Origin of the sequence: Arthrobacter sp. fls2-241-R2A-200, from assembly GCF_030209745.1 — a bacterium.
Lineage (GTDB): Bacteria > Actinomycetota > Actinomycetes > Actinomycetales > Micrococcaceae > Arthrobacter.
Map to the genome: position 1 here is coordinate 1 of NZ_JARVRJ010000003.1, position 113144 is coordinate 113144.

A 113144-nucleotide genomic window follows, 5' to 3' on the forward strand; every position below is an offset into this window, starting at 1 on the left:
CCGCACGCCGCTACTTCAAAAACGACACCCACTCCATCGTCACCAAAACACTCCAGATGTTGGCGGCGAGGGGCGAGGTCGAGGAGGGCGCGCCGTCGTACGCCATTGACCGCTACAAGTTGTTGGACGTCACCGCCGGCACCACCGGCGGATCAGGCGGAGACGCCTAAGAAACACGCGCAACGCAAGGCCGGCAAAGGTTGGGAAACCAGCCCTTGCCGGCCTTTGTCGCGTCGTTACGGCGTCGCGTCGTTACGGCGTCGCGTCGTTACGGCACCGTATAGGAGTTGAGCGGCCTGCCCGTGGTCCCATACGTGAGGTCCAGGACAAGAAGGCCCTTCCGTTCAAGGGAGCTGAGATAGCGCTGGGCTGTTGGACGGCTGACACCGAGCTGGTCAGCGATCTCCGCTGCGCTGATGGGGCCGCCTGCTGTCCGAACGGCGTCGAACACTTTTTGCATGGTGGGTTGCAAGCGCGGTACCGGCGCCGCGGGCTTAACCCCGGCCGAGCGGGCGTTGTAGAGGCTGTCGATGGTGGCCTGGTTGCCTGTGGACGCAGATTCGAGCTCCTGGCGCCACTTCCGGTAGGACTCCAACTGGGTCTTGAGCCGTTCGAAGCCGAAAGGCTTGACCAAGTAGTAGACGGCGCCGCTGGTCATGGCCGACTTCACGGTCGCCAAGTCCTGTGCAGCGGTGATGATGATGCAGTCCACCGGGTTCCCGGAGGCCTGCAGCGAGCGCAGGAGCGACAGGCCGTCCTCGTCCGGGAGATGGATGTCCAGCAACAACAGGTCCGGGGCCAGCCGCGAGATCGCCTCGCGCGCCGATGCCGCTGTGTACGCCTGACCAACGCATTCGAAGCCATCCACCCTGTCCACACGGGACGCGTGGATTCCGGCGACCCGGAAATCGTCGTCAACAACCAACGTCTTAATCAACGCCTGTGCTCCTGTCCTTCTCCGCTACGTTGGGGTTGGCCGGCAGCCACACCTCAAAATGTCCACCGGGTCCGGGGAAAACGTCCAAGGTTCCCCCCGCCCGGTGCACGATCCTGCTCACCAAAGCCAAGCCAATGCCGCGCCGCATGCCTGGCCGCGGCTCCTTGGTGGAGTAACCATCCACGAGCACCTGCTCGACCCTATCCGCTGGGACTCCCGGGCCGTTGTCCCGCACGGCAATGAACACGCCGTCGGCGTCGTCAAAGTGTACCGATACCGTGCGTGGCCGGGGCGTGTTGGCGAGCGCGTCCACTGCGTTGTCGAGGAGGTTTCCCACGATGGTCAGCAGCTCGGCCTGGTCAACCTCGGGATGTTCAAGCCGGGAGCCGGGCGTCACCGTCATTTGGACGTCCTGTTCGGCGGCGACTGCGACCTTGGCCAGCAGCAAAGCCGCCAATTCGGGCGGCGCGATCCGGGAGCGAAGGCCCTCGCCAAGCGAACGGGACATGCTGGACACCTGGGAAACGAACGCCTTGGCCTGGTCCACGTCGCCCATCTCCAGCAGCCCGTCAACGATGTGCAGCCTGTTGGCGTACTCGTGCTCGAGGGCGCGCATTGCTTCCATGAGTCCTTGGATCGAGTGGAGGTCCCGGACCAGGCCCTCAATCTCCGTTCGGTCGCGCAGGGTCACCACCGAACCGATGCTCCGTCCCGCCGTCGCCACAGGCATTCGATTGACCACCAGCAGGGAATCTTCCGTGAGCGCCACTTGATCGGCGCCGGAGAGCTTGCCGGTCAACAGATCGCGAAGCCGGCCGTCCGGGATCAGCTCCGCAACAGGCTTGCCCAGCGCTTCGCCCTCCACGTGCAGCAAACGCCTTGCCTCCCCGTTGATGACCGTCACCTTGCCGTCGTCGTCAAGCCCGACGACGGCCTCCCGGATTCCATGCAGCAGCGCCTCGCGCTCTTGCAACAGTGAGGCGATCTCGGCCGGCTCAAGGTCGAACGTGACGCGTTTGATCCGGCGGGACAGAAGCAGGGAAGCAATGAAACCCAGGGCAAGGACCAGCGCCGAGAATCCGGTGATCAGCCAGATGTTCCGGACCTGGTTGTCCAGGACATGTGTCTCTTCGATCCCGACGGAGACTTGGCCTATTACCGATCCGTCGCTGCCGAATATGGGGGCCTTGGCATTTGCGGAAGTGCCCAGGCTGCCGGGGTCGAAACCAACATGCGTTTGGCCGTCCAAAACAGCCACGGGTTCCTCGAGCCTGCGTCCAATCAAGGTGGGATCCGGGTGGGAGAAGCGCACACCGTTCCGGTCGCTGACCACCACGTAGTCCGGCTGGGCTGCGGAGGTGATCTGCTGCGCCAAACCCGCGATCACCTTCTGCGGATCACCGGCTGCCAGCGCAGACCTGATCTCCGGCATTTGGGCAGTGGTGGTGGCAATGCCCAAGGCACGGAGCTGGTACTGCTGGTCCAATGTCTGGTTGCTGATCATCGTGAACAAGACGCCGCCCAAGACAACGGTGAGGAACAGCAAGGACAGCGAGGCCAGGAGAATCTGCGTGGTCAGGGTGGAGAAACGGCTCCGCTTTGCAAGGGGCGTACGGGTCATCGGAATCCGTGCCTTGGCGACGTATTAGCGGTACTGCAGAAAACGCACAAAACGTGCACTTTTGCGGCTAAAGCGCACATGTTACCGAACTCTTCTTGCATGAATGATCACTTCCTAAGCTTTACATAGTTTCAGTGATCCACATCACTAACTTCTTCCGAAGTACCTGAGACAGAGAGGTCTTGGCAATGAATAGTAACCACCCCCACCGGGCGCCACGAGCGGCCGATAAAACCGAAGAGGGGGCCCGGATCGAGATAGCGGGATTGACCAAGCGCTATCTCACACCGAAGGGCGAAACGTTTACCGCCATCCAGGACGTCACCGTGAACGTCGAGGCCGGCCAGTTTTGCTCGATCGTCGGGCCCACCGGCTGCGGTAAGTCCACCACGCTGGCTCAAGTCTCCGGCTTGGAGCGGCCCAGCGCAGGCTCTGTGAGTGTCGGCGGCTCCCTGGTGGAGGGCATCACCAACGGGGTGAGCTACATGTTCCAAGCGGACGCGTTGTTCCCCTGGAAGAGCGTCCTCAGCAACGTCATGATGGGGCCGATCCTTCTGGGCATGCCCAAACGCGAAGCCACCGACCTTGCCCGCGACTGGCTCCGGCGGGTTGGCCTGGCCGGATTCGAAGATCGCTACCCGCATCAGCTTTCCGGCGGCATGCGCAAGCGTGTGGCCATGGCTGCTGCCCTGATCAACAACCCGCGCATCCTCCTCATGGATGAGCCCTTTGGGGCACTCGATGTCCAGACCAAAGCGATCATGCAGAACGAACTGCTCAAGCTCTGGGAAGAACTGCGGCCATCGGTCCTTTTCATCACCCACGACCTGGACGAGGCTGTGGCGCTTTCGGACAAGGTGGTCATCATGACCACCAGCCCGGGATCGGTGAAGGACGTCTTCGACATCGACCTTCCCAGGCCCCGCGGGAATGTGCAGGAAATCCGCCACGAGGAGCGCTTCCTCGAACTCCAGGGCCACATCTGGGAATCCCTGAAAGACGAAGTGACCCGTGCTTACGCACGAACGGCAGGTGCAGCATGACAACCCTCACACACAGCGGATCCCGCAAGATCGAGAAACCCATGGAACCAGAAGCAGCAGCAAAAGCGGCCGGCCGCAGTAAGGCCCGGCGTCGTACGATGTCGATCTGGATCGGCCGAGTGGCGCTGGCCGTCATCGTCATCGGCGGTTGGCAGTGGTTCACCACCGAGGGCTGGGTGGATAAGTTCTTCTTCGGCCAGCCATCCGAAATCTGGAGCAGCCTCGTGAAGCTGTTCACCGAAGGCACGGCTTTCGGCACCATTTGGGAGAACCTCTGGATCACGGCCCAAGAAGCCTTCCTTGGATTCATCCTCGGAACGCTCGTGGGCGTCGTGCTCGGCATTCTTCTCGGTTCCAACAAGTACCTGTCCGCCGTCGTGGGCCCCTACATCCGGATCGTCAACTCGATTCCCCGTATCGTGCTGGGCTCGATCTTCATCGTTGCCTTCGGCCTGGGCGTCTTCCCGAAGATCCTGCTCGCGGCAGTGCTCGTCTTCTTCGTGGTGTTCTTCAACGCATTCCAAGGCGTCCGTGAAGTGGACCAGAACCTGGTGGCTAACGTGCGGGTGCTCGGCGCCTCGCCGATCCAAGTGGCGATGCACGTAACCATTCCGTCCGCGATGACGTGGATCATCGCCAGCCTCCACACAGCGTTCGGCTTCGCGATCATCGGTGCCCTCGTGGCCGAAGTGCTCGGCGCCCAGCAAGGCATCGGCTTGATCATCAGCCAGGCACAAGGAACTTTCGATCCCAACACCGTCTTCGCTTGCATGGTGATCATCGCAGTGGTCACCCTCGCCGCCGAGTACCTCATCGGCGCGTTGGAGCACAAGCTCCTGAAGTGGCGGCCGCCAAACCGTTCCGAAGCCCAAGCCATCTAAGTACCGGCAGTCACCCAGTTTTCACCCGCAGTACCCCACTAGAACACCCATATCCCTCCGGGGATCCAAAAAGGATGCGTAAAACAATGATGAAGCGCACTATGTTTGTCGCCGCTGCCGCTGGAGCCGTTGCGCTCAGCCTCACAGGATGCGGCAGCAGCAGCACCCCCGCCAGCAATGGAAGCTCCGCAAGCGGTGGCGCCTCAGCGGACACCAGCTCGATGCCGACCGTCAAGATGATGGTGGGTGGAATCGACAAGCAGATCTACCTGCCCTACCAACTGGCGGAAAGCCTCGGCTACTACCAGAAGTACGGCGTCAAGATGGAACTGTCCACCGAGTCCCAGGGTGGCGTCGGCGCTGAAGACGCGATGGCCTCCGGACAGGTGGACATGGCCGGAGCCTGGTACGTCCACACGGTCGACTTCCAGTCCAAGGGCAAGAACGTCATCAACTTGGTGCAACTCTCCGGAGCTCCCGGCGAACGCATCATGTGCAACCCGAAGGCCAACGTCAAAACCGGAGCCGACCTCAAGGGCAAGACGGTAGGCGTCACGGACCTCGGCTCCGGAACCGATGAGCTCACCCAGTTCATCGCTGCCAAGGGCGGCCTCTCCAAGAGCGACTACCACACCATCGCCGTCGGATCCGGTTCCACAGCGATTGCGGCAATCCAGCGTGGTTCTGCCGATTGCGTGATGACCACCCAGCCCACAGTGGGGGCTTTGGAAAGCAAGAACCTCGCTGTTCCTTCCATCGATCTCGCCACTTCTGAGGGCGCCCAGGCAGCACTGGGCGGTAGCCTTCCGTCCGCTGGCCTGTTGGCCCAATCAGACTGGGTCAAGTCGCACGAAGACGCAGCGCAGAAGGTGGTCAACGCCCTCGTTGACACCATGCACTGGATCAGCACGCACTCCGCAAAGGATATCGCCGACAAACTGCCGCAGTCATTCGTGCAGAACAGCACCATCAGCAAGGACCAGTACGTGTCCGCGCTGGACAAGGACAAGGGCCAGTTCCTGCCGGACGGCTTGATGCCCGCAGGTGGACCCAAGACGATCTTCGCCGAAGAGAAGACCATCGGCGTCGACACCTCCAAGGTCAACATCCCCGACACCTTCACGCAGAAGTACGCTCAGGCGGCGCTCAAGCTCGAGGGCTACACCCCCACCACGACGCCCGCCGGTGCGGACGGCTAACCCGTACTCCCAGCCAGGCATAACAGCAGCGGCAGTGCTTCCGAGCACTGCCGCTGTTGTTTATTTACGAATCCTGTTTTACTTGGCCGCGAGTGAGCGGCGATCCACCACGAACCCCGTGGCGGCATTTTCCCTGACAGCGTTGATCCCTGCCACGACTGCCTTCAGGGTTGGAAACTGCGGCGACTCTGCCACAACAGTGCCGTCCTCGGCCGTCAGCCGGAAACGGAATGCACTTGGTCCTGCTTGGAGTATCTCGAAACTGCCCGCCATCGTCCCCTGTTCCTATGCGTTGGTTCTCTACGCGTCGTTGCGTACCCGAGCTCTCTTCTTGACTCTCCCATCGACCATAACGGCCATTCCAAGCAACGTGTAGCCCTACTGATCGGTAATACGAAACCGATATTGGTAGATCTTTTGCCCGCCACGGGAATCCAAGGACCATTCGACGTGTCCCGCGTATGGTGAAGGGATGACCCAAAGAAGCGCCAATGCCACCACGGGAGTGCTGCTTGCAGCAGGTGCTGGAACCCGACTGGGACTCGGTCCCAAAGCGCTGCTTCCCTTCCATTCCCGCACTCTTGTGGAGGTAATTGCCGGCATCCTTTCCGAGGGCGGATGCTCGGAGGTAGTGGTGGTCCTCGGTGCCGAAGCTGCTGCCGTCCGCAGTTCCACCGACCTCTCCGGGTACCTGGTGGTTGAGAATCAAGACTGGGCCAAAGGGATGGCCGGGTCCTTCCGATCAGGCATCGACGCCGCAACACGGGGTAACAACATCATGGTGGCCTTAGTGGACCAGCCCGGACTGACCGCTGCGGCAGTGAGCAGGCTGCTGGGCAGTCACCGGCCAGGGCGGGTCACAGCCGCTGCGTATCCGGACGAGTCAGGCCACCTGAAGCGTCGGCACCCGGTGATTTTCGACGTCGGACTCCGCGAGCAAGCTGCGGAAGCAGCGGCGGGTGACACGGGGGCGCGATCCTTCCTCAAGGCCCATCCGGGTTTGGTGGACCTGGTGGATTGCAGCGACGTCTGCTCAGGCGCGGACTTGGATACCAAGGATCAGCTGTACCTGCTGGACGGGTAGATTTGCGGGCCGTACCCAACTAGTTGCGTATGAGGGTGCGGTCACGGAGCGCCAGGTAGATCTTGTCCCGGGCAATGGGCAGCTCAGCAAAGCGGATGCCCGTTGCGTTTCGGATGGCGTTGGCCAGCGCTGGTGCCACCGGGTTGAACGGACTCTCGCTCATGGACTTGGCGCCGAGGGGCCCGGTGGAGTCATTGGTCTTGGCGAAATACACCTCACTCCGGGGCACGTCCGCGAACGAAGGAATGTGATACTGCCGCAGAATGTCCGTGGTGACCCTGCCGGCGTCGTCCACTTTCACTTCCTCGTAGAGCACGGCGCCGAGCGCCTGCGCAATACCGCCCTCGATCTGCCCGCGGCACTGCCGCGGATTCACCACGACGCCGGCGTCGGCCGCTTGGACACTCTGCAGGATCCGCAGCTCACCCGTGCCGGTATTAACAGCCACGCGGAAGCCATGGACGTTGAACGCGACAGACCGGGGCGTTCCTCCCCAGTTGCCGTCGGTGGCGAGCCGGACGCCTTGAAGGTGGGCGGCGTCGTGGATTTCCTTCAGCGGCACCGTTCGCCCTCCGCAGTCAACGGCGCCGTCCACCAACCGGCAATCCGCTAACGAGACGCCGGTGAGGGACGCCGCCACCGTCTGGATGCGTGTGGCCAGCTCGAGCGCCGCCCCCAGCGTCGCCTTCCCGGCCACCACGGTCCCTGCCGAGCCGAAGGCACCGGTATCGTGCTCCACCAGATCGGTATCGGACTGGCGCACGGTCACGCGGTCTGCCGATGTTGCGAGCGCCGTGGCAGCCAGTTGCGCATGGACAGTGGTGGTGCCGTTCCCGAATTCCGCAGTTCCGACGTCGACGGCGAACCGTCCGTCCGCTTCCAGGCTCACCCGGGTGTGGGCGAAGTGGCCCCGCGGCGGAACGGTGTCGATCATGGAGAGCGCAGAGCCTTCGCCGATCACCCATTCGGGCCCGAGGTCCTCCAACCCGGCAGCGCGGTACCGTTCCTTGCCGCGGTCCAAAGCGTCGCGGACCAACGCCACGCATTGGTCCAGCCCGTAACTGCCGTAGTGGACATCTTCCTCGGGCTCGGGCGTCGTGGAGAGCATGTGGTCACCGGGCCTGACCATGTTCTTGAGCCGGAATTCCAAGGGGTCCATGCCGATTCCGATGGCCAGTTCGTCAATGGCCGACTCGATCGCGAAGATCATCTGGCTCAGTCCGTAGCCCCGGAAGGCGCCAGCGGGAACCGTGTTGGTATAGACGGCGTGGGCATCCACTTTTTTGTTCACACACTTGTAGACGGCCAATGATTCGCCGCAGCCGTGGAACATCACGCCGGGAGCATGGTTACCGTAAGCCCCGGTGTTGGTGAGGACGTCGAGCTGGAGGGCCGTCAGCTGCCCGTCCCGGCTCGCGCCGGCCTTGAGGTGGATGGTGAACGGGTGGCGTGTGGTGGTGGCCGTGAACTGTTCGGTCCTGGTGAACTCAAGTTGCACGGGACGCTTCAGGGCCAAGGCCGCGAGGGCCACCACATCCTCCGTGAGGACTTCCTGCTTGCCGCCGAACCCGCCACCAACCCTGCCTGCGACCACCCGAATGCTTTCCGGCGCGAGGTTGAAAACCCGGCTCAAGGTCCGCTTCACCAAGAACGGCACCTGCGTGGACGAGCGGACCATTAACCGGCCATCCTCATCAATCAAGGCGATGGAAGCATGGGTCTCCATTGCCACATGCTGGACACGCTGGGTGCTGTAGGTGTGTTCATGGATGAAGTCGGCGGCTTCAAAGCCTTCAGCGACGCTACCCAGCTCCGCGTGGACCTCGGCCACCACGTTGTTCAGCGGCCTCGAGATGCGCGAGAAAACTCCGTCTTTATCACCATGGATCGCCGGGGCGCCGGGAAGGATGGCCTCCTGGGGGGTGAACACCGGCTCCAGGAGTTCGTACTGCACAGCCAGCGCGCGGGTTCCGGCCTCGGCGGCAGCAACGGATTCGGCGACGACGGCGGCAACCCGCTGTCCGATGAAGCGCACCACGTTATCCAGGACACGGGTGTCATCGGGATCGTCGGTGAAGTTCTCGTGCTGGGCCGTGGAGAACAACAGCTGCGGTGCGTCCTCATGCGTGAACACTGCAACGACGCCGGGGACTGCCAAAGCCGGGGCCTTGTCAATGGAGACGATCCGGGCGTGCGGGTACGGCGACCGGGCTAGCTTCATGTGCAGCAACCCCGGAAGCTGCTCGGCGGGGATGTCCAAGGTGTAGCGGGCCGTGCCTGTGACTATTGCCTGGCCTGCGGGGGCCGGGACGTCGTCCCCGAGTTGGCCAGGCGTAGCCTCCACAGCGGTTGGCGACTGTGCCCCGGAAACGTCAGCTCCGGCGTCGTGCTGGTGATCGTCACCGTGACCGCAGACGGCGTCGGCGATGGAGCGGTAACCGGTGCAGCGGCAAAGGTTGCCCTTGAGGTTGCGGGGCAGGTTGGCGCGTTGTTCGTCGTCGAACGTGGCCGCGGTCATCATCATCCCGGCGGTACAGAAACCGCATTGGAAGCCTTGGCTTTCGAGAAACTGTTCCTGCACGGGGTGGAGTTCCCCGCCTTGGGACAATCCCTCGATGGTGGTAACCGCCTTGCCCTTGGCCCGGACGGCGGGGTAGATGCAACTGTGCACGGGTTTGCCATCGACGTGGACGGTGCAGGCACCGCAATCGCCCCCGTCACAGCCCTTTTTGACGCCGAAGTTGCCCTCTTCGCGGAGGAAGGTGCGGAGGCATTGACCGGGGCGGGGTGTGGCCTGCGAGGGCGCGCCGTTGATCTCAATTGCCATGGTGGGCCTCCTTCTGGGTGCCTGAAGCTTGGGGTTGGGTGGATGGCTGCGGCGAGGTGGCATGCGGAGGCCAGAAATCGCCGGATACGGTCATCGACTCGCCCAGCAATTCGGCGCGGATCTCCTCGGCGAGTTTGAACGTCATGTCGCGGCGCCAGGCCGGGAGCCCGTGGATGTCATCGTGGTACAGCGGCCAAGGGATGGATTCGCCGACGGCGTCAGCCAGCGTCCCGGCGTCGGGAACCTGCCCGGCGGGGAACCTCAGCTGTACTGGCCTTTTGGTGGAAGCGGTCACTGTGATCACCAAGGTGTTGTCCGCGTCGAGGCGGCCGATGAGCAGGACCCCGGAACGGCCGAGGTTGCTGAGTGATAAACGCCGGAACGCAACCCTGGCGGACAGGGCCGTGGCTGGCAAGTGGACGCTGCGGAGCAACTCCCCCGGGGCAAGTATTGTCTGCATGTCCCCGATCACGACGTCGGCCACCGGGACTGTGCGACTGCCGCCATCCGGGCTGAGGATGGTGGCAACGCCGTCGAGTCCTGCGCACAATGACGTCATGGGTCCGGCAGGCAACCCGGTGCAGATGTTGCCGCCCACCGTGGACATGTTCCAGATCTTGAAGGAGGCCACGAACGAGTCACAGCACGGGCGGATCAAGGCCAATCCGGGCCATTCCAGGGTTGCGGCCGCTGGCGAAACGGGCACGGCGTAGAGCTCGGCGACGGTGCAGGTGGCAGCGAGTTCGATTCCCTCATCGGTCACCGTGACAGCCGGCCAATCAGCTTGGCCCAGATCGAGGAGGCGTTTAAGGACGGTGCTGCCGTAGGAGAAAAGGACCGTGCCACCGGCAAGCCAGGCGTCGCCGTCGCGCCACTGGGCCGGATCGGTGGTGGGGACCACGGCCTCGATGGTGTTCATGTCCATGAGTCCTCCTGGGTGGGGGTAGTTGGGGCTGGAGGCGCAGCGTGGATGGGCCCTGTGCTGTCCTTGAGGGACGGGAACCCAGGGGCTTCCAGGGTTGGCCGCCGGGTTCCGGCCCCGCGCTCGGCGATGATTTCAGCCGTGATGGAGACGGCTACCTCCGCCGGGGTGACCGCGCCGAGGTCCAGGCCTATGGGCGAATGCAGCTGTTCCAGGGCCTCGGCAGGCGTGCCGGCGTCAAGCAGGGCGTCGACCCGCTGTCGGTGGCTGCGCCGGGATCCCATCGCGCCCACATAGGCCACGTTGAGGTGAAGCGCGGTTTCGAGCAAGGGGATGTCGAATTTCGGGTCATGGGTCAGGACGCAGATCACGGTGCGGGAATCGATGCGCCCGGCTGCCGTTTCTGCTTGGAGGTAGCGGTGTGGCCAGTCGGACACCACCGAATCAGCCCCGCTGAAGCGGCTTTGCCCTGCAAAAGCCGGGCGGGCATCACACACGGTGACGTCATAGCCGAGCAGTTTCCCGGCGGGGAGCAAGGCTGCTCCGAAGTCATTCGCGCCGAAAATCACCATGCGCGCCGACGGTAAGCGGGTTTCGACGAACAACGTAATGGGCTGCGGTTCCGCTTCCTCCCTGGGTGGGGCTGCCAACCTCTCGGTTGTGACCCAGCCGTCGATGCAGCCTGCAGGTGGTGCCAGCCGCACCAAGCCCGCGCGGCCTCCTTGGAGCAGCGGCTCTATCTGGGCAGCAGCTGCGAAAACTGTGGCGGGATGGTCTCCGACGAGATGGGCCAATTCGGGCGACTCCATGGCCCGGAACCGGACAGGATCGTTCACCATGACTACTCCCCCGCCGGTATCAAGGCGGCGAATGATGGCCGCCGGCTGCTCGGCGTCCACAACACCGGAAAATTCCGGCAGCCCACGTGTCAAAGGCTGGATGTGGACTTCGAGTTCCCCTCCACAGGTGAGCCCGACGGCGAACGCATCCGCGTCGCTGTAACCGAACGACTCAAGGCGGGGTCCGCCGTCGCGCAGTGCTTCCAGGGCGGCCTCCACGACGGCGCCTTCCACGCAGCCGCCGGACAAACTGCCCAGTATTTCGCCATGTTCGGAGATCATCATCGAGGTCCCGGCGGGGCGCGGCACGGAGCCACCGGTTCCCACGATCGTGGCCACAGCGCATCGCTGGCCAGAGATCGCAGGCCGCCAACTGCCCAGTGAAGGCATCAGATCCAGCATGGCAACACGTCCTTTATCCAGGTGTCCCGGCCAAGTGGCCCGGCCGGAGCAGTGCGCGATCTTGCCCCATGGTCTCACTCCCGGAGGACGTTCAGGGGTAGTCGCGGCTTATCGGTAAGAGTTATTAGGTGCGGGGGCAAGGGCTTCATCTCCCTGCCCCCGCGCCATAGCGGAGCATCAGAACCGTTCCTGAATCAACAGGGCCGCCGCCCGCCGTCGTGCCCTTCTTTGGTGGTGCTCCAGAAGGGCCACGACGGCGGACGCCTATTCGTGCGGTGGGTTCCGACGGACCGCCGATCGGAACGCCGGGTGGTGGCCCGGCGGGTGGGGAGGCTAAATACCCATCAGGGCGTTGATGGGTCCCCGGGCAAAGTAGATGATGAAGCCCGCGGTAACCACCCACATGAGGGGATGCACTTTCCTGGCCCTGCCGGACGCCCCGCTGATCACGGCGAAGGAGATGAACCCGACGCCGATGCCGTTGGCAATGGAGTACGTCAACGGCATGGTCACGATGGTCAGGAACGCCGGCAATGCGATGGAGAACTTGGTGAACTTGATCTCGCGGATCTGCGCCATCATCATCGCGCCCACCACCACCAAAGCTGCGGCGGCGACTTCCAGCGGCACCACCGACGTGAGCGGGGTGAAGAACATAGAACCCAGGAACAGCACCCCGGTCACCACCGAGGCCAATCCCGTACGGGCGCCCTCCCCGATACCCGCGGCGGAGTCGATGTACACAGTGTTGGACGAGCCCGACGTCGCGCCGCCCGCCACTGCGCCGAAGCCTTCGACGATGAAGGCCGACTTGAGCCTGGGGAACGTTCCGTCCTTGTGTGCCACACCGGCGCTCTTGGCCAAGCCGGTCATGGTGCCCATGGCATCAAAGAAGTTGGTGAACACCAAGGTAAAGACCAGCATGGTTGCGGCCAATCCGCCGATCCTGGCGAACGAACCGAACAGGTCGAAGTGGCCCACGAGGCTCAGGTCCGGGGCAGAGACCAGCTGGCCCGAAAGGACCGGCGTGTTCAGATGCCAGCCACCGGGGTTGCTGGCACTGCTGGGGCCGATATGGAAGACAGCCTCGACCACGGCGGCAAGGATCGTGGTGGCCACGATGCCGATGAGCAAGCCGCCCTGGATTTTACGGGCCACCAGGATACCCATGGCCAGCAATCCGATAATAAAGACAAGGGTAGGGATGGAGGTGATGGAGCCGCCGTTGCCGAGCTGCACCGGTGGACCGCCCGCGGTGGGACGAACAAATCCGGAGTCCACAAAGCCGATGAAGGCGATGAACAGGCCGATGCCAACGGTGATGGCGGCCTTCAGCTCCTTGGGCACGGCTTTGAAGATCGCCGTCCGGGCGCCGGTCACGCCGAACAGGACGATCAGGATGCCGTTGATGACCACCAGGCCCATGGCCTCGGGCCAGGTCACCTCATGGATGACGGCCACTGCAAGGAACGAGTTGATGCCGAGGCCTGCTGCCAGCCCGAACGGCAGGTTGGCGATCAGGCCGAAGATGATGGTCATGACGCCGGCCGTGAGTCCGGTAACGGCGCCTACCTGCGCCGCTGAGAGCCAGCCGCCGGCGACGTCGGTGGGTGCGTTTTGCGCGGAGAATCCACCGAGGATCAGTGGGTTGAGGATCACGATGTAGGCCATGGTGAAGAACGTGACCAAGCCGCCGCGGAATTCGCGCGCCAGCGTGGAGCCACGCTGGGAGATCTGGAAGAACTTATCCAGGAAGGAGTGTGGGGCCGGAGGCTTGCCGCCAGTGGTGTGCTGGGCGGGTCCGGTCTCTGTGTGCATTTCTGCGGGATCCAGGATTGTCATGTCAGCCACCGGGCCCTAGTAGTCAATCCTGGAATCGAGCGTGTTCCATGTGGTAAACGGCTGGAGGGCCGCCGGAGCCTGGGGGTCGCCCAGTTCCAGCTTGGCTACCGGCATCAGCGCGTCCCGGTTGTCGTTCTCGAAGTACTCGTAGAAGACGGCGTCATCGAAGCCGACGGATGCGGCGTCGTGGCGGTCTGCGGCAAAGAACACGCGGTCAACGCGTGCCCAAAGGGCTGAGGCCAGGCACATGGGGCAGGGCTCGCAGCTGGTGTAGAGGGTTGCTCCGCTCAGATCGAACGTTTCCAGTTCGCGGCAGGCGTTACGGATAGCCGTGACTTCTGCGTGTGCGGTGGGATCGTTCGTGGCGGTCACGCGGTTGACGCCTTCGAAGGCTCGTCCGTCCGCGGTGACAATGACGGCGCCGAACGGGCCACCACTGTTGAGGACATTGGCTGTTGCCAGCTCAATGGAAGTGGCCAGGAATTGCTCGGCCGTGACGGTTGTACTCATGTTGCGACTTCCTTAGTGCTGAGGAAGCCAGGTGACCTGTCGGGGGGCACCTCAAAGAGAGGTCCGGTTAGCTTGGTTACCAGGCTTCAGCATGTGCGATGAAGGTTAAGTTGCGCCTGGTAGATAGCTTCCCGAAGTCCGGGTGCCCGCCTTTGGCAGTTAGAGCGTAGCACCGGGGTTGTGAGCAGCGCCATAGTTTTTTGAAAACTTAATTTCGTCATGCGAAATTACTTATTCTGGCCCGGGTGCCGTCCGAATGTGACTGTTCCGTGCCCGCGGGCGTTGACTGCCGCCGTCGGGCCTTTTACGCTTTTCGAACCGGCCGCTCCTGGGCGCCGGCAAACCTGGATCAGCAGACAGGCCTAACTGAGCTGGAACGCACATTTGCCGACCAGACAAGGAACCCTTTCATGCTGTGGATCAAAAACCCGCTGGGCATCTTCACCGCAAACGACCTCGACGCCGGCAACGGCCTGGTTGTCGATGGCGGGAAAATCGTGGAGCTCGTGCCATCGGGCGGACAGCCTGCCTCCTACACCTCCGTTTTCGACGCCTCCGGGCACGTGGTCCTGCCAGGACTCATCAACACGCACCACCACTTCTACCAAACGCTCACCCGCGCATGGTGTCCGGTGGCCAACGCCCCACTGTTCCCGTGGCTGCAGAACCTCTACCCGGTATGGGCACGCTTGACTCCGCGAAGCCTGGAACTGGCCGTGCAAGTGGCCCTCGCTGAGCTGCTCCTCTCAGGGTGCACCACGGCCGCGGATCACCATTACCTGTTCCCCGACGGTATGGAGGATGCCATCGACATCGAAGTCGCCGCCGTCCGCGCCATGGGGATGCGGGCCACCTTGACTCGCGGGTCCATGACGTTGGGAGAGGACGACGGCGGCCTGCCGCCCAGGACGACGGTCCAGTCCCCCGAGGCAATCCTTGCCGACAGCGAACGGCTGATCTGTAGCTACCACGAGACCGGTGACGGCGCCGTGGTGCAAATCGCGTTGGCGCCCTGCTCACCGTTCTCTGTGACCAAGGAAATCATGGCCGAATCGGCGGCAATGGCCGAGCGCTTTGACATCCGGCTGCACACCCATCTGGCCGAGACGATCGACGAGGAAGAGTTCTGCCGGTCAATGTTCGGCCTGCGAACCGTGGATTACCTGGAATCGGTGGGCTGGTTGGGCTCACGCACGTGGCTTGGACACGGAATCCATTTCAACGACGACGAGATCGCCCGGCTGGGAGCCGCAGGCACCGGCGTCGCGCACTGCCCAACGTCCAACATGCGGTTGGCCTCGGGTACCGCCCGGATGCTCGAACTTGAGGCCGCAGGTGTTCCGGTGGGGCTCGGCGTGGACGGATCGGCTTCCAATGACGCGTCCAACATGATCCTCGAAGCCCGGCAAGCCCTGTATTTGCAGCGGCTGAGGTACGGCGCCTCCGTTCCCGTGGAGAGGGCCCTTGGGTGGGCAACGCGTGGGTCCGCTGCCGTGTTGGGGCGCTCCGATATCGGCCAGTTGGCTCCCGGGCTGCAGGCGGATCTTGCCCTGTTCAAGCCGGACGAGCTGCGGTTCTCCGGCAGTCATGATCCCGTAGCTGCTTTGCTGCTCTGCGGGGCGGACCGTGCAGACCGGGTGATGGTGGGTGGCTCATGGCGCGTGGTGGACGGGGTGATTCCGGACCTGGACGTTGCCGGGCTCATCGCTGAGCACTCGGCCGCGGCGCGGAAGCTGGTGGCGGGGTAGCTTTTGGGGCCCGGGCGGTCCGTTTCGATGGTTCCCTGCGCGGAGTGCCGTTCCCGCGGCACGGTATGCAGCGAACCATCGAAACGGCCTGAGCCTAGATGGTGATCTTGTAGATGTGGTGCGTGTACTCGTTGGCGAACGAATCCGTGAACTTACCGTTCTGCACCGCGATGGTCCGGTTTTCACCCACAACCTGCACCTGCGAGCCCGTAATCCCGGCTGGCAGCGTGAATGTTTTGGAGCCGGTAGTGCCTTTCAGACCGATGCCCGCAAACAGGTACGCGCTGCCATCCTTGGATTTCAGCATGGTGTCCGTCCTGGCGGCTCCTGCGTTCCGGACATAGCTTTGCGTGTTCAAGACCGGCGCCAGGGCCTGGATACCGGCCACTGCGGCCTTGATCTTTGCCTTCCGGTCAGCGGGGATGTCCACCAGCGAGTAGTTCCCGAACGCGGGGTCGTTGTTGTGCTGGAAGATACTGATGCCCCGGGCCTCGTGGATGATCCCGGACCACATGGCACCCTCCATCTGCTCCGGCGTAATCGTCTTCGCATTCGACTCGGTCAGGTATGGGCGAGCTGATTCCACGAACACCCAGTTCGGTTTCGCACCAGGAGTGGCTTGGTAGGAACGCATCCGATCCACCTGCCAACCGTACGCTGCGCTCGTTGCCGCGCTGGCCCCTGCAGGCCAAGCCGGCGACGCGGTCATGGCATCGTCGACGGGAGGGCTGGTGTAGGCATAGTTGTCTGCGCTTGCGAAGTCGACGGCGGACATGAAGCCATTCATGGTGCCAGAGGCCCACCACGTGCCCAAGATGCCCTTGCTGTAATTGGCCATGACCGGGCGCCCATCTTTGTAACTGCGGAGGGTCGCTGCCAATTGCTGCATCTGGGCGAGGTTCTGTTGTGTGGTGGAGCCGCTACAGCCCAAGCCCATGTCGCACTCGTCGTACGTGGACCATCCGACCACGCCTGCGTTGTTGCCATCTTCCGCTCGGGTCCACTCGTCGCCGGCAATGACAAGCATGCCGGTATCAGTGATGGAAGCCATCGATGACCCGTCGTGCTCCGCGTTCTGGTACACGTTCACGCCGATGTCCTTCAACTGGGCCGCATGCTCCGGTTTGCCGTAGAAGACACTGACGGGGAACGGGTTCGGGTTGTCCAGTTTCGCCGGCGCCACCAGCCTTGGCGGAGATGTCGGGACTGCGGAGCCACTGACGGCTACCGCGATCGCCGCCACGAGTAATGAGACCTTGAGATTCATGACGTGTATTCCTTGGGATGGCAGCCGGGGCACAGCTGCTTCCGTGCCGGCTCCGCCACCGGCTCTACCGCTTCCTGCTGAGGCAGGGATCGTCAGCCGGGCGTTACCCGGCGCGGCGCAGAGATCAATGCAGGATTCCCGCCTGTTCCGGCGCTCTGCCTGTAGACGGCGCCACCGTGCGGGACTGCGCGGCCCGTGTCCGATCAGGGCCGCCACGACCACGTATTACCAGTGGGTGGCCGTCAACCAGCATACGTCAGCCCGTTTTCCGCCATGCCGTGGCCGATGCGATGGTTCCCTGCACCACAGGCCGTGCGCTCGGCATTGTTTGCAGCGGAGCATCGAAATGGGGTTTTCCACATAGGACTCATTCCGGATGTAGATGGCGTGCGGGAGGCCAAAAGCTTGGACTATGACCACGTATAACGCGGGCGGCCTACCCACAGGAATGGATCTATGGCGTACCGACGAACTCCATGAGCTGGGGTTCAATGACAGGAAAATCGCGCTGCTGGTGCGATCCGGCAACCTGGTCAGGCTCCGCCGTGGTTGCTACATCAGAGGGAGCACCTGGGCAGCCCAAAAACCGTGGGTACGGAGCAGACAGCTGATCGCCGCGCACGCGCATGGGACATTGTCGACGTCGGCTGGCGGCTTGGTCTACAGCCACACCTCGGCAGCACGCCTGCACGGCTTGTTCCTGTGGGACGCGGATGATCGGGTCCACGTCACCGCGGACTCGACGCCGTCGCGCACTTCGCACGGCAAGGATGTGGTGGCCCATGCACGCAGACTCACGTCCACCGACGTCGTGTTTCGGCAGGGCATGCCGTGCACCTCATTGGAGAGAACAATCGTGGACTGCTGCCTCATGATGAACTTCAAGAGATCGCTGGTGCTGATGGATCACGGCCTGCGTATGGGTGCCGATATCGCGACGTTGCGGCAAGTGTGTGCGTCATTGGCTGGACGAAATGGTGTTCTGTCACTGCGGAGGGCCCTCGAGCAGGCAGACGCGCGGTCCGAATCACCGGGCGAAACCCTGACCCGCGAGTTACTCCAGCGGTTGCGAATTGAACTGCCCGAGCTGCAGGTGGAGGTATTGTCGCCGGCCGGTCGCCACCGACTGGACTTCGCGTGGCGGAAGAAGAAGGTGGCATTGGAGTTCGATGGAAGGGTCAAGTACTTCGACTATGCGCCCACAGACGAGGTCATCTTCCAAGAACGGCAACGCGAAAAGGCCCTGATGGAGCTCGGCTGGAAGTTCATTCGCGTTAACTGGCAGCAGTTGTTCCAAGAACACGAGTTCAAAATGCGCGTTCTAAGGTCCTTGGACGGCAGGGGCTAGCTCCGATTCGGGTGCTCGCTGCAGGACATGCCGTGCGCACGGCACGTTGCGCAGGGAGGCATCGAATCGGCGGGAACGGGAATCCGCAGGGAAGGGGAACCGGCAGCAGAAAGGCGGGCGGCACCTCCCCAGGTACCGCCCGCCTCTTGGCTCTGTTGCGCAGAGTCCGCGCCCCCGTGACGCAGGTGATCTTAGGGGCGCTGCCGGCCGAACACCGGGAGCGCGCGGAGCCAGCGGGAAAACCCGTTGGCCTTGCGGTCGCAGTCGGCCGGAATATAGAAGTCCGGATCCGTGGCACCGAAAGGCAGGTACAGTTCCTGACCCGGCGCCGGGAATTCCACGACCGTGTTCGTATCCTTCGCGTCCATCTGTTCCTCCTCTTTCTCGCTCACTAGCTCTCGAACTCTCCAAACTTCCATAGTCTGGAAAACTTTTATTGTTATGTGGAAAGTGTATGCACCGCGGAAAGTAGCCGTCAAGGCCCACATCGGGGCAAGCGGAGTTGCTCCGGTCACATTTGGAAGGTTCATAACGATCCTCCGGAAGCCATGTACACAAGCCGAAATCATGCGCTACTCTCGAATGAGTTCGTGGCGCAGGTCACGTAACCTGGGAGCAGCAGGCAGGGTCGTAATGAGCTGGCATCAATGGATGTCGGCTCTTTTTTGTTGGGTCGACTCCACCAGAAACGCGGTGGAAACACGCGCTTAATTTCATTGATGGAACCTAGGTTCCACCTCACAGAAGTTGGGATATGACCATGAGCAACAACATCGTCCTTGGCGAAAACCAGTACGGCAAAGCAGAAGTACGCGTCGTCAAAGTCACCCGGGATACTGACCGCCACCACATCGAAGACTTGAACGTGACTTCCCAGTTGCGCGGTGATTTCCAAGCCGCCCACCTGGAAGGAGACAACGGCCACGTCGTTGCCACCGACACCCAAAAGAACACGGTCTACGCCTTTGCCCGCGAAGGTGTCGGCTCCCCTGAGTCGTTCCTCCTCCGCCTTGCAGATCACTTCACCGGCGAATTCGACTGGGTCACCGGTGGCCGCTGGGAAGCCGAGGCCTACTCCTGGGATCGGATCCAGGCCCACGGTTCCGAGCACAACCACAGCTTTGTCCGCAACGGCCAAGAGGTGCGCACCGCAGTCGTCGTCCGGGATGGCGCAACCACCCATGTTGTCTCCGGCCTCAAGGACCTGACCGTCCTCAAGACCACGGAGTCCGGCTTTGTTGGCTTCCCGCGTGACAAGTACACCACCTTGCAGGAGACGACGGACCGCATCCTGGCCACCGACGTTTCCGCCCGGTGGCGCTACAACACCAACCTCGATGTTGCCGCGACCGATTTCAACAAGAGCTACGAAGACATCAAGGCACTCCTGCTGGAAGGCTTCACCGAGAACTACTCCCACGCCCTGCAGCAGACGCTGTTCGACATGGGCAAGAAGGTCCTGGAAGCACACAGCGAAGTGGCCGAGATCAAGTTCTCCATGCCCAACAAGCACCACTTCCTGGTTGACCTGAGCCCGTTCGGTTTGGACAACCCCAACGAGGTCTTCTACGCGGCAGATCGCCCGTACGGCCTGATTGAAGCAACGGTCCAGCGTGAGAACACCACTGCTGCACCTGTTGCATGGAGCGGCATCGCCGGCTTCTGCTAAGCACCATCGTTTTACCTCGTTTTTACCTGGGTTTCTGCGCGGGCCACGCCCAACAGCGCCCCGCCGTCAGCGTGGCCCGCATGCAGACCCGACCCCAAAAAACCCTCAATATCCGCGATTTGTTAGCCAGACACAGTTAGCCAGACGAAGACGTCTGCCATGAACCCAGAGAGTCTGCCATGAACACCAATAAGAAGTCCCGCCCCGCAAATACCACCGCGTCCCGTACACAGCGGGCCGCACGTCCCGAAGATCAGCGACTTTCCATCGGAAGCACCTTCGCTTACGGTTTCCAGCACGTGCTCACCATGTACGGCGGAATCATTGCACCGCCACTGATCATCGGTGCTGCGGCTGGCATGTCATCCCAAGACATTGGCTTGCTGATTGCCGCATGCCTCTTCGTCGGCGGCCTTGCCACGATCCTCCAAACCGTGGGCATCCCATGGTTTGGTTCCCAGTTGCCGCTGGTTCAGGGCGTTTCGTTCGCCGGGGTCTCCACCATGGTGGCCATTGTCCAAGGCGGCGGAGGTATCCAAGCTGTCTTTGGCTCGGTGATCGCAGCCTCGCTGATCGGCCTGCTGATCACGCCTTTGTTCTCCAAGATCATCAGGTTCTTCCCACCGGTGGTCACCGGTACCGTCATCACCACCATCGGCCTGACGCTGATGCCGGTGGCTGCGGGATGGGCGATGGGTGGCAATGCCAAAGCCAGCAACTACGGCAGCGTGGCCAACATCGGCCTGGCGGCAGTCACCACGGCGGTGGTTCTTCTCCTGAGCAAGGTGGGAAACGCCGCTATCTCCAGGCTCTCCATCCTGCTGGCCATGGTCATCGGCACAGTGGTGGCACTCGTCACCGGAATGGCGGACTTCTCGAAGATCGGCCAAGGCGACATCGTGGCCTTCCCCACTCCCTTCGCTTTCGGCGCTCCGACCTTCCAAATCGCCTCGATCGTCTCCATGCTGATCGTGATCCTGGTGACGCTGACAGAAACTTCCGCAGACATCCTCGCGGTAGGCGAAATCGTTGGCACCAAGGTTGATTCACGGCGCGTTGGTGACGGCCTCCGGGCAGATATGCTCTCCAGCGCGATCTCCCCGTTGTTCAACTCCTTCACGCAGAGTGCTTTCGCGCAGAACGTGGGCCTGGTTGCCATCACGGGCATCAAGAGCCGCTTCGTGGTCAGCGCCGGCGGCCTGATCCTGGTAATCCTCGGCCTCCTGCCGGTCCTTGGCCGGGTTGTCGCAGCGGTTCCGACGCCCGTCCTGGGCGGTGCCGGCGTCGTGCTTTTCGGTACGGTGGCTGCCAGCGGTATCCGCACCCTTGCCAAGGTCGAGTACAAGAACAACATGAACCTGATCATCGTGGCGACGTCGATCGGCTTCGGCCTCATCCCGATTGTGGCTCCGACGTTCTACAACCAGTTCCCGTCCTGGTTCTCCACGATCTTCCACTCCGGCATCAGCTCGGCCGCTGTCATGGCTATCCTGCTGAACATCCTGTTCAACCACTTCAAGGCCGGTAACTCCGATAACCAATCGGTGTTCGTCGCCGGAACTGACCGGATTGTCAGCGAAGCGGACATCAAGTGCCTCACCGAGGGAGACCGTTTCGAAAACGGCAAGCTCATCGACGCCGAAGGCAACGAGGTCCCGCTCAAAACCTCAAGCGCGTCCGAGCACTAGAGGATCAGCAGATGAAGGGCGGCCGTGTTTCCCCATGGGAGCACTGCCGCCCTTCTTTGCTTCGCGGACCTAGCAAAAGATGGCAATGTTTCCGGGAAACATTGCCATCACATGCCAACTCCGCGTTAGTTTTGGTTGAGCTCCGCGGAGATCGCTTGGGCGGCTTCACGCAGCATGGGCACGGCGCGGTCCGCGAAGCTCTGGTCCACGCGGGTGATCGGGCCGGACACGGAGATCGCAGTGGGAGTCGGGGCGTTGGGGACAGCCATGGCGAAGCAGCGAACGCCGAGCTCCTGCTCTTCCTCATCAATGGAGTAGCCACGTTCGCGGATCAGTGCCAGGTCCGCGAGCAGGGAGTCGATGTCCCCGATGCTCTTGGCCGTGGGCGTGGGCATTCCGGTGCGGGCCACGATGCCGCGGACCACTTCGTCGTCGAGCTGGGCCAGGATCGCCTTGCCGACGCCGGTATCGTGCGTGTGCGCGCGGCGGCCAACTTCGGTGAACATGCGCATGGAGTGCATCGACGGCACCTGGGCGACGTAGATGACCATGTCGGAATCGAGGACGGCCATGTTGGAGGTTTCACCGAGGCGTTCCACGAGCGTCTTGAGCTGGGGGCGGGCCACGGCGCCGAGTTGCTTGCTGGCACCTTCTCCGAGCCGGATGAGCCGCGGACCCAGGGCGTAGCGGCGGTTGGGGAGCTGCCGGATATAGCCCAGGGCCACCAACGTCCGCAAAAGGCGATGGATAGTGGGCAAAGGGAGGTCAGTGGACGAGGAGAGCTCGCTCAGTGTGACGTCGCCACCCGCGTCCGTGATCAGTTCCAACAGTTCAAAGACGCGCTCAACGGACTGCACGCCTCCGGAGGCTTTTTCAGCCATTCCCTTGTCTCCAATGACTCAGATTCCGACAACTCTTATCCGCATCGTGAAAAGAATTGCTTAGAACACCCAACATACAGCACGCGTGCCCACTGCGCGATGACACCGAACATGACCAAGTCAGGGGTTGTGTTTCCACTTTGTAGATAATAATATCCATAATACGAAAACATTTAGTAGGAACGGCGGCCCGGGAACGGGCCTTACAGGAGGAATTTCAATGGCGAATCCGAGCCCCGGAAACTCGATCACCCTGCGCGTCGCCGCACCGTCGAGCTTCACCGCTACCAGCGAACTTGCCGCTGCCGTTGGTGCAGCCGGCGCAGCAATCACTGCCTTGGACGTCACGGAATCCCACCACGAGAAGATCGTCGTCGACGTCACCTGCAACACCACCGATGACGACCACGCCGCCCGCGTGAAGGACGCCCTGAACGCGCTCGACGGCGTCACGGTCCAGCACGTCTCGGACCGCACCTTCCTCATGCACCTCGGCGGCAAACTCGAGGTGGTCCCCAAAGTAGCCCTGCGCAACCGCGACGACCTCTCACGTGCCTACACTCCCGGCGTCGCCCGTGTTTGCCTGGCCATCGCAGAAGACCCGGCCGCAGCCCGCAACCTGACCGTCAAGCGCAACACGATCGCCGTGCTTACTGACGGATCAGCTGTTCTCGGCTTGGGTAACATCGGCCCCGCCGCGGCCCTGCCCGTCATGGAAGGCAAAGCTGCGCTGTTCAAGCAGTTCGCCAACGTTGACGCCTGGCCCGTGTGCCTGGACACCCAGGACACCGAGGAAATCATCATGATTGCCAAGGCCATGGCTCCGGTTTACGGCGGCATCAACCTCGAGGACATCGCTGCCCCGCGCTGCTTCGAGATCGAAAACCGTCTCCGTGAAGAGCTGGACATCCCGGTCTTCCACGATGATCAGCACGGCACGGCGATCGTTACCTTGGCCGCTTTGGTCAACGCCCTCCGCGTAGTGGACAAGAAGCTGTCCGAGGTCAAGATCGTGGTTTCCGGCGTCGGCGCTGCCGGCTCCGCCATCATCCAGCTCCTCAAGGCCCAGGGCGCGCAGCACATCATCGCCGCAGGCCGCTCCGGCGCCATCCATTCGGGCCAGACGTACGACGACGAACACCGCAGCTGGATTGCCGAAAACACCAACCAAGAAGGCTTCTCCGGAACCCTGCACGACGCCCTCAACGGCGCGGACGTCTTCATCGGCGTCAGCGCCCCGCATGTGATCGGCGAAGAGCAGGTCGCTTCCATGGCCGAGAACGCAATCGTGTTCGCCATGGCCAACCCGACGCCGGAGATCGATCCCGTCATCGCTTCGAAGCACGCAGCCGTCGTAGCCACCGGCCGCAGCGACTTCCCGAACCAGATCAACAACGTGCTGGCATTCCCCGGCTTCTTCCGCGGCCTCTTGGATGCAGGGGCCTCTGACATCACGCCGAACATGCTGGTGGCCGCAGCCGAGGCAATTGCCAACCGGGTGGCTGACGATGAGCTGAACGCGAGTTACATTATCCCCAGCGTCTTCGATCCCCATGTTGCCGCCGATGTGGCTGCCGCTGTGGCGAATGCTGCGCACGCCAACGCCGCCAGCGCCCTCTAGCACCAGCGCACTCTAGAAAGGACATGTCACCATGGCTATCACAGTCACTGATCCCCGGCCGGTAGATCGCGCCGAGGAAATCCTCACCCCCGAGGCACTGGGCTTCATCGAGGAACTGCACCAACGCTTCGCCGGCACCCGCAACGAGCTTTTGCAGGCCCGGAAGGTCAAGCGCCAGAAGGTTGCAGAGACCGGCCGCTTGGACTTCCTCCCGGAGACCCGTGAAATCCGCGACGGCGACTGGAAGGTCGCCGAAGCACCGGCAGCCTTGCAGGACCGCCGCGTCGAGATGACCGGCCCGGCAACCCCGGCCAAGATGGCCATCAACGCGCTGAACTCCGGCGCCAAGGTATGGCTCGCCGACCTTGAAGACGCTTCCACCCCCACGTGGCACAACGTCATCGACGCCATCCTCAACCTCCGCGATGCCGCCAGGGGAACCCTGAGCTACACCTCGCCCGAGGGCAAGGAATACAGGCTCCGGACCGACGCGCCGCTCGCCGTCGTCGTCGCCCGCCCGCGCGGGTGGCACATGGAGGAGAACCACCTGCTGCTCGACGGCGAACCCGCCGTTGGCGCGCTGGTGGACTTCGGCCTGCACTTCTTCCACATCGCCAAGCAGCTGCTCCTCAACGGCCAGGGCCCGTACTACTACCTGCCGAAGATGGAGAGCCACCTCGAAGCCCGCCTCTGGAATGATGTCTTCGTGTTCGCCCAGGACTTCCTCGGCGTCCCGCAGGGCAGCATCCGCGCCACCGTGCTGATCGAAACCATCCCGGCAGCCTTCGAGATGGACGAGATCCTCTACGAACTGCGTGACCACGCCTCCGGCCTGAACGCCGGCCGGTGGGACTACCTCTTCAGCATCATCAAGTACTTCCGCGATGCAGGCGAAGAGTTTGTCCTCCCGGACCGCGCCACCGTCGCGATGACGGCCCCTTTCATGCGTGCCTACACCGAGCTCCTGGTGAAGACCTGCCACAAGCGCGGCGCCTTCGCCATGGGCGGCATGGCCGCCGTCATCCCCAACCGCAAGCAGCCCGACGTCACCGCCGCCGCCTTCGACAAGGTCCGTGCGGACAAGACGCGCGAGGCAAACGATGGCTTTGACGGCTCATGGGTAGCGCACCCGGACCTCGTGCCGACCTGCCGCGAAGTGTTCGACTCCGTGCTGGGCGATCCCGCCAAGGGGGGCCGGCCCAACCAGTTGGACAAGCAGCGCCCCGAGGTCAACGTCACCGCAGAGCAGCTCATCGACGTCGCCTCCGCCGGCGGGACCGTCACGGAAGCCGGGCTACGGTTGAACCTGTATGTCGCCGTCGCCTACACAGGCGTTTGGATCTCCGGAAGTGGCGCCGTGGCCATCCACAACCTCATGGAAGATGCCGCAACGGCGGAAATCTCCCGCTCGCAGGTGTGGCAGCAGCTCCGCAACAAGTCCATCCTTGCCGACACCGGCAACACAGTGACCCGTGAACTGGTGACCCGGATACTCGGCGAGGAGACCGAGCGCCTGCGCATCGAGTTCGGCGACGAGAACTTCACCAAGTACTACGAGCCGGCGTCCAAGCTGATCGAGGACATCTGTTTGTCGGACGACTACACGGACTTCCTCACCACGCCCGCGTATGAGCTGGTGGGCTGATGAGTTCGTTTACCTCCGCTGACCTCGCGCATATCGAGGCGCAGCTCTCGGCCACCGATGAGTTGCTTGACCGCAACTACCCCGGTGACGACGGCTCCCGCCAGCCCATCCACACCGTCTACGTCCCGGCCGACCGCTTCACGCCCACCTTCGTGGCGGACTGGGGGTCCCAGGCGCTCGCGACGGCGGAAGCCCACGGCGGCCTCGAAAAGCTCGGGCAGTTGCTGGGCCAGGAGCCCGAGCTCGCTGCCGCGGTTGCTTCACGGGTAGCGGCCAAGCTGTCCGCCGAACCGATCGAGGACCTCCGTCTGGACTTCGAAGACGGTTACGGCGATCGCGGCGATGAAGCAGAAGACGCCGACGCCGTTGCTGCCGCCAACGCTGTTGCCGCTGCGGTTGCGGCCGGAACAGCTCCGCCGTTCATCGGCATCCGCTTCAAGTGCTTCGAAGCCCCCACCCGGGCCCGCGGCCTGCGCACCTTGGACCTGTTCGTGTCCACGCTCGCAGCGGCCGGGGAGCTTCCGGCCGGGCTGATCCTCACCCTGCCCAAGGTCACCACCGTTGCCCAGGTGCAAGCCATGGACTTCGCTGTGTCGCGCTTGGAGCAAGTCCTTGGGCTCCCGGCCGGCCGGCTCCGTTTTGAGGTGCAGGTGGAAACGCCGCAGCTCATCATCGGCGCGGACGGCACCTCGCCAGTGGCGCAGTTGGCGCACGTGGTGCCCGGCCGCATCAGCGCCCTCCACTACGGAACGTACGACTACAGCGCTTCCTTGGGGATTTCCGCGGAGTACCAGTCCATGGAGCACCCTGTGGCCGACTTCGCCAAGGAAGTCATGCAGCTCGCTGTTGCCGGTACAGGCATCCGCCTCTCCGACGGTTCCACCAACATCATCCCCGTGGGCGACGCCGTGGAAGATGCATGGAAGCTGCATGGCCGCCTGGTCCGCCGCTCGCTGGAAAACGGCTACTACCAAGGCTGGGATCTCCACGCCGCCCAGCTCCCCAGCCGTTTTTCGGCGTCGTACGCTTTCTACCGCGAAGGCCTCCCCGCGGCGGCCTTGCGACTGCGCAACTATGTGGAACGCACCGAAGGCGGCGTCATGGATGAACCCGCGACGGCCCGCGCCCTTGCCGGCTTCGTGCTCCGCGGCGTCCAGTGCGGCGCAGTGGGAACCGACGAGGTCAAGGCGCTTGCCGGCGTCGAACTTTCACAGCTGACAGCGCTGGCGCACCCGCGGCTCGCACAACCGACGTCCCACTGATAGGAGCATTTCGCATGGGCAAGTACTACTACCCACAAGGCGGATTGCCGCCGCAGACCCACCTCACCACGGAACGGGCCATCGTCACCGAGGCGTACACGGTGATCCCCAAGGGCGTCATGACGGACATCGTCACCAGCAACCTGCCCGGGTTCTCCAACACCCGTTCGTGGATCATCGCGCGGCCGATTTCCGGATTCGCCACCACGTTCTCCCAGCTGATCGTCGAGATCGCCCCGGGCGGCGGTGCGCCGAAGGCCGAGTTCGAATCCGGCGTCGAAGGCGTCATCTTTGTCACCAAGGGTGAGGTCAACCTGACGCTCGACGGCGAGCTCCACCACCTCGAGGAGGGCGGCTACGCGTACCTCGCAGCCGGCTCGGAGTGGGGACTGGAGAACGTGTCCGACGACATCGTCTCCTTCCACTGGATCCGCAAAGCCTACGAGCGGCTCGAAGGGTTCGAAGCGAAGTCGTTCGTCACCAACGAGAAGGACGTGGAGCCCACGTCCATGCCAGACACGAACGACGTCTGGAAGACCACGCGCTTCACGGATTCCAGCGACCTCGCGCACGACATGCAGGTCAACATCGTCACCTTCCAGCCCGGCGGCGTGATCCCCTTCCCGGAAACCCACGTCATGGAGCACGGCCTGTACGTCCTGGAGGGCAAGGCCATGTACTTGCTCAACAACGACTGGGTTGAGGTTGAGGCCGGTGACTTCATGTGGCTGCGCGCGTTCTGCCCGCAGGCTTGCTACGCCGGTGGTCCGGGCGAGTTCCGTTACCTGCTGTACAAGGACATGAACCGCCAGGTGAAGCTCACCTAGCCCCGGCTCCGCCTTCGGGATCGCCGGGACCCTCCCCTTCGCTGGGAGGGTCCCGGCGATTTTCGCGTGTCGCCAGCGAAGCCGTTTTCGGCCGCGTGGAGGTCTGTAGAGTGCAGCACATGGACCATAAGACGGCGCTGCACACCTACCTGCGCCTGCGGAGGGCCGAACTGCTGGGAAAGGTTGAGAACCTCAGTGAGTATGACGCCCGAAGGCCCCTGACGCCCACGGGAACCAACCTGCTGGGCCTCGTCAAGCATGTAGCCACTGTGCAGCTGGGCTATTTCGGTGAGACGTTCGGGCGGCCAAGCGACAAGGAACTTCCATGGCTGCAGGAGAACGCCGAGCCGGACTCGGACATGTGGGTCCCGGCCAACGAATCCCGCGAAGAGATCATCGAGTTCCACCACTACTCGGCCCGGCACAGCGACGAAACGATCGAAGCGCTCTCCTTGGACGCGCCCGGCGTCGTCCCGTGGTGGCCCGAAGAGCGGCGTAACGTGAGCCTCCACCAGATCCTCGTCCACATGTGCGTCGAGACGGCCAGGCATGCAGGGCACGCAGATATCATCCGTGAGCTCATCGACGGTTCGGCCGGGATGAAGGCCAACGATGCGAACATGCCAGCGCGTAACTCAGAAGAATCGGCAGCGTACCGGTACCGCATCGAGGAAGCAGCCCGGACGGCCGACCTGCAGCGATACTAAACCCAACACACCCACGCAACCGGCCACACCAACCTTGATGCGAAATTGAGCCAATCGAAAACGTTCCTTGATGTTGCGGCGCCACGCTGGAAGCAGGCGAAGGACCCATACCAAAGGCCCCCGGCTACGAATTTCCATCATGAAGCACGACGATGTGGGGAAAGCAATGGAACAGGCATCAACTTTGAGTGACGTGGTGGCGGTCAGGGGCATCATCCAGGATCAGCACCCAGTGGACTTCTACGCCTTGGGAGTCGCCGGCAGCATTGACAGGCTCGCCGAACCGCTGCGCCGGGCGGGTGTGAGGGTCCATTGGGACACGCCGCACCATGGCATCGAGATCTCTTCCGCCGCGGCCGGCCTCCTCTATCACGTTGCCCAGGAAACCTTCAGCAACACCCTCAACTACGCGGACGCCAGCTCACTGAGCATCCGGCTGAATGCCGTCTACCACGGCATCCAACTCACCATTACGGACGATGGCAAAGGCTTCGAAATCCACGCCTCCCCCAGCGGACGGCGGCACGGCTTCGGCCTGCTTCTGATGTCCATAGCAGTTCACGACGCCGGTGGAACAGTCAAGATCGACTCTGCAGTTGGGCAGGGCACCAGCGTGCGGGTGACACTCCCGCTGGATTGAAGCCGAGTTGGGACCTGATCCGGCCTCAAATCGATGGATCATGTGCGGACTCGGACGTATTCTGTAGCTAATTTTCAGCCTGGCATCTCGATGGGATGGCACAGCATGGCACGGAATACGGGTGCACGTTCAGGTCTTGGCTGGGTCCTTCTGAGGATCCTTAGCTTCTTCCTGGTGAGCGGCTTATGCGGAGTCCTGTTATGCGGCCTGATGGTCCCGGCGGCGGCCTTCACCAGCACTACGCTTGGCGGATCCATCGGTTTTTACGAGGGCCTGCCCAGCGAACTCGACATCAATTCGCCGTCGCTCTCCAGCAACGTGGTGACCGCTGACGGCCAACACATCGCCACGTTCTACGCGGAGAACCGGGTGAGGGTGTCGTTGCAGGACATGTCGCCGTTCATTCGGGAAGCGATCGTGGCCGTCGAGGACAGCCGGTTCTATCAACATCCGGGGGTCGATGCCCAAGGAATTCTCCGCGCCTTGACGTCAAACCTGACTAAAGGCACCCATCAGGGGGCTTCGACCCTCACCCAGCAGTACGTCACCAACGTCCTGAACGAATCCCGGCTCACCGAGGGCCGCCCGGAAGATGTGGTGTTGAGCGGCGATAAGACGTTGGGGGACAAACTCCGTGAAATGAAGCTGGCCCTGGAGCTGGAGAAGCGCTTCACCAAGGACCAGATCCTCGAAGGCTACCTGAACATCGTCTTCTTCAACCGAAACGCCTACGGCATCGAGGCCGCATCACACTATTTCTTCAGCACTACTGCGAAGAAACTGACCCTGCCACAGGCTGCCCTGCTGGCCGGACTGGTGAACGGGCCCAGCGTCTATGACCCCATCGTGGACCCAAAAGCATCGATCGGCCGGCGGAACCTGGTGCTGGACCGGATGCTGGAGCAGGGCAAAATCACCCATGCCGAGCACGACGCGGCCGTGGCTGCTCCCGTGGGCCTGAACATCAGCCCGTCCTTGCAAGGGTGCGCCGGAGCCTCTATCGCCATCTATTTCTGCGATTACGTCTCGCATCTCATCCTTAACGACCCCGCTTATGGAGCGACGGCCGATGACCGGGCCCGGCTGCTTTACCGTGGCGGTCTGACCATCACCACCACGTTGGATAGCCGCTTGCAGTCAGTGGCACAGACCCAGGTGGATGCCTCGGCGGGCGCGAACCCGGACAAGTGGGGCGCAGCAATGACCACCGTGCAGCCAGGCACGGGGAAGATCCTGGCGATGGCGCAAAATACGGTGTTCGTGCCGCAGGATGGCAAGTTCGACACCCAACTCAATTTCAGTGTCGACGCCAAGGACGAGAACGGAGAAGACCTCAACGGAGCGGGTGGTTTCCAGCCTGGATCCACTATGAAGCCGTTCATCTTCGCCGAGTGGCTCAACGAAGGGAAGTCTCCTACCGCCGTCGTCGATGCCTCCCGCCGGGTTTATCCCGTTGGTTTCCCGTGGCACTCAACGTGTGGCCCGGTACTGGGCGGATACAGCACGGCGCAGAAGAACGCCAACCTCGGCGCCGACGACGACCTGCAAAACAACGAGCCCGGCTACTACCGCCCCATGCCCATCAACTACGGCCTGTACAACTCCATCAACACGGCAACGTTTGCCACTGCCGCGCAGCTGGATTTTTGCGGCATCCAGCGGATGGTCGACGCTGTGGGACTGCACAGTGGAGTAGATAACGCGCCGGTCAACATGCACCAGATCGGCAACCTGTTGGGCTCAATCGGCGTCTCGCCGCTGGTACTGGCGAGCGCGTACGCCACGTTCGCCGACGATGGGACGTACTGCAAGCCGATCGCCATCACCCAGGTCAGCGATTTCCAAGGCCGCAAGTACCAAGCCCAGTCGCCACAGTGTCGCAGCGCCGTCAAACCGGAAGTCGCCCGGGGTGTTAACGCGGTCCTCCAGGACGTCCTCAAGCTTGGCTCCGGCATCTACATCAACCCCAAAGTCCAAAACCAGGTGCCCGTGGCGGCCAAGACAGGGACGTCCAACAACAATGGAGCCACCTGGGTGGCCGGTTACACCACAGCCCTGGCGACGGCGTCGTTCTTCGGAGATACGACGGCGGGCCAGCAGCGGGCCGGGCAAAACGTCACCATCAACGGTACGTTCTACCCATCCCTGGACGGGTACATGATCGCCGGGCCACAGTGGGCAAACTACATGATGCAAGCTACCGCCCTGTACCCGAGCGGTCCTTTCCCAGCCCCCGCCCCTCCACCGGCTCCGGCAACACCCGCGCCCTCAGCGCCAAGGCTGACAGGCCACTGACCCTGCGTTGCGGGGCCCGCTCTACCCACTCCCCGCAAACCCAACCCTGCTTACCGGGCCCCACAACAAACCCACCCAGCGTTGCGGGGCCCGCTCTACCCACTCCCCGCCATCCCAACCCTGCAGAGCAGGCCCCACAACTAGCGGGCGTAGCGCTCAGTGAAGTTCTTGAGGATCCTCATGGGCTCGGTCACCGATGCTTGACGTGCCCGTTGGATGAGCTCGTCGGCAGCGTGCGGCGGGAAGTATCCCGCGTCCTTATAGATGTCGATGCGCGTGATGAGTCCATCTGCATCCAATTCGGGATGGAACTGCGTGGCGTAGAGGTTGTTTTTCACCCGGAACATGTGGACCGGGCAGGCTGCGGAGCTGGCCAGCAGCACCGCGCCAGTAGGCAACTGGCTGCACGCCTCCTTATGACCGACGAACGCCTCAAAACGATGCGGAACGCCCTTGAGAAGGGGATCACGCTCCCCCTCCGCGGTCAGTTCGATCTCCGCGGACCCCACCGGCTCGCCGAACCTTCGATCAATGACGGCGCCCTGATGCGTACCTAACGTGCCTACCCCGTAACAGGCACCCAGGAAGGGGAAATCGTCGGCCACAATGCGGTCCAAAAGACCCGACAGCTCCGCCTCGACCCTGACTTGGGCTGCGCTCTTTTCGCCTACAGGATCGCTGGAAGTGTATGGGCTCCCTCCGACAATGACTCCGGAATAGTCGCCCAGTTCGAGGGGACGAAGGGGGACCGATTCCATCCGGATACGGACCAATTCCTCCGAAGCCAGGCCACAATACTGGAGGAAAGCCCGGTACTCGTCGTCGGCTGCGGCGTCTTCGGCCCGGGTGGCGAGCAACAGGAAGGGCTTCACAAGGCCAAGTCTGCGCCAAGGAATGCCCGGGTGACAAAGTGTGTTGGCGCGAAGGGGTGTCTGACAGGGCCTCCCTCATAACGCTAAGGATGCGTAGCGTTGGACATATCCCCGCTGAGCACCGCCCCAACCATCCATCCATGAGGAGCCATCTTTGAAGCAGGACCCTTCCGTTATCGGAGCGACCCTACCCGAAGCCCAGCCCCTGGCGAAAGAAGAACGAGCCGCCTACGGATCAACAGCAGTTCCCGGGCGTGGTCCCCAGAAGATTCCGTGGGCCGGCCTGCTGGTACTCGCCGCCGCAGGGTTCACAGCGGTCACTACCGAGCTGCTTCCCTCAGGCCTGCTGCCCCAAATCAGCCGCGACCTCGGCGTGGAGGAATCAGCAGTAGGGTCACTCACCGCCGCCTACGCAGCAATCATCGTTTTCACCGCCCTCCCACTGTCCCGGCTCCTGGCTGGCCGCGTTCCACGGAAGACACTCCTGATCGCCACCGTTCTGGCCTTCGCCGTCAGTAACATCCTGTTGGCGTTCAGTCCCTCGCTGGGTTGGGCCGTTGGCGCCAGGCTCTTGGGTGGGGTTGCACACGGAATGCTGTGGTCCAGCATGGCACCGTACGTTGCACGCATAGTTCCAGCCCACTCCGTGGGGAAGGCCATGGCGGTCGTCTTTAGCGGAAACAGCATCGCGCTCGCCGTAGGCGCACCCATCGGGACGCTCATGGGAAATGTCCTGACCTGGCGGACCTCGTTCCTTGTTCTCGCCGGAGTGGGCGCCCTTTTGGCATTCCTGGCGTTCTGGCTCCTGCCGGCCGCCCACGACGCACGCAACACCAAGGCTCCTTCACTCCGGGCTGCGTTGAAATTGCCCGGAGTGGTGGCGGTAGCTACCGCGTGGCCACTCCTCCTGCTGGCCCACTTCACCCTCTTCACCTACGTTGCGCCGTTCCTCCTGGCCTCGGGCTTGCCTGAGTCTGCCACCAGTATCTCCTTGTCCGTGGTGGGAGCAGCCAGTTTGGTGGGCATCTGGATCGCCGGCATGACTGCTGATTCCCGCCCCAGAACCTCGGTGATTGCCGCCGTCGTGCTTCTTTTGCTCGTTTTCGCGGTGTTGCCTGTGCTTGGCGGGACCTGGGTGGGGGCGTTCGGCCTGATGACGGCGTGGGGTGTCACGTTCGGGGCAATAGGTATCTATAACCAAGCGGCTATCTTGCGTGCGGGCGGGGAACACAAGGATGCGGCCAACGGCCTCACCGTGGTCACTATCCAGTTGGGCATCGCCGTGGGAGCAGGATACGGGGCCTTTGCCCTCACTACACTCGGAGCGCAACTGGTGCCGCTGGCTGCTGCCGTCCCCACCGCCGTCTCCTTGGCGATCATCGTTGCCAGCCGGCGCGGAGGCTACCCTGCCGGCCCTCACGAGAAGCGCCGTTAACAATTTCGAAACACGACGGTCACGCGAACTTCACGCAGGCGCGATTTCTGTAACGTACCCGCAACTTAGCCCTCCTGAGCCGGAAACAAAGCTCACCGAGTATTGAACCCGGGGGTAGCGCGGGCCGGTAACTGAGGCCCCTTTGGGACGGGCCGATCAGGAGGGAACGCAGGTGGAGATCTCTGCGCAACAAGTCTGGCTGATGTTGTCATCGGCGATGGTGCTATTCATGACGCCCGGACTGGGCCTGTTCTATGGCGGCATGACCCGCGCCAAGGCAGCCCTGAACATGATCATGATGAGCTTCATCTCGGCAGGCATTGTTGGCGTGATGTGGGTCCTCTGGGGATACTCGATGACTACCGGAGACGGCTACCTGGGCTTGTTCGGAAACCCCTTCACGCATTTTGGCCTCCAGGACCTCATCGGCTCCCCGGATCTCCTCAAGGTGGTTTTTGCCGCAACCTTCGCGATTATCACTGTTGCGCTCATCAGCGGCGCGATCGCGGACCGCACCAAGTTCAGTGCTTGGGCCCTCTTCGTGCCCATCTGGGTGACGGTGGTCTATTGCCCCCTTGCCTACATGATCTGGGGCGGTGGCCTCATGAGTGCCGGTGGCGCTGTAAGTCGCGTCTTCGGTCAGGTCATCGACTTCGCCGGTGGTGCAGTTGTTGAAGTGAGCTCGGGAACAGCCGCTTTTGTCCTCGCCTTGATCGTGGGAAAGCGCCACGGGTTCGCCAAGGATCCCAACCACCGGCCCCACAACATCCCCTTCATCATGATCGGGGCCGCCATTCTCTGGTTCGGATGGTTCGGCTTCAATGGCGGGGCAGCGACCACCGTTGAGCAGGCAGGCCTGATCTGGGTCAACACACTGGTGGCACCGGCTGCTGCCATGTTGAGCTGGCTCGTCACCGAGAAGATCCGCCACGGGCACCCCACTTCCCTCGGTGCAGCGTCGGGCGTGGTCGCAGGATTGGTGGCGATCACCCCCTCGTGTGCCAACATCAGCCCCCTCGCCGCGTTGGCTCTCGGTCTCGTTGCGGGCGCCGCTTGCGCCGTATTTGTGGATCTGAAGTTCAAGTTCGGCTTCGATGATTCCCTTGATGTTGTGGGAGTGCACTTCGGTGCGGGCATCATCGGGACGCTTTCGCTCGGTTTCATCGCACTTCCGCAGGGCGGGCACGGCGGTGGCATCCTCTACGGCGGCGGCCCCCAGCAACTCGTGGCACAGACGGTCGCGGTCCTCATCACCATGGCACTGTCCGGACTGGGCACGCTCGTCATCGGGCTGGCCATCCACAAGACCATCGGGTTCCGGGTCACTCACGAGCACGAAGTCACCGGTGTTGACCTCACGCAACATGCCGAATCGGCCTACGAATTCGGCCTCACAGCGCACGGTCACTTCCGTCAGCAACAGGCACACTTGTACTCGATCCTCCGCCGAAAGCCGGAACACGAGGAGCCGGCGACCGTCAAGGTCAAAGAAGACAGCTTCGCCCGCTGACGCAGTCCCTTAGTGACGCAAGTCCCCTAGCCCAAGCCGTTCCAGAGGCGCTGCCACCACGTTCGTTTGGTTTCCGTTGGAGGATCCGGCTCCGGCGGGGCTGACGCGGCCCGGCGCTCCCGCCATCTTTCAAGCTCGGCGTCAACATCGCGGAGCTTGGTGATCACCGGCGGACCACCCTGCAGCTGCCTACGGGCCTCGATGACGCGCTTGTTGAAATCTTCCAGGGTTTCCCTGACTTGCCCCTCGGTGTATTGCTGGTCCAGCTTGGCGTCAAGTTCAGCATCCTCGATGCGCAGCAGAATAGCGGGTGGGCCGATCCCACTGAGTTGTTCACGCTGGATGAGCCCCTTGACCCACCAATCAGGGTCGTAGTGTTCCCCGAGTCCGGGTATTGGCTTGCCGGCATACTTCAAGTTGTCGAACTTGCCCTGGGCCATTGCGTCGCGGACCAAGTATTCAACCCTGGCCGCGTCGTCCACCTTCCGACGTTTTTCGCGCTCCGCCGCATCCGCGGCCTCGATCTCTGCGTCCTCCTGGGCATTTCCTCCCCAGGACCGCACGGCACGCAGTTCAGCGCTTCGCTCCAATTTGCGCCTGAAGGCATTGTTGTCCGGATCCATGCGCCATCACCTCCTCGGAGGGCAATCTCAACTCACGGGATCGGGTCCTGGGACCAGTATTCCGCACTTTGGCTCGGACGGTCCTTCCCAAGTTAAGAAGCGGCAGCCTAGGCCTACCCTTGAGCCCTTTTAGCCTCAATAATGTAAGTATCCTGATTATTACACCAGAGAAGGAGGGCATCGTGAGCACGGAAGCCAACGAGTCAGAGGGCCGGCACCGGCAGCCAGACAACGCGACGGACCAGTCGACAGAACAGTCGACGGAAACACCGCTCGTGGACCCGGTCAGCCACTTGTTCGATCAAACGAACGGGCTGGCAGACGTCGAGGGCGATTCGGACGAGACAGCTGAGAGCGATACCAAGAGCGCGGCCGAGCGCGACGGCGACAAGCCGGCTTCGGGTGCGATACCTCCTTTGGGCGGCACTCTCGGGCAGCACTAAGTCACGCAACATTTTCCGTCCGGCCCCACCAGGGCCGGACGGCTCTCGTCTGCCCTGCCCCGCCCAACCCCGCCTCACCGCCCAACCCAACCCGGCCTCAGCGCCGTCGACTTTCAGACCGCGTAAAGGAATCGTCAAAAATTGACCGAGGCAGGCCGCCAAGTGTGGCGCCGGTGCTATGTTCAGCTCACAGTGATGAGCCTCATCCAAGGAGGACGCCATGACGACCCTTAGCAGAACGCCGGCAGACCCATCGGCCCCGAAGCCCAAGGGATCAAGTTCCTTCCGGACGTGGCTGCTCTTCGGCCTCCAGGACAGCAAAGGCCGCCATCAAGGACCCGGTGGTGTCAGCGCCACCGATGAGAAGAAGCACGCCTGGTGGCAGGTGATGTGCCTGACGGGCGTGGACTACTTTTCAACCCTGGGCTATCAACCTGCCATCGCAGCACTGGCAGCCGGGGTGGTCTCCCCGCTGGCCACGATCGTGCTCGTCGCCGTCACTCTCCTGGGGGCTTTGCCTGTGTATCGCCGTGTGGCCGGAGAGTCCCCGCGCGGTGAGGGTTCCATCGCCATGCTCGAGCGGCTGCTTCCGCGCTGGGGCGGCAAGTTGCTGGTGCTCGTCCTCCTCGGCTTCGCGGCCACCGATTTCATGATCACCATGACGCTCTCGGCCGCCGACGCCACCGCCCACCTGATCCAGAATCCCGTCATGCCCTCGTGGATGCAAGGGCAAAACGTCACCGTCACCCTGATCCTCCTGGCGTTATTGGCCGCGGTGTTCCTGCGCGGATTCAAAGAAGCCATGGGCGTGGCCGTGGTCCTGGTGGTCCTCTACCTCAGCCTGAACGTTGTGGTGGTGGGCACGGCCTTGCTGGAAGTTATCGGGCACCCCATCGCGGTGGGAAACTGGTGGCAACTCTTGTGGACCTCCCACGGCAACCCGTTGATGGCTGTGGCGATTGCCCTCATCGTTTTCCCCAAACTGGCGTTGGGGCTCTCCGGTTTCGAGACAGGCGTGGCCGTGATGCCGCAGGTGCGCGGCGCGGACGACGACACCGAAGAACGCCCCACCGGTCGCATCAAAGGGACGCGGCGCATGCTGACCACGGCTGCTGTCATCATGAGCAGCTTCCTGATCACGTCCAGCTTCACCACAGTGGTGCTGATCCCACAGCAGGAGTTCGAGGCCGGCGGACAGGCCAACGGCAGGGCTCTTGCGTTCCTCGCCCATCAGTATCTGGGACTCGGGTTCGGTACGGCATACGACGTCAGTTCCATTGGCATCCTCTGGTTTGCAGGTGCCTCAGCGATGGCAGGCCTGCTCAACCTCGTCCCCCGGTACCTTCCCCGTTACGGGATGGCTCCGGCGTGGGCCAGGGCGGTACGGCCCCTCGTATTGGTCTTCACCTTGGTTGGTTTCACCATTACGTTCCTGTTCAACGCCGACGTCGACGCCCAAGGTGGCGCCTACGCAACCGGCGTGCTGGTGCTCATGACCTCCGCGGCGCTGGCCGTCACGCTCTCGGCGCGGCGTCGCCACCAGCGGAAACGCGCTGTTGCCTTCGGCGTCATCACCGCTGTGTTCGGCTACACCACGGTTGCGAACATCATTGAGCGGCCCGAGGGGATCAGGATCGCGGCCATCTTCATTGCAGGCATTATCGCCATTTCCCTGCTTTCGCGGGTACGGCGTTCCTTCGAACTCCACGCCACGCACGTGCACATGGACAGTGCGGCCCTTGAGTTCATGTTCGACGACGACGACGGTCCCATCCGCATCATCGCCCACGAACCGCGGCGCCTGACGGCCGAGGCCTACCGGGAGAAGCTCACCTCAGCGATCGAGGTCAGCCATCTGCCGTTGAACTACCAGGCTCTGTTCCTCGAGGTGGTGCTCGATGACACCTCGGACTTTGAAACCGAGCTCCAGGTGCGCGGCATCGAGCGCCACGGCTATCGCATCTTGGAAGTCCACGGTCCCGTCATACCGAACACCATCGCCTCGGTCCTGTTGCATATCAGGGACGTCACCGGCTTGATGCCGCACGTCTACTTCCGTTGGACTGAAGGGAATCCCATCACCAACCTCCTCCGGTTCCTTTTCCTGGGCGAGGGCGAGATTGCGCCCGTGACCCGCGAGGTCCTGCGGGAAGCCGAACCGGAACTCAGCCGGCGTCCGTGGGTCCATGTGGGCTAGTTCGGCGGGTTACACGGAGTAACCAGGAGCGTGCAATAGATCACACTTGACCGATTTGGCTTGTCAATGATGGTGGGCAGCATGAACCATGAATGAGGGAACTTGTTCCCGTACAAGCTGAATCAGCAATCCTCACCGACGAGGATGCAGCCCCTGCAAAGAAGCTTGGGGCTGATAACGGCCTGAGTGAAAGTACTGACAATGACGACACATACTGACTCCATCACGCTAAAAATCTGGGACAAGTCTGCCATCGACCACACCATCGATGCCGCCGTCCAGTCCCTGTCCCACCGCGCAGCGGCTGAAAACTGCGGCATCGCGGTGACCCTCAGCGGCCCGAAGACCTTCACGGTCAGCTTGAGCCGCTAAGCAGCCCCAACCGCACCCAAGAGGACGACGCCGGAACCAACCGGCGTCGTCCTCTTGCAGTTAAACGTCATTCCTCCAGTCCTGAGCCAACCTTGAGTGTTCCTTGACGGTTTCCTCGCGTATTCCTTGCGGTCGGGTTGCGAGTCTAAGTGAGACAACACTTCAAGACTCGAAGGGAGGATCCGATGTCCGCGCTCATCATGCCGCAGCCGCGGGACGCCGACACGTCCGCAGTCCCCCGCGGATCCCACCGTGCCCCCGGCGGAGTGGTCACAGTCCTGGTCCCGGCACACAATGAATCCGCGGGTATCACAGAGACACTCGTCTCCTTGAACAACCAAACCCGCCGCCCGGACAGGGTCATCGTGGTGGCCGACAACTGCACTGACGACACCGAGGAGCTGGCCATTGCGCAGGGCGCTGAGGTCATCCGCACCGTCGGCAACAAGGATAAGAAGGCCGGCGCGCTGAACTTCGCCCTCAGCGCTTTGCTACCCGACGCCGACCCCGAAGAGCTGATCCTGGTACAGGACGCCGACTCCCAGCTCGCCGTCGACTTCATCCACAACGCAACCGCTCACCTGCTCGCCGACGATCTGCTTGGCGCAGTGGGCGGGGTATTCAGCGGCGGTCCCGGCGGCGGTTTCGTAGGCCACCTGCAACGCAACGAGTACGCCCGCTACGCACGCGACGTCAAGCGCCTCCACGGCAGGTGCTTGGTCGTGACCGGAACCGCGGCCCTCTTCCGGGTTAAGACCCTGCGCGCCGTCGTTGCCGCCCGGCTGGAGGGAGCACTCCCCCCGGGCAACGGCAAGGGCGGCGTTTACGACACCTCCGTACTGACCGAGGACAACGAACTATCCTTCGCCCTGCTGACCCTGGGTTACCGGATTGCGTCGCCGTCCAACTGCGCGCTCGTCACCGAGGTCATGCCCACCTGGCGTGAACTGTGGGCCCAGCGGCTCCGTTGGAAGCGCGGCGCAGTGGAGAACTGCGTGCAGTACGGATGGACCAAAGTCACCCGGCCCTACTGGGGGCGGCAGTTCCTCTCCATGATCGGCGTCCTGGTGACGTTGGCCTATTTCGGTTCCATCATCTTTGCCTTGGTAACCGGAATGGGCCTGAACCTCCGGCCCTTCTGGATGGCAGTCACCGGCGTCTTCATCGTGGAACGCATCGTCACCGTGCGGCTCCGCGGGTGGAGGTACATGCTGCTGGCCGCCACCATGTACGAAACCGTCATCGACACTTTTCTCCAAGCAGTCCACGCCAAGGCGTACCTGGACTCAGCACTCAACCGAAAGAAAACCTGGTAATCGATTCATGTACAGCAATCCAGTAGCCCCCTTCTCAGCAACCATCGCCGCCGGAACCGGCACACTCGCCATGACCGGGGCAGGAAGCCTCTTCTGGTTGGCCCTCGCAGCCTTCGCCATGCTGGCCCTTGGCCTGGCCATCAAGCGCATTGTTCCCGTCCGGGCCCGGAAGACGAACCGCGGCTAGGAGACGGGGCCCGTGCTCGCCGACGTCCTTGAAACGGTCGTGTACCCGGCTTTGGTGCCCGTCACCCTGACGCTCATGGCGTTTGCCTGATCGGCGGCCACCAGCGTGTACGTCTTTGCTGTTGCCCCGGTGACGGCCACTCCGGACCGGTACCACTGATAGGTCAGCGCGGCCCCGGAGGTCCACGTGCCCGGGTTGGCCGTGAGCGTCGATCCTACGGTGGTTGTTCCGGTGATGGTGGGAACGGGTGCCACCAGGGTCCCTGCTGCGATAGTGGCAGTCGGACTTGATTCCTTGGTGGTGGTTGCGTAGCCCGTTTGGGTGCCGGTCACCTGGACGGTGAGGGTAGCGCCTTGGTCCGCGGCCGCCAGGACGCGGGTGGTGGCGGTGGCTCCGGAAATAGCGGTGCCGCTCCGGAACCACTGGTAGCTGAGGGTGGTTCCGGTGGTCCAGGTCCCTGGTGTCGCTGTCAGGGTCGATCCGACGGCGGCCGTTCCGGAAACGGTGGGGGTCGGCGCCGTCAAGGGAATGCCGGGAACAAAGGAGAAATCACGGACGGTGACTGATTCAGGAGCAACATGGGCCGGGTCTCCCCCGCCGCCACCGGTTACCCAAAGGTTGAAGTGGATCTGTTCCTTGGCCGGAACCGGAACCGTGGAGCCTTCAAGGACAGTCCTTTTCAGAAGCGGTCCGCTGTAGCCCTCACCGGCATAGGTCTCGAAGGTCAGCTTGCCCGGTTCCCACACCATCCGGTGCGTCAGGATCGGAGCGCTGGTAACACCAAACGTCACGGTGTTGTTTCCCTGCGCGGGGGGCAACGTGGCATCGAACCAATATCCGTGGCCTTGGGTGACCGGCCAGCTCTGCCCGTAGGCAGCTCCGCCGCCCCATGCGGAAGCTTCGCAAAGGTCGATCTCGGTATATCCGGGCGCGGCCGCCGGATCATAGGTAAACAAGCAACCCCAGACCGCCTCCTTCTGAAGCGAGCTGATGTCCTTCTCCACCGTTGTGCTGTACGTGCCGTAGCCGAAGCCCTGACGCGTGGATTGGAGCTCCGCCCCTACCGGGGCATTTCCGGTGGGGTTGCTGATGCCGAGCTTCACGTAGCCGTTGGAATCCGGAGCGGTGACGTTGTTCGCATCCCAGCTGCCGTTGTACATGGGCGCCCCGCCCCAAAAACGCTTCTGCCAGTTGAACCCTTTCCAGGCGAAGCTACCAACTGGGCCGGGATCTTGGGCCATAGGGCCGTTGCCCGCAGCGTTCGACGGGGCTATCCCGGCGAACATTGATAAACCTACGGCCATCATGACGGCCAGACCTATGGCTTTTCTTCCACCACGTGGATGGCGGCCCACTGATAACGCCATAGCTGTCCTCCTGCTGACGTGCCCGGAAACGTCCCCAGCGGTTGCCGGAGTCCGCAACGACGTTCCCCCCACAGAACGTACAACCCCTCGATTATGAATGAGGCAGGGGGCCGCCGGAAGCAAAATGGGAAGGAAACTCACTTTTACATCATCAATTGGATAACGGCCCTGTGCCCGGGAGTAGCCTTGACGTGTGCAGGCTCTGGCGCACGACACACTTTTATTCGGGAGGGCACATCACCATTCGCAGCGCTGGCATACTCCTTTTCCGGCACAATGCGTCCGGGCAATTGGAGCTCTGGATAGCCCATATGGGCGGCCCTTTCTGGGCCCGTAAGGATGACCATGCCTGGTCCATCCCCAAAGGTGAATTTGCTGAGGACGAAGACGCGCTGGCTGCCGCGCATCGCGAATTCACGGAAGAAATAGGCTCGCCTCCCCCACCGGCCAACTACGAGTTGCTGGGCGTTTTCCGGCAGCCCTCAGGAAAGCTCATCACTGCGTTCGCGGCTGAAGCCGGAGACTTCCAACCGGAAAAGATCGTCAGCAACACTTTCCCCATGGAATGGCCGAAGGGATCCGGGGCCATTAAGGACTTCCCTGAGATCGACGACGCCAGATGGTTTGAAGAGAGCGTGGCACGGACCAAGCTCGTCAAAGGCCAGCTGCCCATTGTGGACGCCCTGATTCGACGCCTCGGTGAAAGTTCGTCTGGTGAAGGTTCCTTGTAGGACCGGTCACCCGTACCGGGCTGTTGGGGGCTAGCGTTGAGGGATGACCGCTGACTACAGGTACGACGTCGAGGTGCTGCACCTTCTGGTCTCCCCGGCACACGCTTATTTTGGACGCGCCAGGGAAGGGGCGGCCAACGTCCCCACCACTGATGCCGAAAGCGCGCAATTGGTCTCAGGCAAGGGGATCGTTGGAGACCGGTTCTTCGGGAAAGCCGCCCACATGGACGCAGCGGTGACAGTGTTCGCCGTCGAATCGCTCGAAGCCATTGCCGCTGAGCTCGGGGCTGGCCCTTTCGATCCCCTATTAACGCGCCGCAATGTGGTCCTGCGAGGCGCCGAGCTGGCCCCACTGCTGGGGCACGAGTTCACACTGGAGTGCGGCCTGGACGTCGTGCGGCTCAAAGCAGGACGCCCGGCCCATCCTTGCGCATGGATGGACCAGATGCTCGCACCGGGCGCCCACAAGGCGATGCGTGGGCGTGGAGGCGTGCGCTGCCAAGTGGTTTCCGGCGGGCTGCTCCATCGGGGACCCGCGGTGTTGGTCAGCCCTGTCCCCCTGGCTCCCGGGAAAGCCGGCGAGGCGACGGTGCTAAGGCCCTCGCGTCTCCCGTAGCGGATCCTGCGGGCACGCTAAAGCCTGCCCAGACCTGCAGACCCGCTAAAGCCTGCTCAGACCTCCGCAGCCGGCGCCGCGAACTGGGCCTCGTACAGCCGGGAGTACGCCCCGCCCGTTGCCAGCAACTCCGAGTGGGACCCCTGCTCAACGATCTGCCCCGCCTCCATGACCAGGATGAGATCGGCGTCCCGGATGGTGGAGAGCCGGTGCGCGATGACGAAGCTGGTCCTGTCCGAGCGCAACGCGTTCATGGCTTTCTGCACCAAGACCTCCGTCCGGGTGTCCACGGAGCTGGTCGCCTCGTCCAGGATCAACACGGACGGCTGGGACAGGAACGCCCGGGCAATCGTGAGCAACTGCTTCTCGCCCGCAGAGACGTTCCCACCCTCGTCGTCGAGCACTGTGTCGTAGCCTTCGGGAAGGGACCGCACAAAACGGTCAACGTACGTGGCCTCTGCGGCCTCGAGGATCTCCGCCCCGGACGCGGTGGGACGACCGTAGGCAATGTTGTCGCGGATAGTCCCGCCGAAGAGCCAGGTGTCCTGCAGGACCATGCCCATCCGGGAACGCAACTCCTGCCTGGACATCGTGGCGATATCCACGCCGTCGAGCGTTATCCGGCCGCCGTCCAGATCGTAAAAGCGCATCATGAGATTCACCAGGGTGGTCTTGCCGGCACCGGTGGGGCCCACGATCGCAATGCTCTGCCCTGGCTCGGCGACCAAGCTGAGGTCCGAGATCAGGGGCTTGTCCGGCGAGTACCGGAATGACACGTTTTCAAAGACCAGCCGTCCACGTGCCGCTCCCGAGCGCTGTACCGGGGCCGGCTCGGCGGATTCTTCTTCCTCGTCGAGCAGTTCAAAGACGCGCTCGGCTGAGGCAACCCCGGACTGCAGCATGTTAGCCATGGAGCCGAGCTGCGCCAACGGCTGGGTGAATTGCCGCGAGTACTGGATGAAAGCTTGGACATCGCCCAACTGCATCGCGCCGGAGGCCACTTGCAGGCCGCCCACTACGGCGATTCCGACATAAACCAGGTTCCCGATGAATGTCATGGCGGGCATAATCAACCCGCTCACGAATTGCGCCCCGAAGCTCGCTTGGTACAGTTCTTCGTTCTTGGTCCGGAACTTTTCCTGCACCTCATTCTGGCGGCCAAAAACCTTCACGAGAGCATGCCCGGTATATGTTTCTTCAATTTGTCCGTTGAGTTGCCCGGTGTTCTTCCATTGGGCAACGAACATTTTCTGGGAGCGCTTGGCAATCAGCAACGTGGTGCCGAGGGTCAAGGGAATGGTGACCAAAGCGATCACGGCCAGCAAGGGCGATAGCACCAGCATCATCACCAACACCCCGAGCACCGTCAGCAGCGAAGAGACCGCCTGGCTGATTGATTGCTGGAGGCTTTGCGAAATGTTGTCCACATCATTGGTGACGCGGCTCAACAGCTCACCGCGCTGGATGGAGTCGAAGTAACGCAACGGGAGGCGGTGGATTTTCGCTTCGATCCGCTCACGCAGGCGGTAGACGGTCCGCTGCACGACGCCGTTGAGCACGTACGCCTGCAACCAACCGAACGCTGCGGCCAGAATGTACAGGCACAACACCCACAGAAGCACCGAGGACAACGCACCAAAATCGATGCCGGCGCCGGGGGTGAGCGTCATGGCGTTCAACATATCGGCCTTGCTGTTGTCCCCGGATGCGCGAAGTCCCGCCACCACTTGCTCTTTGGTGACACCGGCCGGCAGTTGCTTGGACACGATGCCGGCGAAGATCAGGTTGGTGCCTTGGCCGAGCATCCGTGGCCCGATCACGGACAGCGTCACACTGACCAAGGCAAAGAGGAGCACCAAGGTCAACCACATGCGCTCGGGTCGCAACGTGCCGAGCAACCTGCGGGCGGACGCGCCGAAGTTCGAGGCCTTCTCCGCCGGGATGTTCATGCCGGCGAATGGTCCGCCACGGCCCGGACCCATTGGCGGCCGGCCGGGGCCCCGGGAACCTGCTGCAACGCCGCTCATGCTGCTTCCTCCGCTGCAAGTTGTGAGGAGACGATTTCCCGGTACGTCCCTGACGTATCCAGCAACTCGTCGTGCGTTCCTTGCCCAACGATCCTGCCGCCGTCGAGCACTAATATCTGGTCGGCGTCCGCGATACTGGAGACGCGCTGGGCGATGATCACCATGGTGGCACCGTTGATGTGGTGTTTGAGGGCTTGGCGGAGCCGCGCGTCCGTCGCGGTGTCCAAGGACGAGAACGAGTCGTCGAAGATGTAAAGCTCAGGCCGTTTTACCAACGCCCGCGCGATCGCCAACCGTTGCCGCTGGCCTCCCGAGACGTTGGTGCCGCCTTGGGCGATCGGGGCATCCAGGCCGCCCTCCATTTCCCGCACGAAATCTTCGGCTTGGGCTACCCGCAGCGCTTGCCAGAGCTCGTCCTCAGTGGCGTCGGGCTTGCCGTACTGAAGGTTGCTGCGCACCGTTCCGGAGAAGAGATAGGGCTTTTGCGGGACCAAGCCGATGTGCCCCCACAGCAGGTCAGGCTTCAGTTCGCGGATATCCACACCGTCCATCTGTACCGAGCCTGACGTGGCGTCGAATAAGCGTGGCATCAGGTTGACGAGGGTTGTTTTGCCCGCTCCGGTGCTGCCGATGATCGCCGTCGTCTGCCCTGCGGCGGCGGTGAAGGACACCCCGCTGAGCACCGGCTGCTCGGCACCGGGGTAAGCGAAACCAACGTCGTGCATCCGCAGTTCGCCACGCCGGGCGCCGGGGAAGACCACCGGGTTCGACGGCGGCTGGACGCTGGAGCTGGTGTTAAGCACCTCACCGATGCGGTCGGCAGACACGGAGGCGCGCGGGATCATGACGGCCATGAACGTTGCCATCATGACCGACATAAGGATCTGCATCAGGTAGCTCAGGAACGCGATCAGGGTACCCACCTGCATGGACCCGTCCTCGATCCGGAAGGAACCGAACCAAATCACCGCCACGCTGGAAACGTTCATCACCAACATGACCACCGGGAACATCAGCGACATCAACCGCCCGGCCCGCAAGGCGACGTCGGTGACGTCACGGTTGGCACCGGCGAAGCGTTCAGTTTCCATGTCTTCCCGGACGAATGCCCGGACCACGCGGATACCGGTCAGTTGCTCGCGCAGCACGCGGTTCACGGCGTCGATCCTGACCTGCATTTTGCGGAAGAGGGGGACCATCCGGGTGACGATCAGCCCCACCGCAACCAAAAGGACCGGCACGCACACGGCAATAAGCCACGACAGTTGGGCGTCTTGCCGGACCGCCATGATGACCCCGCCAATGCTGAGCATCGGGGCGGCGACCATCAAGGTGCAGGACATCAGCACGAGCTGCTGAACCTGCTGAACATCGTTGGTGGAGCGGGTTATCAGGGAGGCGGCCCCGAACTTGGTGACCTCCTGCTCGGAGAACTCGCCGACACGGGTAAAGATGGCGTCCCTGAGATCGCGGCCCATCCCCATGGCGGCCTTCGCTCCGAAGTAAACAGCCACCACAGCGCAGGCAATTTGAAGCAAGGTGATGAGCAGCATGAGGCCACCTGTGCGGAGGATGTAGTCCGTGTCTCCGGTGGCAACGCCGTGATCGATGATGTCGGCATTAAGGGTGGGCAAGTACAAGGACGCGATCGACTGCGCCAACTGGAAAATGACCACCGCAATCAGGAGCCGTTGGTGTGGCCTGAGGAAGCGGACAAGAACATTCCAAAGCATCGGATCTCCCATAGCGTGTGTGGACCGAAGGCCAGTTTACGTCTGGTTGCTGTGGGCAACTAGGGAAGTTGCCGCAACGGGAGATTGAACCTTGCCGGCTAGCCTGAGGACTTCTTCAACCTGAGTTTCCGAGCTTTCTTTCCACGGCGCAAGTAGTCCTGTTGGGCGGCATCCGCGGCCCTGCGTTCGACGCCGTGAAGCACACCGTAGGTGAAGGCACTGGGCCCGGCATCCGATGCCTTACCCAGCGCGAGCAGTTCAGCCCGCAACATTGCGCTGTCTTGGTGCTGACCCAGGATCGACTGGATAGCGTGCGCAGCCTTGGCCATTTTCGCTGCGCGTTTTCCATGCACGCTTTCAGCGGCGGCAGCGGCAAACCTCAGCTTTTTCGCCGCCTTGCGGACGTTATGGAAGGCCTTATCGCGTTCAGGCCCGACGGCGGCCCCCACCGCTGCCCGGTGCCGTTTAGCAAGGCGTTTAGCGGCTTTGTTGACGCGCGCCGCAGTAGTCTTGCGGGCCGGCGTCGTGCCTTTGGGAGCAACCGGTGGCGTGTCCAGGAACGCGTCAAGGTCATCCAAAAGCTTGAAGTAGCGGTGGCTGTCCAAGCGCGCGCGGATTCCCGCCATGGCTGTGCCGGTTCGAACGGCCATGCGTTCATCGAGTTCATCCCGCACCGGACCCAGTAGCAGCTCGCCCGGAAGTGCGTCGATGTCCCGATGGAACCGCGCATGGAGCACCTCGGCGTCGCGGAAACGGCCCAGGACTTTAGCCAGGGACTTCAGCTCGGCCTCGAGATCGCTCACCGGGGAAGGGAGGAAAAGCTTGTTATACGTTTGAAGGACCGAGCGAATGCGCCGGGTCAGCGAGCGCATCTGGTGCACGGAGTCGTCGCGGCCCTGCCGTACGTCCACATCCTGGGTGAGCAGCTGCGCAACTTGGGCTTCCAGGTAGTGGAGGACGGGAACAACCGCGGGACCGGCCGTACTGGGCACCTCCCGGCCCGCGCCTTGGGGCCGGGGCCATGACTGTCCCAATGTGGTTGCGAGCTTGGACGTTCTGGCACTTGGAATCGCGCCCGTCTCGGCAAGGGGTCCGGTAACGGCGTCGAGGAATGCCTGGGCGGCTTTCTTGCCCGAGCCGTCGGCGGCCAGCTCCACTTCCCATTCCCGCCAGGAAATCTTAGGGCCGGGTTGGTGATCGGGAACGCCATTGGGAACGCCTGCGCGGACGTGGTCGTCCACGAAGTCGGCAACGCGGTGGCCGTCGGCTCCGTACAGGGCATAGCTGGTGCGTTCTGTCGTGAGGGTTGCAATCGGCGCCAACTCCTTGCCCCGCGTGTACGCGAGGACCCGCTGGGCTAGTTCTTCCGGCACGGCATCCGCGCGGCCTAGTGGGGCGTGGACTTCCCGTCGATCCCCTGAAGGCAACGGGAGCTTGAGGTGCCAACCGGCGTCGGGCCCGCCGGTGCGCCGACGCAGCGTGATCCGGCGCCGCGCAAGCGCCATGTCCCGCGTGTCAAAGTAGATCGCTTCCAAGGTGTGGATGGCCGGGTCACCCACTCGCTCGACGCCGTCGATCCTTCCAAGCGCCGGAAGCGGCGTAGCCGCGTCGACGTCGAACTTCTGCTCAGTTTCCACGTGGCTGGACGTTGCCATGGCAGTGGGCCCTCCTTGGTGCAGTACTGCAGTTGTCTACCTGTTAATTTCCTCTGTTAAAGCAGTCAGGGCCAGCCCCCACTAGTGGTGGCCGGCCCTGACGCCTACCTCGGTGAAGCACTGCGATCAGGTCTGCAAGACCTCACAAGTCGTGGGGCCGGGCAGGGTCTACGAATCCGTCCTCGGCTGCAGGCGCGGCGAGGTCCGGATCCGTCGAAGGCATCCCAATGGCGGTGGGCACGCCGCTGGGGCCGAAGTCGCCGTCGACGCCCTGTACGTGGTTGCCCTCCACGCCGGTATCTTCGACGTCGCCGCCGGACACCGTGCCGCGCCAAGCACCGGTTTCGCGGCCTTGTACCTCAATGAACTTCTTGAACTTGTCGAGGTCGGCGCCCACGCGCATGCCGTCGACGCCGAGAGCGGAACCGGCCTTTTCGGTGAGCGTCTCAGGCTCCCAAATGATCTCCACGTTGACCCGCGTCCTGCCCCCGTCCAGGGGTTCGAAGCTCACGGTGCCACCGTTTCGAGGGCCGTCCACGCTTGCCCAACTCACCAAGGAGTCCGGGACCTGCTCAACGATCTGGGCGTTGTACTCGCGCTTCACGCCACCAACGTTGGTTGAGAAATGCAGTGCAGTCTCATCGATCTGCTCCACGGACTCAACGCCGTTCATGAACTCAGGGAAGGTTTCGAACTGCGTCCACTGGTTGTAGGCAACAGATACGGGGACATCTACTTCGATTGATTTATTGACCGTAGCCATAAAGGGTGCTCCTTCGATCGAGTCTCGGGTGCTGATATCTAGCGGCACTGCTCTGGGCGGCAGTGCTTCTAAGGGGCCCGCCAGGCGGCTGGCTGCTTAACCGGTGGCGCGCCGGTGCAAAGGGCTTTTCAGCCTTATCCTGCGTCGAAATCCTCGCCGTCATCGTTAGGCGATTTTTCCTCGGGAAGGTCGTTGCCGCTGCCGTCCGGCAGCGATGCTTGTTCGCTCTGGGTCTGCTCATCAATACCGCCCAAGCGTCCTGCCCCAGGCTCTCCTGCGCTGTCAGCGTCTTCCGGATCCAGGTGGCTGAGGTTCGGCGCCCCCGTTTGGTAAGTTTCGCCGTCGGGGCTGTCTTGGCTCAGGCCTGCTTCGGAGAGATCCTCCTCAACACGTGGCTGTGCTTGGCCCCCGCCTGATTCCTGCTCAGCTGTGGGGGTGCCGTAGCCTCCCACTTCCTCTTCGGGTGTGGAATTTTTCTCGTCCATGTGACCTGTCCCTTCCAAAGTGGTGAACGTGTATATGGATATTAGTAAGCATACTGACAAACTGGCGTTTCACCAAAGAGCAAGGCCGCGGCCGGGAAACTCCCGCCGCGGCCTCCCCGCCCACCATCAATCCGTGGGATTGGTTTCGGTGGTCAATCCACGATCATCCGTGGTTTGTTCGTCTTTTTCTTCGGCAGGCCCAGGCGGACTGGCCGACGTGCTCTGTCCGGCGTCAACGGCGTCCGAATTGTCGTCGTCGGATCCGCCCACCGGCGGCACCTGACCGCCAACCTCGGGCGTCGCCGAGTCCCTCGTAAGGGGGTGTCCCGGCGTCTTGATACCGTCGTGCACTTGGTCGGTGCCGGCTAACTCGCCTGGATCAGTTGTCATACGCGCGACCGGCCCCGTCCCAGAACCCAGCCAAGGAGGGCCAGCACAAGCAGGATAATTCCTACCCAAAGCAGGAAACCCAGCGCTTGGTTGAGTCCGCCAACCAGCAAGAGGACGATTGCAATGACACCGGCAATCACCAGTAGTGTGTTCATTGAGCTACGCATCCCTTCATTGAACTTTGCCTATTCAGGAAGGCGTCCGCTGGTACCCCTTACGGAGCGCCACCCATGCCAACGGGCACCGATCGGAGAAAATACTCTCCATATTGCTTACGTACCCCTCCGAATAAGGTTCAAACCTCCCCATTTCCAGCGAAATACGTTCACAGCTTCATGATAAGAGCGCGTTCGAACGTAGCACAGCCCTATTTGACCGTAATTTTAGGTGGCCTTGGCGGAATAGGTCCCAAGACCCCATCGAACTCGAGGAGACCTGGCAACCCGCATGGGGCGATGCGGGAGAGCGGCGACATGAGTGAACCGTATCTGGGCCGGGAGCAGCCGGGTTTAACATGACTGCCGCCGTCTGACATGTAGCGCTGCGCCTCCCGGTTGGGCAACGCGAGGCCCACCACTACTCACTTCGATCGGCCTTTTGCTCAACGAGGTATTTCCAAAACACAACAATGGCCGCAACAATGCAGATAATCCCCGAGACGGTGGACCAGAGTGACCCGTTGGTGTTTGAGAGAAACAGGTAGGCCGCATAGAAAACGAAAATCAGCGCCAGCAGAAGCCATACCAAGGGTTTACGATTCACAGTTACTTCCTTTATTTGTTGGGCAGTTTGTCAGGTGAGGTCGCGCTTGGAAAACACGAGACAAGCCGCCGTGGTCATCATTAGAAGCCAATCCACAGCTCCCAGCAAAGACGCCGATGCCGGTATGTGGAGGGCCAGCTGCTTCGCCCAGGCAAGGGACTCGACCGGGAAAAGCAATGGCCGGATCTGTTCCAGCGAGTCCGGCAGCAAACCCGGAAGCACCAGCGTGGCCGGTACCACGAACAGGCTTACAAGGTGGTTGCGAATGAGTGACCCGAAGGAGAATCCCCAGAGGCCGCCGATGCAGGCGATCGATACGAACGCCAGAACGGTGCCCATCCCCTGCCCTGTTGGTTTGGACGTGGCCGATAGGAACAACCAAACACCGCCACCGATTGCTCCGCCGCCAAGCCCTGTTGCGAGCGTTGCTGTGGCTGCCCGCCCAGTGAACACCGCCCCACGTTGAAACAGGAGCACCCGCCGGGCGATGCACCCGGCACCGAAATCCCGGGTAAAGGAGAAAGAGCCTACGACGGCGGCTCCGGTCAGTGTGAGTGAGAACGCTGAGTCGAGCAGGATCGTCACCGTTCCCGGCGTCGGAGTATTCGCCTCGAAACCGGAGGCAACAACCAGCAGTGCCATGAACGCGGCCACCACAAGGACCCCAAGTGCGGAGCTTTTCCACAACCACGGCCGTTGTAGGTCCGAAAGAAGGGCAGGGACTGCAGCACCCATTCAGCCCTCCCGGCCCTTCACAACCCGGGCCGCGCAGGTTGCCAAAACGGCCACCCAGGCAACAGAAACCAGGAGAGCCGGGAATGGCCGCAGCAAGTGGTCCAGCGGCAGCGACAAGATTCCCGCCAGCGCCCCGGAGGGGAGCCACCGGCCAATACCCGGCTCGTTCACGATGAGCGGCAACTCAAGGGCGAACGGAACCACCAAGGTGAGTAACGCCGTCGCGTAGTAGTTCCGGACGATCCAGCCCAGCGAGCACCCCCACAGTGAGCTCAAAAGCGAGGCCACCAGCAATCCGGGCACTTCACCCAGAGACTCGGAGGTGAGGAGCTGGGCGCTCGTTTCGCTGGGCACGGCCAAGAAGATGCTCCCACCCCAAAGGAGAACTCCTGTTGCGGCCGTGGTCAGTCCTACCACCGCCGCGGCAGCGTATTTCGCAACGAACACTTGTGTCAGTCCGGACATCACCACGCTCCGCCGGAGGGTCCCGTAATAAGCCTCCCGCGCCACCAGGTAGCTTCCGGCGAAACCTGCCACAGGTGCGTTACTCGCCGCCAACGCCCAGAATGTCTGGATGTTGGTCGCCGCTGAGAGTGCCCCCGAGTTGTCCGGCCAACCCAGGAAATTGGCCACGAACCACGGAACCAAGCCGCTGAAGGCCAGGACCCCGAGGACCGAATACCCGCTGACATAACGGAGGAGCTCTGAACGGACGCCCCGGGACAAGACACCCTCGGTCAGGACACCTCCGGACAGGGATGAACTGTCCGCGTTCACTGGGTGGCCGCCAAGATCTTGAAGTATGCGGATTCCAAGCTGCCGCCCCCGAGCAGTTTGGCTTCTTCCAGCGATCCCATGAAGAGGGTTTTCTGCTTGAGGATGACCACGTGGTCAGCGATCTGCTCAAGTTCCATGAGTTGGTGGCTGGAAACCAACACGCTCCCTCCCGCTGCGGCAAAGGATTTCAGGAAGGTCCGGAGCCACTGGATACCCTCCGGATCAAGGCCGTTGGCGGGTTCGTCGAGGACCAAAAGCTGCGGATCACCAATGATGGCCGAGGCAATTCCGAGCCGCTGGCGCATACCCAGTGAATAATTCTTGACCTTCTTATGTGCTTGGCGCGTCAGGCCCACCTGCTCCAACACGCGGTCAACATTTCCTCGGTCCACACCGGCAGCAAGCTGGCAGACGCGCAGGTGCCGGCGGCCCGTAAGCGCTGGCTCAATATCCATTCCGTCGAGGTTGACGCCTACCCTGGTGGCCGGCCGGCGGAGTGCCCCGTATGGGCTTCCAAAAACGGTTGCGCTCCCTCTAGTAGCCTCAAGCAGCCCCGTCAGACCCGCGAGTGCGGTACTTTTCCCGGCACCATTGGGGCCGATAAGCCCCACCACTTGCCCGGCCAGTACATCGAATGTCAGGTTTTCGACGGCGAACCGTCCCCCTCTCTTCTTACTGAACCCTTCGAATCTGGCATGGACGGTCATGGCTGCCCTTTCGTCGGTTGGTGCGTCTGTCCGGTGCGCGGCCACAGTGGCGAATCCGCCGCGGTCTCCCAGAGCCATTGAGCCAAGGTGGTTTGCCGCTGGCTCTCCACTACCGCCCGTCCGGACGCAGGAAGATTCGCAGCATTTGTGAGGATGCCCGGGTACGCCGCCACGGCCAGGCTCGTCCTGCCGAAGTGGACGGGCACCACCGTCTCCAGCGGGGCCGTAGAGTTCGACGGCGGCTGGTCGCCAACGGTGGCCGTGCCGAGGTTGCGGTGGATGATCATCCCTTGGGATTGCAGCGCCACGTGGTCCCCGGCATCCAGGTGCTGATTGCTTGCTTCCAGCGGCACCACGATCCTCAGTTCGCCATGCACCACTGTGTATCCGGCAACGGTTTCCGGTTTGACAGGGATCAAGAGCAACAGCGCCCCGACGGCTAAAGTGCCTGCCAGAACGCCCCAGCGCCGCCACCGAGGACTGCCTTGCCTGGCCGCCGAGAGGAAGAACCGGGCAGCAGCCTTCACTACCTGCACCACCATCAGGCCCAGGGCCAAGAACACGGCCACATACCCGGCAAGTCCCAATTGGAGGAAGATCGGTACGAGCCGTTGGAAGCCCACAACCATGAAGGCGATCCCGGAGATGAAACTTGCCAGCCCGAACCACGGAAGGATTCCCTTGCTCCGGAAGCTCGGGGCTGAACCCAAGACCCGGTGGCTGACCAGTTCAGCGAGTGCCTCTACGGACTTTTGCCGGAGGTGGGGGATGTCCACGGCCGACATGAGGGCCACATATCCGTCCAGCTTGATGAACGGGAACAGGTTGAGGATGGCCACGGCGTAACAGATCGCTCCGTACAGGATGGTGGCGTCCTTGGCGGAAGACGCCGCAAGGAGGGCTTGGCCTGCGAGCGCAACGCTTCCCAGCAAGAGATGGACAAAGGGTCCGGCCAAGGCAACGAGGACTCGCTGCCTCCGGGAATGCAGCCGCCATCCGTCAGTGACATCGCAGAAGAAGGCCGGCGAGAAGTAGAACAGCATGATTCCGATGCGCCGCGGGGTCCCACCGAAGTACGTGAGAGCCATGCCGTGGCCGAGTTCGTGCAGGAGCGTGGAGACGAACATTGCCACTGCAACCATCAGGTATGCCTCAAGCGGAAGCGGTTCGGAGAGAACGCGCCAGATGCTCTGGCTTGCACCTGCAGCTCCGACGATGCCGCCGCACAGCAGGGCTCCGAGGAGGACTGCTGAACTCGGGCGAATCAGAGCTGCGGCCCCGGGTCGGAGGAACTGCAGAAAGGGAGCAGGGTTGAAGAGTGTCAGCTGTAGCGTCAAGGGTGCTTTGAACTGGAGCCGCCGCGTGGTCCCTTGGCGAGCGCCGACGTCGAAAATTCCGGTGTGTGCCAAGTGGCGAACCACACCCATGACGTCAGCCGCTGTCCACGGCTGGCCCAACTGTTGGGCCACGTGCGCGGGATCTTTGCGTCCGTCCACGGCCTTCAGAACGGCCGCGACGTCGGCTGAGACGCGGGCTTTCGGCACGCTGTTGATGGAAACTATCCAGGGACCGCCGTCCTGGAGGGGCTCATCAATGGAGGCAGCGGAAGCCAATTGCACCGGCCACTGCGCAGCACCGAACTTCGCCCTCTCCGCGGTGCGACCATTCTTTGCCGCCTTCATATCAGCGGGTGGGGCACGGAGCGGATGGGTGAGCCCGGCAGCTTGGACTCGTCCATGGTCAGGGGTATGGCCCCGGAGCACACGGCCTTTCCTGTAATCCAGCCGAGTCGCTGGATCTGCACGGGAAGCCTGTGCGTCAGGTCCACCCACTGCGGGCGGATCTTTCTGGACGCAAGGTAGCTCACCAGCGTTTCGACGTCGGGCGCGGTGCCACCTTTCGGAAGCGACGCCGACCGGAACGATTCCGCCCAACCACGCAAGTGCTCAACCGCCGGCTCGGTGGCCCAGAAGGCGGCGCGTGATTCGTCGTCGGACACTGCGGAGACGGGAGCTGGTGGCTGTTTCCTTGCCAGGAACAATTCGCGGATCTGGAGCCCCTCCTGCAAGGCGCCGCGCAGCGCGGCGATCGGGTCCGACGATGCTTTGATGCCCACGGCGCCAAAGCGTCCGTGACCGGCTTCCCCGATGATGATGCACACGGCCGTTTCCAGCGGACGCCCGCTATGCGGAACGAAGGCCAGGATCGGTTCGACGCCGGCCCTGTTCGCCGCGTCCAGCAACGACACAAGAGTTCGCGCACCGGGTTCATGCCGAGCTTCCGCGCGAATGACCGCAACGTCTACGCGGTGCAGTGGGCATTGCTGGTCCCAGGCTCCAAGGAAGGCGTCCCGTTCCAATACTTCCGAGAGCCCTGATATTTGCGCGAACGTCTGTGACGGACCCGACGCAGCGCCGTTCGGCGAGGGATCGAAGGACGCATCCCAAGTGGTCTGCTCAGTTGCTGCGGGCGCATAGTCCACCATTGGCGCCGGAACCCGCGACGTTTCCCCGGTGATTAAGTCGATAGCCGAATACCAAGGGACGCCGTCGGACTCCGTCAACGGGGCGGAGTCCCCCCGCGTCGGCACCAGCGCGAACCGCTCCACTGCTTCCCCGGCTCCCCTGGTCAGGGAGGCTCGCCGGTTGACGTCGAAAGCGCCGACGGCGGACGCGAGACTGCGGGACTCAGTATTTGCGAGCAGCCCAACCGTTCGCCACAGGCCCACGTCATTGGGAAGGTAAACCGTGGACTCGGACACGAGGCCCAGCGCAGGATCAAGGGTGCGGAGAGGATCGAGGGTGGGGAGAGGATCAGCGTTCATCAGCCACACACCCACAGTTCGACGTCGTACTGACCGGGTACACGGCTGGTGATCCGCACCGGCCGCCGTTCAAAAATCCTGAGCCCCGCGGAGGCGATCTCCTCCTCAATGAGGTCGTTGCTGACAAAGGCAACCTCGCTGGTATATGCCGAGGCCCGGTACGTGCCTCCCTCGTTGAAGCACACGTGGATCATGGTCACCCTGCGCGCGCCGTTGACCGGATCACGGTTCTCCACGGTGATTAGGAATGAGTCCTCGCCGATCGTCGAAACGGTGGTTCCGCCGTCGTTCCATCCGCCGTCCTCGCCGCAGCCTTCATTGCCGTCCGCGTTAAGTACGGTCAGCAGGAAGCGACCCTCCGGCGCCAGGCATTTCCGGACGCGGCGGAAGAGTTCACGCCGACCGGCCGGATCAAGGAGAGTGACGCAACTGGCGCCGAGAACAACGCAACCGTATGCGTCGTCGGGCTCGAAACGGGACATGTCGGCCTCAACCAGTCGAACTGCCGCAGCGCGCGGATTGAAGGCGCGCGTAGCTCCTCTTTCGCGCAACAAGGAGAGCATCTCCGGCGAAGAGTCGACGGCGGTCACGGAACGCCCCAGCGCCAGCAACGGACGAGTGATCCGGCCCGAGCCCGCAGCCAGTTCGAGGATGGGGCCACTGGTTCTTTGCGCGGCGGCGAGTATCTCGGGGAGTTCGGTGAGGTCGTTGGCTGTGACTTGGTCGTAGAGGCGTGATCCTGAGACGCTGTACAGGTCCTCGGGCGGATCGACGTGGCCCAGGACCCGCAGGATGGCGTCGGCGGTCTTATCGGATGCGATATTCATCAGCTCGTGTTCTCCGGGAGGTTGGACATGGAGGGGGTAGACGCGGGCGGGGGCGGAACGTTGCACCGCCCGCGTGTACCGGCTAGGTAGCGGCGATTCCGACGACGATGCCGGCGATGATGATCACGTCACCAACGCGGATGTACCACGGTGTATCGTCCGGGGTGTCGAGGTTCTCCAGTTCTTCGATGCTCAGTTGGAGATTCGATGGTGCGCTCATTGATTCCTCCTTTCCGGTGCCTGTGTAGGGAGTGGTGCCGTGTTGGCCGTGGTGCCGTAGGGCCCGGGCTACGTGATGCTGACTGCGATCAAGCCCAGCGCCACGCCTTGGGAGACTCCGATGAACCAGTTGTTGAAGTCCGGGGTGTCCATGGACTCGATTTCCTGGATGGAAATGTTGAGTTGGTCCTGCATGTTCGCTCACCTCCCTTCTTCGCGAGTTGAATGGCCCCGCCTGGACTGGCGGCCGCTAGGTGATGCTGACGGCGATACCAACCAGCGCCAGGCCAACGGTGATCCCGTGGATCCGCTCGCTCCAGTCATCCGGGATGTCCAGGCTTTCCAGCTCCTGGATGTGGAGGTCCAGTGCTTTCAGTGCAGTGCTGCTGTTCATGTGCTCACCCCCTCTCCCCTGCCACTCGTAGGTTGCCCTTCGGGCATGGCAAGTTCGGTGCGGCTGCCACCCTCAGCAGTCCCGACCCTCAGCACGTGCTGGATCTGGGCCACATCGATGCCGCGCAGCATGGGAAGGACTCCGCCCCAGCTCTGGATGGCGGCGTCGCTGGTCTGCATCAAGGTCTCTTCGCGGAGGGTCGGGAGCTTTGCGATGCCCCAATGGCGCCTGAGTTCGTTGATGCCGCTGGCCGGGTTTGATGCGAGAGTCGGTTCTACTTCCCTGACTGCCGCCCACAGTTCATCAAGGCGCCCACGGTCACCCCAGGCTGCGGTGCCGTTGACGATCTCTTCCCAGATGGGCCCGATCACGGTTGCCGTGGCGGTCATCTTGCGGACACCCGTGACGTAAGCGAGTTCGTTGGCCACGTACCAGTGCTTGGCGCCGTAAGGATTCCGACCCGTGAGCGACCAACCGGTGTGCGTCTCCATGCTGAGGCGGGCCGCGGCCAGCCTCATCTCGGGAGCGTCCACGTGGGCGAGCCGCAACCCCAGCCGGATGATGCGTTGCATAAGCGAGTAGGCGTCGTCGTCAAATCTGTTGGCACTGCTGCCCGTCAGGGTTCCCGCCACCCTAAGGAACGCCTCGAGCAGACCCTCCAGGACCAGGTGCCGGGGCAGGGTGGCGAGGTGTCCGCCGTCGAGCACTGCCACGTCACCTGAAAGGTGAGGCGAGGCTATGAGGCGGCGTCCGACGGCGGTGTCCAGGCACGCGACCCCGCTGACTTCCGCACCGGTCCCCACGGTGGACGGTAGGAGGACGGTTTTGGGACGTTCTTCGTTGTTGCGGATCGCGGGCAAAACCAGCAGGCCGGAGCGCTTCGCATGGACTTCGGCGAGATCGGCCAGCGTTGGGTCGGCGGTGAACACGGCGGCGAGCTTCACGGCGTCCAACACGGATCCGCCACCGAGCCCGACGACTGTTTGCAACCCGTTTTCGTGGAGGAAGTGGCCCACCGTCCGGAGGGTTTCGCGGGTGACGGGCATTGCGTCCAGGCCAAGAACCGGCACTCCTTTGAGGCCGCCGGCAAGGAGCCGATCCCGGTGTTCCGGGAGGGCGTTGTCCACCACCAGACCGGTCCGGCCGCGGGTGAGTGCGCCGACGTACTTGGCGGACACTCCGTGGTCGAGGATGACGCAGCGCGTATTCCACGTGCGGTCGGCGATCATGCGAACACCCCATCGCGCTGGGCCCTCGCCAAGCCTGCCGTGATCGCGCGGTGTAGTTCCTCGAAGTTTGCTTCCGTGTAGGTGAGCGCGGGCAGTAGCTGGATCCGGCCCGGTCCCGGCTGCACAATGGCTCCCGCGCAGTGGATGCGTTTGACGACGGCGAGCACTGCGTTGGCGGAAAGGGGCAATCCGTTATCCGTGAGGAGCTTGATCCCCCGCATGCAACCACGGCCGGTGGAGTTGCCAACGCCTTTGCTGGCTTGAAGCTCGGTGATGAGCTTGTCCAATCCGGCTGACACCTGCTTGTTCAGGGTTTGATGGTCCAGCCTTGTCATCTCCTCGATGGTGGCCAGGATCGCGGCGCAGGTAGCCGGGGTGCCGGCTTGGGTTTCACCGTGGACAAAGACGGCCTCGTTCTTGTCGAAGGCGTCCGTGACACGTTGCGCGATCAGCAGTGCCGCGCACGCGCTGGTCCCGTTGGTGAGTCCTTTTGAGGTGACTACGACGTCCGGCGCTTCCCGCCATTCATCGGACGCGAACCAGCCGCTGACGCGGCCGAAGCCTGTGGCGACTTCGTCGGCGACCAGGAGGAAGCCGTGGTCCTCTCGGTGCCTCATAAGCTGTTCGATGAAGCTCGCCGGGACCACTTCCGCCCCCGATCCGAGGACCGGCTCGATGATCACGGCGGCGATCCTGTTGCCCTCCCTGCGCATCAGTAGCTCCAGTTCAGCGCCGTCGTCGTCGAACCTGATGTGTCGGATATTTCGCCGGTCGACGCCGTACATCGCTTGGCCAAGCTCGTCGCCGCTGAGGGCTTGGCTTCCGTAAGTCAGGCCGTGGTAGCTGCCGCTGAGTCCGACGACGAGTTTCCGCTCAGGCTGTCCGTTGAGGACGAAGTACTGCCGGGCGAGCTTCATGACGGCGTCGTTAGCGGCCCCGCCCGAGGTGGAGAAGACGACGCGCTGGAAAGGGTGCGCGGGGAGGTTCAGGAGTGCCGTGGAGGCGTGGATTGCTTGGCGGTGGGCTGTGCGGAACAGGGGAAGGTAGGAGGCTGCTTCGAGTTCTCTGTGGATGGCCGCCGCAATGCGTGGGTTGCCATAGCCGAGGTTGGCGTTCCACAGTCCGCTCTTGGCGCACAGCCTGCGCTGCCCGTCCTCGAAGGTGACGCGGACGCCGTCGGCCTTAACGGCTGTGTAGCTGTCCGCGGCGAAATCGTGCTGGGTGACGAGCGGCACCCACAGCGGAAGTTGCGTCCTCGGAGTCGGGAGGATGGGCACCACCGTCATGAGCGGGTACCGAGGATGTCGACGCCGAGCTGCGCAAACCGGGCGAGCACCGCGTGCGCGGACTCTTCCGCCGTCGCCGCTGTGACGTTGAGGGTGGGAGCGACTTTGGTTGCCGCCGCGCTGACGTTCCCAATGTTGGAAACGGCCTCGATGATGGCCGCGGCGTCCTGGCCGACCTTGAACAGCCTGCCCGTTGCGGTGTCCAGGAGGGTGTGGTCCATTCCCCTCTTGAGGATGAAGGGCGCTGTTGCTCGAGCGAGAGGGTCGCTGATGCTGGCGCCGTAGAGGCTCAGTCCGAAGCCCGCCAACCTCGTGCTGTCGCGGTCTTGCCGGGGAACGAACTTCCAGGCATCCAGGGCAGCCAAGTAGCGCGGGATCCAGGACTTGGCCGCGATGGAATCCTGGATGTCCCAGGGATAGAAGACGGCGGCAACAGCCGATTCCGGCCGGAGTGCGATGGCCCTCACCCGGAGATCCGTGATGACGTCCCCCACCCGGCCGATGGTGGATCCGTAGGGTCCCGTGCGGATGGACCCGTCGGCGGCGATGTGGAGCCGGGCCAGCATGAGGGTGTCCCGGGTAGCGCCGCTGAGCAAGCCCCGCTCTGCCAGCACTGCGTTGACCTCGGTGAGCTGGTGCACGAAGTGGCCGGAGATGCGAGCCTGTTCTGCGTCGTCGAAGAATGCTTGCCAGTCTTGTTCGGTGGTTATCCTGACGACAGTCACGCCCACCAGGTTCACGAATGGAATGGCCAAGTAGTCCTGGATCTCCAGGTTGAGGGTGCCGTCCACCAGAAGTTCTTCACCGCCGACGTCGAAGGATCCCCGGACCGGGACTATGTCCGGATCTTCCTTGTCCCCGTTGAGGACCAGAATGGTGGAGCCCTCGCCGGCCAGTGTCTTCGCGTAGGCCGCGTGCTCGGGACTTTCGACGAAAATGACGTGGCCGGGGATGCGACCCGGGATCCCTGTGATCCACTGATCCACAGCGGCGGCAATGGTATGTTGCTCAGTCAGCTTCAATGACCCAACCCCCAATAGTTGTTCACGTGTTTCCTGCTGCGGTCCCGGTGGTGATCCGGGGTCCGCGCTCTGGGAAGGACACTATGGGCGGGTGGAGCGGCCACAGGGTTGGATGGAGAAAACTAGGTGGTGAAGGGGCGGGAATTAGGGGTGAATTGAGGGCACCTAGGTGGCACGAACGGGTGGGCTAGGTGGTGCAGAGCGGTGAGATTCTTGGAACACTCGATCCGGGTTTGTTGGCCGCAACGGCCACGGACCGCCGTTTCCGCCCGCGCCATTGGCGAGCCCATGCCTGGGAGGCCAGCCGATTCGCGCACCTTTTCTACGCAATGTAGAACTGAGTCATAAATACTTGTATTTCAAAATGAAAGTATTTAGACGCAGTCCGGGCAAAGATCCCGGGCCACTAACTCAGGAGTCAGCATGCTCTCGGACAAGTCCTTCCCGGTTATCCAGGCCACTCTCCCGCTCGTCGGTTCCCGGAGCGGAGAGATCACCCCCAAGTTCTACAACCGCCTATTCGCGGCGCCTCCTGAACTCATGGACGGGCTCTTCAGCCGCTCAAACCAGCGCAACGGGGCCCAGCAGCAAGCCCTGGCCGGAAGCATCGCCGCTTTTGCCAGCCATCTCGTGACCCATCCGGGTACTTTGCCGGAGACCGTGCTGTCCCGCGTCGCGCACCGCCACGCCTCCCTCGGCATCACGGAACAGCAGTACCAAGTGGTCTACGAACACCTCTTCGCGGCCATCGCCGAGGACTTGGTCGAGGTCATCACCCCTGAAATCGCCGACGCCTGGACCGAGGTCTACTGGCTCATGGCGGACGCGCTAATCAAGCTCGAGAAGGGCCTCTACGCCGCACAGGCAAACGGTGTGATGTGGACCCCTTGGCGGATTGTCGCCAAAACGCCAGCTGGCACCGGCTCGATGACCTTCGTGCTGGAGCCGGCGGACGACACACCCGTCACCGAAGCGTTGCCTGGCCAGTACGTCAGCGTCAAGGTCACGCTGCCGGACGGTCTGCGCCAGGTCCGCCAGTACTCCCTTTCCGGCGACGCGGGCACCACACGCAGCTTCACCACCAAGCTCGACGACGGCGGCGAGGTCTCGCCCGTGATGCACCGCGACATGAAAGTGGGCGACGTCATCGAAATTTCCAACCCCTACGGCGAAATCACCCTAAACGAGGATGAGGGTCCGGTGGTCCTTGCCTCGGCCGGCATCGGCTGCACCCCTACCGCATCCATCCTGCGCTCCCTCGCCGAAACCCGCTCCGACCGGCAAGTCCTGGTCTTGCACGCGGAAAGCACCATGGACAGCTGGGCGCTGCGCTCCAAATGACCGAGGACATCGAACGCCTTGACGGCGCCGACCTCCAGCTCCGGCTCGAGCAGCCCGAAGCCGGGTCGAGGACCGGTTTCATGTCCCTGCTCGACGTGGACCTTCCCGCGAACGCGTCGCTGTACCTCTGCGGTCCGTTGCCGTTCATGAAAAACATCCGCAATGAGGCCATCAATGCCGGCATCCCGGCGACGAAAATCCACTACGAGGTCTTCGGCCCGGACATCTGGCAGGCCAGCTAGGTCCAACCGGCCGCAGCTTCGCGTTGCTTCGCCACGGAACTCCCGGGCGGAGGTTCGTCCGCGCCCGTCGTCAGACCGTTTGTCCCGGGGCAGGTACGGCGGGCCGGCCCCCCGGCGCATCGATGCGTTGAAAAAGCCTCACCTAGCCAGCCTCCTCGGTCAGCGATTGGCGCGCTCAATCCTGTACTAAAACGTCTGTCACAGATTTCCCCCCGGGTGTTACCCGTGGGCCTCGAGCCGCACCTTGAGACGCCTGTGGCTGGCCGGAGCACCTCGCGCCGCGAGTCGACGTACGGCCGGTACGAGCGCCTTGCCGACGCCGTGACCCTCGAAATCGAGCTCGAAGGTCACCCTGGACCTTGTGCCGTTGTCGAGCGGTTCGACATCGATGCTCGCATGAGGCCGGATCGGACCGTCGATGCCGTGTGCGGCGAACCGATGCGGCGGCTCGTCCTCCGTGATCTCCTGTGTCATCGTGCGCTCGTTGGGGCCGATCCGACGGGTGGTGGTGAACCGCGAGCCCAACTGCCGGCCGCCCGCGCCTTCAAAGTGCACCTCAAGGACGTCAACCTGCCACTCCGGGAAATGCAGCGGGTCGCTCGCATACACAAAAACGTCGACTGGTGGACGGTCGATTTCTATGGTGTTCGTGAGTGCTGACACTCCTCCTCCTCCCACTCCTCCATCATCCCACCGTCCAACCGAATTCGATCTTGCGATTATCCATGCCTCAACGGGCACCACTAGTCGGCTTCGGCAGCGGATCACGGCGAACGACGGCGCGTCCTTGACGACCCCAACCCACTCTCGGCTGCCTTGAACAGCCCATGGATTTCCGCCGTGGAATGTTGACTGCCCCGGCGCCCTCCCGTACCCCAAACACCCACCTCCTCACCCACCCCCTTGACTCCCACCCCCGCCTTCCCTAAACTTTTCATAAAGCAGAATCTAAATTCCACAAAGCGGAAACTGAAGCCAAGCACCAAGGCAGCAGCCAAGCAACGGAGGATAGATCCAAGCCCCTCCTCGGAAGGACCTACGATGACGTACACAGTGAACTGCTCCATCCTCCTGACGGAGCTGCCCTTGCTCGAGCGCCCCGCCGCCGCGAAGGCAGCCGGTTTTGACGCCGTCGAGTTCTGGTGGCCCTTCGCCACTTCGGTTCCCACCGACAAAGAGACAACCGAGTTTGAAACAGCTATCAAGGACGCCGACGTTCAGCTCACTGGCCTAAACTTCAACGCCGGCAACATGCCCGGCGGCGACCGTGGCCTGGTTTCCTGGAAGGGCCGTTGCTCCGAGTTCAAGGACAACATCGACGTCGTAGCCGGCATCGGTGACCGCTTGGGCTGCAAGGCCTTCAACGCCCTCTACGGCAACCGCCAGGACGAATTCACCCCTGAAGAGCAGGACGAACTCGCCGCCAAGAACCTCGCCGCAGCAGCGGAAGGCGTCGCCCGCATTGGCGGCACCGTCCTCCTCGAACCGGTCAGCGGCGCACCCAAGTACCCGCTCCTCACCGCCGAAGACGCACTCAAGGTCATCGCCCGCGTCAAGGCAGAATCCGGCGCACAGAACATCAAACTCCTCGCCGACTTCTACCACCTGGCGGTCAACGGCGACGACGTCGAATCCGTCATCGAGAACCACGCCAAGGACTTCGGCCACATCCAGATCGCCGACAACCCCGGCCGCGGCGCCCCCGGAACCGGCACCCTCCCCCTCGGCGAATGGATCGCCCGCAGCCGCGAACTCGGCTACGACGGCTACATCGGCCTCGAGTACAAGGAACCGCAGGAATCGGCTTTCAGCTGGGCCATCCGCCAGCGCGCCAACGCCAACTAGCACCCAGCACACCTGAGCTAAAAAGACTTCCCCAGAAAGAGAACCACAATGAGCAACGTTGCAGTCATCGGACTCGGAATCATGGGCCTCCCCATGGCCATCAACCTCGTCAAGGCCGGCCACACGGTCACCGGTTTCAACCGCAGCCAGGACAAGATCGACAAACTCGTCTCCGAGGGCGGCCAGGGTGCCAGCAGCATCGCGGACGCAGTCAAGGACGCCGACGTCGTCATCACCATGGTCCCGGACTCCCCCGATGTTGAGGGTGTAGTCAGCGGCAAGGACGGCGTCTTCGCCAACGCGAAGAAGGGCACCCTCTGGATCGACGCATCCAGCATCCGCCCGGACGTCGCCAAGCGCCTCTCCGAAGAAGCCGTGGAAGCAGGCATCCGCCCGCTCGACGCTCCCGTGTCCGGTGGTGAGCAGGGCGCCATCGACGCCGTCCTGTCCATCATGGTCGGCGGCGCCGCCGAAGACTTCGAGGCAGCACAGGATGTCCTCAACGCAGTGGGCAAAACCATCGTCCACGTCGGCCCAGCCGGCTCCGGCCAGACCGTCAAGGCAGCCAACCAGCTGATCGTGGCCGTCAACATCCAGGTCCTCGGCGAGGCCATCGCCTTCCTCGAGGCTTACGGCGTAGACACCGACGCAGCACTGAAGGTCCTCGGCGGCGGCTTGGCCGGCTCCAAGGTCCTGGACCAGAAGGGCCAGAAGATGCTCGACCGCAACTTCGACCCCGGCTTCCGCTTGGCCCTCCACCACAAGGACCTCGGCATCGTCACCTCCGCAGCCCGCGAAGCCAACGTCGCTGTCCCGCTCGGCGCCGTCGTCGCGCAACTTGTCGCCGCAACCGTCAACCAGGGCGACGGCGGCCTGGACCACTCGGGCCTCTTCAAGCAGGTCCTTCAGCTCAGCGGCCGTAAATAAGCCCAAAGGCAACCAAGCAACACACAGCAGGGAACCCGCCGTCGTACATAAATAACGACGGCGGCTCCCTCACCACACCCAAAAACAGACTTTCAAGGAGTACACCATGGCAAAGATGCGCACAGTTGATGCGGCAGTAGCCATCCTGGAAAAGGAGGGCGCCACCGAGGCGTTCGGCCTGCCAGGCGCAGCCATCAACCCGTTCTACTCAGCAATGCGCGCCCACGGCGGCATCCGCCACACGCTGGCCCGCCACGTTGAAGGCGCCAGCCACATGGCCGACGGTTACAGCCGCGCAGCTGATGGCAACATCGGTATCTGCATCGGCACGTCTGGCCCTGCAGGCACGGACATGATCACTGGTCTGTACGCAGCCCAGGCTGACTCGATCCCCCTGCTCTGCATCACCGGCCAGGCACCCGTTGCCAAGCTGCACAAGGAAGACTTCCAGGCTGTGGACATCGAGTCCATCGCCAAGCCGCTCACCAAGTTCGCGATGACCATCCTGGAACCGGGCCAGGTTCCCGGCGCTTTCCAGAAGGCGTTCCAGTTGATGCGTTCGGGTCGCCCGGGTCCGGTTCTGCTGGACCTGCCCATCGACGTTCAGATGGCCGAGATCGAGTTCGACATCGACGCCTACGAGCCCCTGCCGGTGGAGAAGCCCAAGGCTTCCCGCAAGCAGCTCGAAAAGGCCCTGGACCTGCTGACCGCGGCCAAGCGCCCGTTGATCGTCGCCGGTGGCGGCATCATCAACGCCGGCGCTTCGGCACAGCTGGTTGAGCTGGCCGAGATCCTGAACGTTCCGGTTATCCCCACTCTGATGGGCTGGGGCGCCATCCCGGACGACCACCAGCTCATGGCCGGCATGGTCGGCCTGCAGACCTCGCACCGCTACGGCAACGAGACCTTCCTGCAGAGCGACTTCGTGATCGGCATCGGCAACCGTTGGGCCAACCGCCACACCGGTGGCCTGGACACCTACACGGCCGGCCGTAAGTTCGTGCACATCGACATCGAGCCGACGCAGATCGGTCGCGTTTTCTCCCCGGACTTGGGCATAGCGTCCGACGCCGGTGCGGCGCTGGACGGTCTGTTGGAGCTGGCCCGTGAGCGCCAGGCAGCAAAGACCCTGCCGGACTACTCGGGCTGGGTTACGGAGTGCCAGGAACGCAAGGGCTCGCTGCACCGCAAGACCAACTTCAGCAACGTGCCCATCAAGCCGCAGCGCGTGTACCAGGAGATGAACAAAGCGTTCGGCCGCGACACCACCTACGTGTCCACCATTGGCCTGTCGCAGATTGCCGGCGCCCAGATGTTGCATGTCTTCGGTGCCCGCAAGTGGATCAACGCAGGCCAGGCCGGTCCGCTGGGTTGGACCGGTCCCGCAGCCCTCGGCGTGGTTCGTGGCACCCCGGACGCGACGGTTGTTGCCTTGTCCGGTGACTACGACTTCCAGTTCATGATCGAGGAACTGGCCGTAGGCGCACAGTTCAACCTGCCCTACATCCACGTGGTGGTGAACAACAGCTACCTGGGCCTGATCCGTCAGAGCCAGCGCGGCTTCAACATGGAGCAGAACGTTTCCCTGGCCTTCGAAAACATCAACTCCCCGGAGACAAACGGCTACGGCGTTGACCACATCAAGGTTGCCGAGGGCTTGGGCTGCAAGGCCATCCGCGTTGAGAACCCGGACGACCTGCCTGCCGCCTTCGACAAGGCCAAGGCACTGATGGGCGAGTTCAAGGTTCCCGTGGTTGTTGAAGTGATCTTGGAAAAGATCACCAACATCTCCATGGGCGTTGAGATCAACGGCGTGAACGAGTTCGAAGAGCTGGCTGAGTCCGCTGAGGACGCCCCCACCGCGATCCTCACCAAAGCGTAAGTAACACTAAGAAGGGAGGCACCGGAATGCGTGTTGTCATCGCCCCGGACAAATTCAAGGGCTCGCTGTCCGCGCCCGACGTCGCCAAGCACCTGGCAACAGGCCTGCTGGCGGGGTTCGGGCAAGGTTTGGAGGCAACACACATTCCGGTGGCCGACGGCGGCGAAGGAACCATCGACGCCGCGATCGGTTCCGGCTTCACCCGCCGGACCACCACCGTCACCGGCCCGCTCGGCGAACCCGTGCAAGCGGACTTCGCGGTCCGGGAGCAGGAAGCTGTCATCGAAATGGCGGCAGCTTCCGGTCTCGCCCTCCTCCCCGAGGGGCCAACCCGCGAAACCGCCAAGAACGCAACAAGCCTTGGAACCGGCGAACTCATCCGCGCCGCGCTGGACCTCGGCTGTCGCAAGATCATCCTGGGTGTGGGCGGCAGCGCCAACACCGACGCCGGCGCGGGAGTCCTCCAGGGCCTCGGGGCAGTCTTCCTGGACAAGGACGGCAGCGAACTCCCCGGCGGCGGCGCTGCCCTCGCAAGGCTGGAAACCATCGACTTCTCCAACTTCGACGTCCGCTTCGAAGCAACAGAATTCGTGTTGGCGTCCGACGTCGACAATCCCCTGTTGGGGGCCAGCGGAGCCCCAGCCATCTTCGGTCCACAGAAGGGTGCGACGCCGGACGACGTCGCCGAGCTGGACGCGGCGCTGAGCCACTTCGTGGACGTCCTCGCGGCAACAACCGGCCAACAAGCAAAGTTCGCAGCCAAGGCCGAGGGCGCCGGAGCAGCGGGCGGCGTGGGCTACATCGCCATCGCGGCACTGAAGGCCGAGCGGCGGCCGGGCATCGACGTCGTGCTTGAATTCACTGACCTCGAAGAGAGGCTGAAGGGCGCCGATCTGGTCATCACCGGCGAAGGCAGCCTGGATGAACAAAGCCTGCTCGGCAAGACGCCCATGGGTGTCTCGCGGGCGGCGCAACGGAACGGGGTTCCCGTGATCGCGGTGTGCGGCCGGAGTACCCTGAGCCGGGAACAACTCACCGACGCCGGCTTCCACACGGTCCATGCCCTGACCGATCTGGAAAAAGACGTCCAACAATGTATCGCCCAAGCAGGTCCGCTGCTTGAACAATTAGGTAAGCACATAGGCGTGTACCTGGCGGAACGGACCGAAAACAAGGAGTACCTCAATGTCTGAAGCAATCGGCGCCTATGACCTCGTTATCCGGGGCCAGCGCATCCTGACCACCGCCGGCATCACTGCCCGCGAAGTCGGCATTCGCGATGGCGTTATCGTCGCGATCGAACCCCTCGGCAACGGACTGACCGGCAACGAGGTCATCGAACTCGCAGACGACGAAACCCTCATTCCCGGCCTGGTGGACACCCACGTCCACGTCAACGAGCCCGGCCGCACCGAGTGGGAAGGCTTCGCTTCGGCCACCCGCGCCGCAGCAGCCGGCGGCGTCACCACCATCATCGACATGCCGCTGAACTCCATCCCTCCCACCACCAGCGTTGACGGCCTGGAGCAGAAGCGCGTGGTGGCCAAGGACCAGGCGTTCGTGGACGTCGGATTCTGGGGCGGCGCCATCCCCGGCAACAAGAAGGATCTCCGCCCGCTGCACGATGAAGGCGTGTTCGGCTTCAAGTGTTTCCTCCTGCACTCCGGCGTGGACGAATTCCCGCACTTGGAAGCGGACGAGATGGAAGAGGACATGGCTGAGCTCAAGTCCTTCGACTCCCTGATGATCGTGCACGCGGAGGACTCCCACGCGATCGACCGCGCACCGCACCCGGGCGGCGACCACTACGAAACCTTCCTCGCCTCCCGCCCCCGCGGCGCCGAGAACAAGGCCATTGCCGAGGTCATCGAACGCGCACGCTGGACCGGCGCCCGCGCCCACATCCTGCACCTCTCCTCCTCGGACGCGCTGCCGATGATCGCCTCCGCAAAGCGCGACGGCGTCAACCTCACCGTTGAAACGTGCCCGCACTACCTGACGCTGATGGCCGAGGAAATCCCGGACGGCGCCACGGCCTACAAGTGCTGCCCGCCCATCCGCGAAGCCTCCAACCGGGAGCTCCTGTGGAAGGGCCTGCAGGATGGCACCATCGACTGCATCGTCTCGGACCACTCCCCCTCCACCTTGGACCTGAAGGACCTGGAAAACGGCGACTTCGCCGTGGCGTGGGGCGGCGTTTCCTCCCTGCAGCTGGGCTTGTCCCTGATCTGGACTGAAGCCCGCCACCGCGGAATCCCGCTGGAACAGGTGGTCTCGTGGATGTCCGAGAAGCCCGCCGCACTGGCCCGGCTGCAAACCAAGGGACAGCTCGCCCTGGGCTACGACGCCGACTTCTCCATCTTCGCCCCGGATGAGGCATTCGTGGTGGACGTCACCAAGCTCAAGCACAAGAACCCGATCACGCCGTACGACGGCCGTCCGCTGGCCGGCGTCGTCCGCAAAACCTACCTGCGCGGCACCCCGATCGACGGCCAGAACCCCGGCGGCAAACTGCTCCGCCGCGGTAACGTGTAGGCCCACTGCCATGGCAGTGAATGCTTACGGGCCGCCGCCCTCGCGAGGACCCGCAGCACGCGGTTCCGCCGCGCGGCGTGGCACCAGCCTGAGCACGAATGACCTGAGCAGACCGGGCCTGAGCGCGAGAGGCCTGGCGCTGTGGGTCAACCCTGCCGAGGGCGACGAGCTCGACCCTGAGGTCTGGGAGCGGGCGGCGCGCTTGGTGCTGGCCCGCGCCATGAAACTTGCCCCGGAGGCGGAAGTCCGCATCTGGCCCGCCACCGGGGCAGAGCACTCCGGCGTCGGTGACACTTCCTGGTGCGGCACTCCACAGGAAGCCGCCGACGCCGGTAACCACCTTTCGGGGCCGGGCAGCGTGACGCTTGCGGATGCCCTGGCTGAAGGCGACGCCGCTGGCGCTAGCACCGCCGTCGAGCCCGTAACGTTGGCAGCCCGTCGCAGCCAAGTTGCAATCGACCTCGCCGCTGAAGTAGTACTGCTCGACGGCGAGCCCGTTGCCTTTACTGGCATGGAATACAAGCTGCTGCGCTACCTGGTGGTGAACTGCTCACGGGCCATAAGTCGTGAAGAATTGCAACGCTTCTTGGAGTCATTTGACCTTCCCGGCGCGGCATTTCGCTCGATCGACGTTTATGTTGGAAGAGTGCGGCGGAAGCTCGGAAGTGCCCGCCACACGGTCTCCACCGTCCGTGGTGGCGGCTACCAGTTCGTGCCAGGCCCCTATGCCACCGTGCGCGGACCTGCGGAATACAGCATCTGACGCCGTTGTTATAGGAAGTCAGAGCTCCGCACTGTGAAAGATCGCTGTTGTTTGAATAACCGCCGGTGCACACCGGTTGAATGTAAAGGATCGCCATGACCCACAAACTCCTCGTCGGAACGCAAGCACCTGATTTCGCGCTTCTCGACGCCGACGGCACCAAGGTCTCGCTGTCCGATTACCGCGGACGCAACGTCATCGTCTACTTCTACCCCAAGGCTGCAACCCCGGGCTGCACCACCGAGGCCTGCGATTTCCGCGACAACCTCGCCAGCTTGCAGGGAAACGGCTACGACGTCATCGGGATTTCCCCGGACGCCCCTGAAGCCCTCGCCAAGTTCACGGGCGAATTCGCCCTCACGTTCCCGCTGCTCTCCGATGAAGACCACGCCGTGGCCCGCGCATACGGTGCGTGGGGCGAGAAGCTGGTAGACGGCGAGATCGTCGAAGGCCTGGTCCGCTCCACCGTGGTGCTCGACGGCGAAGGCACAGTGAAGCTCACCCAATACCAGGTCAGCGCCAAGGGCCATGTCCAAGCGCTCAAGGAAGAGCTCGGCGTCTAGCCCTCTCCGTATAACTGCACATTTCCTGTAACGCCCGCTCGCAAATGTGAGCGGGCGTTACATGTCTCGTGACTAAACGTGACAAAACCCTCAGCGTCATTAGTTAATGGATCCATGGTCTCCCCCACACCAGTGCGCCACGCAGTAGTCATCGAAGACGACGCCGACATCCGCGGACTCCTCGTTGTAGTCCTCACGCAACTCGACTTTGTGGTCACGGAAGCAGCTGACGGCCTGTCCGGCGTCGAAGCTGTCCGCAACACCAATGCCGAACTCGTCACCCTGGACGTCAATCTTCCGGACATCGATGGGATGGAAGTCTGCCGCCGCCTGCGGGAATTCTCGGACGCGTACATCCTGATGCTCACCGCCCGCGCGGACGAGATCGACCGACTGAACGGCTTGGACACCGGCGCTGACGATTACATCAGCAAGCCCTTCAGCCCCAAGGAAGTCCAGGCCCGCATCCGTGCCCTGTTCCGCCGGGCGCGCACCCCTGCCGCGCCGGCCGAGAATCAGCGCCAGAGCGACGAACTCGCCCGCGCCGCCGTCGTCCAGCAAAGCTTGCTCCCCCGGGAGACGGTGCGTCTGGACGGGTACGACGTCGCCGGTGCCTTCCGGCCATCGCGCAGCGTAGGCGGGGACTTCTACGACTGGTATCAGACCCCCACCGGCATGCACCTGACCTTCGCCGACGCGATGGGCAAGGGGATGGGCGCGGCGCTCATCGCCGCCACCGTCCGGGCCGTCATGCGCTCGGTCGCCGATACTCCCGTCCTCGATGACGCGTTCGAGTCGGCAGGGGCCACCATTACCTCGGACCTGGATCAGTCCGGCTCCTTCGTCACCATGTTCCATGCGAGGCTGGAGAGCGCATCCGGCACACTCAGTTATATCGACGCCGGTCATGGACTGGGGCTGTATGTTCCTGCCGACGGCGCCGCGCAGCGACTCGTTTCAGCTGGCCCTCCCGTGGGGATACTCGAGGACCAGCACTGGCCGGCTGCTGAACTCGAACTCGGTCCCGGTGATTCCTTGGTGATCGTCAGTGACGGTGTCCTGGATGCCCATAACTCGCTGGATGACTTTGTCATGAACGTCGAGAAAGTGGCTCGCGAGGGAACCACCTCCGAGGACGTGTGCGCTGCCCTGCTCGAACTGGCGCCAGCGGCAACGGCGGAAGACGACGTCACCGCCGTCGTCGTTCGCCGTCAACGCTGAGCCGCGCGGAAGGGGAACTGTGACGCGCTTCTGGACCCGCCTCTTCGTTGTCCTCACGGTCATCCTGGGCCTCAACTATGTGGCCTGGCGCTGGTTTGCCTCGCTGAACTGGGACGCCTGGTGGATCGCCGTTCCTTTGGTGATCGCCGAGACCTACAGCCTCATCGACGTCATGCTCTTCGGCTTGACCGTGTGGAACCTGAAGATCCGCAAGCCGCCACCTGCGCCCCCGGAGACGGCCACGGTGGACGTCTTCATCACCACCTACAACGAGCCGCTGGACCTGGTAATGACCACGGCGCTGGCTGCCAAGAACATCCGGTGGCCGCACAGCACGTGGATTCTCGACGACGGCAACCGCCCGGAGATGCGCGAACTAGCCGAGTCGAACGGCATCGGTTACGTGACGCGAGGCGCTGACTGGACCCCGGATATGCCCCGGCACGCCAAGGCCGGCAACCTGAACAACGCGCTCATGGTCACCTCCGGTGAATACCTGTTGATCCTCGACGCCGACCAGATCCCCGAGCCGGACATCCTGGACAAGACCCTGGGCTACTTCAACGATGACCGCGTGGCGCTGGTACAGACGCCGCAGTACTTCATCAACGTCCCGGCCGACGATCCCCTCGGCAGCCAGGCTCCCCTGTTCTACGGCCCGATCCAGCAAGGCAAGGACGGCTGGAACGCGGCGTTCTTCTGCGGCTCCAACGCGATCTTGCGCCGGGAAGGGCTCATGCAATTGGGCTTGGTGGGTTACGTCCAAGCCACCGAGAAGAGCGTCCGGCGTGCACTCGCGGCTTCCCGCTCAGCCATCAAAAAGGCCCGCAGGTCCACGGAAGCAGAGAATCCGCTGGTGGCGGAGATGCTCACGCAAGTGGAGGCCGCAACGGAGTCGGCACAGCAGGAGCTCAAAGCCGGTGCGTCCCTAAGCGAGATCACATACCGCGTGCGTCGGAAGGTCGATGAGGCAGTCCGCACCCTCGTGGCTGCCGACTTCTCCGCCCTGCAATCGGACTTGGACGAGATCGCCGCCATGGAACTGGCCCAAGTCGGCGAGGGAGGCGTCACCACTGTGGCCAGTGACGCCGTCGACCTGATGTCCGGACGCGATTGGTCTCCGTTGGGCGCGCTCGAATCCGTGCACGCCATCCTCGCCGCCATCTCCGTGGAACGAATGGACGAAGCCCAGCCCATCATGCCACTGGCCACCATCTCGGTGACCGAAGACATGGCTACCTCCATGCGCCTGCACGGGCTCGGCTGGAAGAGCGTGTACCACCACGAAATCCTCGCCAACGGCCTGGCGCCCGAGGACTTGAAGACCATGTTGACCCAACGGCTCCGTTGGGCCCAGGGCACCATGCAGGTCCTGCTGCGTGAAAATCCGTTGGTTCAGCGCCGCATGTCCTGGGGCCAACGGCTCATGTACTTCTCCACCATGTGGAGCTATCTGAGCGGCTTCGCCGCCGTCGTGTACTTCACAGCGCCGATCATCTACCTGACGCTCGGCATCCTTCCGGTCAGCAGCCTCAGTTACGACTTCTTCATCCGTTTCATCCCGTTCATGGTGGTCAACCAGCTCCTGTTCGTGGTGGCAGGCCACGGCATTCCCACGTGGCGCGGCCAGCAGTACAGCCTTGCGTTGTTCCCCACCTGGATCAAAGCATGTACGACGGCGGCACGTAACGTCTGGTTCGGCCGCCCGCTCGGGTTCGCTGTCACCCCCAAGGCACGGCAGAGCGGTGGGCCCAGCTGGAGCCTCATCCGCCCCCAGATCATTGTGGGCGTGCTGCTGGCCGTAGCAATGGTGACGGGAATCGCCCGGCTGCTGACGGGGCTCTCGGAGCCTTTGGGCACGCTGGTGAACGTGGCGTGGGTAACGTACGACATCGTGGTTTTGAGCGTGCTGGTCAAAGCAGTTTTGTACAAGGGGTTCGTTCCCGAAGACTTGGTCAACGTTGAAGGTCCTGACGAGAGGAATGCAGATGCCGTTTAGCTATGAGGTCAAAGACTCCTACGCGGAGGTGAAGAGCGTGGGCCGGCTGAACATGGTGGCTGCGCCCAAACTCCGCGAAGTCGTGGCGGAAGTTGTGGCGGCCGGCTCCAGCCGTGTTGTGGTGAACCTTGCCGAAACCGACTTCCTGGATTCCTCCGGGCTCGGTGCACTCATCGGTTGCCTCAAAGCCGCTCGCCAAGCCGGCGGGGACTTGCGCATTGCCGGTGTGCAGCCGCAGGTGAAAATGGTGCTGGAACTGACCAACATGGACCGGGTGCTCACCGCATACCCCTCGGCTGAAGAGGCGTTCGGCGATGACTGACGTGATCGCCCGCCGCGGCTACCGGGGCGAGTCCAACGAAGAAGCAATCGAGGCCATCCACAACGAGTTGGACGGTTTGTGGGAAGACGCCTCCTTCGTGCCGGACTTGGACAGGATGACGTTTGCCACAGCCGTCATCGAGGCTGCGGCCAACATCGTCCAGCACGCCCTACCGGTCGCCGAGAAGCCCGTGGAGATCGACGTCGACATCTGCGTCCGGCCCAACCGGCTGGTGGCCCGTGTCAGTGCCTTCAACGCGCGGGAACCCTTTGCCGAAGACATGCAGGCTTCCATGCCGGATGCAGATGCAGAGTCGGGCCGTGGCCTGGCGCTCATCGAGGCCTTGGTGACTACCGTGACCTTTGAACGCGAAGACGGAACCAACACCTGGATCCTGACCCGCAACACCTGACCTCGTTATCTGCCCCTCGTAGAGAGACCAAAAGCCCTAGGCTTTCGCGATGGCCTCTTTCAGGGCGCCCAACACCAAGGTCACTGATGCCGGATTGGCGTTCGGACCCATCATGCCGATCCGCCACACCCTGTCCGCATACGCGCCAACCCCCGAGCCAATTTCCATGCTGAAGTTCTCCAGAAGATAACTTCGCACCGCGGCCGAGCTGACGCCGTCGGGCACCTTGACCGTGGTGAGGCTTGGCAGCCGCGACCCTTCGGCCGCGAACAATTCGAGCCCCATCTCCTGCAGCCCATCCTGCAACGCCGTCCCGGCAGCGTGATGCCGCGCCTGGACCACATCCAGGCCTTCGGCGAGGATCCGGTCCAGTGCCGCCTCGAGGCCCGCGATCATCGCGACCGGGGCGGTGTGATGATACGTCCTGGCACCGCTCGCGGCTCCGACGTATCCGCCGAGCAGGCCAATATCGAGGTACCACGATCGCGGCTCCTTCACCCGACGTTCGAACGCATGATCGGACACCGTGAACGGCGAGAGACCCGGCGGGACGCCCAGGCACTTCTGTGTCCCTGCATATCCGACGTCGATCCCCCAGTCGTCTGCGCGCAGTTCCAGTCCGCCGATGGACGTCACGGCATCGGTGATCAGCAGGGCGTCACCCTTGCCAGCGCCAAGGGCGGCTATATCCGAGAGCACGCCGACGGAAGTCTCGGCATGGACGGCGGCTATGACCTTAGGATTCGGATGCGCTGAAAGCACTCGTTCGGCATCCACGGGTTGGCCCCACTCGTGGTCCACGCGCACCACAGTGGCCCTGCAGCGCCGGGCAACCTCGCACATCCGCTCACCGAAGAGCCCGTTGACGGCGATGACTACCACGTCGCCGTCGGAAACGGAGTTCACGAAAGCTGCCTCCATGCCGCCGGACCCGGTGGCACTCAACGGCAGGGTGCGGGCGTTCGAGGTGCCCCAAACGGCGCGCAGGCCTTCACACGTCCGGTCCAGCCGCTCGATGAACACGGGGTCGAGGTGCCCCAGCACCGGGTATGCCAAAGCGGCCATGGCTTCCGGGTAGCAATTGCTCGGCCCCGGACCGAACAGGAACCGTGACGTCAGGATGTTTGGCATCGGGAACTCCTTTGGCTGTTGACGCCATTCTGCCCCAGCCAGGAGCGTCGGGCGAGCCGCCCAGGAAGCCCCAAGACCAAAATGCTAAGGTTACTCACTAATATGGAGTCCGCCCCCAGCAAAGGACAAAAGTGACCGCTCGAGAGCCTAAAACGCCGGAAACGGGCGTTCGTGGTGAGGTGAACCAGGACCGCTTTGTCGGCGGGCAGGATCTCACTCGCTGGAAGTCCCCCATCGGCCGATTCATGGTCAGAATCGCCCAGCGGATCACGGCCTTCCTTGGCCCCTACGCCGCGCTGGTCATCACGCTCGCCGTCGGCCTTGCGGTGGTGCTTGCCTTGGCCTTGGTGTTCGGTGAGGTCTACGAATCAGTGACTGAGGCCGACGGCGTCGCCGGATTGGATCATCCCGTGCTGGACGCCGCCAAGAGCGTCAGATCCCCAGCCCTAAATGTGGCCGTAACGGCGTATACGGATATCGGCGGCACCATCGGCATGCCCATCATCGCCGTCGTCATCATGATTTGGCTGGCCCTGCGCAGGCGATCCTGGACTCCGGTCATCTTGATTGCCACTGCGGGACTGGGCTCCTTGCTGATGACCATTGCGGGCAAGCAACTCTTTGGCCGCGCCCGTCCGAACCTCAGCGACGCCGTCCCACCGTACGAGCACTCGCCGTCGTTTCCGAGCGGCCACTCCCTCAATTCGATCGTGATCGCCGGCATCGTGGCCTACATCATCATCCTCCGACTGGAGACCACCCGAGCCAGGGTAGTCACCATACTGGTCGCCTCGGCGTTCGCCATCACCATCGGGCTGAGCAGGGTGTACCTCGGCCATCACTGGCTGACCGACGTTCTGGCGGCGTGGGCTTTGGGCATCGCATGGCTGGCCTTGGTCATCACCGCCCATCGGCTCTACCTCACGGTTCGCGCCCGACACGCACAGCACGTAGTCTCTTGACACCAGGGCTCATCCTCGGCTTGACTATTACGTATGCTGAAATAACAGTTCCATGATGCGGAAGTAGAGGTCACTGCTTCCTCCTGCTGCCAGCTGGAGTTCCGCATAGCCAACACCATGGATGCCAGCATTTGCACGAGGATGACAAGCATGGAGCTTGCAGTATTCAACAGTGTTGACCGCGATGAGGCCATCAGGATCCTGACGCCCTGCCTGGACATCAGCCGCTGGGTCAACGACGTCGTGGACGCCCGTCCGTTCGCCAGCCTGGACGAGTTGCTCGCCCAGGCCCGGAAGGCCGCCGAGCCCTTCACATCGGATGAGGTGGAGTCGGCTTTGGCCCATCACCCCCGGATTGGCGAACGCCCTAAGGCCCAGACAACCGAAGCCGCAATGTCGCGCTCGGAACAGGCCGGTGTGGACCCCGGAGATAGTGGAACCACTGCCGCTTTGGCCGAGGGCAACGTGGCTTACGAAGAAAAGTTTGGCAGGGTGTTCCTGATCCGTGCCGCCGGCCGGAGCGCCCAGGAAATCCTGGGTGCCCTGCAGGAACGCCTCTCCCATACGCCCGAAGAAGAAGACATCATTGTGGCCGGCCAGCTCCGGGAGATCGCATTGTTGCGGCTCGCCGGGCTGATCAGCGAAGGAGTGAACGCATGACCGTTTCGCAGGTAACAACCCACATCCTGGACACAGGTTCCGGCCGCCCGGCGGCGGGCGTCGCCGTCGTACTTTATGTGCGCGAGGGCAGCGACTGGACTTTGGTGGCCAAGGGAGAGACCGACGCGGACGGCCGCATCAAGACGCTCGGCCCGGAACGAATTCCTGGCGGCGCCTACCGCCTGAACTTCGCCACCGGCGCGTATTACGAGGCCCTGGGCACCGAAACGTTCTTTCCGGAGGTCGACTTGACCTTCACGGTTTCCGACGCCGGTGAGCACTACCACGTGCCGCTCCTGCTCAGCCCGTTCGCTTTCTCCACCTACCGCGGAAGCTAACGGCCCCCGCCGAGGCGGCACCAGCTGAACGGTAGGCTTTAAGGCATGGCTTCAGAGGACACCACCCCCAACACCGCCCACCGCGAGATTACGGTTCGCCGGGCGCCCAAGTTCGTACCGTTCATGATTCTTGGCGCGGTGGTGGGCGCCATAGTCGCCGCGATTATTGCCTACGGCCGCCCGGCCGACCCCGCCTACGATGCAAGCACGGTCTTCGGTTTTTTCTTGATCGTCTGCATCGGCGGCGGGGTCATCCTCTTCTCGATCCTCGCCCTCATCCTGGACCGGATGAGCGTGAAGCGGGCGGAACGCGCCGTCGTGGAGGCCGTTCCGGATTCGGTTCCGGATGCAGGACCCGACGACGACGGCGTCAGCTAACCAGGTCTACTGAAGGGTCATCCGGTGCAGGTGCGAATGTGAAACTCGCCGCATTTTTGCCCGAACAGGCTATTTTGGCGGTCACATAAGCTGAGCGGGAACGTACCACGGCCACAACATGAGACAATCGACCAGTGGCACGTGGCGACGGAAAACTTTCTCATGATCTTCTCCCCGGCGAAAAAGGCCCCCAGGACGCTTGTGGCGTCTTCGGGGTTTGGGCTCCCGGTGAAGAAGTAGCAAAACTCACCTATTACGGGCTGTATGCGCTGCAGCACCGCGGACAAGAGTCGGCTGGTATTGCTACCAGTGACGGCAAGCGCATCAATGTCTACAAAGACATGGGCCTCGTGTCCCAGGTCTTTGACGAGACAACCCTGAATACCCTCACCGGTCACTTGGCTGTAGGCCATTGCCGGTACTCCACCACCGGTGCAAGCCACTGGGCCAACGCGCAACCCACCTTGGGTGCGACCGCGACGGGCACCGTTGCCTTGGCCCACAATGGCAACCTGACCAACACCGCTGAGCTCCGGGAAATGATCCTGGGGCGCAACGACGGCCAGCTCACCGGTGAAATGAAGCAGGGCAACACCTCGGACACGGCACTGGTGACTGCCCTCCTTGAAGGCGAAGAGGGCAAAACCCTTGAGCAGACTGCGCTTGAGCTGCTCCCCAAGATCAAGGGTGGATTCTGCTTCGTCTTCATGGACGAAGGAACCCTCTACGCCGCCCGGGACACGTACGGCATTCGCCCCCTGTGCCTCGGCCGCCTGGAACGGGGATGGGTTGTCGCTTCCGAGCAGGCGGGTCTGGCTACTGTTGGCGCCAGCTTCATCCGCGAGATCGAGCCCGGCGAATTCATTGCCATTGACGAGGACGGCGTCCGTTCGCAGCGCTTCGCCGAGGCGACTCCTGCGGGTTGCGTCTTTGAGTACGTCTACCTTGCCCGCCCGGATGCTGCCATTGCTGGCCGTTCCGTGTATGAGGCCCGCGTTGAAATGGGCCGCCAGCTGGCCCGTGAGAACACGCACGAGGCAGACCTTGTCATTCCCGTTCCCGAGTCCGGCACCCCGGCCGCTGTTGGCTACGCTGAGCAATCGGGCATCCCCTTTGCGCACGGCTTTGTGAAGAACGCCTATGTGGGCCGCACGTTCATCCAGCCTTCACAGACACTGCGCCAGCTCGGTATTCGCCTCAAGCTCAACGCCCTGGAATCGGTGATCCGTGGCAAGCGCATTGTTGTGGTGGATGACTCGATCGTTCGCGGCAACACGCAGCGCGCCATCGTCCGGATGCTCCGGGAAGCCGGTGCCGCCGCGGTACACGTGAAGATTTCTTCTCCTCCAGTCCAGTGGCCGTGCTTCTACGGCATCGACTTCGCATCCCGTGCAGAGCTGATCGCCAACGGTGCAACGATCGATGAGATCTCCCAGGCCATCGGTGCTGACTCACTGGCTTACATTTCCGAAGACGGCATGATCGGTGCCACTCAGCAGCCGCGCGAACGGTTGTGCACGGCGTGCTTCACGGGCAAATACCCCATCGAACTTCCGCACGCGGACAAGCTGGGTAAGAACTTGCTGGAACGCACGGATTTGGGTGGACAGGCTCCGGCGGAGTCCGCGAGCGACGAAGTTGCCGATTCCGAGGACCCGGCCGAGAAGCCGGGCGCCACGGGTTGCGATCCGGGACCGGACGCTGAATTCGAGAACCTGCTGACCGACGCTGATCGTTTGACCGACGCCGACAAGAAAGAGCCCGTATGACCTCCGCAACCCCTGCCGCTGGAAACGCCGCGAACGGCATCACCTATGCTTCGGCAGGTGTCGACGTCGAAGCGGGAGACCGCGCCGTCGAACTGATGAAGGGTGCCATCAAGGCGACCCACAACACCTCGGTGATTGGCGGCGTCGGCGGTTTCGCTGGCCTGTACGACGTCTCCAAGCTGCTGACCTTTAAGAAGCCGCTGCTGGCTACCTCCACGGACGGCGTGGGCACCAAGGTTGCCATCGCACAGGCCATGGACATCCACGACACCATAGGTTTCGACCTCGTGGGCATGGTGGTCGATGACATCGTCGTGGTGGGTGCCGAGCCGCTCTACATGACTGACTACATCGCTTGCGGCAAGGTTGTTCCGGAGCGCATCGCTGACATCGTCCGTGGTATCGCTGCGGCTTGTTCCGTTGCGGGTACTGCCCTTGTGGGCGGCGAAACCGCCGAGCACCCGGGCCTTCTGGGTGAGCACGAATACGACGTCGCCGGAGCCGCTACCGGCGTCGTGGAAGCTGACGCGCTGCTCGGCCCGGACCGCGTACGCGAAGGTGACGTCGTGATCGGCATGGCCTCCTCGGGCCTGCACTCCAACGGCTACTCCCTGGTTCGCCGAGTCATCAACCACGCCGGTTGGGCACTGGACCGCCAGGTTTCCGAGCTCGGACGGACCTTGGGTGAAGAGCTCTTGGAACCCACGCGTGTGTACGCGGCCGATTGCCTGGACCTGACCCGCGCGTTCCCGCTGAGCGGCGGCGCAGCAGTGCACGGCTTCAGCCACGTCACCGGTGGTGGCCTGGCCGCCAACCTGGCCCGCGTCCTGCCCCAAGGCCTCGTGGCCACGGTTGACCGCAGCACGTGGGAATTGCCGGCGATCTTCAAGCTGGTCTCTGAGTTGGGGAACGTTCCCCTGGCTGACCTGGAGCGCACACTGAACCTCGGCGTTGGCATGATCGCCATTGTGTCCCCCGAGGTTGCCGACGCTGCGGTAGCCCGCCTCAACGACCGCGGACTGCCCTCCTGGGTTATGGGAACCGTATCGTCCAACAGCGACTCGATTGACAAGACCGGTCCGGACTACGTCCAGGGCGCCAAGGGCGTCGACGGCGGCGCGGTCCGTTTGGTGAACGCCTACGCTTAAGCGTCTTACCGCCTTCTGAAAGAGCGGCCGGCCAGTTGATCCCAACTGACCGGCCGCACGCGGCTGGTTCACGACGGCTTGGCAACACTCGAGCCCGGGTCCGGTTACTTCGCCACCACCCTGACACGCTCCGAGGTCGAGGAAGTCTACGAAGTCCGCAAAGCCCTTGAAGTGATGGCCATCAGGCAGAATGGCGCAAAGTACTCGGAGCTTGAACTTGCGCGGTTAGAGCTCCTGATCGCCGAGGGCGCGGCAAGTACCAACGCCGAAGAGCTGTTCGTAGCAACCCGGGCTTTCCACCTGGGCTTGGCCGCTCCGTCCCCCAACGGATTCCTGCTGAAAACCCTGCAGTCCGTCTGGGACAACCCTGTTCAACGCCTTATCAGCCGCTCCTACCCTTTGGACCAGGAGAAACTGGATCGCGTGGCGGATGCCCATCGAAGAATCGTGGCCGCAGCCCGGCTGAGCGACGTGGAGGCCGTGGTGCAGTTGCTGGACCTTTGTCACCAAAAGGACCTCTAGCTAGACCTGGATCAGGCTCAGCACTCCACCCTGCGGGTCCTGGATGGTGGCGAGGGATCCGCTTTCCGGCTTCTCCTCAGGCTCCACGATGACCCCTCCCCCAGCGGCAACCGCGGCCTCCACGGCTTTCCGTACGTCAGCCACGGCAAAGTACACCTGCCAGCTGGCGTCCTCGCCCGCATCGGCAGGAACTATCCCGGCGACCTCGTCACCGTTGACCAGCAGCGTACTGTAATTCGCGCCGTCGTCCTGTGGATATTCGGTGACCTGATAACCGAACAGCTGCTGGAAGAAGCCGACGGCGGCCTGCGGCTCAGGCGTCAGGAGTTCGGCCCAGGCCAACGCGCCGGGCTCGTTGAAAAGGTGGCTGCCCCGATGCGTGCCGGCCTGCCAGATGCCGGTGGTGCCGCCCCCAGGGGGCTCAATGAACGCCAGCGTACCCGTGTCCGCGACTGCCTCGGGCCCGAACTCCAGCTTTCCCCCGGCGTGCACACTGTCCTCGGCCAGTTCCTCCGCATCCGTCGCAGCGATGTAGATGTTCCACTGCCCGTGCGTCCCGGCGGCTTGTTGCATCGGATTTTGGGGCGCAATAACGGCCACCAAATCATCTGCGACAAAGGCCTGGGCGTAGCTGCGCCCATCAGGTGTGGGAAGGTCCTCATATCTCCAACCGAACAGAGCCCGGTAGAAGTCTTTAGCTGCAGGGACGTCCCGCGTTTGAAGGTCGGCCCAGCACGGCTCACCGTTGGCGTAATGTTTGCGCGTGGTCACACGAAACTCCCTTCCCGAGGTTCAATGTCCAGACTACGCAAAAAAGACCCCCGGGTACGCCAAACTTCAGCGTGCCCCGAGGGCCCTTCTCAAGAGATATACGGCATCCGGAGATGCGCGACGACCTGATGTACGACGGCGGTTCGCAACACAGCGCCAAAGGCACTTGGTGTTTACGACAGCTATCCGATACGGCGGGTGTCTACCTCGTCGTCATCATCATCCGCGTACTTATCCTCGTAGGCCGAGTAGTCGGGCTCCGGAGGATCGTCCGGGAAGTGGCTCTTTACACGACTGGACGGACCCGTGAGCTCCCGCTCAAGTGCCGAATAGTCAGTGTTCGGGGAGTAATACTTGATGTCCCGAGCCTGCTTGGTAGCTTTTGCCTTTTGACGGCCGCGCCCCATGGCGTGACCCCCTTTTGTACTTGGACCGGAGGTGGTCACCTTGGCTATCGGTGAGGCCCCGGAATGTTTGGTCAATTTGTCGTATGTCTAGATTACATGCTTTCAGGGGCGCCCGTGTGCCATCGGCGTCGCCCGAGGGGCCCGCCCCTGGTTAAACCCGGGTTCAGCACCTCCAAAGGACCCCAAAATTGGGTAGAGTCTGCTTCAATGCGGCTCCAGAGCAGGAAGGCACACACCGGGACATGACCCAAGACAACATTCCGCCGTCGGAAAGCTCACCGTCGGACACGTCCGCGTGGGCGCCTTCATTTCCCGAGGATCAAAGGCAGGATCCATCACGGGACGCGCCAGAGGATTCGCCAGTTAGATCTAAATCCTCAAGGAACCCCATCATGCGGCAAAGGCTCATCATCGCCGCAATCGTTGTGGGCGTGCTCGTGCTGATCGGCGTGGTTATCTGGACCCTCCTGAACGTGCTTGGCAGCCACCCCGCGGCGGGCGGCAGCCCCTCCCCCACGACCTCGGCAAGCCAAGGGCCGCTGCCGCGCGACGAGGCCGCAAAGAACTTCCAAGCCGGCGAGTGTTTTGCTGACTTCAACCCGAACAACGCGACCGCCAAGGCGGTGGCGTGCAATACCCCACACTCAGCGCAACTTGTCGCGGTGTTCAATTATGGCGCGGACGATTCCTTCCCGGGAACAAAGGCCCTCGGCGAGAAGGGCCGCGAGGTCTGCCACGGGGCGACACTCAACGCGGCGGCCGCGAACTACCAGTTGCTCCAGCAGAACGTCTACCCCAGCTCCAGTAGCTGGGACCGTGGCGACCGCCGCGTTGATTGCTTCATCGTGGTGGACTCAGGCAACACCATCAAGGACGACGTCCTCAAGAAGTAGCCTGGGACCCCTGCTTCCGGCGGACGGTGAGACCCGCCCCTGCCGTGGGGCTGCCGTCGGGACTTACCAACGCCTCGAGGCCTTCCATGGTGAGTTCGTCCAGATCGGCGGCTGTGTCCACCAAGACGGTGTCACCGTCAGCGATCTCCCCGGCGAGGATCTCCTTTGCCAAGCGGTCGCCGATTTCACGCTGCACCAGCCGGCGCAACGGCCGGGCGCCGTAGGCAGGGTCGTAACCGGACATCGCCAACCAGGCGCGCGCCCCGTCAGTTACCTCCAGGCTCAGGCGGCGATCGCGCAGCCGCTTGGTCAGTTCGGCCACGTGCAGCTCGACGATCCTTGCAAGCTCATCCACGGACAGCGGATCAAACAGCACAATCTCATCCAAGCGGTTCAGGAACTCAGGTTTGAACGACCCCCGGACCACGGCCATGACAGCCTCACGCTTTGAGGTGGCGTCCAAGTTCGGGTCCACCAGGAACTGGCTTCCCGAGTTGGAGGTCAATACCAGGATCGTGTTCCGGAAATCCACGGTGCGGCCCTGCCCGTCGGTGAGCCGGCCGTCGTCGAGCACCTGCAGGAGGATGTCGAAGACCTCCGGGTGGGCCTTTTCCACTTCATCGAGCAGCACCACAGAGTACGGACGACGGCGTACGGCTTCGGTCAGCTGCCCGCCTTCCTCGTAGCCCACATATCCCGGAGGTGCACCCACGAGGCGGGCCACAGCGTGCTTCTCGCTGTACTCGGACATGTCGATCCGGATCATGGCGCGCTCGTCATCGAAGAGGAAGTCCGCCAAGGCCTTCGCCAGCTCAGTCTTACCGACGCCCGTCGGTCCCAGGAAGAGGAACGAACCCGTGGGACGGTTGGGATCGCTGATACCGGCACGGGCACGGCGCACGGCGTCGGACACAGCCTGGACGGCTTTGCCCTGGCCAATCAGGCGCTTGCCCAGCTCCTCTTCCATGTGGAGAAGCTTCTGCGATTCGCCTTGCAGCATGCGGCCGGCCGGGATGCCGGTCCAGGCCGAAATGACCTCGGCGATATCATCCGCTGTGACGTCCTCGGCAACCATGAGCTCAGGCTTGTTCTCGCCACTGGTGCGGGCTTCCTCTTCGGCTGCGGCACTTAGCTCACGCTCCAGCGCGGGCAGCTCACCGTAGAGAATGCGCGACGCCGATTCCAGGTCGCCCTCTTGCTCGTACTTCTTCTGCGCCGAGCGCAACTCGTCGATCTTTGCCTTGAGGTCACCCACGCGGTTGAGGCCGGCCTTCTCCGCTTCCCACCGCGCATTGAGGGCGTTGAGCTCTTCCTTCTTGTCCGCCATGTCCGCGCGGAGGGCCGCCAGCCGCTCCACCGAGGCCGGGTCGGTCTCGTTCTGCAGCGCCAGTTCTTCCATGGTCAAACGGTCGACAGCGCGGCGGAGCTGGTCAATCTCTTCGGGCGCGGAATCGATCTCCATGCGCAGCCGGGACGCTGCCTCGTCCACGAGGTCGATGGCTTTATCCGGAAGTTGGCGGCCGGAGATGTAGCGGTTGGACAGGGTTGCCGCAGCTACCAGCGCGGAATCGGCAATGGCCACCTTGTGGTGCGCCTCGTAGCGTTCCTTCAGGCCGCGAAGAATGCCGATGGTGTCCTCGACGCTCGGCTCGCCCACGTAGACCTGCTGGAAACGGCGCTCCAACGCAGGGTCTTTCTCGATGTTCTCCCGGTACTCATCCAAGGTGGTGGCACCGATCAGGCGCAGCTCACCGCGGGCCAGCATCGGCTTGAGCATGTTGCCTGCATCCATGGCACTCTCGCCGGTGGCACCGGCACCCACCACCGTGTGGATTTCGTCGATAAAGGTGACGATCTGGCCGTTGGAGTTCTTGATCTCTTCCAGCACAGCCTTGAGCCGTTCCTCGAACTCGCCGCGGTACTTGGCACCGGCCACCATCGAAGCAAGGTCCAAAGCGATGAGGGTCTTGCCGCGGAGGCTTTCTGGGACGTCACCGGCCACCATCCGCTGTGCCAGGCCTTCGACGACGGCAGTCTTGCCCACGCCGGGTTCGCCGATCAGCACAGGGTTGTTCTTGGTTCTGCGGCTCAGGACCTGGATGACACGGCGGATCTCGCTATCGCGGCCGATCACGGGGTCCAGCTTGCCGGAACGGGCCACTGCGGTGAGGTCGGTGCCGAACTTCTCCAACGCCTGGAAGGTGTTTTCAGGGTCCGGCGAGTTCACGTTCCGGTCGCCCCGCACACCAGGCAGCGCGGCGAGCAGCGCCTCGTGGGAGGCCCCGGCGTCGCGCATTAACTTCCCTACCGCGTCACTTCCGGCCGAGAGTCCCAGCAGGAGGTGCTCGGTGGAGACGAAGGAATCGCCCAGTTTATCGGCCTCGTTTTGGGCTGCTTGGATGGCCTGCACGGTCTGGCGGGACAGTTGGGCCTGCTGGACGGAGGTGCCGGACGACGACGGCAGCGCCTTGATGGCCGAGCTGGCCTGCACGCTGACGGCGTCCGGATCGGAGCCCGTGGCCCGGAGAAGGGCCACCGCCACACCCTCGCGCTGATCCATGAGGGCTTTCAGCAGGTGCGCGGGCTCCACTTGGGGGTTGCCTGCGGTGGAGGCATTCATGGCGGCCGCAGAAAGGGCCTCCTGGCTTTTGGTGGTGAATTTGACGTCCAAAGAGTGCTCCCTTTCTGGGTGTGACCAATACTTTCAAAGTTGAGTCTACTACGCTCAAGTTTGATTTACCCGCTCTGGTCTCCATGTTTGCCCACGGCGAAAGGCCTGTCCAGAAAAAGGGGTGGCTATGTGAATAACGCTGAATCCGGACGCGCTCCTACGCCGGATATACAGACACCAACGCGGCTTTGACCACGAACCGCACTTCCATTCCCGGCACCAAGCCCAGATCGGCGGACGCGGCGGGCGTGATGTCAGCGGAGAGGGTGTGCTGCCCTGTGTCCGCCCGTACCCGGATCTGGTCGCCGTGCGGTTCGAGTTCGGTGATGGTGACCGCGAAGGAATTGCGCGGGCTTCCGTGGACGTCGCCCAGGAACACCGAAATGCTCGACGGCGGGAAGGCTGCCACACCTGCCTGGCCCGGCTGGGGCAACCACGCGGGATCGTGCTGCCCGGCGAAAACCTGCCCGTCCGGCGTCGTAATTCCTTCCCCGGTGATGGTCCCGGATACCAGGTTGAGCCCGGCCAGTCCGGCCGCGAACGGGCTCCTTGGCCTTTCGAGGATCCGGCGGGTGGGGCCTTCCTCCACGATGCGGCCGTTCTCCACAACGATCACACGGTCGGCAAGCATGTACGCGTCCAAGACGTCGTGGGTGACGATAATGGCTTTCCGCCCCCGCAAAACCCTCTTGAGCACGCGGCGAAGCATGGGCGCTGCGTGGATATCGAGGGCGGCCATCGGCTCATCAAGGAGCAGCAGTTCGGGCTCGGCGGCAAGGGCCCTCGCCACCGCAACGCGTTGCGCCTGCCCGCCCGATAGCTGCGAAGGCTTGCGGTCAGCGAAAGCCGAAGCGTCAACCTCGGCCAACCAGTGGCGGGCAGCCTCGCGCGCAGCCTTTCTCGACGCTCCCGTGCTCCGCGGCCCGAAGGCCACATTGTCCAAGGCATCCAGATGCGGAAAGAGCAGCGAATCCTGGGCCAGCAACGCGGTACCGCGAAGGTGCGGTGGGCGCCAGGGGTGGGTGCCGCCGTCGAGGTCGAACAACCTCCGCTCCCCCAAAACCGCGGTGCCGGAATCGGGTCGCAGCAGTCCAGCGATCATCCCCAGCAGCGTGGACTTGCCCGCGCCGTTGGGACCAAGGACTGCCACGGTTTCAGCATCGGCGAGGCTGACGGACATGTCGAATTTCCGCGCGGACAAGGCTGCTTTGAAAGTGAAACTCATAATGCTGCCCCTTGCCGGCTCCGTCGGCGACCATAACTGAGCCCAACCACGGCCATCGCCACCGCCACCAGAACCAAGGAAAGCGCGACGGCGGCATCGGCATCGGTCTCGCGTTGCAAGTAGATCTCCAGCGGGAGGGTTCGGGTGACCCCTTCCAGGCTCCCTGCGAAGGTAAGCGTGGCCCCGAACTCACCCAGGCTCCGAGCGAAGGACAGCACCGCCCCCGAAGCCAAGCCCGGGAGAACCAACGGAAGCGTGACCCGGCGCAGTACCGTGGTGGGCCGGGCCCCCAGAGTGGCAGCCACCGCCTCATACCTGTGCCCGGCCGAGCGCAGGGCCCCCTCAAGGCTGACCACCAAGAACGGCAGGGCAACGAACGTCTGGGCGAGGACCACCGCCGTCGTCGAAAACGCGATCTGGATACCTGCCAACTCCAGCGACTTTCCCAAGAGGCCTTGCCTGCCAAACGTATACAGCAGGGCGATACCGCCGACGACGGGCGGCAGCACCAGGGGCAGCAGGACCAAGGCGCGGAGGAGGCGTTGTCCACGGAACGCGCCGCGGGCCAGCACGAGCGCGAGCGGGACCCCGAGCACGATGCACAACAGTGTGCTGGCAGTGGCCGTCCGCAGGCTCAGGCCCAAGGCCGTGCGCGCCGATTCGGACGTGACCAGGGGGATGAACTGCGCCCAATTGACCTTGGCCACCATGGCCGCCAAAGGCAGGATCACCAACAAACCACCGATGGACGCGACGGCGTAAATCCACCCCGGTATCCCGTGGTAGCTGTGGCTGTTGTGTTTGTTCATGGGCTTCCTAGGGTGCCCCAAAACCGGCGTCGCTGAGGACCTTTTGGCCGGTTTCGCCGGTTACCAAGGCGATAAACGCCGCCGCCAACGCTTTGTTCTTGCTGTTGCCCACTGCCGCGATGGGATAGGTGTTCACTGCTTTCGATGCCTCGGGAAACGGGATTCCCTGGACCTTGCCCCCGTTGGCCTCGACGTCCGTGACGTACACCAGACCGCCATCGGCTTCTCCGGAGATGACCTTCCCCAAGACATCGGTGACCGACGATTCCTCGCTCACGGGCTTCAGGGTTGTACCCGTTGACTTCTCGACAGCTGCGGCGGCCGAGCCACAGGGAACTTGCGGGGCACAAACGACCACTTTGACCCCTGGCTTTGCCAGATCCGCAAAGGAAGAGATCGACGCCGGATTGCCGGGTGGGACCGCGATCTCCAGGACGTTACTGGCGAAGTTGCGCGGGGCGCCGTCGAGCAGTTTCGCGTCTACTAGCTTGGACATGTTCTTGGTGTCCGCGGAGGCGAACACGTCCGCCGGGGCGCCCTGGATGATCTGAGTTGCCAAGTCCGATGATCCGGCAAAGCTAAGAGTGACCTTGGTGCCGGGGTTTTTCGCTTCGAACTCATGGGCCAAGTGCGTGAACGGTGCCTTGAGGGAGGCCGCGGCGAACACGGTGATGGGTCCGTCCAGCTGGCTGCCGGTGCTCGATGAGGTGCCCGTGCTTGATGAGCTGCCGGTGCTTGATGAGCTGCCGGCGCTTGATGAGATGCCGGCGGGCGCCCCGCATCCCGTGAGGGCGCTGGCCAACCCGCCGGCAACCAACAGAGCCACCAAGTTCCTCTTCAGGTGCGGGATCATATGAGGCTCTTTCCATGCGGTGTCTCGATGATGACAGTGGTCGCCTTGACCACTGCGGTAGCCACGGAGCCGAGTTCCAGGCCGAGCTCGCGGACTGCTTCGCTACTCATCAGTGACACCACACGGAACGGACCGCACTGGAGTTCAACCTGGGCCATGACCTTGTCAGCAGTGATCCCTGTAACGAGCCCGACGAAGCGGTTGCGGGCCGAACTGCCCGTTCGTGCGGGGTCGTCCGGCAGATGCGACTGGTCGCGGGCGAGTGTGGCAAGTTCCAACCCGTCAACCGCGAGGCGGCCCGCCGCGTCCTTTCGCGCCGTCAGCGTCCCATTCTCCGTCCAACGCCTCACGGTGTCGTCACTGACGCCGAGGAAACGGGCGGCCTCAGAAATTCGTATTTGCGGCATGAAATGAGTGTAGTTCCGTAAATGCGGTGATGGGGCAGTTTGGGTTCCGCAAACGCATTGTGACTCACTGCTACCCGGGGGCAGTTCGCCGGCTGACGTGGCAATGAAAGCAATTCGTAATCTTTACCCATGGCCCGCCGGGCGGCATGGACGTACGCTGTTCTACTACCGGGTTTCGACGCTCCTTCCCAGTTGCGGTGCGAGTCACGGGCACTGACGCCCGATTTCCGGGACGGCAAGCAGGCGGTAGACGTCCCGATGGCCAGCAACTGGGAAGGATCGCTTGGGTACACTTTCGCCATGGCCATCTACATCGATCCCCCGTTGTGGCCAGCGCACGGAACGGTGTTCTCACACCTCGTTTCAGACAGATCGCTGGCTGAGCTGCACGCTTTCGCCGCCGCTGCCGGGGTCCCCGAAAGGGCCTTCGACGGCGATCACTACGACGTGCCGCAACGCCGTTACGACGACCTGGTCCTTGCCGGCGCCATTCCGGTGGAAGCGAGGATCCTGGTCCGCAAACTCATCGCCAGTGGTCTGCGGATTCCGGCGCGCGAACGCAGCAAAGCCCTGACCGTCCCCCTGATGGAACGTTGGAACAGCCTCTTCCCGGATCACGAGGAATTAGGCCTTGAGCTGTTGGAGCGGTGGGGTGAGCAGCACCGGAAATACCACAGCCGCACCCATCTCCTGGCGGTCCTGGAGGCTCTGGACACCCTGACCGAGCCGTCCACACCACCCGCGACTGTTGTCCTGGCCGCATGGTTCCACGACGCCGTTTACGAAGGGGTTGCAGGCCAGGACGAGGAGGAATCAGCCCGGCTCGCCGAGGACCGACTCGCGCTTGCGGGCTTGCCCTCGGCGGATGTTGCGGAGGTGGCCAGGCTCGTCCGGCTCACCGCCACGCACGCACCTAAGCCCGGAGACGACGCCGGGGCACTCCTGTGCGACGCCGACCTCTCGGTCCTCGGTGGCGACGAGGACTCGTACGCGCGGTACCTTGCCGCCGTTCGCGAAGACTATGCGCACGTCAGCGACGACGACTTCGCCAACGGGCGTGCCGCCGTCGTACGCCATTTGCTGGCCTTGGACCCCTTGTTTCACGGTCAACGCGCGCACGCGCTGTGGCATAAGGCAGCGGCACGGAACCTGGCAGCCGAGCTCGCCTGAACAGTGAAGCCGCGTCCTAGCGGTAGCTGCTAACGAACGGCTGATTGGTGGGCACGATCTGCTTGCCAAGTGGCATCAGCGAAACCGGGATCAGCTTCAGGTTGGCGATGGCCAAGGGGATTCCGACGATGGTGATGGCCATGGCAAACGCGGTGACCACGTGGCCGACGGCGATCCAGATGCCAGCCACCAGTAGCCAAATGACGTTGCCGAGGAGCGTGAAAACCCCTGTTCCCCCAGGCTTCTCAACCACCATTTGCCCGAAAGGCCAGAGGCAGTAGGCACCGATCCGGAACGAAGCTATGCCCCAAGGGATGGTCACGATGAGCGCGCAGCAGATGATCCCCGCTGCGAAGTAGCCCAAAGCCAACCAGAAGCCACCAAAGACCAGCCAGATGATGTTAAGGAGCGTTTTCATCTCTTCATTCTCCCCCGCAAGTATGACAAAAAGCCCCGGGCCTCCCCTGAGAGCGCGTCAGGCCTTCGCGGCAACAACGAATGCCCGGATCTTGGCCAGGTCTTTGACCCCACGGGAGGACTCAACGCCAGAGGAAACATCCACGCCCCACGCACCCGCGCTCGCTGCCGCGCCGGAGACGTTACCCGGTTCGAGCCCGCCGGCCAGCAACCACTCACGCCCACCGAGACCCTTGGCCTGCACGGACCCGTAGTCCCACGACTCGCCGGACCCGGGCACTGCAGCGTCGATCAGGAACACTTCTTCGCCCAGATCCGCGAACTCGTCCTGGGAGGCACCCATGGTGACGGCCCTGATGAGCCGCATGCCGGCGTCGTGCACCGTTGCGACGTCGTCGGAGGTGCGGTGACCGTGCAGTTGAATCCAGTGGAGACCCGCTGCCTGGGCAACGGAAACAGCATCCGCCGCCGACTCATGGCGGAACACTCCCACGGCCCGGACGGAGGAAGGAACTAAGGGAAGCAAGGCGCGGACCTGCTCCGGACTCACTCGGCGAGCACTCGTGGTGAGGACGAAACCCACGGCGTCCGCACCGGCGTCGACGGCTTCGCGCACGGATTCGGGCGTGCTCAAGCCGCACACTTTGACGAACATCCGCGCCTCCAGGTTTCTGCAACTTTTTTCCACATACGACTTCCACCTACGACGTTAGCAAGCCAAACCGGCAACTTAGAACCGTTGTCCAGCACTAGGCTGGTCGGATGGAGATCATCCGCTTTGCCGACATCCGCCCCGAACCCTGGCGCAACGGGGGCGGGGTGACTCGCGAACTCGCCCGCCACCCTGCAGCAGCATCGGCACAGGGCGGTTCGACACAGGACGGTTCGTGGGATTGGCGCGTCAGCATCGCCGAGGTCTCCACAGCGGGCGAATTCTCCACGTTTCCGGGCATGGAACGCGTCATCACCATCATCGACGGCGAGTTGCTGCTGCTCACGGTAGACGGCTCTGAACATCCACTGGAGAAGTACCGGCCATTCCGCTTCTCCGGCGAAGCGGCTTCTGCTTCCAGCCTTCCCACGGGCGACGTCCGCGACTTGAACGTCATCGCCCGGACCGGCGCCTTCAAGGGCTACACGTCCATTGTGGAGATTTCCAAGAAGCGCGCCCACCCCGTTTTCGAGGGCCAGCTGGCAGTCCTGCTCGAGGGAAAAGCTACGGTCGCGCCGGGCACTCTCGGCGAAAACACGCCCGACGGCGGCCCAGCGCCAACCAGCGCAGGCGAACCTCTGGAACTGTCCCGTTACGACACCGTGGTGGGTTCCGATACGCGCAGCCCCGAGATCTCCGGCAGGGGATTCATTGCGGTGATCTCGATCGATCCCGTTGACGCGTGAGCTGGTGACCTTCGCCACCGGAACTGGCCACCCTTCGCAGGAGTTGCTAGCCTGAAATCAAGGTTCCGCCATGGGACCTCCGGACGACGGTTCAGTACCCGGCACGCGACAAGACTGGCCAAAGGACTTGTCATGCCGTGGTTAATCCTCATTTTTTCCGGAGCGCTTGAGGCCGTCTGGGCCGCAGCCCTGCATCGCTCCAAAGGCTTCCGCCGCCCTCTGCCTTCAGCCGTTTTCCTGGTAGCCGTCGTTGCCAGCACGGGCGGACTCGCCATCGCCATGCAGAGCATCCCCACCGGCACGGCCTACGCAGTGTGGGTTGGCGTTGGCGTTGTGCTGACGGCAACGTACGCGATGGTCACCAAGGTTGAACGGGCGACGACGGCCCGGCTGCTGCTGCTCGCCGGCATTGGCGCGTGTGTGGTGGGCCTGAAGGTGGTGGCGTAGCAATGGTTATGGCGACGAAGACCACCAAGACGACAAAGAGCACCGCCTTTTGGATCATCCTCCTGGCATCGGCCATCCTCGAAGCCGTATGGGCCACAGCTTTGGGCCTCTCCAACGGCTTCACGCAACTCATCCCCACCCTCGTGTTCGCCGCCGCCGCCAGCTTGAGCATGCTCGGACTGGGCATCGCCGTGAAGCGCATTCCCCTCGGCACGGCCTACGCCGTATGGGTGGGCATCGGTGCGGCTCTCACCGTTGGCTGGGCAATGATCACAGGCGTCGAGGCCGCTAGCCCTCTGAAACTGCTGTTCATCGCGGGCATCGTAGGCTGTGCTGCCGGTTTGAAGGCCCTGCCCACCGGGAAGCCTGCCCCGGACAGCGAGTAGCCACCATTTCGTAGCACCCCGTTTCGATGGCTCGCTGCGCACCAGGCCGTTCGCGCGGCACATCTCGCAGCAAAGCCCCGAATCGGTCGCAACTCCCTAGTCCTGGCCCTCGCCGGAATACCCGCCGCGTCCGTGGAGTTCACCCCTCAAGAGCACCCAAACGCGCATTGGAGAAGTTCATGACTGCAGTTCAACTCGGCGACGGCCTCACAGTCAGCCCCCTCGGTTTCGGCGGAATGGCCCTGACCCCGGTGTATGGCGGAATCGACCCCGAAGGCGGCCTCACCACATTGAGGCACGCAGTGGACGCCGGAATCACGTTCATCGACACCGCAGATATCTATGGGGCGGGCAGCAACGAGGAACTCGTGGGCAGGCTCCTCAAAGGGCGCCGCGACGAGATCCAAGTGGCCACGAAATTCGGAATTGAGGGCAACCCCGCGGACGGATACACGGGAGTCCGCGGGGATGCACCCTATGTCAGGCAGGCAGCGGAAGCGAGCCTCCGCCGTCTGGACACTGACGTTATTGACCTCTACTACATGCACCGCCGCGACCTCCGCGTTCCGATAGTGGAAACCGTGGAGGCCATGGCGGAGCTGGTCCGTGAGGGCAAGGTCCGGCACCTCGGGCTGTCTGAAGTGACAGCCGAGGAGCTCAGGCAGGCCAACGCCGTCCATCCCATTGCCGCAGTCCAGAGCGAATGGTCCATCTGGAGCAGGGATGTGGAGCGCAACGTTGTGCCTGCAGCCAAGGAACTTGGCGTCGGGTTCGTGCCGTACTCGCCGCTTGGCCGCGGGTTCCTCACGGGAACCATCAGCGCGAGCGACCTCGGCGAGAATGACTTCCGCCATAGGGTCCCCCGCTTTGGCGATGAGGCACTTGATGCGAACCAGGCCGTGGTGGCCGCGGTTCGCGAGGTAGCCAGCGGGCTGGATGCAACTCCTGCCCAGGTAGCCCTGGCTTGGCTGTTTACCCAAGGTCAGCGCCTCGGGATTCCTGTGGTTCCGATCCCCGGCACGCGCAAAACGGACCGCATCGACGAGAACTTGGGGGCACTGTCCCTGCAACTGGGGGCAGCGCACCTTGAGGTACTCGACAAAGCCGCGGCCGCCGTCGTGGGTTCACGGTCCGCTGACCCCACCTGGGTGTCGGAAGGCCGGGAAACGGGCAACGTAGGCTGAACGAATGGACTCGCTCATTCACTCACTCCGTGACGTCACCATCCGCAGCATCTCTGTCAGCGAGATGAACAACAACGTGTATGTGGTGACCTCGAAGTCCACCGGTACGCAGGTGTTGATCGACGCCGCCGATGACCTTCCAGCCATTCAGCAACTGCTCAATGATGCCGCTGCCGATACGCCCGCGACGCCGAAGCTGGCCAGGATCGCCACCACCCACCAGCACTGGGACCACGTCCGAGCCCTTGGCGAGCTGGTTGCGGCAACGGGTGCCACCACTTCAGCGGGAGCGGACGACGCCGATGCGTTGCCGGTTCCGGTGGATGTCCGGCTTGGCCACGGCGACGTTGAGCGGTTCGACGGGTTCGAGCTCTTGGCGGTCCACCTGGGTGGACACACCCCGGGCTCGATCGCTTTCGTGTACCAAGACCCGGACGGGCCGGCCCACATTTTCAGTGGCGACTCGTTGTTTCCGGGCGGCGTCGGCAACACACAGAACGATCCTGCACGCTTCACTTCTCTGTTGAACGACGTGTCGGAGCGGCTGTTCGACGCTTACCCGGACGAAACCTTGGTGCACCCGGGCCATGGATTGCCCACGACCCTCGGAGACGAGCGGCCGCACTTGGAAGAGTGGCGCGCCCGAGGCTGGTAACCCGTTGTGGGGCCCGTTCTGCAGGGTAATCCTCAGGAAAACCCTGCAGAGCAGGCCTCACAACGCTAGTACTTAGCGGCTGCGACGCTCGTTCGAGGCGGGAGCCGATGCACGACGCGGGCCGCTACGTGCCGGACGACCTGCGCCCGAGCCACCGCGACTCGAGTTGCCCGAACCCGAACCAAAGGATCCGCCGGACGTGGCACCCGTAGCGGAAGACCATACGGCCTTGTTTCCGCCAGTTCGCGTGCTCGTGGTCGATGCCGTGCGCGGAGCCGAAGCTGAACGCTGGCCCGTAGCCGGACGACCACTGCGGGCACCCTGACCCTGCGCGCCGGGAACGTCATTGCGGTGGGTTGCAGCCGACTTGCCGCGGCCACGCGGACTGCGGGCGACGTCGTCGTTCATTGCTGCGCGACGCTCGGCGCGGTTGACGTCAGTGCGAACCGGCTCAGCAGCGACCTTGCCACGTCCGCCGCGGCCACCACGGCCACCGGCAGTGGGTGCAGCCTGGCCACCGGTGCGGCGGGTGCGCTTGCGCTGGGCGTTGGCGCCAGTGGATGTGCCGCCACCTTGCGGGGCTTTCGCTGCAAGGAGTGCTGCACGGGTGCGGGGATCAACCTTGTCCGCGATGTCACCAACGAGCTCGGCGATCAACGGGGAGTTGGCGGTCACGCGCTCAAAGGAAACGTCAACGCCGGCAGCCTTCATGAGCTTCTTGACGTCGCTCTGCTGCTCCGGAAGAGTCAACGTGACCACGGTGCCGTCGGAACCTGCGCGGGCCGTGCGGCCGGAGCGGTGCAGGTATGCCTTGTGCTCTGTGGGCGGGTCAACGTGGATGACGAGTTCGACGTCGTCAACGTGCACGCCGCGGGCTGCGACGTCGGTAGCCACCAGGACGCGGACGTCGCCGTTGGAGAACTCGGCAAGGTTGCGGTCGCGGGCGTTCTGCGACAGGTTGCCGTGAAGGTCGACGGCGGGGATGCCGGCGTCCGTGAGGGTCTTGGCAAGCTTGCGGGCGTGGTGCTTGGTCCGCATGAAGAGAACACGGCGGCCGGCGCCGGACGCGAGTTCGACGATGACCTGCTTCTTCACGGTCTGGTCGTTGATCACCAGGACGTGGTGTTCCATGGTGGTCACGGCGGCTTGGGGATCGTCCACCGAGTGCGTCAGCGGGTTGGACAGGTAACGGTTGACCAGCTTGTCAACACCGTTATCCAACGTCGCGGAGAAGAGCATGCGCTGACCCTGGGTGGGGGTCATGTCCATGAGCTTCTTGACTACCGGGAGGAAGCCGAGGTCTGCCATGTGGTCGGCCTCGTCCAGCACGGTGATCTCAACAGCCTCGAGGGTCAGGATGCGCTGGCGGATCAGGTCTTCGAGGCGACCCGGGCAGGCGATGACGATGTCGACGCCGGCGCGAAGCGCCTTTTCCTGGCGGGCCTGGGAGATGCCGCCATAGATGACCGTGGTGTTCAGGCCCATGGCCTTGGCCAACGGCTCGATGGTGGCGTTGATCTGGGTTGCCAGTTCACGCGTCGGTGCAAGGACAAGGCCCATGGGGCGTCCCGGCTTGCGGAAGTGCTTTGCTTCGCGCTCGGCCAAGCGGGCCACGAGCGGGATAGCGAAAGCAATGGTCTTGCCGGAGCCGGTGCGGCCTCGGCCCAGGACGTCGCGGCCTGCGAGCGTATCCGGAAGGGTCTTCACCTGGATGGGGAATGCCTCTTCGATGCCGTCTGCAGCGAGGGATTCAGCAATGGGCTTGGGTGTGCCAAGGGCAGCAAAAGTAGTCATGTACTAATGTCTTTCGGGCGGTGTCCACATGCGGACATCGGCCCCCGACGCCGGTTGGGCCAGGGGTTCGCCGAGGAAAATTCAGGTGGTCTACCGGTTCGCTTCAGCAGCGGGGGCCGGGACCAAATGGAACGCGTTCATCGACGCAGGATGTGCCTCTCACATGAAAAATGCCCCGCCGCGCAGCCTATTAGGCCACCTGCTTCAGGGCGTCACCGCACATCAAGTAAGTCCAGTCTAGCAGTACCGGGTGCCTGACCCCGCATCGCCGTCGCTGCCCTCCCGTTGCGGGGCCCGCTCTACAGGGTTCCGGGCGCACCAAGCGTGCAGAGTAGGCCCCACAACAGACCCACCCCCGTTGCGGGGCCCGCTCTACAGGGTTCCGGGCGCACCAAGCGTGCAGAGTAGGCCCCACAACGAGTCGGGGGTGGAGGAACCTGCCAAATATGGCTATAGGCGTTGCCCTTCATCCGGGACTCACGGCAGTCTTGGTTCATGACTGAACACACGCACGACGACGGCGATACTTACGTCGGCGGTCTCCGTCCGGGAGGACTCAATCTCCACGAGGACGCAGAGAACGCCGTGGACATGTGGGATGGGATGTACCGGGAACGCCCGAAAGTATGGAGCGGAAACCCGAACCCGCAACTGGTGGCCGAGGCGCGTGACCTGAAGCCGGGCAGGGCACTCGATCTGGGCTGCGGCGAAGGTGCGGACGCCCTCTGGCTCGCCGAGCAAGGTTGGACCGTGACCGCGCTGGACGTGTCCGCCGTCGCGCTTGAACGGGGGGCCGCGCATGCAGCGGAAGCGGGCCATGCTGAACGGATCACCTGGCAGCAACAGGATCTAACCGAGTGGGTGCCCGAGCCTGTCTTTGATTTGGTCTCGGCACAGTTCCTGCACTCGCCCTTGTTGTCTTGGCGCGATTCTCTGGCCTCGGCCGCAGCAGCCGTGGCTCCGGGCGGGACGCTGCTGGTGGTGGGGCACCACCCGCACGGGTTGCCGCCGTGGAGCAGCCACCATCATGACACCGCGGCATTCTTTACGCCGGAGCAGCTGGCGGAAGAACTGCGGCCGGAGGGCGGGCTGCGGCTGCACGAAGGGCCGTGGCGCGTGGACGTCCTGACCAGTCGGGAGCGCACAATGATCGGTCCCGGAGGCGAACCGGCCACCATCCTGGACACGGTCCTGAAGGCCACCAAACGCTGCTAGACGCCGGCGGGCAGCAACTCTCCGTAGGGAGGGACAACCTTTCCCGTTGCGGTCGAGTCGGGATTCAGCATCCAGCCGACGCGTTTGGCGGTGTTCAGCATGACCACGCTCTCCACGAGTTGGATGCCGGGGATACGCTGCTGAACGGCCAGCTCCATATCCATGACTTCGGCCAATGAACGCAGCCACATGATCATGGTGAAGTTGGTGCGGCCGGTGGTGGACGCTGAGAACCGCACGTTGCGAACGGCACGCAGCTCGGTGGCTGCTGCCTCGTGCTGGCCTGCAGGAACGTTGGCGAACCACTGCACCGTGACGGGGAAACCGGAGAATTGCTGGGCGATTTCGCAACGGAAGGACAGCATTCGGCTGGCCAGCACCCTCCCAAGTTGGCGTTGAACCGTGGCCGGATTCCTGCCGAGGGCACGCGCTATCTCTGCAGCGGTGACGCGGCCGTCCCGGGCCAGGAAGGGAATGAGCGCGAGGTGGCTCTCGGGCAGCGGGACCACGGTGGCGTCGGGGGCGGAGGGGTTGGCCGACTCGGGACCGGCGAGTGCTCGGAGCGCCTGCTGCTCGGCGCGGGTGAGGACGTTGAGACGCCAAGCGTAGCCGCTGGTGTGGATTCGGGTGCAGAGGGCCGTGTGATATTTGGTGAGTCCCTTGATCGCTTTGAGCCGTGGCAACAAGCTTGTGCTGAGCTGGTCCAGGTCCTGGGTGATGACCGTCAGGGTGAGGTCCCTGTTGCTGGCCGCCTCTTCCACCGTAATGACTTCGGGCAGTTGGGCCACCGCTGCGGTGACCTCCGGCCTGAGGTGCATTTCGCAATCGATGTCCACCATGGCCAGACACATGTCCTTGGGATCTCCCATGAGGTGGGCCGTGGTCCAGGCGGCACCAGAGGAGCGCAATCGGTCCCATCGCGAGGCCAGCGTGGTGGCGTGGACACCCAGGACTTCGCCGGCGTCGGACCAACTGATGCGGGGCGAAATTTGTAAGGCGTTGACCAAACGCAAATCTTCTTCGCTGAGCTCCATCCCTCCATTCTCGCAGGGCGGTGCACGAATCGGGCCACTCAAGAGCAAAAGTGCGTATTTCCAGATGTTTCAGGAATTGTGAAGCAGGTCACCACAGAATGGCATGAGGAACCAAATAGCCAGAGACCAGGAGCACTGCATGTCCATCGCCACCGATGCCAAGGAACTCACGGACGACATCGTCCGTTTCCGCCACGAACTCCACCGCGAACCCGAGATCGGCCTGCAACTGCCCCGCACGCAAGAGAAGGTCCTCAAGGCACTGGACGGACTCCCGTTCGAGATCACCTTGGGCCAGGAGACGACGTCGGTAACAGCAGTGCTGCGCGGTGGCGCGGCGCATTCCTCAGCCGAGAAGCCGGTGGTGTTGCTGCGGGCGGACATGGACGGGCTCCCCGTGCAGGAAAGCACCGGCGTGGACTACACGTCCCGCGTGGACGGTGCCATGCACGCCTGTGGCCACGACCTCCACACCTCCATGCTCGCCGGGGCTGCAACGCTACTCGCCGAACGTCGTGATCAGCTGGCCGGCGACGTCGTTCTCATGTTCCAGCCCGGGGAAGAGGGTTACGACGGCGCCAGCTACATGATCAAGGAAGGCGTCCTGGACGCAGCAGGCAAACGGGCGGACACAGCCTATGGAATGCATGTCTTCTCCTCCATGGAACGGCATGGGCAGTTCGTGACCAAGCCGGGCGTCATGCTCAGCTCCTCCGACGGACTGGTAGTCACGGTGCTGGGCGCCGGCGGCCACGGCTCGGCTCCCCATTCAGCCAAAGACCCGGTGACAGCCGCGGCGGAGATGGTGACCGCCTTGCAAGTCATGGTGACCCGTCAGTTCAACATGTTCGATCCGGTCGTCCTCACCGTTGGCGTGCTGCACGCGGGCACCAAGCGGAACGTCATCCCCGAAACCGCCCGGATCGAAGCCACCATCCGCACCTTCTCAGAGGCGTCCCGGCAGAAGATGATGGACGTAGTACCACGGCTGCTCGAAGGGATCGCCGCAGCCCACGGCTTGGAGGTGGATGTGGATTACCAGGAAGAGTATCCGCTCACCATCAACAGCGAAGATGAGACCGCCACGGCAGCGAAAGTGATCGAGGGGCTGTTCGGGGAATCCCGGCACACCCGGATGGCCACGCCACTTAGCGGCTCCGAGGACTTCTCCCGCGTCCTGGCAGAAGTTCCCGGAACATTCGTGGGCCTGAGCGCCGTCCCCCCGGGCGCCGACCACGCGACGTCGCCCTTCAACCACTCGCCGTACGCAACGTTCGACGACGGCGTCCTCACCGACGGTGCGGCGCTCTATGCCGAACTCGCCGTGTCCCGCATCGCCGCCCTCGCCGGCAACTAACATCCCCAGCCCCCGCTTACTTTGGAGAAGCACATGACCGCCACCGTAGGAACGTCCCCCGACGTCAAGGTCCACAAGTCGCATCTGCGCACGCTCGTCGGAACAGGGATCGGCAATGCCGTGGAATGGTACGACTGGGCGATCTACGCCACGTTCTCGCCGTTCATCGCCAGCGCCCTGTTCAGCCAGACCGACCCCACGTCCGCCGTGCTGTCCACCTTGGCGATTTTCGCCGTCGGATTCGTAGCCAGGCCCTTCGGCGGGTTCGTCTTCGGGTGGATCGGAGACCGGGTTGGCCGCAAGACGTCGATGACCATCGCCGTCGCCATCGGCGCCGTGGGCAGCCTGCTGATCGGCATAGCGCCGACATTCCAAACGGTGGGTGCGTTCGCCTCGGTGATGCTGCTGATCGCACGGCTCATCCAGGGCCTGGCTCACGGTGGTGAGTTGCCGTCGTCGCAAACGTACCTTTCGGAGATGGCACCCAAGGAGCGCCGCGGTTTTTGGGCCACGCTGATCTACACGTCCGGCACTGCGGGCATCCTCGCGGGTACTCTGCTCGGTGCCATACTCACCGGTGTGCTCAGCAAGAGCGACATGAACGCCTGGGGTTGGCGTGTGCCGTTCCTGATCGGCGGGGCGCTGGGCGTTTACGCGTTATTCATGCGGGCCAAGATGAGGGAAACCCACGCATTCGAAGCTGAGGCTCCCAAGGAGAAGCGGCTGCCGATGTGGCCGCAGATCGTTAAGTACCGCAAGCAGGCGCTGCAAGTGGTCGGTCTGACTGTGGGACTCACCGTTGTCTACTACATCTGGGGAGTCGTGGCACCGAGCTACGCGGCGTCGTCGTTGAAGATGGACCGCGGTGCAGCGCTCTGGGCGGGCGTCATCGGAAACGTGGTGTTCATTGCCGCCTTGCCGTTCTGGGGGAAGCTGTCCGACCGCATCGGCCGCAAGCCCGTGATCATTGCTTCCTCTGCAGGTGCGGCATTGCTGCACTTCCCCATGACCTGGCTGTTGAAGGATTCGCCGTGGCAGTTGGCCGTGTCCATGTCCGTGATGCTGTTCTTCATCGCAGGCAGCGCCGCGATCGTTCCGGCCGTCTACGCCGAGCTGTTCCCCACCCACATCCGCACCATCGGCGTCGGTGTCCCGTATTCCATCTGTGTCGCCGTGTTCGGCGGTACGGCACCGTACTTGCAGACCTGGCTGGGCAGCGTCGGGCAGGGCTACCTGTTCAACGTCTACGCCGTGATCCTGCTGCTGGTGGGTATCGGGTTTGCCTTCTCCATTGCCGAAACCAAGGGCAAGGACCTCACTCTGTAAGTTCTTCCTCGTTGCCAGGCCCGCTCTGCACCCTATTTTGGAGTTTTAGGGTGCAGAGTGGGCCTCACAACGTTAAACGAAGCGATCCCGGCCTGCGCGGTAGCCGAAGACCGCACCGAGTGATCCGACCACCAGGAACAGGATCCCGGCAGCCGCAAACCCGCCCGTTGCTTGGTGCAACTGCCCCACCATCAAGGTCCCCACCGAGCCCACTCCGTACCCGACCCCCTGCATCATCCCGGACAAGTGCGCGGCTGTGTGGGCGTCGCGGGTACGGACCATGATCATGGTGAGGGCGACGGCGGTCAGCGACCCCTGCCCCAACCCATTGAGCCCCGTCCAGACCCAGATGAACTCCGGGGGGCCAAAGATACTGAGGGCAAAACCGCCACCGGTCATCAACGCCACCACGGCATTGATCACCCGCTGGTCCTTGAGCCTGGCAGCCAGGGCCGGGGCGAACAACGAGCCCAGCATCTGCAGCACGATGGACACTGAGACCATCAACCCGGCCGTTCCGCCATCCACCCCACGGTCCCGGAGAATCGGTGCGAGCCAAGCGAAAACGCTGAAAGACATCATCGCCTGGAGGACCATGAAGATGGTCACCTGCCACGCCACGGCCGAACGCCACACGTTAACGCCACCGCCTACAGCCTGATGCCGGACGGGATGCTGGCGGACCGCCAGGGGCAGGAACAGCAAAAGCACGACGCCGGCAGGCAGCGCCCAGAACCACAGCGCCGAGGTCCAGTGGCCGGTTACCGTGAAGATCGGGTACGTGAAGCCCGCACCGAGGGCAGCCGAGGCACAAATCGCGGTGGTGTACAGCCCGCCCATCAAGCCGAGCCGCTGCGGGAAGTCCCGCTTGACCACGCCCGGAAGCAACACGTTGCACAACGCGATGGCCGCCCCGCACGCGGCGGTCCCAAGGAGGAGGGCCGGCAAGTGACCCACCCCGGGGAGGTCCAGGGGCCTAACGAGCAACCCGACTGTGAGCACCGCCATGGCTCCCAAAAGCACACGTTCCGCACCGAACCTGCGGGCAAGGACGGGCGCAAGAGGCGCGAAGACCCCGAGCAACGTGACCGGCACCGTGGTGAGCACCACCAGCGACCAGCCCGGCAGGCCGGCGTCGGACATTATCTCCGGAAGCACGGCCGAGAAACTCGAGAAGACCGTCCGGAGGTTTAACCCGATCAGGACAAGGCAAATACCGAGGTATACCAAGCCCCGTTTACCGTTGAGCCGGGTAGGGTCCGCCGCTGGTTCTTCATCGATCTCGGCATCCACGGCGATCTCGGGCCGGATGGATTTCCCGGGGTGCGCAGGGTTCTTCGAGGAAGTCACGCCTCCCATTGTGTCAGCGTGCCCCCTTCCACCCCGTTCCACGTCGGGCACCCGAAGCCAAGTATTCTGGAATGGATGAGTGAAACCCCAGATTCCCCGCGCCCCATCACGCCCGGCAGCCAAGCTTCCTTCGGTACGTACGGTGGCCGGCCTGTCAGCTTTGTGCGTCGAGGCACCCGTTTGCAGGGTCGCAGGCAAGCTGCGTGGGAGGAGCACGCTGAGCGCTGGGCCATCCAGGTCCCCCGGCACGTGGCCAACACCTCGGTGCACCCGGATTACACGTTCGACGCCGAGGCAGTGTTTGGGCGGAAGGCTCCCCTGATCGTGGAGATCGGATCAGGACTGGGTGACGCCGTTGTCCACGCCGCCGAACAGAACCCGGATAAGGACTTCCTCGCCGTGGAGGTCTACACCCCAGGGCTGGCCAACACCATCATCAAGATCAACAGCCGCGGGCTGACCAATGTGCGCGTGGTGGAAGCAAATGCGCCCGAGGTCCTTGAGTCCATGCTCCCGGCAGGCTCAGTCAGTGAACTGTGGGTGTTCTTCCCGGATCCGTGGCACAAGGCCCGCCACCACAAGCGTCGTCTCATCCAGCCTGCCTTCGCAGCCGTTGCTGCCAAGGCCCTCGAAAAGGGCGGGTATTGGCGTATCGCCACCGACTGGTCCAACTACGCGGTCCACGTTCGCGAGGTCCTCGCCGGGTCGCCGGACTTCGAAAACATGCACGACGGCGAGCGCAGCGGCGAGGACAGCCCGCTGACCCAAGTGTGGCAGTCCGGCGTCGAATCCGTGGTGGGTGGGGCGCCCGTCCGCGAGGGCCGGGCTCCTGTCAGCACCGAGCACACCGGGCCGAACGAAGGCGTGGACGAGGAAGGCGGCTGGGCTCCGCGCTTCGAGGGCCGCGTCCGGACCAGCTTTGAGAACAAAGCGCACGAGGCTGGCCGCATGATTTTCGACCTGACCTACCGCAGGATCTAGCCCGGCTTCCCGACTTAAGGCACCGAGATCGACTTAGGGCACCGAGATCGACGCCACGGTCTTCTGCGCCTCATCCCGGAGTTCCACGCCAGCAATCCCCGCCAGCTGGACCGGCGTCGCGCCCGTTACCTTGATCCGACCACTCGGCGTGGCAGTCCAGCCGCAGGTAAGCTCCTCGGCGCCGTCACGGCCCTTCACCCAGAGATACAGCGTTCCGGCCAAGGGCATGCTTTTGCCGTCGACGTCGAGTTCCGTGCCCCAGGTCTTCTTCACCATGCCGACCGTGAGTTGCAGACCGTTGTCTGCCTGCACCGAGTAGCTTGCGTCGGGCTTCGGTGGTTGGTTCAGCAACGGGCCGCCGAGGACGCCCGCTGCCAAGCAGGCCGCGGCGACCGCACCCACCAAAGCGGACCACCGGCGTCGTGACTTTTTCCTTTGCGCAGAGAGGTCCACGAGGATGGCCTCCGGGACCGTTTCGGCTTCCACGAGGGAAAGCGGCGCGCTGGCGTGGCCGCTGGACGTGAGGGCGATGGCGTCCGCGGCGGGCAAGGCGTCGAGCAACGCAGGCAGGCTTTCGAGGCCTTCCAACTCACCGCGGCATTCGGCGCAACCGGCGAGATGGTCTGTGAACGCCCGCTCTTCTACGGGGTCCAGGCCGCCCAGCAGGTAGGCTCCCAGCAATTGGTGGACAGAGTCAACGCTCACCGTTCCACCCCCATTTCGTCAAGGATCGTTCGGAGGGCCTTCACTGCATAGAAGGCCCGGGATTTCACCGTGCCGCTGGGGATGTTCAGCTGTAATGCTGCCTCGGCGACGGTGTACCGCTGATAGTGGAGGGCCACCAGGACCTCCCTGTGTTCGTGGCTGAGCCGCAGCAGGGCCTCCTCCATGAGCACACGGTTCAGGAGTTCGTCCACGCGCTCGGTAGCGGCGTGGTCCGGGAGGTCATGTTCCCCGGTTTCGTGCGGCCGCCTCTGGGATTTGCGGTAGTTGTCGATGATGACGTTGCGGGCCGTCCGGAAGAGGTAGCTGCGCAGGCTGCCCGTGATTTGTGGGGCGTGTTGCCACACTTTGAGGATGGTTTCCTGAACGACGTCGTCCGCCATGTGCGTGTCCCAGGTACAGCTGAGCACGAAGCGTTTCAGCGCTGTCCCGTGATCTCTGTAGATCGCCGCAACCACGTCTTCGTCTAAGGCCATACCCACCTCCGCTGCGATCCCTTCCACCGCTCTTGCCTATAAGACGCACCCGGTCAGGAAAAGGTTCACCACCCGTGAACCATTCTTCCCCCCTTGGCGTCATAGGGGGTAGCGCCAGCCCATCCCGGCCGGCTCGTCAAAGGAGCAAGAGATGAAAAAGCAACTCAGCCTCGGGTTCAGTGCACTTGTCCTCGCCGCTGCCCTCGCCGGATGCGGAAGCAGTTCCGGGACCAGCGCCGGCTCCTCCGCAGCACCACCGGCGTCGTCGAGTTCGGGTTCCAGTTCCAGTTCCAGTTCCAGTTCCAGCTCCGGTTCCTCAGCAGCGTCCAGCTCCGCGGCCGAACTGAAAGTTGCCTCCTCAAGTGCCGGGCAAATTCTGGTGGACAGCAAAGGCATGAGCCTGTACTTCTTCACCAAGGACGTCAAGGACTCGGGTAAGAGCGCCTGCACCGGAGCCTGCTTGGCCCTCTGGCCGGTATTGACGACGACGTCGGCCACCCCTGCCGTTGACGGGGTCACGGGAACCGTGGGCACCATCGCAACTCCGGACGGCAAGAAGCAAGTGACCCTCAACGGGATGCCCCTGTACTACTACTCCAAGGACAAGGCACCTGGCGATGTCCTCGGACAAGGAGTCGGCAACGTCTGGTACCTGGTGAGCCCGAGCGGCGAGATGGTCAAGGGTTCGGCGAACTCCGGGTACTGACCGGCAACGCCTATGGCGCCGGAGAACGCGGCGCCATAGGCGTTTACCGGGGAAGCACTACGCGTCAGCGAACTCGGACTCTTCGAACTCAACGGCGGCGATGATCTCCTTGGTCTCCGGGTGGATCATGAAGGCTTCCTCGTCCTCTTCCACCATGATGTAGTCGCCGTGGTCGGTGGAGAAATGCCAGGCGAGGGTGGTCACGCCGTCGTGGTCGTAGTTCGGGTCACCCATGGTGATCTTTTCCAAGGCGTAGCCAGCCACATCGCACAGTTCACGGATGATCACCTCGAACTCGGGGGCGCTGGCGAGGGCTTCCTCGTCCGCTTCGGCTTGGCGCTCGGCGAGGTCCGGTATCTGTGCAACCCGTTCGGCGATGTGCGCTTCGATCTCTTCGTCAGTAAGAACCAGAAGCTCGGACTGGCCACGAAGGTAGGCGGCGTTGAGGTCGATGATGTCCTCTTCCTCCAACAGGCCTTCGAACTCACCGTCCAGCTCATCAAGCAGCACGACGCCGGCAACCGGCGTCTCCGACTCGTCCAGTTCGCCGTCTAGATAGGCCTCAGCTTCGTCCTCGCTCAGCGCGTCGAAGGCGGCGGCAGTCCGGTTGAACAGGTCCAAGTGCCGCGTTGCGCCCATGCCTTCCAAACCGGTCCTTACGAAAGCATCTACTTCTTCCCGTTCGGGTGCGGTGAAGACGTACTGCGCGAACCCACCGGACAGGGCCTGCGTTAAGTAGAAGTCCACGAAGTAGCTGTTCAGCGCCGCTGGAGCGATTTCGTCACTGTTGAGGAGTTCCTGGTACATCCCGTTCACCACGGTGACGTTGGAGTCCACAACCTCCGCGTTGCCGGCTTCAAGGCTGGCCTTGCTCAGGACGACGGGGTACTGGTTGGTAGTCATGGGAAATCCTCACTGCTAAAAGCTCATGGTGCTCCGGACACTTTCAACGTACGCGGGGCAGTGGCGCGGCAAACGAGGTTGGGGTTAATGGTGGGCGAAGTTTGGGGGCCGTCCGGGGCTGACTAAGATTGAACAGATAACCTCCTGCCGAAAGTAGCCCGACGCATGCCGTCCCACACAGACGAAACCTGGGAACTGGCCATACAGACTCCTGCTATCAACGACCGCTCCCTCGCGGCCGGACTGGCCTATGCCATGGGAAGCCGGGTCACCGGGGTCACGTTCGATGCGGGCACCGGCCTCCTGCTCGGCAAAGTCCGCGGCAGCGGTCCCCAGCCATATTCGACGTCGGCAAAATTGGTCCGCAAGCCCAGCGGCTGGAGCTGCACGGTAGGTATTTGCAGCTGCCCGGTCCGCAAGGATTGCAAGCACGTGGCGGCCCTGCTGTTCACCGCCGAAGACCATCCCACTATTCGGGCGCAACTTCTATCCCAGGCTCCGGGAGTCCAAACCGCACGGCCCCAGCGCAACGCCACTGCACGTCCCGCTTGGGAACAGGCCCTCAACAGGTTGATCACCAAGCCCACTGCTGCCCCAAGCGCGGCAGGAATCCAGCTGGCCCTTCAGTTCGAGGTTGAAGAGCCGGCCGCCCACTTCTCCTACACAGGCCGCCGGGACCCCATGCGCAGCGTCCGGCAACTCAAGGCCCGTCCCGTGATGATGGGCGCCAAAGGTAAATGGATTCGCGGCGATGTCTCGTGGAACAACTTGACCTACATCAGCTTCCGGCGCGAATTCAACGAGGTCCAGGTCGAATGGCTCCAAACATTCCTCGCCGCCCACGGCTCCAGCAACGGACGCCAGCAACCATCGGGCGCCATGTGGTTGAGCCTGAACGACTTTGCGGCCAAGAACCTCTGGACATTACTCGCCGACGCCACCAAAGCCGGCATCCCCCTCATCCACTCGGCTGGTAGCGAGCCTGTCCGCGTCGAGACCCAACCCGCCGTCGTCGGACTTAGCCTGGCGCGGGTGGGCACCGAGGCGACCGACCCGGCCAGCAACACAACGCACGACGGCGGCCTGCAGCTCGCGCCGTCGATCACCGTTAGCGGCCACTCGATTGATGCGGGAACCGTGGGCTTCCTCGGTAAGCCTGCCAACGGCATCTTCTTCACCCATGGCGGCGAATCGCTGCCCGGTGTCCCGCAGCTGAACAACCTCATCACCCTTGCCCCGATCGAGGGTGGCATCACCGATGAGTTGCTGGAATTCGTGACCGACGGCCAAACGCTTCAGATTCCGGCGGAGGACGAGGGCCGGTTCCTGACCTCGTTCTACCCGAAGCTGCGGCAGTCCACGGCCGTGCAGGCTGCGGATGACTCCGTGGAGCTGCCTACCCTTGCCCTTCCCACGCTGTCCCTCCTCGCGAATTACGGCAACGACCACAAAGTCCGGCTGCACTGGGAGTGGCACTACAAGTCCGGCACGCTCGTCACGGCTCAGCCACTCTGGCGCCACCCGGATGATCGCGGGTACCGTGACGACCCCGAGGAAGAGCGCATCTTGGAGTCCCTCGGGCGGCCGTGGGATGTGGTGTCCGCGTTGGCGGAATCGTCCACTGGCGGCTGGGGCGCTCCGCGGTTGGCGGCGTCGGCAGAACTGAGCGGCTTGGACACGCTGGCGTTCACGGAGGAGGTGCTGCCCGCGCTCAAGGACCTGCCCAACGTCGTGGTGGAAACCTCCGGCGACATCGCTGACTACCGAGAGGCCGAAGAAGCTCCCGTCGTGTCGATTTCCACCAAGGAAACGGCCAGCGGTGACTGGTTCGATCTCGGCATTGTGATCACCCTCGAAGGCGAACCCGTCTCTTTCGCTGCGGTCTTCTCGGCCCTCGCCGCCGGCCAGACCCGCATGCTGCTGCCCAGTGGTGCCTACTTCTCGCTCGACCTCCCCGAACTCCACCAGCTGCGGGCCCTTATCGACGAGGCCCGGTCCCTGCAGGACAACCCGGACAACAAGGACGGAACCCTGCAGATCAGCCGCTTCCAGGCCGGGCTCTGGGACGAGCTCGCGCAGCTCGGCATCGTTGACGAGCAGGCTGCCGCGTGGCGGGAGGCCGTGGGTGGATTGCTCGACGACGGCGTGACCGGGCTGCCGCTGCCGGCGGGACTGAACGCTGAGCTGCGTCCGTACCAGCTGGAAGGGTTCAACTGGCTCAGCTTCCTGTACAAGCACAGCCTCGGCGGCGTGCTGGCCGATGACATGGGCCTTGGTAAGACGGTCCAGGCGATCGCGCTGATGTGCGCCGCGAAGGATCTGGCAGCGGAGGATGCTGCGAAGGATGCTGCGGAAGTACCGCCGCGGGCTCCTTTCCTCGTGGTGGCGCCCACCAGTGTCGTCAGCAACTGGGCGCTGGAGACGGAGCGGTTCGCGCCGGGACTCGTGGTGCGGACCGTTGGGGAAACTTTCGCCAAGAGCGGCCTGGCGCCGGCGGAAGCGTTGGCCGGTGCCGACGTCGTCATTACCTCCTATGCCTTGTTCCGCATTGATTACGATGCCTACGCGTCCTTCCAGTGGGCCGGGCTGATGCTGGACGAGGCGCAGTTCGTGAAGAACCACCAGTCCAAGGCGTACCAGTGTGCCCGCAAGCTGCCGGCCCGCTTCAAGCTGGCCATCACCGGCACGCCGCTGGAGAACAACCTGATGGAGTTCTGGGCGCTGACCTCAATTGTGGCGCCGGGCCTGTTCCCAAGCCCCAAGCGTTTCGCGGAGAACTACCAAAAGCCCGTGGAGAAGAACGGGGACTCCGCGCAGCTGGGTAAGCTCCGGCGTCGGGTCCGTCCGCTGATGATGCGCCGCACTAAAGAGCAAGTCATCAAGGACCTGCCGCCCAAGCAGGAGCAAGTACTTGAAGTGGTGCTCAACCCACGGCACCAGAAGGTCTACCAGACCCACTTGCAGCGCGAACGGCAGAAAATCCTGGGCCTCATTGACGACGTCAACAAGAACCGCTTCACGATTTTCCAGTCGTTGACGTTGCTCCGGCAGTTGAGCCTTGACCCGTCATTGGTGGATTCATCGCTCTCCGGCGTTCGATCCTCAAAGCTGGACGTGCTGTTCGAGCAACTCGAAGACGTCATCTCCGAGGGCCACCGGACACTGATATTCAGCCAGTTCACCGGTTTCCTGGGCAAAGTCCGCGACCGTTTGGACGCTGAAGGGGTGGAGTATTGCTATCTCGATGGCTCCACGCGGAACCGCGGCGATGTGGTGAGCGAGTTCAAGAACGGCACGGCTCCGGTGTTCCTGATTTCGCTGAAGGCCGGCGGCTTCGGACTCAACCTGACCGAGGCTGATTATGTGTTCCTGCTCGATCCTTGGTGGAACCCGGCGTCGGAGGCTCAGGCCGTGGACCGGACCCACCGCATAGGCCAAGACCGGAACGTCATGGTGTACCGGCTGGTAGCGAAAGACACCATCGAAGAGAAGGTCATGGCGTTGAAGGCCAAGAAATCCCAGCTGTTCGCGGACGTGATGGAAGGCGACGCGATGGCCGGTGGATCGTTGACGGCGGACGACTTGGCGGCACTGTTCGCGGAGTAGGTCCCAGCGTACGGGTTCTTCCTTACCCTTCGTACACCGCCGCGACGTCGTCCCGGCCGTGACCTGCGCTGATGGCCGCCTTCAGGCGTTCCTGCACTGCTTCCAGGAACGGCAAGTCCAGTTTGCCGTCGGCCAAGGTCAGGTCCACGTCCTTGAGTGCGAGGTCGACGGCGAAGCCTGCGGGATATTCCCGCTTCTCCATCAGATCGATCTTGGCGAAGGCGAAAGGCATTGCCAAGGGCGTTGCTTGGAGCGTTGTGACCATCTCCTCGTGCGCGACACCCAAGGCATCGCACACTTTCAGGACATCGGCGATTGCCACTGTGGATGCTGCCAGCCATGTGTTCACGGCCAGTTTGAGAGCGCTGGCCTCCAGATCCCCGCCCACAACCCGTACTTCCTTACCCAGCCTCTCCAGGACGGGGCGCGCGACGTCCACAGCGTGGTCCTGGCCGGAGACAAGCCACAGCAGCGCACCCTGGCTGGCTTGGGGTGTGCTTCCGGAAACCGGTGCATCGAGGAAGCCAATACCGTGGCTGGCCGCTGACTCCCGGAGGCTTTGGGCCATGACGGGTCCTACCGTGCTGACCTGGACCCAGATGGCTTCCGGCCGCATGGCCTGGAGCATCTCTTCGGCAATGGACACCACCGCGGGCCCGTCGCGCAGGACGGTCAGCACGACGTCGGCGTCCGCTGCGGCCTCCGCAACGGTGGGGACGGCTGTGACTTTGTCCGACCCTGCGGCCACATCCTCCGCCCTCGCCGCGGTTCGGTTCCACAAGCGAACGTCATAACCTCCCTCGGCCAAATGGACAGCCATGGCTCCTCCAAGGGCACCTGCACCTAGTACTGCAACAGTGGTCATAGCGATCTCCTTCAACAGGTTTTTTGTCCGGCGATGACCGCTTTAGATTACTGCTTCCGGCCACGGCAACCTTTTGTTCACTCCAGGGTCCCAGTGGGTTAATGGCTGGCGCGTAACGTCGCGGAGGCCACATCACCCCAACTCTCGGGTCACGACAAGAATGATTGGACATCGCATGCCAGTACAAGCACTTACGCGGAACCGGATAGCCGCCGCGGCAGGAGCCACTGCATTAGCCGCTTCGGCTTTGACCGCCGGCCTGGTGGCGATGGGCGCGGGCCCCGCCGTCGCCGGTGAAAACCACGGCGGGACTGCAACGCCCATCAAGCACGTGGTGGTGATTTTCCAAGAGAACGTTTCTTTCGACCACTACTTCGCCACATACCCCCAAGCCGCCAACGTCCCGGGCGAAACCCAGCAGGGTACCGGCGCGCCGGCCACCGCTTTCACGGCCGCCAAAAACACCCCCAAGGACATCAACACCTTGGCCAACGCCGGACTGCTGGCACCGAAGAACCCCAACTCGGTCCAGCCTGCCCGTCTTTCACCCATGCAGGCTGTCACTTGCGACCAGGACCATGGGTACACAGCAGAGCAAAAAGCGTACAACGGCGGCGCAATGGACATGTTGGTCCCCTTCACCAGCCGCGATGCGTGCGGGGTCAACCAATATGGCCGCCCCGGGCTCACCATGGATTACTACGACGGAAACACCGTCACGGGCATCTGGAACTACGCCCAGAACTACTCCATGAGTGACAACCACTTCAGCACCGTCTTCGGCCCGTCAACCCCTGGCGCGTTGAACCTGATTTCAGGGCAGACCCACGGCGTCAAGGAATACACGCCTGCAGGGCAGCCCGTAGCTACCCCGGCCAGCGGGTCCAGCGCAGTCCGCCAACCGGATGCCAACGGCGTCGGCACCGTCATCAACGATCCCGATCCC

Annotated in this window: 107 protein-coding genes, 2 pseudogenes and 1 riboswitch (1 of these 110 running past the window's edge); of the genes and pseudogenes, 57 read left to right on the forward strand and 52 right to left on the reverse strand. The window is 63.3% G+C overall.

Annotated elements, in window-relative coordinates; genetic code table 11:
* Window positions 1–268: 268 nt before the first annotated feature.
* Window positions 269–937 carry a response regulator gene (locus QRN42_RS03160; protein WP_284978048.1) on the reverse strand — a complete coding sequence of 223 codons (669 nt, stop codon included), beginning with the start codon at window positions 935–937 and terminating at the stop codon, window positions 269–271.
* The gene (locus QRN42_RS03165; RefSeq protein ID WP_284978049.1) at window positions 930–2558 is read right to left on the reverse strand and encodes an ATP-binding protein; all 1629 of its coding nucleotides are present in this window, start codon (window positions 2556–2558) and stop codon (window positions 930–932) included. Before QRN42_RS03165 ends, QRN42_RS03160 begins: the two co-directional genes overlap by 8 nt.
* A 188-nt stretch (window positions 2559–2746) precedes the next feature.
* On the opposite strand from QRN42_RS03165, the gene QRN42_RS03170 reads away from it, so the two are divergent.
* The 3 genes from QRN42_RS03170 to QRN42_RS03180 all read left to right on the forward strand — a co-directional run bounded on the left by QRN42_RS03170 (window position 2747) and on the right by QRN42_RS03180 (window position 5681).
* Window positions 2747–3601, forward strand: a complete 855-nt coding sequence (locus tag QRN42_RS03170; protein WP_284978050.1) for an ABC transporter ATP-binding protein — start codon at window positions 2747–2749, stop codon at window positions 3599–3601.
* Window positions 3598–4482 (forward strand): ABC transporter permease, encoded by an 885-nt coding sequence (locus tag QRN42_RS03175; protein WP_284978051.1) that lies wholly within the window; start codon window positions 3598–3600, stop codon window positions 4480–4482. The genes QRN42_RS03170 and QRN42_RS03175 overlap by 4 nt, the downstream gene beginning before the upstream one ends.
* Before the next feature lie 86 nt (window positions 4483–4568).
* Window positions 4569–5681, forward strand: a complete 1113-nt coding sequence (locus tag QRN42_RS03180; RefSeq protein WP_284978052.1) for an ABC transporter substrate-binding protein — start codon at window positions 4569–4571, stop codon at window positions 5679–5681.
* Between the two features lie 78 nt (window positions 5682–5759).
* Here QRN42_RS03180 and QRN42_RS03185 read toward each other — a convergent pair whose 3' ends face one another.
* Window positions 5760–5954, reverse strand: a complete 195-nt coding sequence (locus QRN42_RS03185; RefSeq protein WP_284978053.1) for a YegP family protein — start codon at window positions 5952–5954, stop codon at window positions 5760–5762.
* Between the two features lie 199 nt (window positions 5955–6153).
* On the opposite strand from QRN42_RS03185, the gene nboR reads away from it, so the two are divergent.
* On the forward strand, window positions 6154–6765 hold the full coding sequence (gene nboR / locus QRN42_RS03190) for a nicotine blue oxidoreductase (RefSeq protein WP_284978054.1): 612 nt from the start codon (window positions 6154–6156) through the stop codon (window positions 6763–6765).
* A gap of 19 nt (window positions 6766–6784) precedes the next feature.
* Here nboR and QRN42_RS03195 read toward each other — a convergent pair whose 3' ends face one another.
* From QRN42_RS03195 to QRN42_RS03215, 5 genes are all read right to left on the reverse strand, one after another.
* Window positions 6785–9592 (reverse strand): molybdopterin-dependent oxidoreductase, encoded by a 2808-nt coding sequence (locus QRN42_RS03195; protein WP_284978055.1) that lies wholly within the window; start codon window positions 9590–9592, stop codon window positions 6785–6787.
* Window positions 9582–10517 carry an FAD binding domain-containing protein gene (locus QRN42_RS03200; RefSeq protein WP_284978056.1) on the reverse strand — a complete coding sequence of 312 codons (936 nt, stop codon included), beginning with the start codon at window positions 10515–10517 and terminating at the stop codon, window positions 9582–9584. Before QRN42_RS03200 ends, QRN42_RS03195 begins: the two co-directional genes overlap by 11 nt.
* Window positions 10508–11755: an XdhC family protein gene (locus QRN42_RS03205; RefSeq protein ID WP_284978057.1), complete on the reverse strand. Its 1248-nt coding sequence runs from the start codon at window positions 11753–11755 to the stop codon at window positions 10508–10510. Before QRN42_RS03205 ends, QRN42_RS03200 begins: the two co-directional genes overlap by 10 nt.
* 333 nt (window positions 11756–12088) lie before the next feature.
* A complete protein-coding gene (locus tag QRN42_RS03210; protein WP_284978058.1) occupies window positions 12089–13597 on the reverse strand; it encodes an NCS2 family permease in 1509 nt (502 codons plus the stop codon).
* A gap of 15 nt (window positions 13598–13612) precedes the next feature.
* A complete protein-coding gene (locus QRN42_RS03215; RefSeq protein ID WP_284975081.1) occupies window positions 13613–14107 on the reverse strand; it encodes a nucleoside deaminase in 495 nt (164 codons plus the stop codon).
* Between the two features lie 410 nt (window positions 14108–14517).
* Here QRN42_RS03215 and QRN42_RS03220 point away from each other — a divergent pair, with 410 nt between their 5' ends.
* Window positions 14518–15855 (forward strand): 8-oxoguanine deaminase, encoded by a 1338-nt coding sequence (locus tag QRN42_RS03220; RefSeq protein ID WP_284978059.1) that lies wholly within the window; start codon window positions 14518–14520, stop codon window positions 15853–15855.
* Window positions 15856–15949: 94 nt separating this feature from the next.
* On the opposite strand, the gene QRN42_RS03225 is transcribed toward QRN42_RS03220, so the two are convergent.
* Window positions 15950–17122, reverse strand: coding sequence for a hypothetical protein (locus tag QRN42_RS03225; protein ID WP_284978060.1), 1173 nt, complete (start codon window positions 17120–17122; stop codon window positions 15950–15952).
* A 412-nt stretch (window positions 17123–17534) separates the two neighbouring features.
* Here QRN42_RS03225 and QRN42_RS03230 point away from each other — a divergent pair, with 412 nt between their 5' ends.
* Window positions 17535–18470 (forward strand): hypothetical protein, encoded by a 936-nt coding sequence (locus QRN42_RS03230; RefSeq protein ID WP_284978061.1) that lies wholly within the window; start codon window positions 17535–17537, stop codon window positions 18468–18470.
* Window positions 18471–18661: 191 nt separating this feature from the next.
* Here the strand turns inward: QRN42_RS03230 and QRN42_RS03235 are convergent, their stop codons facing one another.
* The gene (locus QRN42_RS03235; RefSeq protein ID WP_284978062.1) at window positions 18662–18838 is read right to left on the reverse strand and encodes a hypothetical protein; all 177 of its coding nucleotides are present in this window, start codon (window positions 18836–18838) and stop codon (window positions 18662–18664) included.
* Between the two features lie 386 nt (window positions 18839–19224).
* On the opposite strand from QRN42_RS03235, the gene pucL reads away from it, so the two are divergent.
* A complete protein-coding gene (pucL, locus tag QRN42_RS03240) occupies window positions 19225–20139 on the forward strand; it encodes a factor-independent urate hydroxylase (RefSeq protein ID WP_284978063.1) in 915 nt (304 codons plus the stop codon).
* 179 nt (window positions 20140–20318) lie between these two features.
* The gene (locus QRN42_RS03245; protein WP_284978064.1) at window positions 20319–21827 is read left to right on the forward strand and encodes a nucleobase:cation symporter-2 family protein; all 1509 of its coding nucleotides are present in this window, start codon (window positions 20319–20321) and stop codon (window positions 21825–21827) included.
* 125 nt (window positions 21828–21952) lie between these two features.
* Here the strand turns inward: QRN42_RS03245 and QRN42_RS03250 are convergent, their stop codons facing one another.
* Complete coding sequence (locus QRN42_RS03250) at window positions 21953–22708, reverse strand: IclR family transcriptional regulator (protein WP_284975086.1); 756 nt, start codon at window positions 22706–22708, stop codon at window positions 21953–21955.
* A 220-nt stretch (window positions 22709–22928) separates the two neighbouring features.
* On the opposite strand from QRN42_RS03250, the gene QRN42_RS03255 reads away from it, so the two are divergent.
* The 7 genes from QRN42_RS03255 (at window position 22929) to QRN42_RS03285 (ending at window position 31705) form a co-directional block, all read left to right on the forward strand.
* Window positions 22929–24329 (forward strand): NAD-dependent malic enzyme, encoded by a 1401-nt coding sequence (locus QRN42_RS03255; protein ID WP_284978065.1) that lies wholly within the window; start codon window positions 22929–22931, stop codon window positions 24327–24329.
* Window positions 24330–24360: 31 nt separating this feature from the next.
* Entirely contained in the window at window positions 24361–25974 is a 1614-nt protein-coding gene (gene aceB, locus QRN42_RS03260) for a malate synthase A (RefSeq protein WP_284978066.1), read from the forward strand.
* Complete coding sequence (locus QRN42_RS03265; protein ID WP_284978067.1) at window positions 25974–27236, forward strand: DUF6986 family protein; 1263 nt, start codon at window positions 25974–25976, stop codon at window positions 27234–27236. Before aceB ends, QRN42_RS03265 begins: the two co-directional genes overlap by 1 nt.
* 14 nt (window positions 27237–27250) lie before the next feature.
* A complete protein-coding gene (locus QRN42_RS03270) occupies window positions 27251–28063 on the forward strand; it encodes a bifunctional allantoicase/(S)-ureidoglycine aminohydrolase (RefSeq protein WP_284978068.1) in 813 nt (270 codons plus the stop codon).
* Between the two features lie 119 nt (window positions 28064–28182).
* The gene (locus tag QRN42_RS03275; protein WP_284978069.1) at window positions 28183–28770 is read left to right on the forward strand and encodes a DinB family protein; all 588 of its coding nucleotides are present in this window, start codon (window positions 28183–28185) and stop codon (window positions 28768–28770) included.
* Window positions 28771–28909: 139 nt separating this feature from the next.
* Window positions 28910–29410 (forward strand): sensor histidine kinase, encoded by a 501-nt coding sequence (locus QRN42_RS03280; RefSeq protein WP_284978070.1) that lies wholly within the window; start codon window positions 28910–28912, stop codon window positions 29408–29410.
* Between the two features lie 105 nt (window positions 29411–29515).
* On the forward strand, window positions 29516–31705 hold the full coding sequence (locus QRN42_RS03285) for a transglycosylase domain-containing protein (protein WP_284978071.1): 2190 nt from the start codon (window positions 29516–29518) through the stop codon (window positions 31703–31705).
* Window positions 31706–31845: 140 nt separating this feature from the next.
* Here the strand turns inward: QRN42_RS03285 and QRN42_RS03290 are convergent, their stop codons facing one another.
* A complete protein-coding gene (locus QRN42_RS03290) occupies window positions 31846–32577 on the reverse strand; it encodes a glutamine amidotransferase (protein WP_284978072.1) in 732 nt (243 codons plus the stop codon).
* A 205-nt stretch (window positions 32578–32782) separates the two neighbouring features.
* Here QRN42_RS03290 and QRN42_RS03295 point away from each other — a divergent pair, with 205 nt between their 5' ends.
* On the forward strand, window positions 32783–34012 hold the full coding sequence (locus tag QRN42_RS03295) for an MFS transporter (RefSeq protein WP_284978236.1): 1230 nt from the start codon (window positions 32783–32785) through the stop codon (window positions 34010–34012).
* 172 nt (window positions 34013–34184) lie between these two features.
* Complete coding sequence (locus QRN42_RS03300; RefSeq protein ID WP_284978073.1) at window positions 34185–35522, forward strand: ammonium transporter; 1338 nt, start codon at window positions 34185–34187, stop codon at window positions 35520–35522.
* Window positions 35523–35548: 26 nt separating this feature from the next.
* Here the strand turns inward: QRN42_RS03300 and QRN42_RS03305 are convergent, their stop codons facing one another.
* Window positions 35549–36145 carry a DnaJ family domain-containing protein gene (locus QRN42_RS03305; protein WP_284978074.1) on the reverse strand — a complete coding sequence of 199 codons (597 nt, stop codon included), beginning with the start codon at window positions 36143–36145 and terminating at the stop codon, window positions 35549–35551.
* 182 nt (window positions 36146–36327) lie between these two features.
* On the opposite strand from QRN42_RS03305, the gene QRN42_RS03310 reads away from it, so the two are divergent.
* The 5 genes from QRN42_RS03310 (at window position 36328) to QRN42_RS03330 (ending at window position 40660) form a co-directional block, all read left to right on the forward strand.
* Complete coding sequence (locus QRN42_RS03310; RefSeq protein ID WP_284978075.1) at window positions 36328–36588, forward strand: hypothetical protein; 261 nt, start codon at window positions 36328–36330, stop codon at window positions 36586–36588.
* Window positions 36589–36808: 220 nt separating this feature from the next.
* Window positions 36809–38785, forward strand: coding sequence for an APC family permease (locus QRN42_RS03315; RefSeq protein ID WP_284978076.1), 1977 nt, complete (start codon window positions 36809–36811; stop codon window positions 38783–38785).
* A gap of 201 nt (window positions 38786–38986) precedes the next feature.
* Window positions 38987–39157, forward strand: a complete 171-nt coding sequence (locus tag QRN42_RS03320) for a hypothetical protein (protein ID WP_198318270.1) — start codon at window positions 38987–38989, stop codon at window positions 39155–39157.
* Window positions 39158–39342: 185 nt separating this feature from the next.
* Entirely contained in the window at window positions 39343–40473 is a 1131-nt protein-coding gene (locus QRN42_RS03325; RefSeq protein WP_284978077.1) for a glycosyltransferase family 2 protein, read from the forward strand.
* Window positions 40474–40480: 7 nt separating this feature from the next.
* Window positions 40481–40660, forward strand: coding sequence for a hypothetical protein (locus tag QRN42_RS03330; RefSeq protein WP_284978078.1), 180 nt, complete (start codon window positions 40481–40483; stop codon window positions 40658–40660).
* Here QRN42_RS03330 and QRN42_RS03335 read toward each other — a convergent pair.
* Window positions 40657–42027, reverse strand: a complete 1371-nt coding sequence (locus QRN42_RS03335) for a hypothetical protein (protein WP_284978079.1) — start codon at window positions 42025–42027, stop codon at window positions 40657–40659. The genes QRN42_RS03330 and QRN42_RS03335 overlap by 4 nt on opposite strands.
* A 236-nt stretch (window positions 42028–42263) precedes the next feature.
* Here QRN42_RS03335 and QRN42_RS03340 point away from each other — a divergent pair, with 236 nt between their 5' ends.
* Both QRN42_RS03340 and QRN42_RS03345 read left to right on the forward strand, forming a co-directional pair.
* Window positions 42264–42758 (forward strand): NUDIX hydrolase, encoded by a 495-nt coding sequence (locus QRN42_RS03340; protein WP_284978237.1) that lies wholly within the window; start codon window positions 42264–42266, stop codon window positions 42756–42758.
* A gap of 43 nt (window positions 42759–42801) precedes the next feature.
* On the forward strand, window positions 42802–43374 hold the full coding sequence (locus QRN42_RS03345; RefSeq protein ID WP_284978080.1) for an MOSC domain-containing protein: 573 nt from the start codon (window positions 42802–42804) through the stop codon (window positions 43372–43374).
* A gap of 56 nt (window positions 43375–43430) precedes the next feature.
* Here the strand turns inward: QRN42_RS03345 and QRN42_RS03350 are convergent, their stop codons facing one another.
* The 20 genes from QRN42_RS03350 to mpaB all read right to left on the reverse strand — a co-directional run bounded on the left by QRN42_RS03350 (window position 43431) and on the right by mpaB (window position 61173).
* Window positions 43431–45401 (reverse strand): ABC transporter ATP-binding protein, encoded by a 1971-nt coding sequence (locus QRN42_RS03350; RefSeq protein WP_284978081.1) that lies wholly within the window; start codon window positions 45399–45401, stop codon window positions 43431–43433.
* Entirely contained in the window at window positions 45398–47134 is a 1737-nt protein-coding gene (locus QRN42_RS03355) for an ABC transporter ATP-binding protein (RefSeq protein ID WP_284978082.1), read from the reverse strand. Before QRN42_RS03355 ends, QRN42_RS03350 begins: the two co-directional genes overlap by 4 nt.
* A 98-nt stretch (window positions 47135–47232) precedes the next feature.
* Window positions 47233–48789, reverse strand: coding sequence for a CYTH and CHAD domain-containing protein (locus QRN42_RS03360; RefSeq protein WP_284978083.1), 1557 nt, complete (start codon window positions 48787–48789; stop codon window positions 47233–47235).
* Between the two features lie 142 nt (window positions 48790–48931).
* Window positions 48932–49552, reverse strand: a complete 621-nt coding sequence (locus QRN42_RS03365) for an SRPBCC family protein (protein WP_284978084.1) — start codon at window positions 49550–49552, stop codon at window positions 48932–48934.
* Window positions 49553–49686: 134 nt separating this feature from the next.
* Window positions 49687–50037: a hypothetical protein gene (locus QRN42_RS03370; protein WP_284975108.1), complete on the reverse strand. Its 351-nt coding sequence runs from the start codon at window positions 50035–50037 to the stop codon at window positions 49687–49689.
* A 126-nt stretch (window positions 50038–50163) separates the two neighbouring features.
* Complete coding sequence (locus QRN42_RS03375; protein WP_284975109.1) at window positions 50164–50427, reverse strand: hypothetical protein; 264 nt, start codon at window positions 50425–50427, stop codon at window positions 50164–50166.
* Complete coding sequence (locus tag QRN42_RS03380) at window positions 50424–50582, reverse strand: hypothetical protein (protein WP_284978085.1); 159 nt, start codon at window positions 50580–50582, stop codon at window positions 50424–50426. The genes QRN42_RS03375 and QRN42_RS03380 overlap by 4 nt, the downstream gene beginning before the upstream one ends.
* Window positions 50583–51003: 421 nt before the next feature.
* Window positions 51004–51189: a hypothetical protein gene (locus tag QRN42_RS03385; RefSeq protein WP_284975111.1), complete on the reverse strand. Its 186-nt coding sequence runs from the start codon at window positions 51187–51189 to the stop codon at window positions 51004–51006.
* 30 nt (window positions 51190–51219) lie between these two features.
* A complete protein-coding gene (locus QRN42_RS03390) occupies window positions 51220–51924 on the reverse strand; it encodes a DUF1129 domain-containing protein (protein ID WP_284978086.1) in 705 nt (234 codons plus the stop codon).
* Window positions 51925–52701, reverse strand: coding sequence for a hypothetical protein (locus tag QRN42_RS03395; RefSeq protein WP_284978087.1), 777 nt, complete (start codon window positions 52699–52701; stop codon window positions 51925–51927).
* Window positions 52698–53408, reverse strand: a complete 711-nt coding sequence (locus QRN42_RS03400) for an ABC transporter ATP-binding protein (protein WP_284978088.1) — start codon at window positions 53406–53408, stop codon at window positions 52698–52700. The genes QRN42_RS03395 and QRN42_RS03400 overlap by 4 nt, the downstream gene beginning before the upstream one ends.
* A complete protein-coding gene (mpaP, locus tag QRN42_RS03405; protein ID WP_284978089.1) occupies window positions 53405–55090 on the reverse strand; it encodes a daptide biosynthesis intramembrane metalloprotease in 1686 nt (561 codons plus the stop codon). Before mpaP ends, QRN42_RS03400 begins: the two co-directional genes overlap by 4 nt.
* Window positions 55087–56232, reverse strand: coding sequence for a YcaO-like family protein (locus QRN42_RS03410; protein ID WP_284978090.1), 1146 nt, complete (start codon window positions 56230–56232; stop codon window positions 55087–55089). The genes mpaP and QRN42_RS03410 overlap by 4 nt, the downstream gene beginning before the upstream one ends.
* The gene (gene mpaM / locus QRN42_RS03415) at window positions 56232–57059 is read right to left on the reverse strand and encodes a daptide-type RiPP biosynthesis methyltransferase (protein WP_284978091.1); all 828 of its coding nucleotides are present in this window, start codon (window positions 57057–57059) and stop codon (window positions 56232–56234) included. Before mpaM ends, QRN42_RS03410 begins: the two co-directional genes overlap by 1 nt.
* Window positions 57060–57141: 82 nt before the next feature.
* Window positions 57142–57279, reverse strand: a complete 138-nt coding sequence (locus QRN42_RS03420; protein WP_284978092.1) for a daptide-type RiPP — start codon at window positions 57277–57279, stop codon at window positions 57142–57144.
* Window positions 57280–57347: 68 nt separating this feature from the next.
* Window positions 57348–57473, reverse strand: coding sequence for a daptide-type RiPP (locus QRN42_RS03425; RefSeq protein WP_284975119.1), 126 nt, complete (start codon window positions 57471–57473; stop codon window positions 57348–57350).
* A gap of 55 nt (window positions 57474–57528) precedes the next feature.
* Window positions 57529–57672, reverse strand: coding sequence for a daptide-type RiPP (locus QRN42_RS03430; RefSeq protein WP_284978093.1), 144 nt, complete (start codon window positions 57670–57672; stop codon window positions 57529–57531).
* Window positions 57669–58901, reverse strand: a complete 1233-nt coding sequence (gene mpaC, locus QRN42_RS03435) for a daptide-type RiPP biosynthesis dehydogenase (RefSeq protein WP_284978094.1) — start codon at window positions 58899–58901, stop codon at window positions 57669–57671. Before mpaC ends, QRN42_RS03430 begins: the two co-directional genes overlap by 4 nt.
* Window positions 58898–60187: a daptide-type RiPP biosynthesis aminotransferase gene (mpaD, locus tag QRN42_RS03440; protein ID WP_284975122.1), complete on the reverse strand. Its 1290-nt coding sequence runs from the start codon at window positions 60185–60187 to the stop codon at window positions 58898–58900. The genes mpaC and mpaD overlap by 4 nt, the downstream gene beginning before the upstream one ends.
* Window positions 60184–61173: a daptide biosynthesis RiPP recognition protein gene (gene mpaB, locus QRN42_RS03445; protein WP_284978095.1), complete on the reverse strand. Its 990-nt coding sequence runs from the start codon at window positions 61171–61173 to the stop codon at window positions 60184–60186. Before mpaB ends, mpaD begins: the two co-directional genes overlap by 4 nt.
* Before the next feature lie 459 nt (window positions 61174–61632).
* Between mpaB and QRN42_RS03450 the strand changes: the two are divergent.
* Window positions 61633–62792: pseudogene (locus tag QRN42_RS03450) on the forward strand (globin domain-containing protein).
* 219 nt (window positions 62793–63011) lie between these two features.
* Here QRN42_RS03450 and QRN42_RS03455 read toward each other — a convergent pair.
* Window positions 63012–63455: an SRPBCC family protein gene (locus QRN42_RS03455; RefSeq protein WP_284978096.1), complete on the reverse strand. Its 444-nt coding sequence runs from the start codon at window positions 63453–63455 to the stop codon at window positions 63012–63014.
* Window positions 63456–63833: 378 nt separating this feature from the next.
* On the opposite strand from QRN42_RS03455, the gene QRN42_RS03460 reads away from it, so the two are divergent.
* From QRN42_RS03460 to QRN42_RS03510, 11 genes and pseudogenes are all read left to right on the forward strand, one after another.
* Window positions 63834–64637 carry a hydroxypyruvate isomerase family protein gene (locus tag QRN42_RS03460; RefSeq protein ID WP_284978097.1) on the forward strand — a complete coding sequence of 268 codons (804 nt, stop codon included), beginning with the start codon at window positions 63834–63836 and terminating at the stop codon, window positions 64635–64637.
* Window positions 64638–64679: 42 nt separating this feature from the next.
* Window positions 64680–65564 (forward strand): annotated as a pseudogene (locus tag QRN42_RS03465) (2-hydroxy-3-oxopropionate reductase); the annotation flags it as partial.
* A 106-nt stretch (window positions 65565–65670) separates the two neighbouring features.
* Window positions 65671–67446 carry a glyoxylate carboligase gene (gene gcl, locus QRN42_RS03470; RefSeq protein ID WP_284978099.1) on the forward strand — a complete coding sequence of 592 codons (1776 nt, stop codon included), beginning with the start codon at window positions 65671–65673 and terminating at the stop codon, window positions 67444–67446.
* A gap of 26 nt (window positions 67447–67472) precedes the next feature.
* Complete coding sequence (locus tag QRN42_RS03475) at window positions 67473–68639, forward strand: glycerate kinase (RefSeq protein ID WP_284978100.1); 1167 nt, start codon at window positions 67473–67475, stop codon at window positions 68637–68639.
* A complete protein-coding gene (allB, locus tag QRN42_RS03480) occupies window positions 68632–69981 on the forward strand; it encodes an allantoinase AllB (protein WP_284975129.1) in 1350 nt (449 codons plus the stop codon). The genes QRN42_RS03475 and allB overlap by 8 nt, the downstream gene beginning before the upstream one ends.
* Window positions 69982–69991: 10 nt before the next feature.
* Window positions 69992–70744 carry a winged helix-turn-helix domain-containing protein gene (locus tag QRN42_RS03485; protein ID WP_284978101.1) on the forward strand — a complete coding sequence of 251 codons (753 nt, stop codon included), beginning with the start codon at window positions 69992–69994 and terminating at the stop codon, window positions 70742–70744.
* Window positions 70745–70839: 95 nt separating this feature from the next.
* A complete protein-coding gene (bcp, locus tag QRN42_RS03490; protein WP_284975131.1) occupies window positions 70840–71307 on the forward strand; it encodes a thioredoxin-dependent thiol peroxidase in 468 nt (155 codons plus the stop codon).
* A gap of 114 nt (window positions 71308–71421) precedes the next feature.
* On the forward strand, window positions 71422–72528 hold the full coding sequence (locus QRN42_RS03495) for a PP2C family protein-serine/threonine phosphatase (RefSeq protein ID WP_284978102.1): 1107 nt from the start codon (window positions 71422–71424) through the stop codon (window positions 72526–72528).
* A gap of 19 nt (window positions 72529–72547) precedes the next feature.
* A complete protein-coding gene (locus QRN42_RS03500; protein WP_284978103.1) occupies window positions 72548–74527 on the forward strand; it encodes a glycosyltransferase family 2 protein in 1980 nt (659 codons plus the stop codon).
* A complete protein-coding gene (locus QRN42_RS03505; RefSeq protein ID WP_284978104.1) occupies window positions 74517–74849 on the forward strand; it encodes an STAS domain-containing protein in 333 nt (110 codons plus the stop codon). Before QRN42_RS03500 ends, QRN42_RS03505 begins: the two co-directional genes overlap by 11 nt.
* Complete coding sequence (locus QRN42_RS03510; RefSeq protein ID WP_284978105.1) at window positions 74842–75261, forward strand: ATP-binding protein; 420 nt, start codon at window positions 74842–74844, stop codon at window positions 75259–75261. The genes QRN42_RS03505 and QRN42_RS03510 overlap by 8 nt, the downstream gene beginning before the upstream one ends.
* Before the next feature lie 36 nt (window positions 75262–75297).
* On the opposite strand, the gene QRN42_RS03515 is transcribed toward QRN42_RS03510, so the two are convergent.
* Window positions 75298–76392, reverse strand: a complete 1095-nt coding sequence (locus QRN42_RS03515) for a pyridoxal-phosphate-dependent aminotransferase family protein (RefSeq protein ID WP_284978106.1) — start codon at window positions 76390–76392, stop codon at window positions 75298–75300.
* A 131-nt stretch (window positions 76393–76523) separates the two neighbouring features.
* Between QRN42_RS03515 and QRN42_RS03520 the strand changes: the two genes are divergently transcribed.
* The 7 genes from QRN42_RS03520 to QRN42_RS03550 all read left to right on the forward strand — a co-directional run bounded on the left by QRN42_RS03520 (window position 76524) and on the right by QRN42_RS03550 (window position 82169).
* Window positions 76524–77354: a phosphatase PAP2 family protein gene (locus QRN42_RS03520; protein WP_284978107.1), complete on the forward strand. Its 831-nt coding sequence runs from the start codon at window positions 76524–76526 to the stop codon at window positions 77352–77354.
* A gap of 150 nt (window positions 77355–77504) precedes the next feature.
* Window positions 77505–78014 carry a 2-oxo-4-hydroxy-4-carboxy-5-ureidoimidazoline decarboxylase gene (gene uraD, locus QRN42_RS03525; RefSeq protein ID WP_284978108.1) on the forward strand — a complete coding sequence of 170 codons (510 nt, stop codon included), beginning with the start codon at window positions 77505–77507 and terminating at the stop codon, window positions 78012–78014.
* Complete coding sequence (uraH, locus tag QRN42_RS03530) at window positions 78011–78352, forward strand: hydroxyisourate hydrolase (RefSeq protein WP_284978109.1); 342 nt, start codon at window positions 78011–78013, stop codon at window positions 78350–78352. Before uraD ends, uraH begins: the two co-directional genes overlap by 4 nt.
* 45 nt (window positions 78353–78397) lie before the next feature.
* Entirely contained in the window at window positions 78398–78730 is a 333-nt protein-coding gene (locus QRN42_RS03535) for a hypothetical protein (RefSeq protein ID WP_284978110.1), read from the forward strand.
* Between the two features lie 134 nt (window positions 78731–78864).
* On the forward strand, window positions 78865–80499 hold the full coding sequence (gene purF / locus QRN42_RS03540; RefSeq protein WP_284978111.1) for an amidophosphoribosyltransferase: 1635 nt from the start codon (window positions 78865–78867) through the stop codon (window positions 80497–80499).
* Entirely contained in the window at window positions 80496–81647 is a 1152-nt protein-coding gene (purM, locus tag QRN42_RS03545) for a phosphoribosylformylglycinamidine cyclo-ligase (protein ID WP_284978112.1), read from the forward strand. The genes purF and purM overlap by 4 nt, the downstream gene beginning before the upstream one ends.
* Before the next feature lie 78 nt (window positions 81648–81725).
* Window positions 81726–82169, forward strand: coding sequence for an FCD domain-containing protein (locus QRN42_RS03550; protein ID WP_284978113.1), 444 nt, complete (start codon window positions 81726–81728; stop codon window positions 82167–82169).
* Here QRN42_RS03550 and QRN42_RS03555 read toward each other — a convergent pair whose 3' ends face one another.
* Together QRN42_RS03555 and QRN42_RS03560 are read right to left on the reverse strand one after the other, a co-directional pair.
* Window positions 82170–82940, reverse strand: a complete 771-nt coding sequence (locus QRN42_RS03555) for a VOC family protein (protein WP_284978114.1) — start codon at window positions 82938–82940, stop codon at window positions 82170–82172.
* A 182-nt stretch (window positions 82941–83122) separates the two neighbouring features.
* The gene (locus tag QRN42_RS03560) at window positions 83123–83347 is read right to left on the reverse strand and encodes a DUF3073 domain-containing protein (RefSeq protein WP_284975140.1); all 225 of its coding nucleotides are present in this window, start codon (window positions 83345–83347) and stop codon (window positions 83123–83125) included.
* Between the two features lie 392 nt (window positions 83348–83739).
* Here QRN42_RS03560 and QRN42_RS03565 point away from each other — a divergent pair, with 392 nt between their 5' ends.
* Window positions 83740–84240 (forward strand): septum formation family protein, encoded by a 501-nt coding sequence (locus QRN42_RS03565; protein ID WP_284978115.1) that lies wholly within the window; start codon window positions 83740–83742, stop codon window positions 84238–84240.
* Here the strand turns inward: QRN42_RS03565 and clpB are convergent.
* The 5 genes from clpB to QRN42_RS03590 all read right to left on the reverse strand — a co-directional run bounded on the left by clpB (window position 84230) and on the right by QRN42_RS03590 (window position 90205).
* The gene (gene clpB, locus QRN42_RS03570; RefSeq protein ID WP_284978116.1) at window positions 84230–86911 is read right to left on the reverse strand and encodes an ATP-dependent chaperone ClpB; all 2682 of its coding nucleotides are present in this window, start codon (window positions 86909–86911) and stop codon (window positions 84230–84232) included. The two genes, QRN42_RS03565 and clpB, sit on opposite strands and share 11 nt — an antisense overlap.
* 157 nt (window positions 86912–87068) lie before the next feature.
* On the reverse strand, window positions 87069–88136 hold the full coding sequence (locus tag QRN42_RS03575; protein WP_284978117.1) for a sulfate/molybdate ABC transporter ATP-binding protein: 1068 nt from the start codon (window positions 88134–88136) through the stop codon (window positions 87069–87071).
* The gene (locus QRN42_RS03580) at window positions 88133–88945 is read right to left on the reverse strand and encodes an ABC transporter permease (RefSeq protein WP_284978118.1); all 813 of its coding nucleotides are present in this window, start codon (window positions 88943–88945) and stop codon (window positions 88133–88135) included. Before QRN42_RS03580 ends, QRN42_RS03575 begins: the two co-directional genes overlap by 4 nt.
* A gap of 7 nt (window positions 88946–88952) precedes the next feature.
* Window positions 88953–89798 carry a molybdate ABC transporter substrate-binding protein gene (gene modA / locus QRN42_RS03585; RefSeq protein ID WP_284978119.1) on the reverse strand — a complete coding sequence of 282 codons (846 nt, stop codon included), beginning with the start codon at window positions 89796–89798 and terminating at the stop codon, window positions 88953–88955.
* Window positions 89795–90205, reverse strand: coding sequence for a TOBE domain-containing protein (locus QRN42_RS03590; protein WP_284978120.1), 411 nt, complete (start codon window positions 90203–90205; stop codon window positions 89795–89797). Before QRN42_RS03590 ends, modA begins: the two co-directional genes overlap by 4 nt.
* A gap of 300 nt (window positions 90206–90505) precedes the next feature.
* On the opposite strand from QRN42_RS03590, the gene QRN42_RS03595 reads away from it, so the two are divergent.
* On the forward strand, window positions 90506–91375 hold the full coding sequence (locus tag QRN42_RS03595) for a DUF4031 domain-containing protein (RefSeq protein ID WP_284978238.1): 870 nt from the start codon (window positions 90506–90508) through the stop codon (window positions 91373–91375).
* 16 nt (window positions 91376–91391) lie between these two features.
* Here QRN42_RS03595 and QRN42_RS03600 read toward each other — a convergent pair whose 3' ends face one another.
* Window positions 91392–91793, reverse strand: a complete 402-nt coding sequence (locus QRN42_RS03600; protein WP_284978121.1) for a YccF domain-containing protein — start codon at window positions 91791–91793, stop codon at window positions 91392–91394.
* 57 nt (window positions 91794–91850) lie between these two features.
* Window positions 91851–92447, reverse strand: a complete 597-nt coding sequence (locus QRN42_RS03605; RefSeq protein WP_284978122.1) for a phosphoribosylanthranilate isomerase — start codon at window positions 92445–92447, stop codon at window positions 91851–91853.
* 107 nt (window positions 92448–92554) lie between these two features.
* Here QRN42_RS03605 and QRN42_RS03610 point away from each other — a divergent pair, with 107 nt between their 5' ends.
* The 5 genes from QRN42_RS03610 to QRN42_RS03630 all read left to right on the forward strand — a co-directional run bounded on the left by QRN42_RS03610 (window position 92555) and on the right by QRN42_RS03630 (window position 95862).
* A complete protein-coding gene (locus QRN42_RS03610; RefSeq protein ID WP_284978123.1) occupies window positions 92555–93190 on the forward strand; it encodes a HutD/Ves family protein in 636 nt (211 codons plus the stop codon).
* Window positions 93191–93247: 57 nt separating this feature from the next.
* Window positions 93248–93313: riboswitch (guanidine-III (ykkC-III) riboswitch) on the forward strand.
* Window positions 93314–93322: 9 nt separating this feature from the next.
* Complete coding sequence (locus QRN42_RS03615) at window positions 93323–93637, forward strand: DMT family transporter (RefSeq protein ID WP_284978124.1); 315 nt, start codon at window positions 93323–93325, stop codon at window positions 93635–93637.
* An 8-nt stretch (window positions 93638–93645) separates the two neighbouring features.
* Window positions 93646–94023: a DMT family transporter gene (locus tag QRN42_RS03620; protein ID WP_284978125.1), complete on the forward strand. Its 378-nt coding sequence runs from the start codon at window positions 93646–93648 to the stop codon at window positions 94021–94023.
* 179 nt (window positions 94024–94202) lie between these two features.
* Window positions 94203–95207, forward strand: a complete 1005-nt coding sequence (locus QRN42_RS03625; protein ID WP_284978126.1) for an aldo/keto reductase — start codon at window positions 94203–94205, stop codon at window positions 95205–95207.
* Between the two features lie 4 nt (window positions 95208–95211).
* A complete protein-coding gene (locus tag QRN42_RS03630) occupies window positions 95212–95862 on the forward strand; it encodes an MBL fold metallo-hydrolase (protein ID WP_284978127.1) in 651 nt (216 codons plus the stop codon).
* Window positions 95863–95934: 72 nt separating this feature from the next.
* Here the strand turns inward: QRN42_RS03630 and QRN42_RS03635 are convergent, their stop codons facing one another.
* Window positions 95935–97656, reverse strand: coding sequence for a DEAD/DEAH box helicase (locus tag QRN42_RS03635; RefSeq protein ID WP_284978128.1), 1722 nt, complete (start codon window positions 97654–97656; stop codon window positions 95935–95937).
* A gap of 495 nt (window positions 97657–98151) precedes the next feature.
* Here QRN42_RS03635 and QRN42_RS03640 point away from each other — a divergent pair, with 495 nt between their 5' ends.
* A complete protein-coding gene (locus tag QRN42_RS03640) occupies window positions 98152–98871 on the forward strand; it encodes an SAM-dependent methyltransferase (RefSeq protein ID WP_410550728.1) in 720 nt (239 codons plus the stop codon).
* Here QRN42_RS03640 and QRN42_RS03645 read toward each other — a convergent pair.
* Window positions 98868–99905 (reverse strand): Lrp/AsnC family transcriptional regulator, encoded by a 1038-nt coding sequence (locus QRN42_RS03645; RefSeq protein WP_284978130.1) that lies wholly within the window; start codon window positions 99903–99905, stop codon window positions 98868–98870. The two genes, QRN42_RS03640 and QRN42_RS03645, sit on opposite strands and share 4 nt — an antisense overlap.
* A 139-nt stretch (window positions 99906–100044) precedes the next feature.
* Between QRN42_RS03645 and QRN42_RS03650 the strand changes: the two genes are divergently transcribed.
* Window positions 100045–101262, forward strand: coding sequence for a M20 metallopeptidase family protein (locus QRN42_RS03650; protein WP_284978131.1), 1218 nt, complete (start codon window positions 100045–100047; stop codon window positions 101260–101262).
* 33 nt (window positions 101263–101295) lie between these two features.
* The gene (locus QRN42_RS03655; RefSeq protein WP_284978132.1) at window positions 101296–102588 is read left to right on the forward strand and encodes an MFS transporter; all 1293 of its coding nucleotides are present in this window, start codon (window positions 101296–101298) and stop codon (window positions 102586–102588) included.
* Between the two features lie 72 nt (window positions 102589–102660).
* Here the strand turns inward: QRN42_RS03655 and QRN42_RS03660 are convergent, their stop codons facing one another.
* Window positions 102661–103947 carry a CynX/NimT family MFS transporter gene (locus QRN42_RS03660; RefSeq protein WP_284978133.1) on the reverse strand — a complete coding sequence of 429 codons (1287 nt, stop codon included), beginning with the start codon at window positions 103945–103947 and terminating at the stop codon, window positions 102661–102663.
* Window positions 103948–104013: 66 nt separating this feature from the next.
* Between QRN42_RS03660 and trmB the strand changes: the two genes are divergently transcribed.
* Complete coding sequence (trmB, locus tag QRN42_RS03665) at window positions 104014–104919, forward strand: tRNA (guanosine(46)-N7)-methyltransferase TrmB (RefSeq protein ID WP_284978134.1); 906 nt, start codon at window positions 104014–104016, stop codon at window positions 104917–104919.
* 33 nt (window positions 104920–104952) lie between these two features.
* Here trmB and QRN42_RS03670 read toward each other — a convergent pair whose 3' ends face one another.
* Both QRN42_RS03670 and QRN42_RS03675 read right to left on the reverse strand, forming a co-directional pair.
* Window positions 104953–105624, reverse strand: a complete 672-nt coding sequence (locus QRN42_RS03670) for an anti-sigma factor family protein (protein WP_284978135.1) — start codon at window positions 105622–105624, stop codon at window positions 104953–104955.
* Complete coding sequence (locus QRN42_RS03675) at window positions 105621–106118, reverse strand: sigma-70 family RNA polymerase sigma factor (RefSeq protein ID WP_284978136.1); 498 nt, start codon at window positions 106116–106118, stop codon at window positions 105621–105623. Before QRN42_RS03675 ends, QRN42_RS03670 begins: the two co-directional genes overlap by 4 nt.
* Before the next feature lie 151 nt (window positions 106119–106269).
* Between QRN42_RS03675 and QRN42_RS03680 the strand changes: the two genes are divergently transcribed.
* A complete protein-coding gene (locus QRN42_RS03680; protein WP_284978137.1) occupies window positions 106270–106824 on the forward strand; it encodes a COG4315 family predicted lipoprotein in 555 nt (184 codons plus the stop codon).
* Window positions 106825–106881: 57 nt separating this feature from the next.
* Here QRN42_RS03680 and QRN42_RS03685 read toward each other — a convergent pair whose 3' ends face one another.
* A complete protein-coding gene (locus tag QRN42_RS03685; RefSeq protein WP_284978138.1) occupies window positions 106882–107727 on the reverse strand; it encodes a DMP19 family protein in 846 nt (281 codons plus the stop codon).
* A 165-nt stretch (window positions 107728–107892) separates the two neighbouring features.
* Here QRN42_RS03685 and QRN42_RS03690 point away from each other — a divergent pair, with 165 nt between their 5' ends.
* Window positions 107893–111333, forward strand: a complete 3441-nt coding sequence (locus QRN42_RS03690) for a DEAD/DEAH box helicase (RefSeq protein ID WP_284978139.1) — start codon at window positions 107893–107895, stop codon at window positions 111331–111333.
* 22 nt (window positions 111334–111355) lie between these two features.
* Here the strand turns inward: QRN42_RS03690 and QRN42_RS03695 are convergent, their stop codons facing one another.
* Entirely contained in the window at window positions 111356–112216 is an 861-nt protein-coding gene (locus QRN42_RS03695) for an NAD(P)-dependent oxidoreductase (protein ID WP_350224862.1), read from the reverse strand.
* A gap of 157 nt (window positions 112217–112373) precedes the next feature.
* On the opposite strand from QRN42_RS03695, the gene QRN42_RS03700 reads away from it, so the two are divergent.
* Window positions 112374–113144, forward strand: the 5' portion of a protein-coding gene (locus QRN42_RS03700) for a phospholipase C (protein WP_284978141.1). The gene runs 972 nt beyond the window's last position; only the first 771 of its 1743 coding nucleotides appear in the window; the start codon lies at window positions 112374–112376; its stop codon lies beyond the right edge, outside the window.

What these genes read in the sequence shown, in the direction of transcription:
- QRN42_RS03165 (WP_284978049.1), bottom strand. Translation starts at nt 2,558, where the DNA reads ATGACCCGTACGCCCCTTGCAAAGCGGAGCCGTTTCTCCACCCTGACC.
- QRN42_RS03170 (WP_284978050.1), top strand. Translation starts at nt 2,747, where the DNA reads ATGAATAGTAACCACCCCCACCGGGCGCCACGAGCGGCCGATAAAACC.
- QRN42_RS03175 (WP_284978051.1), top strand. Translation starts at nt 3,598, where the DNA reads ATGACAACCCTCACACACAGCGGATCCCGCAAGATCGAGAAACCCATG.
- QRN42_RS03180 (WP_284978052.1), top strand. Translation starts at nt 4,569, where the DNA reads ATGATGAAGCGCACTATGTTTGTCGCCGCTGCCGCTGGAGCCGTTGCG.
- QRN42_RS03185 (WP_284978053.1), bottom strand. Translation starts at nt 5,954, where the DNA reads ATGGCGGGCAGTTTCGAGATACTCCAAGCAGGACCAAGTGCATTCCGT.
- nboR (WP_284978054.1), top strand. Translation starts at nt 6,154, where the DNA reads ATGACCCAAAGAAGCGCCAATGCCACCACGGGAGTGCTGCTTGCAGCA.
- QRN42_RS03195 (WP_284978055.1), bottom strand. Translation starts at nt 9,592, where the DNA reads ATGGCAATTGAGATCAACGGCGCGCCCTCGCAGGCCACACCCCGCCCC.
- QRN42_RS03200 (WP_284978056.1), bottom strand. Translation starts at nt 10,517, where the DNA reads ATGGACATGAACACCATCGAGGCCGTGGTCCCCACCACCGATCCGGCC.
- QRN42_RS03205 (WP_284978057.1), bottom strand. Translation starts at nt 11,755, where the DNA reads ATGCTGGATCTGATGCCTTCACTGGGCAGTTGGCGGCCTGCGATCTCT.
- QRN42_RS03210 (WP_284978058.1), bottom strand. Translation starts at nt 13,597, where the DNA reads ATGACAATCCTGGATCCCGCAGAAATGCACACAGAGACCGGACCCGCC.
- QRN42_RS03215 (WP_284975081.1), bottom strand. Translation starts at nt 14,107, where the DNA reads ATGAGTACAACCGTCACGGCCGAGCAATTCCTGGCCACTTCCATTGAG.
- QRN42_RS03220 (WP_284978059.1), top strand. Translation starts at nt 14,518, where the DNA reads ATGCTGTGGATCAAAAACCCGCTGGGCATCTTCACCGCAAACGACCTC.
- QRN42_RS03225 (WP_284978060.1), bottom strand. Translation starts at nt 17,122, where the DNA reads ATGAATCTCAAGGTCTCATTACTCGTGGCGGCGATCGCGGTAGCCGTC.
- QRN42_RS03230 (WP_284978061.1), top strand. Translation starts at nt 17,535, where the DNA reads ATGACCACGTATAACGCGGGCGGCCTACCCACAGGAATGGATCTATGG.
- QRN42_RS03235 (WP_284978062.1), bottom strand. Translation starts at nt 18,838, where the DNA reads ATGGACGCGAAGGATACGAACACGGTCGTGGAATTCCCGGCGCCGGGT.
- pucL (WP_284978063.1), top strand. Translation starts at nt 19,225, where the DNA reads ATGACCATGAGCAACAACATCGTCCTTGGCGAAAACCAGTACGGCAAA.
- QRN42_RS03245 (WP_284978064.1), top strand. Translation starts at nt 20,319, where the DNA reads ATGAACACCAATAAGAAGTCCCGCCCCGCAAATACCACCGCGTCCCGT.
- QRN42_RS03250 (WP_284975086.1), bottom strand. Translation starts at nt 22,708, where the DNA reads ATGGCTGAAAAAGCCTCCGGAGGCGTGCAGTCCGTTGAGCGCGTCTTT.
- QRN42_RS03255 (WP_284978065.1), top strand. Translation starts at nt 22,929, where the DNA reads ATGGCGAATCCGAGCCCCGGAAACTCGATCACCCTGCGCGTCGCCGCA.
- aceB (WP_284978066.1), top strand. Translation starts at nt 24,361, where the DNA reads ATGGCTATCACAGTCACTGATCCCCGGCCGGTAGATCGCGCCGAGGAA.
- QRN42_RS03265 (WP_284978067.1), top strand. Translation starts at nt 25,974, where the DNA reads ATGAGTTCGTTTACCTCCGCTGACCTCGCGCATATCGAGGCGCAGCTC.
- QRN42_RS03270 (WP_284978068.1), top strand. Translation starts at nt 27,251, where the DNA reads ATGGGCAAGTACTACTACCCACAAGGCGGATTGCCGCCGCAGACCCAC.
- QRN42_RS03275 (WP_284978069.1), top strand. Translation starts at nt 28,183, where the DNA reads ATGGACCATAAGACGGCGCTGCACACCTACCTGCGCCTGCGGAGGGCC.
- QRN42_RS03280 (WP_284978070.1), top strand. Translation starts at nt 28,910, where the DNA reads ATGAAGCACGACGATGTGGGGAAAGCAATGGAACAGGCATCAACTTTG.
- QRN42_RS03285 (WP_284978071.1), top strand. Translation starts at nt 29,516, where the DNA reads ATGGCACGGAATACGGGTGCACGTTCAGGTCTTGGCTGGGTCCTTCTG.
- QRN42_RS03305 (WP_284978074.1), bottom strand. Translation starts at nt 36,145, where the DNA reads ATGGATCCGGACAACAATGCCTTCAGGCGCAAATTGGAGCGAAGCGCT.
- QRN42_RS03315 (WP_284978076.1), top strand. Translation starts at nt 36,809, where the DNA reads ATGACGACCCTTAGCAGAACGCCGGCAGACCCATCGGCCCCGAAGCCC.
- QRN42_RS03320 (WP_198318270.1), top strand. Translation starts at nt 38,987, where the DNA reads ATGACGACACATACTGACTCCATCACGCTAAAAATCTGGGACAAGTCT.
- QRN42_RS03325 (WP_284978077.1), top strand. Translation starts at nt 39,343, where the DNA reads ATGTCCGCGCTCATCATGCCGCAGCCGCGGGACGCCGACACGTCCGCA.
- QRN42_RS03330 (WP_284978078.1), top strand. Translation starts at nt 40,481, where the DNA reads ATGTACAGCAATCCAGTAGCCCCCTTCTCAGCAACCATCGCCGCCGGA.
- QRN42_RS03335 (WP_284978079.1), bottom strand. Translation starts at nt 42,027, where the DNA reads ATGGCGTTATCAGTGGGCCGCCATCCACGTGGTGGAAGAAAAGCCATA.
- QRN42_RS03345 (WP_284978080.1), top strand. Translation starts at nt 42,802, where the DNA reads ATGACCGCTGACTACAGGTACGACGTCGAGGTGCTGCACCTTCTGGTC.
- QRN42_RS03350 (WP_284978081.1), bottom strand. Translation starts at nt 45,401, where the DNA reads ATGAGCGGCGTTGCAGCAGGTTCCCGGGGCCCCGGCCGGCCGCCAATG.
- QRN42_RS03355 (WP_284978082.1), bottom strand. Translation starts at nt 47,134, where the DNA reads ATGCTTTGGAATGTTCTTGTCCGCTTCCTCAGGCCACACCAACGGCTC.
- QRN42_RS03360 (WP_284978083.1), bottom strand. Translation starts at nt 48,789, where the DNA reads ATGGCAACGTCCAGCCACGTGGAAACTGAGCAGAAGTTCGACGTCGAC.
- QRN42_RS03365 (WP_284978084.1), bottom strand. Translation starts at nt 49,552, where the DNA reads ATGGCTACGGTCAATAAATCAATCGAAGTAGATGTCCCCGTATCTGTT.
- QRN42_RS03370 (WP_284975108.1), bottom strand. Translation starts at nt 50,037, where the DNA reads ATGGACGAGAAAAATTCCACACCCGAAGAGGAAGTGGGAGGCTACGGC.
- QRN42_RS03375 (WP_284975109.1), bottom strand. Translation starts at nt 50,427, where the DNA reads ATGACAACTGATCCAGGCGAGTTAGCCGGCACCGACCAAGTGCACGAC.
- QRN42_RS03380 (WP_284978085.1), bottom strand. Translation starts at nt 50,582, where the DNA reads ATGAACACACTACTGGTGATTGCCGGTGTCATTGCAATCGTCCTCTTG.
- QRN42_RS03390 (WP_284978086.1), bottom strand. Translation starts at nt 51,924, where the DNA reads ATGGGTGCTGCAGTCCCTGCCCTTCTTTCGGACCTACAACGGCCGTGG.
- QRN42_RS03400 (WP_284978088.1), bottom strand. Translation starts at nt 53,408, where the DNA reads ATGACCGTCCATGCCAGATTCGAAGGGTTCAGTAAGAAGAGAGGGGGA.
- mpaP (WP_284978089.1), bottom strand. Translation starts at nt 55,090, where the DNA reads ATGAAGGCGGCAAAGAATGGTCGCACCGCGGAGAGGGCGAAGTTCGGT.
- QRN42_RS03410 (WP_284978090.1), bottom strand. Translation starts at nt 56,232, where the DNA reads ATGAACGCTGATCCTCTCCCCACCCTCGATCCTCTCCGCACCCTTGAT.
- mpaM (WP_284978091.1), bottom strand. Translation starts at nt 57,059, where the DNA reads ATGAATATCGCATCCGATAAGACCGCCGACGCCATCCTGCGGGTCCTG.
- QRN42_RS03420 (WP_284978092.1), bottom strand. Translation starts at nt 57,279, where the DNA reads ATGAGCGCACCATCGAATCTCCAACTGAGCATCGAAGAACTGGAGAAC.
- QRN42_RS03425 (WP_284975119.1), bottom strand. Translation starts at nt 57,473, where the DNA reads ATGCAGGACCAACTCAACATTTCCATCCAGGAAATCGAGTCCATGGAC.
- QRN42_RS03430 (WP_284978093.1), bottom strand. Translation starts at nt 57,672, where the DNA reads ATGAACAGCAGCACTGCACTGAAAGCACTGGACCTCCACATCCAGGAG.
- mpaC (WP_284978094.1), bottom strand. Translation starts at nt 58,901, where the DNA reads ATGATCGCCGACCGCACGTGGAATACGCGCTGCGTCATCCTCGACCAC.
- mpaD (WP_284975122.1), bottom strand. Translation starts at nt 60,187, where the DNA reads ATGACGGTGGTGCCCATCCTCCCGACTCCGAGGACGCAACTTCCGCTG.
- QRN42_RS03460 (WP_284978097.1), top strand. Translation starts at nt 63,834, where the DNA reads ATGACGTACACAGTGAACTGCTCCATCCTCCTGACGGAGCTGCCCTTG.
- gcl (WP_284978099.1), top strand. Translation starts at nt 65,671, where the DNA reads ATGGCAAAGATGCGCACAGTTGATGCGGCAGTAGCCATCCTGGAAAAG.
- QRN42_RS03475 (WP_284978100.1), top strand. Translation starts at nt 67,473, where the DNA reads ATGCGTGTTGTCATCGCCCCGGACAAATTCAAGGGCTCGCTGTCCGCG.
- allB (WP_284975129.1), top strand. Translation starts at nt 68,632, where the DNA reads ATGTCTGAAGCAATCGGCGCCTATGACCTCGTTATCCGGGGCCAGCGC.
- QRN42_RS03485 (WP_284978101.1), top strand. Translation starts at nt 69,992, where the DNA reads ATGGCAGTGAATGCTTACGGGCCGCCGCCCTCGCGAGGACCCGCAGCA.
- bcp (WP_284975131.1), top strand. Translation starts at nt 70,840, where the DNA reads ATGACCCACAAACTCCTCGTCGGAACGCAAGCACCTGATTTCGCGCTT.
- QRN42_RS03495 (WP_284978102.1), top strand. Translation starts at nt 71,422, where the DNA reads ATGGTCTCCCCCACACCAGTGCGCCACGCAGTAGTCATCGAAGACGAC.
- QRN42_RS03505 (WP_284978104.1), top strand. Translation starts at nt 74,517, where the DNA reads ATGCCGTTTAGCTATGAGGTCAAAGACTCCTACGCGGAGGTGAAGAGC.
- QRN42_RS03510 (WP_284978105.1), top strand. Translation starts at nt 74,842, where the DNA reads ATGACTGACGTGATCGCCCGCCGCGGCTACCGGGGCGAGTCCAACGAA.
- QRN42_RS03515 (WP_284978106.1), bottom strand. Translation starts at nt 76,392, where the DNA reads ATGCCAAACATCCTGACGTCACGGTTCCTGTTCGGTCCGGGGCCGAGC.
- uraD (WP_284978108.1), top strand. Translation starts at nt 77,505, where the DNA reads ATGGAGCTTGCAGTATTCAACAGTGTTGACCGCGATGAGGCCATCAGG.
- uraH (WP_284978109.1), top strand. Translation starts at nt 78,011, where the DNA reads ATGACCGTTTCGCAGGTAACAACCCACATCCTGGACACAGGTTCCGGC.
- QRN42_RS03535 (WP_284978110.1), top strand. Translation starts at nt 78,398, where the DNA reads ATGGCTTCAGAGGACACCACCCCCAACACCGCCCACCGCGAGATTACG.
- purM (WP_284978112.1), top strand. Translation starts at nt 80,496, where the DNA reads ATGACCTCCGCAACCCCTGCCGCTGGAAACGCCGCGAACGGCATCACC.
- QRN42_RS03560 (WP_284975140.1), bottom strand. Translation starts at nt 83,347, where the DNA reads ATGGGGCGCGGCCGTCAAAAGGCAAAAGCTACCAAGCAGGCTCGGGAC.
- QRN42_RS03565 (WP_284978115.1), top strand. Translation starts at nt 83,740, where the DNA reads ATGCGGCAAAGGCTCATCATCGCCGCAATCGTTGTGGGCGTGCTCGTG.
- QRN42_RS03575 (WP_284978117.1), bottom strand. Translation starts at nt 88,136, where the DNA reads ATGAGTTTCACTTTCAAAGCAGCCTTGTCCGCGCGGAAATTCGACATG.
- QRN42_RS03580 (WP_284978118.1), bottom strand. Translation starts at nt 88,945, where the DNA reads ATGAACAAACACAACAGCCACAGCTACCACGGGATACCGGGGTGGATT.
- modA (WP_284978119.1), bottom strand. Translation starts at nt 89,798, where the DNA reads ATGATCCCGCACCTGAAGAGGAACTTGGTGGCTCTGTTGGTTGCCGGC.
- QRN42_RS03590 (WP_284978120.1), bottom strand. Translation starts at nt 90,205, where the DNA reads ATGCCGCAAATACGAATTTCTGAGGCCGCCCGTTTCCTCGGCGTCAGT.
- QRN42_RS03595 (WP_284978238.1), top strand. Translation starts at nt 90,506, where the DNA reads ATGGCCATCTACATCGATCCCCCGTTGTGGCCAGCGCACGGAACGGTG.
- QRN42_RS03600 (WP_284978121.1), bottom strand. Translation starts at nt 91,793, where the DNA reads ATGAAAACGCTCCTTAACATCATCTGGCTGGTCTTTGGTGGCTTCTGG.
- QRN42_RS03605 (WP_284978122.1), bottom strand. Translation starts at nt 92,447, where the DNA reads ATGTTCGTCAAAGTGTGCGGCTTGAGCACGCCCGAATCCGTGCGCGAA.
- QRN42_RS03610 (WP_284978123.1), top strand. Translation starts at nt 92,555, where the DNA reads ATGGAGATCATCCGCTTTGCCGACATCCGCCCCGAACCCTGGCGCAAC.
- QRN42_RS03615 (WP_284978124.1), top strand. Translation starts at nt 93,323, where the DNA reads ATGCCGTGGTTAATCCTCATTTTTTCCGGAGCGCTTGAGGCCGTCTGG.
- QRN42_RS03620 (WP_284978125.1), top strand. Translation starts at nt 93,646, where the DNA reads ATGGCGACGAAGACCACCAAGACGACAAAGAGCACCGCCTTTTGGATC.
- QRN42_RS03625 (WP_284978126.1), top strand. Translation starts at nt 94,203, where the DNA reads ATGACTGCAGTTCAACTCGGCGACGGCCTCACAGTCAGCCCCCTCGGT.
- QRN42_RS03630 (WP_284978127.1), top strand. Translation starts at nt 95,212, where the DNA reads ATGGACTCGCTCATTCACTCACTCCGTGACGTCACCATCCGCAGCATC.
- QRN42_RS03635 (WP_284978128.1), bottom strand. Translation starts at nt 97,656, where the DNA reads ATGACTACTTTTGCTGCCCTTGGCACACCCAAGCCCATTGCTGAATCC.
- QRN42_RS03640 (WP_410550728.1), top strand. Translation starts at nt 98,152, where the DNA reads ATGACTGAACACACGCACGACGACGGCGATACTTACGTCGGCGGTCTC.
- QRN42_RS03645 (WP_284978130.1), bottom strand. Translation starts at nt 99,905, where the DNA reads ATGGAGCTCAGCGAAGAAGATTTGCGTTTGGTCAACGCCTTACAAATT.
- QRN42_RS03650 (WP_284978131.1), top strand. Translation starts at nt 100,045, where the DNA reads ATGTCCATCGCCACCGATGCCAAGGAACTCACGGACGACATCGTCCGT.
- QRN42_RS03655 (WP_284978132.1), top strand. Translation starts at nt 101,296, where the DNA reads ATGACCGCCACCGTAGGAACGTCCCCCGACGTCAAGGTCCACAAGTCG.
- QRN42_RS03660 (WP_284978133.1), bottom strand. Translation starts at nt 103,947, where the DNA reads ATGGGAGGCGTGACTTCCTCGAAGAACCCTGCGCACCCCGGGAAATCC.
- trmB (WP_284978134.1), top strand. Translation starts at nt 104,014, where the DNA reads ATGAGTGAAACCCCAGATTCCCCGCGCCCCATCACGCCCGGCAGCCAA.
- QRN42_RS03675 (WP_284978136.1), bottom strand. Translation starts at nt 106,118, where the DNA reads ATGGCCTTAGACGAAGACGTGGTTGCGGCGATCTACAGAGATCACGGG.
- QRN42_RS03680 (WP_284978137.1), top strand. Translation starts at nt 106,270, where the DNA reads ATGAAAAAGCAACTCAGCCTCGGGTTCAGTGCACTTGTCCTCGCCGCT.
- QRN42_RS03685 (WP_284978138.1), bottom strand. Translation starts at nt 107,727, where the DNA reads ATGACTACCAACCAGTACCCCGTCGTCCTGAGCAAGGCCAGCCTTGAA.
- QRN42_RS03690 (WP_284978139.1), top strand. Translation starts at nt 107,893, where the DNA reads ATGCCGTCCCACACAGACGAAACCTGGGAACTGGCCATACAGACTCCT.